At 70.8% G+C, this 114,168-nt stretch carries 98 protein-coding genes, 4 pseudogenes and 1 riboswitch (2 of these 103 cut by a window edge); of the genes and pseudogenes, 64 read left to right on the top strand and 38 right to left on the bottom strand.

Features of this window, described 5'->3' with window-relative positions:
* The 4 genes from K1J60_RS16675 to sucD all read left to right on the top strand — a co-directional run.
* Window positions 1–831, top strand: the 3' portion of a protein-coding gene (locus K1J60_RS16675) for a VWA domain-containing protein (RefSeq protein WP_220646918.1). Its footprint begins 336 nt before the window's first position; only the last 831 of its 1,167 coding nucleotides appear in the window; its start codon lies beyond the left edge, outside the window; the stop codon is at window positions 829–831.
* A 230-nt stretch (window positions 832–1,061) separates the two neighbouring features.
* A complete protein-coding gene (locus tag K1J60_RS16670) occupies window positions 1,062–2,273 on the top strand; it encodes a hypothetical protein (RefSeq protein WP_220646917.1) in 1,212 nt (403 codons plus the stop codon).
* Window positions 2,274–2,887: 614 nt separating this feature from the next.
* The gene (sucC, locus tag K1J60_RS16665) at window positions 2,888–4,066 is read left to right on the top strand and encodes an ADP-forming succinate--CoA ligase subunit beta (protein WP_220646916.1); all 1,179 of its coding nucleotides are present in this window, start codon (window positions 2,888–2,890) and stop codon (window positions 4,064–4,066) included.
* 21 nt (window positions 4,067–4,087) lie between these two features.
* Window positions 4,088–4,972: a succinate--CoA ligase subunit alpha gene (sucD, locus tag K1J60_RS16660; protein WP_220646915.1), complete on the top strand. Its 885-nt coding sequence runs from the start codon at window positions 4,088–4,090 to the stop codon at window positions 4,970–4,972.
* Window positions 4,973–5,075: 103 nt separating this feature from the next.
* Here sucD and K1J60_RS16655 read toward each other — a convergent pair whose 3' ends face one another.
* A complete protein-coding gene (locus K1J60_RS16655; protein WP_259407754.1) occupies window positions 5,076–6,065 on the bottom strand; it encodes a SigE family RNA polymerase sigma factor in 990 nt (329 codons plus the stop codon).
* Between the two features lie 126 nt (window positions 6,066–6,191).
* Here K1J60_RS16655 and K1J60_RS16650 point away from each other — a divergent pair, with 126 nt between their 5' ends.
* On the top strand, window positions 6,192–8,207 hold the full coding sequence (locus K1J60_RS16650; RefSeq protein WP_220646913.1) for a cell division protein PerM: 2,016 nt from the start codon (window positions 6,192–6,194) through the stop codon (window positions 8,205–8,207).
* Between the two features lie 102 nt (window positions 8,208–8,309).
* Here the strand turns inward: K1J60_RS16650 and K1J60_RS16645 are convergent, their stop codons facing one another.
* Window positions 8,310–9,104, bottom strand: coding sequence for a hypothetical protein (locus K1J60_RS16645; protein ID WP_220646912.1), 795 nt, complete (start codon window positions 9,102–9,104; stop codon window positions 8,310–8,312).
* A 399-nt stretch (window positions 9,105–9,503) separates the two neighbouring features.
* Here K1J60_RS16645 and purN point away from each other — a divergent pair, with 399 nt between their 5' ends.
* Window positions 9,504–10,133 (top strand): phosphoribosylglycinamide formyltransferase, encoded by a 630-nt coding sequence (gene purN / locus K1J60_RS16640; RefSeq protein ID WP_033525337.1) that lies wholly within the window; start codon window positions 9,504–9,506, stop codon window positions 10,131–10,133.
* Window positions 10,130–11,692: a bifunctional phosphoribosylaminoimidazolecarboxamide formyltransferase/IMP cyclohydrolase gene (gene purH, locus K1J60_RS16635; RefSeq protein WP_220646911.1), complete on the top strand. Its 1,563-nt coding sequence runs from the start codon at window positions 10,130–10,132 to the stop codon at window positions 11,690–11,692. The genes purN and purH overlap by 4 nt, the downstream gene beginning before the upstream one ends.
* A gap of 236 nt (window positions 11,693–11,928) precedes the next feature.
* Here purH and K1J60_RS16630 read toward each other — a convergent pair.
* Window positions 11,929–12,294, bottom strand: a pseudogene (locus K1J60_RS16630) (serine/threonine protein kinase); the annotation flags it as partial.
* On the bottom strand, window positions 12,254–12,418 hold the full coding sequence (locus K1J60_RS16625; protein WP_220646910.1) for a D-lyxose/D-mannose family sugar isomerase: 165 nt from the start codon (window positions 12,416–12,418) through the stop codon (window positions 12,254–12,256). The gene K1J60_RS16625 and the pseudogene K1J60_RS16630, both read right to left, overlap by 41 nt.
* Window positions 12,419–12,673: 255 nt before the next feature.
* On the opposite strand from K1J60_RS16625, the gene K1J60_RS16620 reads away from it, so the two are divergent.
* Window positions 12,674–13,033 (top strand): hypothetical protein, encoded by a 360-nt coding sequence (locus K1J60_RS16620; protein WP_220646909.1) that lies wholly within the window; start codon window positions 12,674–12,676, stop codon window positions 13,031–13,033.
* A 58-nt stretch (window positions 13,034–13,091) separates the two neighbouring features.
* Here K1J60_RS16620 and K1J60_RS16615 read toward each other — a convergent pair whose 3' ends face one another.
* Window positions 13,092–13,670, bottom strand: a complete 579-nt coding sequence (locus K1J60_RS16615) for a hypothetical protein (protein WP_220646908.1) — start codon at window positions 13,668–13,670, stop codon at window positions 13,092–13,094.
* 283 nt (window positions 13,671–13,953) lie between these two features.
* Between K1J60_RS16615 and K1J60_RS16610 the strand changes: the two genes are divergently transcribed.
* The 3 genes from K1J60_RS16610 (at window position 13,954) to K1J60_RS16600 (ending at window position 16,629) form a co-directional block, all read left to right on the top strand.
* Window positions 13,954–14,808 (top strand): bifunctional methylenetetrahydrofolate dehydrogenase/methenyltetrahydrofolate cyclohydrolase, encoded by an 855-nt coding sequence (locus K1J60_RS16610; RefSeq protein WP_220646907.1) that lies wholly within the window; start codon window positions 13,954–13,956, stop codon window positions 14,806–14,808.
* Between the two features lie 169 nt (window positions 14,809–14,977).
* Window positions 14,978–15,703, top strand: a complete 726-nt coding sequence (locus K1J60_RS47170) for a DUF3017 domain-containing protein (RefSeq protein WP_220646906.1) — start codon at window positions 14,978–14,980, stop codon at window positions 15,701–15,703.
* 422 nt (window positions 15,704–16,125) lie between these two features.
* A complete protein-coding gene (locus K1J60_RS16600) occupies window positions 16,126–16,629 on the top strand; it encodes a helix-turn-helix domain-containing protein (RefSeq protein ID WP_220646905.1) in 504 nt (167 codons plus the stop codon).
* Window positions 16,630–16,734: 105 nt separating this feature from the next.
* Here K1J60_RS16600 and K1J60_RS16595 read toward each other — a convergent pair whose 3' ends face one another.
* Window positions 16,735–17,268 (bottom strand): peptidoglycan-binding domain-containing protein, encoded by a 534-nt coding sequence (locus K1J60_RS16595; RefSeq protein WP_220646904.1) that lies wholly within the window; start codon window positions 17,266–17,268, stop codon window positions 16,735–16,737.
* A gap of 553 nt (window positions 17,269–17,821) precedes the next feature.
* On the opposite strand from K1J60_RS16595, the gene K1J60_RS16590 reads away from it, so the two are divergent.
* Both K1J60_RS16590 and K1J60_RS16585 read left to right on the top strand, forming a co-directional pair.
* Window positions 17,822–19,213, top strand: a complete 1,392-nt coding sequence (locus K1J60_RS16590) for a helix-turn-helix domain-containing protein (RefSeq protein WP_220646903.1) — start codon at window positions 17,822–17,824, stop codon at window positions 19,211–19,213.
* A gap of 489 nt (window positions 19,214–19,702) precedes the next feature.
* Entirely contained in the window at window positions 19,703–20,692 is a 990-nt protein-coding gene (locus K1J60_RS16585; protein WP_220646902.1) for a malate dehydrogenase, read from the top strand.
* A 461-nt stretch (window positions 20,693–21,153) separates the two neighbouring features.
* Here the strand turns inward: K1J60_RS16585 and K1J60_RS16580 are convergent, their stop codons facing one another.
* The 3 genes from K1J60_RS16580 to K1J60_RS16570 all read right to left on the bottom strand — a co-directional run bounded on the left by K1J60_RS16580 (window position 21,154) and on the right by K1J60_RS16570 (window position 23,695).
* Window positions 21,154–21,411, bottom strand: coding sequence for a hypothetical protein (locus K1J60_RS16580; RefSeq protein WP_259407753.1), 258 nt, complete (start codon window positions 21,409–21,411; stop codon window positions 21,154–21,156).
* Window positions 21,408–22,355, bottom strand: coding sequence for a helix-turn-helix domain-containing GNAT family N-acetyltransferase (locus K1J60_RS16575; RefSeq protein ID WP_220646901.1), 948 nt, complete (start codon window positions 22,353–22,355; stop codon window positions 21,408–21,410). Before K1J60_RS16575 ends, K1J60_RS16580 begins: the two co-directional genes overlap by 4 nt.
* A 62-nt stretch (window positions 22,356–22,417) precedes the next feature.
* Entirely contained in the window at window positions 22,418–23,695 is a 1,278-nt protein-coding gene (locus K1J60_RS16570; protein ID WP_220646900.1) for an epoxide hydrolase family protein, read from the bottom strand.
* 63 nt (window positions 23,696–23,758) lie between these two features.
* On the opposite strand from K1J60_RS16570, the gene K1J60_RS45855 reads away from it, so the two are divergent.
* From K1J60_RS45855 to K1J60_RS16550, 4 genes are all read left to right on the top strand, one after another.
* Window positions 23,759–24,838, top strand: a complete 1,080-nt coding sequence (locus tag K1J60_RS45855; RefSeq protein WP_259407752.1) for a helix-turn-helix transcriptional regulator — start codon at window positions 23,759–23,761, stop codon at window positions 24,836–24,838.
* A gap of 255 nt (window positions 24,839–25,093) precedes the next feature.
* Window positions 25,094–25,483 (top strand): hypothetical protein, encoded by a 390-nt coding sequence (locus K1J60_RS16560; protein WP_220646899.1) that lies wholly within the window; start codon window positions 25,094–25,096, stop codon window positions 25,481–25,483.
* Between the two features lie 21 nt (window positions 25,484–25,504).
* The gene (locus tag K1J60_RS16555; protein WP_220646898.1) at window positions 25,505–26,689 is read left to right on the top strand and encodes a glutathionylspermidine synthase family protein; all 1,185 of its coding nucleotides are present in this window, start codon (window positions 25,505–25,507) and stop codon (window positions 26,687–26,689) included.
* 70 nt (window positions 26,690–26,759) lie between these two features.
* Window positions 26,760–26,848: riboswitch (ZMP/ZTP riboswitch) on the top strand.
* Window positions 26,849–26,879: 31 nt separating this feature from the next.
* A complete protein-coding gene (locus tag K1J60_RS16550; RefSeq protein WP_220646897.1) occupies window positions 26,880–28,328 on the top strand; it encodes a glycine hydroxymethyltransferase in 1,449 nt (482 codons plus the stop codon).
* Between the two features lie 30 nt (window positions 28,329–28,358).
* On the opposite strand, the gene K1J60_RS16545 is transcribed toward K1J60_RS16550, so the two are convergent.
* The 3 genes from K1J60_RS16545 to K1J60_RS16535 all read right to left on the bottom strand — a co-directional run bounded on the left by K1J60_RS16545 (window position 28,359) and on the right by K1J60_RS16535 (window position 30,859).
* On the bottom strand, window positions 28,359–29,126 hold the full coding sequence (locus K1J60_RS16545) for a hypothetical protein (protein WP_220646896.1): 768 nt from the start codon (window positions 29,124–29,126) through the stop codon (window positions 28,359–28,361).
* 118 nt (window positions 29,127–29,244) lie between these two features.
* On the bottom strand, window positions 29,245–30,183 hold the full coding sequence (locus tag K1J60_RS16540; protein ID WP_220651505.1) for a hypothetical protein: 939 nt from the start codon (window positions 30,181–30,183) through the stop codon (window positions 29,245–29,247).
* A gap of 52 nt (window positions 30,184–30,235) precedes the next feature.
* Window positions 30,236–30,859 carry an RNA polymerase sigma factor gene (locus K1J60_RS16535; RefSeq protein WP_220646895.1) on the bottom strand — a complete coding sequence of 208 codons (624 nt, stop codon included), beginning with the start codon at window positions 30,857–30,859 and terminating at the stop codon, window positions 30,236–30,238.
* A 100-nt stretch (window positions 30,860–30,959) separates the two neighbouring features.
* On the opposite strand from K1J60_RS16535, the gene trpS reads away from it, so the two are divergent.
* Window positions 30,960–31,973, top strand: a complete 1,014-nt coding sequence (trpS, locus tag K1J60_RS16530) for a tryptophan--tRNA ligase (RefSeq protein WP_220646894.1) — start codon at window positions 30,960–30,962, stop codon at window positions 31,971–31,973.
* Window positions 31,974–32,215: 242 nt separating this feature from the next.
* Window positions 32,216–32,797 (top strand): 2'-5' RNA ligase family protein, encoded by a 582-nt coding sequence (locus tag K1J60_RS16525; protein ID WP_220651504.1) that lies wholly within the window; start codon window positions 32,216–32,218, stop codon window positions 32,795–32,797.
* Between the two features lie 153 nt (window positions 32,798–32,950).
* Here K1J60_RS16525 and K1J60_RS16520 read toward each other — a convergent pair whose 3' ends face one another.
* Together K1J60_RS16520 and K1J60_RS16515 are read right to left on the bottom strand one after the other, a co-directional pair.
* Window positions 32,951–33,706 (bottom strand): decaprenylphospho-beta-D-erythro-pentofuranosid-2-ulose 2-reductase, encoded by a 756-nt coding sequence (locus K1J60_RS16520; RefSeq protein ID WP_220646893.1) that lies wholly within the window; start codon window positions 33,704–33,706, stop codon window positions 32,951–32,953.
* 55 nt (window positions 33,707–33,761) lie between these two features.
* The gene (locus K1J60_RS16515) at window positions 33,762–35,384 is read right to left on the bottom strand and encodes an FAD-binding oxidoreductase (RefSeq protein ID WP_220646892.1); all 1,623 of its coding nucleotides are present in this window, start codon (window positions 35,382–35,384) and stop codon (window positions 33,762–33,764) included.
* Window positions 35,385–35,527: 143 nt separating this feature from the next.
* On the opposite strand from K1J60_RS16515, the gene K1J60_RS16510 reads away from it, so the two are divergent.
* From K1J60_RS16510 to K1J60_RS16500, 3 genes are all read left to right on the top strand, one after another.
* Entirely contained in the window at window positions 35,528–36,070 is a 543-nt protein-coding gene (locus K1J60_RS16510) for a phosphatase PAP2 family protein (RefSeq protein WP_220646891.1), read from the top strand.
* Between the two features lie 37 nt (window positions 36,071–36,107).
* Entirely contained in the window at window positions 36,108–37,049 is a 942-nt protein-coding gene (locus K1J60_RS16505) for a decaprenyl-phosphate phosphoribosyltransferase (RefSeq protein WP_259408276.1), read from the top strand.
* A 101-nt stretch (window positions 37,050–37,150) separates the two neighbouring features.
* Window positions 37,151–38,011 carry a YihY/virulence factor BrkB family protein gene (locus tag K1J60_RS16500; RefSeq protein WP_220646889.1) on the top strand — a complete coding sequence of 287 codons (861 nt, stop codon included), beginning with the start codon at window positions 37,151–37,153 and terminating at the stop codon, window positions 38,009–38,011.
* 105 nt (window positions 38,012–38,116) lie between these two features.
* Here K1J60_RS16500 and K1J60_RS16495 read toward each other — a convergent pair whose 3' ends face one another.
* Window positions 38,117–39,415, bottom strand: a complete 1,299-nt coding sequence (locus K1J60_RS16495; protein WP_398683235.1) for a D-alanyl-D-alanine carboxypeptidase family protein — start codon at window positions 39,413–39,415, stop codon at window positions 38,117–38,119.
* Window positions 39,416–39,542: 127 nt separating this feature from the next.
* Here K1J60_RS16495 and K1J60_RS16490 point away from each other — a divergent pair, with 127 nt between their 5' ends.
* The 4 genes from K1J60_RS16490 to K1J60_RS16475 all read left to right on the top strand — a co-directional run bounded on the left by K1J60_RS16490 (window position 39,543) and on the right by K1J60_RS16475 (window position 43,379).
* Window positions 39,543–39,800 (top strand): SCO4848 family membrane protein, encoded by a 258-nt coding sequence (locus K1J60_RS16490; RefSeq protein ID WP_220646887.1) that lies wholly within the window; start codon window positions 39,543–39,545, stop codon window positions 39,798–39,800.
* Complete coding sequence (locus tag K1J60_RS16485; protein ID WP_220646886.1) at window positions 39,800–41,119, top strand: metallophosphoesterase; 1,320 nt, start codon at window positions 39,800–39,802, stop codon at window positions 41,117–41,119. Before K1J60_RS16490 ends, K1J60_RS16485 begins: the two co-directional genes overlap by 1 nt.
* Before the next feature lie 193 nt (window positions 41,120–41,312).
* Window positions 41,313–42,866: an ABC transporter substrate-binding protein gene (locus K1J60_RS16480; RefSeq protein WP_220646885.1), complete on the top strand. Its 1,554-nt coding sequence runs from the start codon at window positions 41,313–41,315 to the stop codon at window positions 42,864–42,866.
* Window positions 42,867–42,983: 117 nt separating this feature from the next.
* Complete coding sequence (locus tag K1J60_RS16475) at window positions 42,984–43,379, top strand: ATP-binding protein (RefSeq protein ID WP_220646884.1); 396 nt, start codon at window positions 42,984–42,986, stop codon at window positions 43,377–43,379.
* Here the strand turns inward: K1J60_RS16475 and K1J60_RS16470 are convergent.
* A pseudogene (locus tag K1J60_RS16470) lies at window positions 43,369–44,820 on the bottom strand (ATP-binding protein); the annotation flags it as partial. The gene K1J60_RS16475 and the pseudogene K1J60_RS16470 overlap by 11 nt on opposite strands.
* Entirely contained in the window at window positions 44,817–45,485 is a 669-nt protein-coding gene (locus K1J60_RS16465) for a response regulator transcription factor (RefSeq protein WP_259408275.1), read from the bottom strand. The gene K1J60_RS16465 and the pseudogene K1J60_RS16470, both read right to left, overlap by 4 nt.
* A 242-nt stretch (window positions 45,486–45,727) precedes the next feature.
* On the opposite strand from K1J60_RS16465, the gene K1J60_RS16460 reads away from it, so the two are divergent.
* A complete protein-coding gene (locus K1J60_RS16460; RefSeq protein ID WP_220651503.1) occupies window positions 45,728–48,151 on the top strand; it encodes an MMPL family transporter in 2,424 nt (807 codons plus the stop codon).
* Here K1J60_RS16460 and K1J60_RS16455 read toward each other — a convergent pair.
* The 6 genes from K1J60_RS16455 to K1J60_RS16430 form a co-directional block, all read right to left on the bottom strand.
* On the bottom strand, window positions 48,144–48,752 hold the full coding sequence (locus tag K1J60_RS16455) for a Uma2 family endonuclease (protein WP_220646882.1): 609 nt from the start codon (window positions 48,750–48,752) through the stop codon (window positions 48,144–48,146). The two genes, K1J60_RS16460 and K1J60_RS16455, sit on opposite strands and share 8 nt — an antisense overlap.
* Before the next feature lie 90 nt (window positions 48,753–48,842).
* A complete protein-coding gene (locus K1J60_RS16450; RefSeq protein WP_220646881.1) occupies window positions 48,843–49,652 on the bottom strand; it encodes a TetR family transcriptional regulator in 810 nt (269 codons plus the stop codon).
* 9 nt (window positions 49,653–49,661) lie between these two features.
* Window positions 49,662–50,180 carry a thiol-disulfide oxidoreductase DCC family protein gene (locus K1J60_RS16445; protein ID WP_220646880.1) on the bottom strand — a complete coding sequence of 173 codons (519 nt, stop codon included), beginning with the start codon at window positions 50,178–50,180 and terminating at the stop codon, window positions 49,662–49,664.
* Window positions 50,177–50,584, bottom strand: coding sequence for a hypothetical protein (locus K1J60_RS16440; RefSeq protein ID WP_220646879.1), 408 nt, complete (start codon window positions 50,582–50,584; stop codon window positions 50,177–50,179). The genes K1J60_RS16445 and K1J60_RS16440 overlap by 4 nt, the downstream gene beginning before the upstream one ends.
* A gap of 126 nt (window positions 50,585–50,710) precedes the next feature.
* The gene (locus tag K1J60_RS16435) at window positions 50,711–51,121 is read right to left on the bottom strand and encodes a VOC family protein (protein ID WP_220646878.1); all 411 of its coding nucleotides are present in this window, start codon (window positions 51,119–51,121) and stop codon (window positions 50,711–50,713) included.
* Between the two features lie 134 nt (window positions 51,122–51,255).
* Entirely contained in the window at window positions 51,256–54,729 is a 3,474-nt protein-coding gene (locus tag K1J60_RS16430) for a DNRLRE domain-containing protein (protein WP_220646877.1), read from the bottom strand.
* 485 nt (window positions 54,730–55,214) lie between these two features.
* On the opposite strand from K1J60_RS16430, the pseudogene K1J60_RS16425 reads away from it, so the two are divergent.
* From K1J60_RS16425 to K1J60_RS16420, 3 genes and pseudogenes are all read left to right on the top strand, one after another.
* Window positions 55,215–61,232: pseudogene (locus K1J60_RS16425) on the top strand (RHS repeat domain-containing protein); the annotation flags it as partial.
* 258 nt (window positions 61,233–61,490) lie between these two features.
* A complete protein-coding gene (locus K1J60_RS45850; RefSeq protein ID WP_259408273.1) occupies window positions 61,491–61,901 on the top strand; it encodes a NucA/NucB deoxyribonuclease domain-containing protein in 411 nt (136 codons plus the stop codon).
* Between the two features lie 12 nt (window positions 61,902–61,913).
* A complete protein-coding gene (locus tag K1J60_RS16420; protein WP_220646876.1) occupies window positions 61,914–62,345 on the top strand; it encodes a hypothetical protein in 432 nt (143 codons plus the stop codon).
* Window positions 62,346–62,494: 149 nt separating this feature from the next.
* Here K1J60_RS16420 and K1J60_RS16415 read toward each other — a convergent pair whose 3' ends face one another.
* The gene (locus tag K1J60_RS16415) at window positions 62,495–63,310 is read right to left on the bottom strand and encodes a LamG domain-containing protein (RefSeq protein ID WP_220646875.1); all 816 of its coding nucleotides are present in this window, start codon (window positions 63,308–63,310) and stop codon (window positions 62,495–62,497) included.
* Between the two features lie 377 nt (window positions 63,311–63,687).
* On the opposite strand from K1J60_RS16415, the gene K1J60_RS16410 reads away from it, so the two are divergent.
* The 6 genes and pseudogenes from K1J60_RS16410 to K1J60_RS16385 all read left to right on the top strand — a co-directional run bounded on the left by K1J60_RS16410 (window position 63,688) and on the right by K1J60_RS16385 (window position 67,191).
* Entirely contained in the window at window positions 63,688–64,404 is a 717-nt protein-coding gene (locus tag K1J60_RS16410) for a thioredoxin domain-containing protein (RefSeq protein ID WP_220646874.1), read from the top strand.
* A 71-nt stretch (window positions 64,405–64,475) separates the two neighbouring features.
* Window positions 64,476–64,817, top strand: coding sequence for a hypothetical protein (locus K1J60_RS16405; protein ID WP_220646873.1), 342 nt, complete (start codon window positions 64,476–64,478; stop codon window positions 64,815–64,817).
* A gap of 260 nt (window positions 64,818–65,077) precedes the next feature.
* A pseudogene (locus K1J60_RS16400) lies at window positions 65,078–65,584 on the top strand (DUF7737 domain-containing protein); the annotation flags it as partial.
* A 173-nt stretch (window positions 65,585–65,757) separates the two neighbouring features.
* Window positions 65,758–66,237 (top strand): TM2 domain-containing protein, encoded by a 480-nt coding sequence (locus K1J60_RS16395; RefSeq protein WP_220646872.1) that lies wholly within the window; start codon window positions 65,758–65,760, stop codon window positions 66,235–66,237.
* Window positions 66,230–66,628, top strand: a complete 399-nt coding sequence (locus K1J60_RS16390; protein WP_220646871.1) for a DUF2752 domain-containing protein — start codon at window positions 66,230–66,232, stop codon at window positions 66,626–66,628. Before K1J60_RS16395 ends, K1J60_RS16390 begins: the two co-directional genes overlap by 8 nt.
* A 299-nt stretch (window positions 66,629–66,927) precedes the next feature.
* Complete coding sequence (locus K1J60_RS16385; RefSeq protein WP_220646870.1) at window positions 66,928–67,191, top strand: TM2 domain-containing protein; 264 nt, start codon at window positions 66,928–66,930, stop codon at window positions 67,189–67,191.
* Window positions 67,192–67,380: 189 nt separating this feature from the next.
* On the opposite strand, the gene K1J60_RS16380 is transcribed toward K1J60_RS16385, so the two are convergent.
* The 5 genes from K1J60_RS16380 to K1J60_RS16360 all read right to left on the bottom strand — a co-directional run bounded on the left by K1J60_RS16380 (window position 67,381) and on the right by K1J60_RS16360 (window position 71,695).
* Window positions 67,381–68,160: a succinate dehydrogenase iron-sulfur subunit gene (locus K1J60_RS16380; protein ID WP_033525299.1), complete on the bottom strand. Its 780-nt coding sequence runs from the start codon at window positions 68,158–68,160 to the stop codon at window positions 67,381–67,383.
* A complete protein-coding gene (gene sdhA, locus K1J60_RS16375; RefSeq protein WP_220646869.1) occupies window positions 68,160–69,914 on the bottom strand; it encodes a succinate dehydrogenase flavoprotein subunit in 1,755 nt (584 codons plus the stop codon). The genes K1J60_RS16380 and sdhA overlap by 1 nt, the downstream gene beginning before the upstream one ends.
* A 23-nt stretch (window positions 69,915–69,937) precedes the next feature.
* A complete protein-coding gene (locus K1J60_RS16370; protein ID WP_220646868.1) occupies window positions 69,938–70,429 on the bottom strand; it encodes a succinate dehydrogenase hydrophobic membrane anchor subunit in 492 nt (163 codons plus the stop codon).
* A 5-nt stretch (window positions 70,430–70,434) separates the two neighbouring features.
* Window positions 70,435–70,815 (bottom strand): succinate dehydrogenase, cytochrome b556 subunit, encoded by a 381-nt coding sequence (gene sdhC / locus K1J60_RS16365; protein ID WP_078853945.1) that lies wholly within the window; start codon window positions 70,813–70,815, stop codon window positions 70,435–70,437.
* A 166-nt stretch (window positions 70,816–70,981) separates the two neighbouring features.
* On the bottom strand, window positions 70,982–71,695 hold the full coding sequence (locus tag K1J60_RS16360; protein WP_220646867.1) for a 2-oxo-4-hydroxy-4-carboxy-5-ureidoimidazoline decarboxylase: 714 nt from the start codon (window positions 71,693–71,695) through the stop codon (window positions 70,982–70,984).
* Window positions 71,696–71,962: 267 nt separating this feature from the next.
* Between K1J60_RS16360 and K1J60_RS16355 the strand changes: the two genes are divergently transcribed.
* The 5 genes from K1J60_RS16355 (at window position 71,963) to K1J60_RS16335 (ending at window position 76,420) form a co-directional block, all read left to right on the top strand.
* Window positions 71,963–73,558, top strand: a complete 1,596-nt coding sequence (locus K1J60_RS16355) for a beta-N-acetylhexosaminidase (RefSeq protein WP_220651502.1) — start codon at window positions 71,963–71,965, stop codon at window positions 73,556–73,558.
* Between the two features lie 161 nt (window positions 73,559–73,719).
* Entirely contained in the window at window positions 73,720–74,553 is an 834-nt protein-coding gene (locus tag K1J60_RS16350) for a DUF4328 domain-containing protein (protein WP_220646866.1), read from the top strand.
* 93 nt (window positions 74,554–74,646) lie between these two features.
* Window positions 74,647–75,192: a hypothetical protein gene (locus K1J60_RS16345; RefSeq protein WP_220646865.1), complete on the top strand. Its 546-nt coding sequence runs from the start codon at window positions 74,647–74,649 to the stop codon at window positions 75,190–75,192.
* A 97-nt stretch (window positions 75,193–75,289) separates the two neighbouring features.
* Entirely contained in the window at window positions 75,290–75,871 is a 582-nt protein-coding gene (locus tag K1J60_RS16340) for a hypothetical protein (RefSeq protein ID WP_220646864.1), read from the top strand.
* Window positions 75,872–75,991: 120 nt separating this feature from the next.
* Window positions 75,992–76,420, top strand: coding sequence for a hypothetical protein (locus tag K1J60_RS16335; protein WP_220646863.1), 429 nt, complete (start codon window positions 75,992–75,994; stop codon window positions 76,418–76,420).
* 120 nt (window positions 76,421–76,540) lie between these two features.
* On the opposite strand, the gene K1J60_RS16330 is transcribed toward K1J60_RS16335, so the two are convergent.
* On the bottom strand, window positions 76,541–78,634 hold the full coding sequence (locus tag K1J60_RS16330; protein WP_259407750.1) for an FG-GAP-like repeat-containing protein: 2,094 nt from the start codon (window positions 78,632–78,634) through the stop codon (window positions 76,541–76,543).
* A 333-nt stretch (window positions 78,635–78,967) separates the two neighbouring features.
* On the opposite strand from K1J60_RS16330, the gene K1J60_RS16325 reads away from it, so the two are divergent.
* The 4 genes from K1J60_RS16325 to K1J60_RS16310 all read left to right on the top strand — a co-directional run bounded on the left by K1J60_RS16325 (window position 78,968) and on the right by K1J60_RS16310 (window position 82,858).
* Entirely contained in the window at window positions 78,968–79,558 is a 591-nt protein-coding gene (locus K1J60_RS16325; RefSeq protein ID WP_220646862.1) for an RNA polymerase sigma factor, read from the top strand.
* Between the two features lie 74 nt (window positions 79,559–79,632).
* Window positions 79,633–80,538 (top strand): hypothetical protein, encoded by a 906-nt coding sequence (locus K1J60_RS16320; protein WP_220646861.1) that lies wholly within the window; start codon window positions 79,633–79,635, stop codon window positions 80,536–80,538.
* A 380-nt stretch (window positions 80,539–80,918) separates the two neighbouring features.
* A complete protein-coding gene (locus K1J60_RS16315; protein ID WP_220646860.1) occupies window positions 80,919–81,605 on the top strand; it encodes an RNA polymerase sigma factor in 687 nt (228 codons plus the stop codon).
* Window positions 81,605–82,858 (top strand): serine/threonine-protein kinase, encoded by a 1,254-nt coding sequence (locus K1J60_RS16310; protein WP_220646859.1) that lies wholly within the window; start codon window positions 81,605–81,607, stop codon window positions 82,856–82,858. Before K1J60_RS16315 ends, K1J60_RS16310 begins: the two co-directional genes overlap by 1 nt.
* 292 nt (window positions 82,859–83,150) lie before the next feature.
* Here the strand turns inward: K1J60_RS16310 and K1J60_RS16305 are convergent, their stop codons facing one another.
* A complete protein-coding gene (locus tag K1J60_RS16305) occupies window positions 83,151–84,068 on the bottom strand; it encodes a L,D-transpeptidase family protein (RefSeq protein ID WP_220646858.1) in 918 nt (305 codons plus the stop codon).
* Window positions 84,069–84,304: 236 nt separating this feature from the next.
* On the opposite strand from K1J60_RS16305, the gene K1J60_RS16300 reads away from it, so the two are divergent.
* Window positions 84,305–85,885, top strand: coding sequence for an acyl-CoA mutase large subunit family protein (locus K1J60_RS16300; RefSeq protein WP_220646857.1), 1,581 nt, complete (start codon window positions 84,305–84,307; stop codon window positions 85,883–85,885).
* Between the two features lie 169 nt (window positions 85,886–86,054).
* Window positions 86,055–86,708 (top strand): leucine efflux protein LeuE, encoded by a 654-nt coding sequence (gene leuE, locus K1J60_RS16295; RefSeq protein WP_220646856.1) that lies wholly within the window; start codon window positions 86,055–86,057, stop codon window positions 86,706–86,708.
* Between the two features lie 77 nt (window positions 86,709–86,785).
* Here the strand turns inward: leuE and K1J60_RS16290 are convergent, their stop codons facing one another.
* The 4 genes from K1J60_RS16290 to K1J60_RS16275 form a co-directional block, all read right to left on the bottom strand.
* Window positions 86,786–87,715 carry a class I SAM-dependent methyltransferase gene (locus K1J60_RS16290; protein ID WP_220646855.1) on the bottom strand — a complete coding sequence of 310 codons (930 nt, stop codon included), beginning with the start codon at window positions 87,713–87,715 and terminating at the stop codon, window positions 86,786–86,788.
* Window positions 87,716–87,892: 177 nt separating this feature from the next.
* Window positions 87,893–89,053 (bottom strand): acyltransferase family protein, encoded by a 1,161-nt coding sequence (locus K1J60_RS16285; RefSeq protein ID WP_398683233.1) that lies wholly within the window; start codon window positions 89,051–89,053, stop codon window positions 87,893–87,895.
* Between the two features lie 8 nt (window positions 89,054–89,061).
* A complete protein-coding gene (locus K1J60_RS16280) occupies window positions 89,062–90,396 on the bottom strand; it encodes an alpha-2,8-polysialyltransferase family protein (protein ID WP_220646853.1) in 1,335 nt (444 codons plus the stop codon).
* Window positions 90,393–91,370 carry a glycosyltransferase family 2 protein gene (locus K1J60_RS16275; RefSeq protein ID WP_220646852.1) on the bottom strand — a complete coding sequence of 326 codons (978 nt, stop codon included), beginning with the start codon at window positions 91,368–91,370 and terminating at the stop codon, window positions 90,393–90,395. The genes K1J60_RS16280 and K1J60_RS16275 overlap by 4 nt, the downstream gene beginning before the upstream one ends.
* Window positions 91,371–91,568: 198 nt before the next feature.
* Here K1J60_RS16275 and K1J60_RS16270 point away from each other — a divergent pair, with 198 nt between their 5' ends.
* The 14 genes from K1J60_RS16270 (at window position 91,569) to K1J60_RS16205 (ending at window position 108,179) form a co-directional block, all read left to right on the top strand.
* Window positions 91,569–92,960, top strand: coding sequence for a DUF6716 putative glycosyltransferase (locus tag K1J60_RS16270; RefSeq protein WP_220646851.1), 1,392 nt, complete (start codon window positions 91,569–91,571; stop codon window positions 92,958–92,960).
* A 44-nt stretch (window positions 92,961–93,004) separates the two neighbouring features.
* A complete protein-coding gene (locus K1J60_RS16265; RefSeq protein ID WP_220646850.1) occupies window positions 93,005–94,405 on the top strand; it encodes an N-acylneuraminate cytidylyltransferase in 1,401 nt (466 codons plus the stop codon).
* A gap of 15 nt (window positions 94,406–94,420) precedes the next feature.
* The gene (locus K1J60_RS16260) at window positions 94,421–95,359 is read left to right on the top strand and encodes an N-acetylneuraminate synthase family protein (protein ID WP_220646849.1); all 939 of its coding nucleotides are present in this window, start codon (window positions 94,421–94,423) and stop codon (window positions 95,357–95,359) included.
* A gap of 49 nt (window positions 95,360–95,408) precedes the next feature.
* Window positions 95,409–96,515, top strand: a complete 1,107-nt coding sequence (locus tag K1J60_RS16255) for a hypothetical protein (RefSeq protein WP_220646848.1) — start codon at window positions 95,409–95,411, stop codon at window positions 96,513–96,515.
* 473 nt (window positions 96,516–96,988) lie between these two features.
* On the top strand, window positions 96,989–98,242 hold the full coding sequence (locus K1J60_RS16250; protein ID WP_184904325.1) for an amidohydrolase: 1,254 nt from the start codon (window positions 96,989–96,991) through the stop codon (window positions 98,240–98,242).
* 310 nt (window positions 98,243–98,552) lie between these two features.
* Entirely contained in the window at window positions 98,553–99,611 is a 1,059-nt protein-coding gene (locus K1J60_RS16245) for a BMP family lipoprotein (protein WP_220646847.1), read from the top strand.
* Window positions 99,612–99,954: 343 nt separating this feature from the next.
* Window positions 99,955–101,007, top strand: coding sequence for a BMP family lipoprotein (locus tag K1J60_RS16240; protein ID WP_220646846.1), 1,053 nt, complete (start codon window positions 99,955–99,957; stop codon window positions 101,005–101,007).
* Window positions 101,008–101,291: 284 nt separating this feature from the next.
* Window positions 101,292–102,902: an ABC transporter ATP-binding protein gene (locus tag K1J60_RS16235; RefSeq protein ID WP_220646845.1), complete on the top strand. Its 1,611-nt coding sequence runs from the start codon at window positions 101,292–101,294 to the stop codon at window positions 102,900–102,902.
* Window positions 102,902–104,038, top strand: a complete 1,137-nt coding sequence (locus K1J60_RS16230; RefSeq protein WP_220646844.1) for an ABC transporter permease — start codon at window positions 102,902–102,904, stop codon at window positions 104,036–104,038. Before K1J60_RS16235 ends, K1J60_RS16230 begins: the two co-directional genes overlap by 1 nt.
* The gene (locus K1J60_RS16225; protein WP_220646843.1) at window positions 104,035–105,309 is read left to right on the top strand and encodes an ABC transporter permease; all 1,275 of its coding nucleotides are present in this window, start codon (window positions 104,035–104,037) and stop codon (window positions 105,307–105,309) included. Before K1J60_RS16230 ends, K1J60_RS16225 begins: the two co-directional genes overlap by 4 nt.
* Window positions 105,306–105,713 carry a cytidine deaminase gene (locus K1J60_RS16220; RefSeq protein WP_184904314.1) on the top strand — a complete coding sequence of 136 codons (408 nt, stop codon included), beginning with the start codon at window positions 105,306–105,308 and terminating at the stop codon, window positions 105,711–105,713. The genes K1J60_RS16225 and K1J60_RS16220 overlap by 4 nt, the downstream gene beginning before the upstream one ends.
* A gap of 69 nt (window positions 105,714–105,782) precedes the next feature.
* Window positions 105,783–107,066 (top strand): thymidine phosphorylase, encoded by a 1,284-nt coding sequence (locus K1J60_RS16215; protein WP_220646842.1) that lies wholly within the window; start codon window positions 105,783–105,785, stop codon window positions 107,064–107,066.
* A 98-nt stretch (window positions 107,067–107,164) separates the two neighbouring features.
* On the top strand, window positions 107,165–107,761 hold the full coding sequence (locus K1J60_RS16210) for a Uma2 family endonuclease (protein ID WP_220646841.1): 597 nt from the start codon (window positions 107,165–107,167) through the stop codon (window positions 107,759–107,761).
* A gap of 31 nt (window positions 107,762–107,792) precedes the next feature.
* Window positions 107,793–108,179: an STAS domain-containing protein gene (locus K1J60_RS16205; RefSeq protein WP_220646840.1), complete on the top strand. Its 387-nt coding sequence runs from the start codon at window positions 107,793–107,795 to the stop codon at window positions 108,177–108,179.
* Here the strand turns inward: K1J60_RS16205 and K1J60_RS16200 are convergent.
* Window positions 108,072–109,076 carry a sigma-70 family RNA polymerase sigma factor gene (locus tag K1J60_RS16200; RefSeq protein WP_220646839.1) on the bottom strand — a complete coding sequence of 335 codons (1,005 nt, stop codon included), beginning with the start codon at window positions 109,074–109,076 and terminating at the stop codon, window positions 108,072–108,074. The genes K1J60_RS16205 and K1J60_RS16200 overlap by 108 nt on opposite strands.
* A 163-nt stretch (window positions 109,077–109,239) precedes the next feature.
* Window positions 109,240–110,535 (bottom strand): MFS transporter, encoded by a 1,296-nt coding sequence (locus K1J60_RS16195; RefSeq protein ID WP_220646838.1) that lies wholly within the window; start codon window positions 110,533–110,535, stop codon window positions 109,240–109,242.
* Window positions 110,536–110,598: 63 nt separating this feature from the next.
* Between K1J60_RS16195 and K1J60_RS16190 the strand changes: the two genes are divergently transcribed.
* Entirely contained in the window at window positions 110,599–111,570 is a 972-nt protein-coding gene (locus K1J60_RS16190; RefSeq protein WP_398683231.1) for a LysR family transcriptional regulator, read from the top strand.
* A gap of 79 nt (window positions 111,571–111,649) precedes the next feature.
* Here the strand turns inward: K1J60_RS16190 and K1J60_RS16185 are convergent, their stop codons facing one another.
* Entirely contained in the window at window positions 111,650–112,420 is a 771-nt protein-coding gene (locus tag K1J60_RS16185; protein WP_220646837.1) for a S9 family peptidase, read from the bottom strand.
* A 113-nt stretch (window positions 112,421–112,533) separates the two neighbouring features.
* Here K1J60_RS16185 and K1J60_RS16180 point away from each other — a divergent pair, with 113 nt between their 5' ends.
* Both K1J60_RS16180 and K1J60_RS16175 read left to right on the top strand, forming a co-directional pair.
* Window positions 112,534–113,697: an adenosine deaminase gene (locus K1J60_RS16180; RefSeq protein WP_220646836.1), complete on the top strand. Its 1,164-nt coding sequence runs from the start codon at window positions 112,534–112,536 to the stop codon at window positions 113,695–113,697.
* A gap of 133 nt (window positions 113,698–113,830) precedes the next feature.
* On the top strand, window positions 113,831–114,168 hold the 5' portion of the coding sequence (locus K1J60_RS16175; protein ID WP_220646835.1) for an ATP-binding protein. Its footprint extends 34 nt past the window's final position; 338 of the gene's 372 nt are visible here — the first part of the coding sequence; its start codon is at window positions 113,831–113,833; its stop codon lies beyond the right edge, outside the window.

The following is a 114,168-nucleotide window of genomic DNA, read 5'->3' as shown; positions in this document are numbered from 1 at the left end:
GTCGAGGCCGACGTCCACCTCGTCGGCACTCTCCTCTCCCTCAACAAGGCCATGCCGGAGACGACGAAGGAGACCGCGCGGGCCGTCGTGCGGAAGGTCGTCGAGGACCTGGAGAAGCGGCTCGCGACCCGCACCCGGGCCACCCTCACCGGCGCCCTCGACCGCAGCGCCCGCGTCAACCGGCCGCGTCACCACGACATCGACTGGAACCGCACGATCGCGGCCAACCTCAAGAACTACCTGCCGGAGTACCGGACCGTGGTACCCGAGCGGCTCATCGGGTACGGCCGGGCCTCGCAGTCGGTGAAGAAGGAGGTCGTCCTCTGCATCGACCAGTCGGGGTCCATGGCGGCATCCGTCGTGTACGCCTCGGTGTTCGGGGCGGTGCTGGCCTCCATGCGGTCCATCAGCACCCGGCTCGTCGTCTTCGACACGGCCGTCGTCGACCTCACCGACCAGCTCGACGATCCGGTCGACGTCCTTTTCGGCACCCAGCTCGGCGGTGGCACGGACATCAACAGGGCCCTGGCGTACTGCCAGTCGCAGATCACCCGGCCCGCGGAGACCGTGGTCGTGCTGATCAGCGACCTCTACGAGGGCGGCATCCGCGACGAGATGCTGAAGCGGGTGGCGGCGATGAAGGCGTCGGGGGTGCAGTTCGTGACTCTGCTCGCCCTCTCCGACGAGGGCGCGCCGGCGTACGACCGCGAGCACGCGGCGGCCCTAGCGGCGCTCGGCGCACCGGCGTTCGCCTGTACGCCCGACCTCTTCCCGGAGGTGATGGCGGCGGCGATCGAGAAGCGGCCGTTGCCGATACCGGACCGCGTGTGAGCCGGGAGCGGGTGCGTGTGACGGTGGCCGCGACCGTCGCGGCAGGCGGTAACCGGACAAGGGAGGTTGAAAAGCGGACATGAGAACGCGTCGGTGACAGGGGGCTTGCGCGACGGCGGGCGTCCCGTGCGAGGATCTGCAACACTTCACAGCCTTCACACGGGTGTTCGCATCTCGCGCATCTTCGCCCCGTACTCCGCCGTTCCGCCGCACCGGAGGATCTTCCCGTCGTGACCCCAGCGACCGCGCTTCACGGTGCCGGTGCCGCCCTGCGCGGGGCCGCCGGGGGCCGTCTGGTGCGGGTGGCGCTGTTGGTGGGCGGGCTGTTCGTGCTGGGCGTTCTGTGCGGGCAGCGGGCGAGCGCCGCGGACGGGTCACCGGATACGCAGCCTCTCCTGACCGCCGTCACACAACACGTCGTGCGGCCGGTCACCGAGCAGGCCGCACGGCCGGTCGTCGACACCGCCGTGCAGCCGGTCACCGACTCACTGCCGCGGCGGGCCTCCGACCCCGATTCGCGGCCTGTCACCGACCACGTCTCACGGCCCGTCACCGACCACGTCTCACGGCCCGTCACGGAGCGCGTCTCACGGCCCGTCACGGAGCACGTGGTGCGGCCCGTCACGGAGTACGTGGTGCGGCCGGTCGCCGGGCAAGCAGTACGACCCGTGACCGACCGAGCGGCAAGGCCCGTGAGCGGGCAGGTCGTGCGCCCTGCTACCGGGCGAGCCGTGGAGTCTGTCGTCGAGGATGTCGTGCGGCCGGTCACCGAATCGGTCGTGCGGCCGGTCACCGAGGGTGTTGTCGGGCCCGTCACCGAGGGCGTCGTGGTGCCCGTCACCGAGGGTGTCGTGGTGCCGGTGGGGGACCTTGTGGAGTCGGTCGCCGAGGGGCTGGACGGAGTGACGTCGCAGCTGCCGCCGGGGAGCCTGCCGTCGCTGCCCGGGGTGCCGGGGCTTCCGCAGTTGCCGGAGCTGCCGCAGCTGCCCGAGTGGACCACCTTGCCGGTGGAGTCCCTGCCCGGCGGCGCGGCGCCGCAGGAGCCGGGGTCGACAGACGCCGAGAGGCCGGGCCCGGCGTCGGAGGATGACGGCGGGCGTGACGTCGGACGGGCCACCGGCCCGGCTTCCGTCGTGTACGGGCCCAAGGCCGAGGTCGGTGGCACGGCGGGCGTGAGGGCTCCTCACCGGACCGCCGCTGACGTGGATGCGGAGGGCGCGCCCGGCGTGCGTGTGCCCGCGGGGCAGAACCCGGACGGCCTTCCGACAGGCACCCTCGGCCGGCACTCCACCGTCGACAACGGCGGGCCGCGGCACGCCGAGCCGCACGCCCTCGCCGCTCTCCCCCCGGCACCGCTGAGCCTCGTGCCCGGCGCTCCCGTGGCCGACGCCGCGGGCGGGACCCGGGACCGGCACCGGGACGTTCCCGAGTTCCCCGGCTAGGGACGACCTCCCCACCCCGCCAGACCTGAAGCTCCGCGCGGGCCGACCACGTCCGCCCGCCCTCCGGAGGCCCTCCGCGGCCCGGAGGACCGGCGGGCACGGGAGGACAACGGCGTCATCGGTCGCGCCTCCCGCCCTCAGGTCACCCCGACCCCCTTTCGCGTACCGCGCGTCCCCTACGCCGTAGGGGACGCGGTCACAGTCGACCGCCCCTCCGGCGGATCCCCGGACGGCCGAAAGCCGTCGGCCCGGTCCGGGCGGATGCCGTGGGCGGTGACGGTCGGTCTCTTTTGGGGAGGAGATCGCCCGTCGGGGGCCCTTCGACGTCGATGAAGGGCCTCTAGAAACCTCACCGGACGTACCCCCGTCCGGTGAGGTTCCGCACGCGCGGCACGCCGTGCCAGTGAGCGCGGCATCATGTGACAGGTATCACCGCTCAGGTGTGACCCGCGATTTAGGGGGCTCCCGGAAGCAGCGATAACCTGCGAGACGGACATGCCGCGCGCTCGGACACCGTGTGCGCCTCTCTTGTGACTCTCGGCGGACGTCACGTTGCCCTTCGCGGCACGCCCACGCATAAGACGAACCGCGATCACTGATAGGGACGGAAGCGCGTGGACCTGTTCGAGTACCAGGCGAGGGACCTCTTCGCCAAGCACGGTGTACCGGTGCTGGCCGGTGAAGTCATCGACACGCCTGAGGCGGCGCGCGAGATCACCGAGCGGCTGGGCGGCAAGTCCGTCGTCAAGGCTCAGGTGAAGGTCGGTGGTCGAGGCAAGGCCGGCGGCGTCAAGCTCGCCGCCACCCCGGACGAGGCCGTCGCCCGTTCGACGGACATCCTCGGGATGGACATCAAGGGCCACACGGTCCACAAGGTGATGATCGCCGAGACCGCTCCGGAGATCGTCGAGGAGTACTACGTCTCCTACCTCCTCGACCGCACCAACCGCACCTTCCTCTCCATCGCCTCCGTCGAGGGCGGCATGGAGATCGAGGAGGTGGCGGCCACCCGCCCCGAGGCCGTCGCCAAGACGCCCATCGACGCCAACGTGGGTGTGACCCCCGAGGTCGCGCGCGGGATCGTCGAGGCCGCGAACTTCCCGGCCGAGGTCGCCGACAAGGTCGCCGACATCCTCGTCACCCTGTGGAAGACCTTCATCGAGGAGGACGCCCTCCTCGTCGAGGTCAACCCGCTGGCGAAGGTCGCCTCCGGCGATGTCCTCGCCCTCGACGGCAAGGTCTCCCTGGACGAGAACGCGGACTTCCGCCACCCCGACCACGAGGAGCTCGTCGACCACGCCGCCGCGAACCCCCTCGAGGCCGCGGCCAAGGAGAAGAACCTCAACTACGTCAAGCTCGACGGTGAGGTCGGCATCATCGGCAACGGCGCGGGTCTCGTGATGAGCACCCTGGACGTCGTCGCGTACGCCGGTGAGGCGCACGGTGGCGTCAAGCCCGCCAACTTCCTCGACATCGGCGGTGGCGCCTCCGCCGCCGTCATGGCGAACGGCCTGGAGATCATCCTCGGCGACCCGGACGTCAAGTCCGTCTTCGTCAACGTCTTCGGTGGCATCACCGCCTGTGACGAGGTCGCCAACGGCATCGTGCAGGCGCTGCAGCTGCTCAAGGACAAGGGCGAGGAAGTCACCAAGCCCCTCGTCGTCCGTCTGGACGGCAACAACGCCGAGCTGGGTCGCAAGATCCTCTCCGACGCCAACCACCCGCTGGTGCAGCGCGTGGACACCATGGACGGCGCGGCCGACAAGGCCGCCGAGCTCGCGGCTGCGAAGTAAGGGACGAGGGACAGAACAGCCATGGCTATCTTCCTCAACAAGGACTCCAAGGTCATCGTCCAGGGCATGACCGGTGCCACGGGCATGAAGCACACCAGGCTCATGCTGGCCGACGGCACGAACATCGTCGGTGGCGTGAACCCCCGCAAGGCGGGCACGTCCGTCGACGTCGACGGCACCGAGATCCCGGTCTTCGGCACCGTCGCCGAGGCGATCGAGAAGACGGGCGCGAACGTGTCCGTCCTCTTCGTACCGCCGGCCTTCGCCAAGGCCGCCGTCGTCGAGGCCATCGACGCCGAGATCCCGCTCGCGGTCGTCATCACCGAGGGCATCGCGGTCCACGACTCGGCCGCGTTCTACGCGTACGCCGGGACCAAGGGCAACAAGACCCGGATCATCGGCCCGAACTGCCCGGGTCTGATCACTCCCGGTCAGTCGAACGCCGGCATCATCCCCGGTGACATCACCAAGCCGGGCCGCATCGGTCTGGTCTCGAAGTCCGGCACGCTGACGTACCAGATGATGTACGAGCTCCGTGACATCGGCTTCTCCTCGGCCGTCGGTATCGGTGGCGACCCGGTCATCGGTACGACGCACATCGACGCGCTCGCCGCGTTCGAGGCCGACCCCGACACCGACCTGATCGTGATGATCGGTGAGATCGGTGGCGACGCGGAGGAGCGTGCCGCCGACTTCATCAAGGCCAACGTGAAGAAGCCGGTCGTCGGTTACGTCGCCGGGTTCACCGCCCCCGAGGGCAAGACCATGGGTCACGCCGGCGCCATCGTGTCCGGGTCCTCCGGTACGGCCGCCGCCAAGAAGGAGGCCCTGGAGGCCGCCGGCGTCAAGGTCGGCAAGACGCCCACCGAGACGGCGAAGCTCGCGCGCGAGATCCTCAACGGCTGATCTTCAGCTCGGCTGAGCCTTTTGTGGGCCCGTATCCCCTGTTCAGGGGGTACGGGCCCACTGGCGTACCCGGGGCGGGCGACCGGTTCGGCGGCGTCGCCGCTCAGTGGGCTTCCGGGTGCAGGCGCTCCGGACCGGCGGTCGCTTCCGATCTGAGCTTGGCCCGGAGTTTCTGTTCGGTCTTGGACAGGGGGCCCGGGGCCGCTCTCGGGGGGATGCCCTGGACCGGGGTGCCCGGGGGGACCGGGGGCTCGTAGTGGTCGGGGGCGGTGTGGAGGGTGAGGGCCGTGGTGGTGAGGAGCAGGGTGGTGAAGGCGATCGCGGCGTGGATCCAGCGCCGGGCGCGCAGGTCGGCCCGAGTGCGGAGGGCGAGCGGCTTGGTCGGACCGGGGCGGACGTCGGACGGGAGCGCGGCGAGGAGGCGGTTGAGGTCGTCGGGGGCCACTGCCTGGGGGAGGCGTGCGGTGACGGTCGCGCGGGCGTAGAGGAGGCGGCCCGCGGCGGCGGGTGTGCTGGCCTCCGTCTCGGCGGCAGTGTCGGGCAGGTCGAGGCCCACGCCGTCGTAGAGGAGCAGGGTCCGGCGGTACGGGGGTGGCAGTTCCAGGAGTGCGGTCAGCAGGGCTCGGCCGGTGGGGTCGGCCGGCGGTGGTTCGCGGTGCTGGAAGGCGCGGGGGTCCAGACGGCGCCAGGGGGAGAGGGCGTAGTCGTGGGCCGCCGCCCGCACCCAGCCCGCCGGGTCGCGGTCGACCGCCACCTCCGGCCAGCGGTGCCAGGCGAGCTGGAAGGCGCGCTCCACGGCCTCACGCGCGAGCCGACGCTGCCCGGTGAGCAGATAGGTCTGCTGTACAAGGGTGGGGGCGCAGTACGCGTAGAGCGCGTCGAAGGCCTGGGCGGGTGTCAGGCGTGGTGGGGCCGGGGCTGAGGCCGGATCGTCGGTGTCGGGGCCCGAGTCGGGCTCCGTGCCCAGGGGCTGCTGGTACCACTCGGTCCCGCTCGGGACCGGCGGTTCGCCGGAAGCCGCGGCTCCACTCCTGGTTCCCTTTCCGGTTCCGGTTCCGGTTCCGGTTCCGGGCCCGGCCCCGGGCGCGGTCACTGGATCGCCTCCCGCCGTAGCGACCTCCGTTGGACCAACCTTCGCGCGAAAAAACACATAAGCACATATTGGGCGACACGTGCAGGAAACGTCTGTTACGCCGGTAAAGCGCGTGTCGTTGGGAGCATGGCCGACGTGACGCATGCGACCGACCCGAACGACCCGACGGCGGGGCCGGCCCACCCCACCGACCACGGCTGGACGGCATCCTCCACGGCACCCGGGGTGCCCATGCGGCAGGGCGCGGCGACGGCCTCCCTGTACTCGTCGTCGCCGCGGTCCCCCTTGTCGCCGTTGCTGCGGAGGGCGCGCCGCCGGTCGTCCAAGCTCGTCTCCGGGGTGCTGGGCGGAGCCCTCGCGGCGGGCCTCGGATGTGCGGTGTTCACCGCGCTCGTGACCGTGCTCTGGATCAGTTCGCCGTACCCGGACAGCGGGCCCGGCGGGGCACTGCATGTGGCGGCGGCCCTGTGGCTGCTCTCCCACGGCGTCGAACTCGTCCGCACCGACACCCTCTCCGGTGCGCCCGCCCCGGTCGGTCTCGTCCCGCTCCTCCTGCTCGCGCTGCCGGTGGTGCTGCTGCACCGTTCGGCCCGCGACCACGCGGGGGACGGCTCCGGGGTGAGCGCCCGTGCGACCTGGGCCGGACTCGTCATCGGATACGCGACCGTCGGCGCGGTGGTCACGCTGTACGCCTCCGGGGGAGTGCTGCGCCCGTCGTGGCTGTGGGCCGCGCTCTGCGTACCACTGCTCGCGGCGCTCGCGGCGGGCACGGGGGTGTGGGCGGCGCGCGGGCGCTCCCGGCTGCCCCTACCCGCGCTCCTCGGGGGTGCCCGGCGGACGCAAGGACGGCGGCAGCTGACGGCCGCCGCCGGACGAGCTGCCGTGGCAGGTGTACTCGTGCTGACCGGTGGGGGCGCCCTGCTGGTGGCGGTGTCCCTGGTCTGGCACGGAGCGGCGACCCGAGAGTCCTTCCTGCAGCTCACCGAAGGGCTGTCCGGGCGGTTCGCCGTCCTGCTGCTCTGTGTCGCCCTTGTCCCGAACGCGGCGCTCTGGGGGGCGGCTTACGCGCTCGGCCCCGGCTTCGTGCTGAGCGCCGGGCACACCGTCGCGCCACTGAGCGCGGCGGCTCCCGTCGGGTTCCTGCCGTCCTTCCCGTTGCTCGCCGCTGTTCCCGCGGGTGGGGGTGCGCCGGCGTACTGGGTGGTGGGGCTGGTGCCCCTCGCCGCGGGAGTGACGGTCGGGTGGTTCATCGCGGCGCGGGCCGCCGCCGACCGCTCGGCGCCGTGGACCGCGCGGCGTACGGCCGCCGCGGCTCTCTTCGCCGCGCTTCTGTCCGCCGCCGTCTTCGCCGTCCTCACCCACCTCGCCGGCGGCTCCCTCGGCGTCGCCGCGCTCACCGAATTCGGCCCCGTGGGGTGGCGGGCGGGCGGCGCGGCGGGCGCCTGGGTGGGCGCGGTGGGGATCCCGGTCGCGCTGGCGGCACGCTGGGTACGGGTACGCATGCGGGACCGGAAGACCCCGGCTGCCGAACCGACGACCGGCCGGCGAACGGCGGCGGGAGTGCCGGGGGCCAGGGGGGCCGCTCGGACGACTGCGGCGGGGGTGCCGGGGATCGAGACCGGGCGGGTGAGGACGGTGGGGGTGCCTGCGCCTGAACGGCCCTCCACCGCTGCCACGTCCACCGCTGCCACGTCCACCGCCGCCCTGAACGCTTCCGCCGGTGCCGGTGCCGGTGCCGACTCCGGTGCCGGTGCCGACTCCGGTCCCGATGCCGATCGCGACTCCGGTTCCGACGCCGCCACGCCGTACGACGCCCTCGACCCGTACGCCCACAAATCAGCCGCCTCTGCGGTCCCGCCCGTCTGGGACCCGGCTTCCCGCGAAGCCCGTTGGGCGGCACTGCGCGAGGTGTTGACGGCCCGAGCCGAAGGTGCTCGCCCCACGGCCCGCTTCAGCCCACCACCAAGCCCCGGCCCTGATGTAAGCCCCGGCCGTGAACCCGGGACCGGCTCGTCATCCGAGGCGGTGGCGGGCGGAAGCGCGGCGAACGGTTCCGATGACGGTTCCGCTTTCGCTGCCTCGCCCGAGGGCCCGCCGGGGCTCGACTCCGGTGCCGAGAACCGTCCCGGGGAAGTGCTCTGACAAAGGGGAGGCGCCGCCTGTGATCAGGCGGCGCCTTCGGGGCGTTGGCCGCTGCGCCCGGCGGTCTGTCTGACGGGCGTCGAGCCGGTGCCGGACCAGCGGCTACTGCGCGCCCAGCACGTCCCGCAGCGGGCCCTCCGGGAGGAGGTCCTTGCAGGACTTGGCGGAGACCGTGGTGAGGGAGTCGTCGACGCAGGTGTAGTAGTCGCGGTAGACGAACTGCGCCGTGAAGGTGATGGCGACGATCGCGAGCGCGATCGTGGAGGTCACCAGGCCGCTGATGGCCGCCGTCCGCTGCGGGCGACCGCTCGGCTCGGGCGCCGCCGGCCGGGACGGGTCCGGTGTGGCCGGCTTGGCACGGAGCGCGCTGACGGCCCAGTACACGGCCAGCGAACCGAGCAGCAGGGCCACGTACGGCCAGGCGAAGAGCGCGAAGAAGAACGCCCACATGCCGCAGAGCAGCGAATACCGCGCGTGGCGCTGGGCGGGGTCCGTCGGGTCCCAGCGCAGACCGCTGCCCGGCCCGCCCTCGGGGCCCTGGCCGGAACCGCCGGGTCCACCCGGTCCGCCCTGGCCACCGGGACGCTCACCGAAGTGTCCGCCGGACGAGCGGCCGGGCTGCCGGTTGCTCCACTGACTGCCCCACGGCGAGTGACCACCACCGCGCCCCGCTCCGTCACTGGAACCCCGGCCGTCGGGTCGGCGCGGCTGCCACGGCCGGTCGGGCGCGTCCTCGGGCGGCGGCGCGAACGGATTGTCGTCCGAAGAGCCTGAGCCCTGGCCCCGCCCGGACTGCCCGGGCTGCTCGGGGGTGTCCTCGCTCTCGCGCGGAGGCGTGGGCGAGGAACTCCGCTCGCGCAGCAGGAGCGAAGAAAGGCGGAGGCTGCGGTCCGGCATCAGGAGTGCGTCTTCCCCTTGGTGAGTACGGCGATGAGTCATCGATGAAGTCGGGCGGTAGAGCCTGATCTCGGCGGTGAAATCTACTGGTAGGGCATGAGCTGTCACTCCGTGAACGCCCCGCACACCGACCGCGTTCCCGAGCCCACTCCTGGCAGACGCTACCTCCCGGCCACGCCCCCGTCCCACGGGGGCCGCCCGATGTGCCGGTATCGTTGCTGACGGTCGGCCGCTTCGTAGACTTCCCCGTATTGGGGGACGCGAAGCATTCGTATGAATGCACAAGCGCGCAGGTGCACCGCATGCACCGGCGCCGTCGGCGGACCCGAACGTCCCCGTAGAACCCGTAGAACCCGTAGAACCCGTAGAACCCGTAGAACCCGTAGAAAGGGCCCCACCGTGGCCGCCAAGCCCGTGGCCAAGCGCCTCGTCGTGCTGGTCTCCGGATCCGGCACCAACCTCCAGGCGCTGCTGGACGCCATCGCGACGACCGGCGTCGAGGCCTACGGCGCCGAGATCGTGGCCGTCGGAGCCGACCGCGGCGGAATCGAGGGACTCGCCCGCGCCGAGCGCGCCGGGCTGCCGACCTTCGTCTGCCGGGTCAAGGACCACGCGACGCGTGACGAGTGGGACGCGGCGCTCGCCGAGGCCGTCGCCGCGTACGAGCCCGATCTCGTCGTCTCCGCCGGGTTCATGAAGATCGTGGGGAAGGAGTTCCTGGCGCGGTTCGGCGGTCGGTTCGTCAACACGCACCCGGCTCTCCTTCCCAGTTTCCCGGGGGCTCACGGAGTGCGGGACGCGCTCGCCTACGGCGCCCGGGTCACCGGCTGCACCGTCCACTTCGTCGACGACGGCGTCGACACCGGACCGATCATCGCGCAGGGCGTGGTGGAGGTCCGGGACGAGGACGACGAGAGTGCTCTGCACGAGCGCATCAAGGAAGTCGAGCGAAGGCTGCTCGTCGATGTCGTGGGGCGGCTCGCCCGCAACGGCTATCGCATTGAGGGACGAAAGGTAGTTATTCAGTGACCGCCGACATCAACAAGCGGCCCCTTCGCCGGGCGCTCGTCAGCGTCTACGACAAGACCGGGCTCGAGGAGCTCGCGCGCGGGCTGCACGAGGCCGGTGTCGAGCTCGTCTCCACCGGCTCCACGGCCGCGAAGATCGCCGCAGCCGGCGTCCCCGTCACCAAGGTCGAGGAGCTCACCGGCTTCCCCGAGTGCCTGGACGGCCGGGTCAAGACCCTGCACCCCAAGGTCCACGCGGGCATCCTCGCCGACCTCCGGCTGGAGGACCACCAGCGCCAGCTCGCCGAGCTGGGGGTCGAGCCCTTCGACCTCGTCGTCGTGAACCTCTACCCGTTCCGGGAGACCGTCGCCTCCGGCGCCACCCCCGACGAGTGCGTCGAGCAGATCGACATCGGCGGCCCCTCGATGGTCCGCGCCGCCGCCAAGAACCACCCCTCCGTCGCGGTCGTCACCAGCCCCGCCCGCTACGCGGACGTCCTCGTGGCGGTCAAGGACGGCGGGTTCGACCTCACCACCCGCAAGCGGCTCGCGGCCGAGGCCTTCCAGCACACGGCCGCGTACGACGTGGCCGTGGCCTCCTGGTTCGCGTCGTCCTACGCGCCCGCCGACGACTCGCAGTTCCCCGACTTCCTCGGGGCCACCTGGGAGCGCGCGCACACCCTGCGCTACGGCGAGAACCCGCACCAGCCCGCCGCGCTGTACGTCTCCGGGACCGGCGGTCTCGCCGAGGCCGAGCAGCTGCACGGCAAGGAGATGTCGTACAACAACTACACCGACACGGACGCCGCGCGCCGTGCCGCGTACGACCACGACGAGCCGGCCGTCGCGATCATCAAGCACGCCAACCCGTGCGGTATCGCGGTCGGTGCCGATGTCGCCGAGGCCCACCGCAAGGCGCACGCCTGTGACCCGCTGTCCGCGTTCGGCGGTGTGATCGCCGTCAACCGGCCGGTCAGCAAGGAGATGGCGGAGCAGGTCGCGGAGATCTTCACCGAGGTCATCGTCGCGCCCGACTACGAGGAGGGGGCCCTGGAGGCCCTCGCCAAGAAGAAGAACATCCGGGTGCTCAAGGCGCCGGGCGCGCCCGCCGCGCCGGTGGAGCTCAAGCCCGTCGACGGCGGTGCGCTGCTCCAGGTGACCGACCGTCTCCAGGCCGACGGGGACGACCCGGCGAACTGGACCCTCGCCACCGGTGACGCCCTCTCCGCCGACGAGCTGGCCGAGCTGGCGTTCGCCTGGAAGGCCTGCCGCGCGGTGAAGTCCAACGCCATCCTGCTCGCCAAGGACGGCGCGTCGGTGGGCGTCGGCATGGGACAGGTCAACCGCGTGGACTCCTGCAAGCTGGCGGTGGAGCGGGCCGGTGCCGAGCGCGCGCGGGGCTCGTACGTCGCCTCCGACGCCTTCTTCCCCTTCCCGGACAACATCGACGTCCTGGCTGCGGCAGGCGTCAAGGCCATCGTCCAGCCCGGCGGTTCGGTGCGTGACGAGCTGGTCGTCGAGGCCGCGCAGAAGGCCGGCATCACGATGTACTTCACGGGGACGCGGCACTTCTTCCACTGAGCGGCCTGGCGGAGCCGCTCAACCGAGCCGCTCCACCGAGCCGCTCGGTTGAGCCACTCGGTTGAGCCGCTCGTCGAGAGTGCGGGGCGCGGGGCCCGTCGGACATACCGACGGGCCCCGCGTCGTACGCGTCAGCAGTGGGCCGCTCGCTATGTCGTGCCGCGCAGCGCCCCCCAGGTGGCGGCCGCCGTCTCGACCCGGCGGAGCAGGGACGACGCGGTGTGCGGGGCACGCTGTCCCCGTGCCCGTGCGGCCAGTTGGTCGATGAACTGGTCGAGGGAGCCCTCGGCGCGTTCCAGTACGAGGACGGAGGCGCCGTCGAGCAGCGGGTCCGACGGGTCGTCCACGGTGAGCGTCTCGTACATGCGGATGAGGCGCGGACGGCGCAGCCGGAGCAGCAACTCCTTCTCGTGCTCGGCGAGTTCCTGGAGGCGACGCAGTTGGCGCGGAGTACGGGTGCTGGTGGGGTGGAACTTCAGGGCGGCCTCGGCGGGCAGTCCCTCGACCGGTTCCGTGCGCCTCGCGGCGTACACCGTGCCGAAGGCCCCGGAGCCAAGCGGCTCACGGATCTCCCGGGCGCCGACGCGATACCCCTTCGGCACCGGTACGGAGGTGCGGGGTGCCCGGCCGTTCCGTACGGCCGAAGGGCAGGGACTCGCCGGGCGCGAGTCGGATCTGTTCGCCCGGACGCACTCCGTCCGCGGTCACGACGATGGTGCTGTGCATGACTGGTTCCTCCCCCGAGGCAGGCATGGACGCGTCAGGGTACGGGCCGGGGAGGGAAGCATCACAGGTCCGGCGTCTACGACGTTTCCGAAGGAGAACGAGTCATAGAGGGTCATGGCTGTTCAAAGAAGTCAGCCCTCTCGTTGCACCTGCGGCAGCGCCACGCGGAATGGCCGATACCCCGGTGCAGAGGCGGGCGTTCCGCTGCGAGGGTCGAGGGGCCGGCCCAATCGCTCGGGACTCAGGGGGTCAGTCATGCGGAACAGGTCGAGTCGGCTACGCCGGGTCGTCTCCCTCGGGGCGGTGCTCGCGATGGCGCTCGGTACGGGGGTCGGCGGCGCGGCGGCCGCCGAGGACGAGGCCGTGGTGCTCTGCCCGACCGGGTACGTGTGTCTCCAGCCGCTGCTGGGCACCCAGCCGGTCCTGGTGAAGGAGGGCGAGCGGGCCACGTTCAACCCGGCTCTGCGAGTCACCGAGGTAACCAACATGACCCGGGTCACCTACTGCGTGACCGGTGGTCTCAGCTATGGACTCCCGCCGGGCGGGACGCAGACCTGGGACAGCTCCGTGAACACCGTGGGGCCCCGGCCGGGGCCCGGCGCCTGTCTGGCGTGAACGCGCCGAAGGGCCGTGCCCCTCCTGCGGGGTACGGCCCTTCGCTGTGCTCGGCGGCTCAGTAGCGCGGGCGGTTGAACCACGCCTTGCCTGCCGCGTTGCCGACGAAGACGGCTATCAGGATGCCCAGCACCAGGTGGACCAGACCGATCAGGAAGAACGGGAAGATGCCCAGGACGGCCGTGATGATGCCGAAGACCAGCGCGGCGACGCGTACGCCGCTGCCGCCGGACTTGAACTTCACGGCCAGCATGATCGCGTAGACGAGCCAGGCCACCGCGAAGACGGCGATCGCCACCATCTGGCCGGTGGGGATGTTCCCCAGCGCCTCCGCGAGAGCCGGGTCCTCGGTGCTGTCGCTGGCCGCCGCCACACCGATCGCGCCGATGCCGTACAGCAGCACGCCGACGACCTGGAGGCCGACGATGACCCAGAGCATGATGCGGGCCGCGTTCACCGTGCTGGGCATGGTCTCGGGCGCGCCCGGGTAGCCGCCGTAGCCCTGGGAGACCGGCGGGGCGGCCGGGTAGCCGTACCCCGGCTGCTGGGGCTGGTTCTGCTGCGGGTAGCCGTAACCCTGGGCGGGCGGCTGCTGCTGGGGCTGGCCGTACGGGTTGTTCGGGTCGCCGAAGCTCATGTCGGGGTTTCCTCCGTTGCCTGGTGCGGGGACGCGCGGCACGGTTCGGAGGAATGCCCTGCGCTGTGAAGTGGTCACGCCCCCCGGCAGTGCCCGCGGCACTGTGTCCCAATCGTTTTATATGCCCGCCCGGATGTCCAGGGAGAATCACCGGGTGTTGTGCAAGTGCAACACGTCCGATCTTGTCCGACACGGACGACGATCCGCCTCGCCGCGGGTCGGAAGGCGTCCGCCTGGTGACCGGATTGGAACCCGGCGCCGGTCATCCGCGAAGATTGGGGCCATGAGCGCCCAGATTCTCGATGGCAAGGCCACCGCAGCCGCGATCAAGTCCGATCTGACCACCCGCGTGGCGGTGCTGAAGGAGAAGGGCGTCACGCCCGGACTCGGCACGATCCTGGTCGGGGACGACCCCGGCAGCCAGAAGTACGTGGCGGGCAAGCACCGCGACTGTGCGCAGGTCGGCATCGCCTCCATCCAGCGTGAACTGCCCGCGACCGCCACGCAGGAGGAGATCGAGGCGGCGGTGCGGGAACTCAACGAGGACCCCGCGTGCACCGGATACATCGTGCAGCTGCCGCTTCCCAAGGGCATCGACGAGAACCGCATCCTCGAACTGATGGACCCCGACAAGGACGCTGACGGCCTGCACCCGATGAACCTCGGGCGCCTCGTCCTGAACGAGCCCGCGCCGCTGCCCTGCACCCCGAACGGTGTCCTCACCCTGCTCCGTCAGTACGGCGTCGAGATCAAGGGCGCCGAGGTCGTGGTCGTCGGGCGCGGTGTCACCATCGGCCGCCCGATGCCGCTGCTCCTGACCCGGCGCAGCGAGAACGCGACGGTGACGCAGTGCCACACCGGCACGCGTGACCTGGCCGCGCACCTCAAGCGCGCCGACATCATCGTCGCGGCGGCCGGCTCGGCCCACCTCGTCCGGCCCGAGGACGTGAAGCCGGGCGCCGCCGTCCTCGACGTCGGTGTCTCCCGCTCCGCCGAGGGCAAGATCGTCGGGGACGTCCACCCCGGCGTCGCCGAGGTCGCCGGCTGGATCTCCCCCAACCCCGGGGGTGTCGGGCCCATGACCCGCGCCCAGTTGCTCGTCAATGTGGTCGAGGCGGCGGAGCGCAGTGTCGGCTGACGGCAGGGCCGAGGGGACATCGGAACCGCCGGGGCCGCCGAGGGCCCCCGACCGGGCCGAACGGCTCGGGGCGTCGGCCGGTGGCGGGCCCGGGAAGACACCGCGCGAAGCCGCCGCGCCGGAGCGGCCGGGCACGAACGACGGGGCGGCGACGTCGGAGAGGGCACAGATGTCGAGGACGACTGGGACCGCTGGGACCGCTGAAACCGCCGGGTCGGCTGCGGCGGAGGGGGCGGCCGAGGCCACCGAGGCTGACGGCGTTGTGGAGTCGGACGGGTCGGCTGAGGCGAACAAGCCGGCCGAGGCTGCCGGCGCCCCGGAAGCGGCCGACGCGGCCAAGGCGACCGACGCGGACAAGCCGGCCGACGCGGACAAGCCGGCCGACGCGGACAAGCCGGCCGAGGCTGACGGTGCCGGCGAGCCGGGCGGAGCCGCTGACGAGATCGAGGTGCGGGATCACATCAGCGTGCCCGATGCCGACGGGAAGCCCGTGCGCGGTACCCGGCGGTTCCCGATGTTCACCAAGGACACCGCCCGGCCCGAGGGCGGTGGCCGCGCCGCGCCGCGTGAGGCGCCCGCCCCCGTCCGGCAGTGGCCGATCCTCGCCGTGCTGAGCACCGTGGGCCTCGGGCTGCTGCTCACCGCGCTGGACGCGTTCCGGGTCGGCACCATCCTGATCGGCGTCGCGCTGCTCGCCGGCGCCGCGCTGCGCTGGGCCGTCCGGGACGTCGGCATGCTCGCCGTCCGCTCCCGTTTCACCGACATGGCCACGTACATCGTGCTCGGCACCACCATCGTGCTGCTCGCGCTGATGGCCCAGCCCAGGCCGTTGCTGGAGATCCCGTTCCTCAAGGACACGCTGCACTTCACGGTGGGCGACGAGGAGGCGGGCTGAGGCCGTCCCGCCTCGCCCCCCGCCACCGACAGAGTGCGACGGCGGTCCGTCCCCTCCCCCGAGTAAGGACGGACCGCCGTCGCGTTCCACGTTCCTGCACGGCGAACGCCCTGTTCAACACCTGTCAGGCCGCTGTGGCACGGAAGTGACCATTCCGCCAAGGTGTCCGCATCGGGCCACGGCGACGGCACCCGGACGTCATCCCGGCATGACATCACCGGCGCGCGGGGCCGATGTCACGCGCCCCTCGTCATGCTCTTCGCTTCGCCTCACCAGGCCACCCACGTCACTCCACACCACTCCGGGACACCCCGGCGCACTGTTCGAACGCCACAGCTCCGACGCCCGTACTGGTGGGAACCGGTGCACCCGCGACCGTCGTCACCTGCTCAGACCCGCCCTTGAGCCGAGGAGGCAGCCCGATGAGCGCCTGGCAGCCGCTGCCGGACGAACTCCCCCCGGAGGTACAGCATTTCGTCGAGCAGCTACGCCTGCTGAAGGACCGCACGGGACTGAGCCTCGTCGCGCTCGGCGCGCGCACCGCGTACAGCAAGTCCTCCTGGCAGCGGTACCTCAACGGCACGCAGCCCCCGCCCCGGCAGGCGGTCGTGGCCCTGTGCCGGGTCGCCGGGGAGGACGCCGAACGGTTCGGGGCGCTCCGGGAACTGGCCCTGCGGGCCTGGCCGCGCCCGGCCCCCCAGACGGTCCCGCCGTCCCAGCCGTCCGACCCCGGAGCGGCGGGGGAGCGGGCGGAGAACGCCGCGGAGGTGTACGAGGACGACCCCACGCTCCCCTGGTGGGACACCCCCGCCGACGAGCCGGCCCCTCGTCCGCCCGGACGCGTCGCCCTGTACGCCGCCCTCGCCGTCCTGATCACCCTGATCCTCGTCGCCGCCGCGCTGATGGGGGCCGTCACCCTGTCGTGACGGCCCCCATCGGCCCCCATCGGCGGTCATCGGCGGTCATCGGCGGTCGGGGCGCCCGCGCGAGCCGCCGGGACGCGCCGTCACCGGCCGTTGCCGACCGGCCCCTCAGCCACGCCAGTCGTACGCGGCGACCCTCCACTTCGAGCCGATCCTGACGTAGTAGTCCCCGTCGAGGCGCTTGAAGTTCACCTCGTGCGACAGGCCCGCGTACGTCACCTTGCCGTCGTCGTACGGCCCGTCGAGGAAGCCGTCGGCCTGACCGAAGGTCTCCTTGCCCACGATCCCGTCGACGTCCTCCAGGTCTTCCTGTGCCTGCCAGTACTTGGTCGCCGAGCGGGTCTTCCAGCCGAAGATCCCGTCGATGTCCCACTGGGTGAAGGTGTGCAGATTGCCGCTGGAGTCCTTCCACTTGGCGCCGTCGGCGTACAGGACGCTCTGCCACAGCCGCGTCGCGTTGCTCTTGGAGTGCGAGTTGACGGACAGCGTGCCCTCGTCGCCCCAGTCGTTGTACGCGGCACCGGAGCCGTCGACGACGTGCGGCTCGGCAGCCGTGGCGAGCGGAGCGGCGGTGCCGAGCGCGAGCCCGGCAGAGGCCGTCACGGCGACGGCCGCGAGCAGCAGCCTGGCCTTGAGTTGCATGTGATCCCCCTGATCCCCGTTGACCTGTTGAGCGTTGACGCGTCAACGCACTGACGCACTGACGCGTTGACCTGCCGGCCTGCCGGCCTGCCGACCTGCCGGCCCGACGGCCCGACGGCCCGACGGCCGGTTCGGCCGGTCGACGTTCACTGACGCACACGCTCCCCGTCGGTGTGTACGAGGCGCACGAGCCCCTGTTCGACTCGGGTGACTGTGCCTGTGTGGTCGTTGTGTCGATGTGTTGACAAGTTCGAGGATGTGCGGCCGACCCGCTCGACACCAGGGCTAACGTGGGCATTTGGGATGGTCCGGGACGTCCCGTGTCTGGACCTGCGATTCCGCCCGGAAATCCGGGATGCCGGTGGGACACTGGACCACAGACCGGTTGGGGGGCGTGCGACGGCGCACGCGCAGGTCCGAAATGCTCCTGCGCGCCCCTTTTCGCGGAACTGGCATCCCTGCCGGGCGCATCCCAGTGGGTAGGCCAGAACGGGGCTTCGGAGAGGGCCCCGGGTCGTACGGAGAGACGTACGGGGGGGAAGAGGGGGAAGTAATGCCTCGTTGGAGGGCCTTGCCGGATGAACTCGATCCACAGGTCAGGGAGTTCGCGGGCCAGCTCCGCCGGCTCGTCGACCGCAGTGGGCTGAGCATCGCAGCGGTGGCCGACCGCACGGGCTACAGCAAGACGTCCTGGGAGCGGTATCTCAACGGCAGACTGCTCGCGCCGAAAGGCGCGATCGTCGCGTTGGCCGAGGTGACCGGTACCGATCCCGTCCATCTGGCCACCATGTGGGAGCTGGCCGAGCGTGCCTGGAGCCGTTCGGAGATGCGCCACGACATGACCATGGAAGCGATCCGTATCTCGCAGGCCCGCGCGGCTCTCGGCGAGACGGGGGGCCAGTCCACCGTCAAGGGCGGAGGGGGGAACGGCCGAGCGGGCCGCAGCGCCACCGCGATTCCGGGCGTGGCGGGTCCGGCCGGCGTCTCGCCGACCGTCCCGCCGCAGCCGCGCTCCCCGAGCGACCGCGTTCCGCGCTCGCCGTACGGGGGTTCGAACGCGCCGTCCACCTCGTCGCCGTCCGCTCCCTCCTCCCCCTCCGTGTCCTCCTCCGCGTCGCCGTACGGCGGAATCGGCGGGGCCGGGGCGGTCGCCGGGGGCGCGTCGCGCATCAGCTGGGGAGCCACGCCGTCGTCGTCCCCGCCCTCCCCGTCGGCCTCCTCGTCCTCGGCGTCCTCGCCGTCGGGCCTGGTCGGAGGGCGAGGGTCGTCGGTCTCGTCCGGGGCTGCCTCAGGGTCCGCCTCGGCGTCGTCGGCGTCGTCGGCGTCGTCCCGGATCCCGGCCGGCGCCTCGGGTTCCGGTGGTGCCCAGGCCGCCGGTGCCGCCGCAGGTCCCGCCGGTGTCTTCGGGCCGCCTCCGAGCGGCGGCGGCCGTCCCGACGGCGGCGACTCCCAGCCGAGGCGGCGCGTGACGATGTTCCTCGCCGGAGCCGTCGGCGCGCTCGTCGTGATCGCGGCGGCGTTCCTCCTCACCAACGGTGACGGCAAGGACCAGGCGGGGGACAAGCCGCCGACCTCACCGTCGACCTCGATCGGCGCGAACCCCGACCTGCCGGCCGGCGTGAAGTGCAGCGGCAAGGCCTGCGACGGCAAGGACCCCGAGACCATGGGGTGCATCGGCAACCTCGTCCGGACCACCGACGAGGTCACGATCGGCGCGACCCGGGTCGAGGTCCGCTACAGCAAGGCCTGCCAGGCCGCCTGGGCGCGCATCACCGGCGCCACCCAGGGCGACGAGGTCCAGGTCGCGGTCGGAAAGGCCAAGCAGACCGCCGCCATCGAGGCCGCCGGGGACAACATCGCCTACACGCAGATGGTCGCCGTCAAGGACGCGGGCGAGGCCACGGCGTGCGCGACGCTGGCGTCGGGGCAGAAGGGCTGCACGTGACAGCGGTCGGCTAGGCCCGGGAGGGCCGCGTGGGACCCGGCAGGACGCGCGGCCCGGGGCGGAGATCGCGCGACCGGCCCCACCCTCCGGCGATCAGCCCCACCACCCCCCCGGACAGGTCACGTTCAGTCATGACCCCTACCGGAAAAGTAATCACGGCGTAAGTGGAATGCCCGCCGAACTCCGGGGCAGGCGGAGAGTACCCCCACGGGAGTCCGGCCCCTCCGGGAGACATGCACCGCCTCCCGGCCCGGCACCCCACAGGCGGCCGCCTCGGTCCCACCCCCCCCCGGACCGGGCGGCCGCCTCTTTCGTGTGGTCCTCCCCGCAGCGCGACTTGTGGGCTGGGCCACATGAACCCCGGCCGTCCGGGATCCCGGATGCGCGGTAGCCTGACCACCGATCTCTCTTGACGCCAAGAGATCGATCATTTGTACGTCCCACCAGGGGCAGGGACGCCCCACCGCCAGCTGTCATACGGAGAACGCCATGACCCGCACTCCCGTGAACGTCACCGTCACCGGCGCGGCCGGCCAGATCGGTTACGCCCTGCTCTTCCGCATCGCCTCCGGCCAGCTGCTCGGCGCGGACGTGCCCGTCAAGCTCCGCCTCCTGGAGATCACACCGGCGCTCAAGGCCGCCGAGGGCACCGCCATGGAACTCGACGACTGCGCCTTCCCGCTCCTTCAGGGCATCGACATCACGGACGACCCGAACGTGGCCTTCGACGGCGCCAACGTCGGTCTGCTCGTCGGCGCCCGCCCCCGCACCAAGGGCATGGAGCGCGGCGACCTGCTGGAGGCCAACGGCGGCATCTTCAAGCCGCAGGGCAAGGCCATCAACGACCACGCGGCTGACGACATCAAGGTCCTCGTCGTCGGCAACCCGGCCAACACCAACGCCCTCATCGCCCAGGCCGCCGCGCCTGACGTCCCGGCCGAGCGCTTCACCGCGATGACCCGCCTGGACCACAACCGCGCGCTGACCCAGCTGTCGAAGAAGACGGGCGTCCCGGTCTCCGAGATCAAGAAGCTCACGATCTGGGGCAACCACTCCGCGACCCAGTACCCGGACATCTTCCACGCCACGGTCGCCGGCAAGAACGCCGCCGAGGTCGTGGGCGACGAGAAGTGGCTCGCCGACGACTTCATCCCGACCGTCGCCAAGCGCGGCGCCGCCATCATCGAGGCCCGTGGCGCCTCGTCGGCCGCGTCCGCCGCCAACGCCGCCATCGACCACATCTACACCTGGGTCAACGGCACCGCCGAGGGCGACTGGGCCTCCATGGGCATCCCGTCCGACGGTTCCTACGGTGTGGCCGAGGGCCTCATCTCCTCCTTCCCGGTCACCGTGAAGGACGGCAAGTACGAGATCGTCCAGGGCCTGGAGATCAACGACTTCTCCCGCGCCCGTATCGACGCCTCGGTCCAGGAGCTGGCGGAGGAGCGCGAGGCGGTCCGCGCGCTCGGCCTCCTCTGAGCAGCCCTCCCGGGGGCGACGTCCCCTTAGCCTTCCCCAGCAGGCCCCGTCCCGGTTTCGACCAGGACGGGGCCTGTCGGCATGCTCGCCCCTCCACACTCCCGCCTTCCCTCTCGGCGGCGGGCCCCAGGACGACGGGGCCACTGCCCCGGCCACCCCGAAGCAGTCGGACACCGCGAAGGCAGCGGCCGGCAAGCCCCCGGTCGTGACGTACGAGTCTCCGGACGGCCGCCGGGTCCGCCAGCTCTTCCAGATCAGCGAGTCGCTCCCGTCCTCACCCCCGTTGGCGCCCTCGTCCGTGCCGCCGTCCCCTCGTCACCGGAGCGTACGTAGCCGGGGGCGCCGTCCGCGCCGTCGGACGACCCGGCGGGCTTCACCGTCCTCGTGCCCTCCGGCTGGGACCGGACCGCGCCGTCCGGACGGCGCGCCCACCCGGCGTCCTTGGTGCGGGTCCCTGCGCGTCATCCCGTCCCCCTTGCCGGCCTCGGCGTTCTCATGACGTGCGTAGGCAGAGGACTCGGGGTCGACTCGGGGGCGCTGAGGCGGACGCCGTGGATCTGGTCGGCGGCCGTGCGGAAGCGGTGGTCGATGACCTGGCGGGCGCCCAGATCGCCGTCGCCGTCGAAGCGGCGGACGACCTCGAAGGGGCGCCCTGCGAGGCCAGGGCGTGCGGAGCGGGGGCGGTAGCGGGGGCGGTAGCGGTAGCGCGGGCGCGTCACGGTCGGCGGGCCGGCGGGAGCCTCTTCTCGAAGAAGTGAGCCCCGTACACGTCGTCGTTGTACCGGGGGATCTCCGTGTAACCGCACGCCCGGTACATCGCCTGCGCCTCCGTCAACGCGGCATGCGTATCGAGCCGTACGACGCCGAGACCGCGCTCGGCGGCCTCCCGCTCCAACTCGCCGAGCAGCCGTCGGGCGAGCCCGAGTCGTCGCGCGTCGGGATGCACCCACACGTGCTTGATCTCCCCGACCCGCGCCCCGGCGTCGAGCGTGCGCAGCGCCCCGCACCCCACGGCCAACTCCTCCTCGTAGGCGACGAGGAAGGCCCCCGAGTCCCCCGAGACCTCATGGGACGGCACGAGGGTGGCCGGGTCGTACCCCTCGGGGAACCGCTGGTCGATGTCGGCGGCGTAGGCGTCCAGGCAGGCGCGGGCGACGGCCGAGCCGCCGTCCACGGCCTCGACCCGGATCGCGGCGAGCCGCAGCAGCCGCCGCGCGGCACCCAGCGCATCGGTCAACTCGCCCCGCTGCGCCGGAGTCAGCCCGCGCAGCAGCCCCTCGGCCAGGGCGTCGGCCCGCCGGTTCTGCTCGGCGACCTCGGACCGCCCCGCCGGTGTCAGCGCGGCGACCCGCACCCGGCTGTCCTCGCCGTCCACCCCGACCCGGACCAGCCCCTGACCCTCCAACGCCTTGACCATCCGGCTCAGATACCCGGCGTCCAGCCCGAGTCGGGTCCGCAGCTCCCGCAGCGCGGTGCCCTCGCGGCCCCGGTTGGACTCGCCGATCTCGAAGAGCAGCCGGGCCTCGCCGAGCGGCCGGTCCTGCCCGAGGTAGTGATCGTCCAGCGCCCCGATACGGCGCGTGAAGTACCGGTTGAACCGCCGCAGGCTCCGTACGTCCCGCGCGGCCACCGGTGCGGACTGTCCCTCGTGCCGGGTCTCCATATTTCTTTGACTTTAGTCAAGGGAATGCGGGATGTCGACGCCGTCGGTGCGCTTCGGTCCCTTCACCGCAGCTCGCGGAAGAACTCCCGCAGGTCCGCGACGAGCGCCTCCGGGGCCTCCAGGGCGAGGAAGTGGCCCCCGAGTTCGAGTTCGGTCCACCGAACGATGTCGTGGTCCCGCGCGGCCCAGCGCCGGACCGTCACATCTCGCGCCGAGACCAGCACGGCGGTGGGTACCTTCGCGCCTCCACCGGTCTCGCCCCAGCCCTCCGCCTTGTCCCAAGCCTCGGTCTCGCCCCAGGAACCTTCCGCGCCGCCCCACGAGCCCTCGGCGCCGCCCCAGGAACTTGCGGAGATCTCCTCGTAGTAGATCTGCGCGGCCGAGGCGGCCGTGCCGGTGAACCAGTACAGCGAGACGTTCGTCAGCATCCGGTCCCGGTCGACGCTGTCCTCCGGCAGCCCCTCCTCGGGGTCCGTGAGTTCCTTGAACTTCTCCACGATCCAGGCCAGTTGCCCCACGGGGGAGTCCGTGAGTCCGTACGCCACCGTCTGCGGACGTTTGGAATTGCACTGGAGATAGCCGTCGTTGAAGTTCTGCATGGTCTGCCAGCGCCGCTGCTCGACCTTGCTGAGGCCGTCCATCTCACCGTCCGCCCCCACGGGGAAGGCGATCATGCCGTTGACGTGGACCCCGACCACCCGCTCCGGCGTCTGCTTCCCCATCTCCGGCGCGATCCACGAGCCGGTGTCGTATCCCTGGACCCCGTACCGCTCGTACCCCAGACGGGACATCAATCCCGTGAACACCGTGGCCATCCGGGCCGTGTCCATCCCGGGCCCGGCCAGCGGCGTGGAGAGTCCGAAGCCCGGCAGCGACGGGATGACCAGGTGAAACGCGTCGCCCGGATCCCCGCCGTGCGCCCGGGGATCGGACAACGGCCCGATGACGTCCAGGAAATCCACCACCGAGCCCGGCCAGCCGTGCAGCAGCAGCAACGGCGTGGCGCCCGCCTCCGGCGACCGCACATGCAGGAAGTGCACATTCTGCCCGTCGACCTCCGCCGTGTACTGGTCGTACGCGTTGACCGCCGCCTCCTGCGCCCGCCAGTCGAAGCCGGTGCGCCAGTACTCGGCGAGGTCCTTCAGATAGCCCGTCGGCACGCCCCGACTCCACCCCACACCGGGCAGTTCGTCGGGCCAGCGGGTGTCGGCCAGCCGTCTGCGCAGATCGTCGATACGGTCCTGCGGGATCGCGATCCGGAACGGCCTGGGTGTGGGCTCGGAGTGCGGGCGGGGGTAGGGGGTGGGCAGGGGACGGACATCGGGTGTCGGCTTCGTCATGGCTCCGACGCTACGAACCAGTTGGGTCACCCTCGGTCCTAACTCTGCGGCACCCTCATGACCATGCTGGAGACCTCCGGGCGACTGCTGAAACTGCTCGCCCTGCTGCAGACCCACCGTGACCGCGACCGCTCCGGCGCCGAACTCGCCGAGCAGCTCGGCGTCAGCCGACGCACCCTGCGCCGGGACATCGAGCGACTGCGCGACCTCGGCTACCCCGTGCACGCCGCCCGGGGCGCCGCCGGTTACCGGCTCGGCGTCGGCGCGAGCCTGCCGCCCCTGCTGCTCGACGACGAGGAAGCCGTGGCGGTCGTGGTGGGACTGCGCACCGCCGCCGAGGGCACGGTCACCGGCATCGAGGAGGCCGCGCTGCGCGCCCTCACCAAACTGGAGCAAGTGCTGCCGTCCCGGCTGCGGCACCGGGTGACGACCCTGCACCACGCCACCGACCGAGCGGGAGCGATTCCGGCCCCCAAGGTCTCGCCGGACACCCTCATGGCCATCGCCGAAGCCTGCCGCCGCCACGAACGCCTTCGCTTCCACTACACCAGCCCGCACCCCTCCACCCCCGATCCCGGCGCTCCTGAACCCTCCACCCCCGATTCCGATCCCGATCCCGATCCCGTCTCCTCCACCTCGACCCGGCCCGGCCCCACCCAGCCTCGAGCCACCCCCCGCGTCCGCACCGTCGAGCCGCACAGGCTCGTCAGCTTCGACCGGCACTGGTATCTCGTCGCCTGGGACATGGACCGCGCGGACTGGCGCACCTTCCGGGTCGACCGCCTCGTGCCGCGCACACCGACCGGACCACGCTTCGTCCCGCGCGCACTTCCCCACGGCGACGCGGCGACCTATCTCGCGCACCGTCTCTCGTCCAGGGCCTGGCCCTTCCGGGCCACCGTCACCCTGCACGAGTCGGCTGCGTCGGTCGGTGACCGGCTCTGGCCCGGCATGGGAGTGCTCGAACCCCTCGACGACGACCGCTGTCTGCTGCACCTGGGCGCCGAGACGCCGCGCGACCTCGCCTGGATGATCACTTCGGTGGACGCCGACTTCACTCTGGACACATCGGCCCCACCCGAACTCGCCGACACCCTGCGCGCCCAAGCCGCCCGCTCGCTGGCGGCGATCCCCCACCCCTAGAGGGGCTTCTGATGGATCTCCGCGGCGTCGCGACGCCCGGCACGCCGAGAGCACGCACCGAACGCCGCTCCTTCTTCCACGGAGATCCATCAGAAGCCCCCTAGCCGCCCTGCGCACCCGGCTGGCCCTCTCCGGTAGTCGATCACTAGTCTGAGCGCCGATAAAGCGCACATAAGACGGCGGCCGGTTCTCGCGTACCGCATCGCGAACCGGCCCCGGCACGGCGGGGCTCACGAGCCCTACGGGGGAGCACACATGGGAGAACAGCGCAGGCGGCTGCGGTCCAGCACGGTCGTCCTCGGTGGGATGGGCGTCGTCGCGGCGGCCCTGACCTCCTGCGGTTCCGATCCGGACCGCCGCTGCGTGGACCGCGACAGCTACGACTACGCCAACGGCTACAAGATCATCGCCGACAAGAACTGCAACTCGAGCTCCAGCTCCTCGTCGTCGTACGGCAAGAACCGCAAGAGCAACAGCAGCGGCAACCGCAGCCAGACCGGCTCGGTCGACGCCGCCTGGTACTACGACGCGGACGTCAGCGGCGGCCGCGCCGACTACGGCACCTTCAGCCGCAGCGACGCCGTCGACCGGGACGGCTTCGGCTGCTCGGGCGACGGCGACGGCTCCGGTTCCGGCGGCGGCTGACCCGGCGGACGAGACGACACCATGGAACGCCGCACCATCGAACCCCGGCCCGGCTGGCAGGAGACCGTCGAGGAACAGGGGCTCATCTACCCGCTGACCCGCCACCCCGACGGTTCCCTGCGCCCCTACTGGGACGAGAGCGCGTACTACGTCTTCTCGCTCCCCGAGGTCGAGGCGCTGGAGGAGGTCGTCGAGGAACTGCACGGCATGTGCCTCGCCGCCGCCGAGCACATCGTGGCCGAGGACCGCTTCGCCGATCTCGGCATCACCGACCCGCGTCTCGCCGGCCTCGTCGCCGAGGCGTGGCGCCGACGGGCCGAACTGCCGTCCCTCTACGGCCGCTTCGACCTCCGCTACGACGGGACCGGCCCGGCCAAGATGCTGGAGTACAACGCCGACACCCCGACCTCGCTCGTCGAGGCGGCCAGCCCTCAGTGGTTCTGGATGGAGGAACGCTTCCCGGGCGCCGACCAGTGGAACTCCCTCCACGAGCGCCTCATCGATGCCTGGAAGAAGCAGTCCCCCCTCCTGCCGCCGGGCAGCCCCCTCTACTTCGCGCACTCCGCCGGCGACGAACTCGGCGAGGACCTGATGACGGTCGCCTATCTGAAGGAGACCGCAGAACAGGCCGGGCTCGCCACCGACTGGATCTCCATGGAGGACATCGGCTGGGACCGCCTCTCCGAACGCTTCGTCGACAAGAAGCTCCGCTTCATCCGCAGCATCTTCAAGCTGTACCCCTGGGAGTGGCTCACCACCGACCGCTTCGCCTCCCATGTCCTCGCCACCCTCGACAACGGCGGCGGCACCGGGACCACGATGTGGATCGAGCCCGCCTGGAAGATGCTCCTCAGCAACAAGGCCCTCCTCGCCGTCCTCTGGGAGCTGTACCCCGGCCACCCCAACCTCCTCCCCGCCTATCTCGACGGCCCCCGCGAACTGGCCGCCACCACCGGCTACGTCGCCAAACCACTCCTGGGCCGCGAGGGCGCCGGTGTCACCCTCCATGACCCGGGCACCGCCCCCGCACTCCGCGAAGAGCCGTGCTGCTACCAGGAGTTGGCCCCCCTGCCCACCTTCGACGACAACCACGTCGTCCTCGGCGCCTGGGTCGTCGAGAACGAGTCCGCGGGCCTCGGCATCCGAGAGTCCTCGGGCCTGGTCACGGACGAGTACGCACGCTTCCTCCCGCATGTGATCGTCTGACACCCCACTCCTCCCGTCGTTCGAATGGTGGACCTCGCGGCCCACCGCGCCCGCCCGCCCGATAGGGTGAGCGGTGGGTCGTGACTGGCGCGCTGGGATGGGACGGACCATCGGGGAGCGGCCCGGGGAAGATGAGTGCCGTGCGCCTGGGCCGTACCGTGAACGCTGAACGCAACGTCCGGAGGTCCCCATGTCAGCCGAGCCCCTCTCCCCCGAGTCCACCGCCTTCCGTGCCGCCCTCGATGTGATCCGCGCCGTCGAGCCGCGGGTGGCCGACGCCATCGGCCAGGAGGTCACCGACCAGCGCGAGATGCTCAAGCTGATCGCCTCCGAGAACTACGCCTCCCCGGCCACCCTCCTGGCCATGGGCAACTGGTTCAGCGACAAGTACGCCGAGGGCACCGTCGGCCGCCGCTTCTACGCTGGCTGCCGCAACGTCGACACCGTCGAGTCCCTCGCCGCCGAGCACGCCAAGGAACTCTTCGGCGCCCGCCACGCCTACGTCCAGCCGCACTCCGGCATCGACGCCAACCTGGTCGCCTTCTGGTCCGTCCTCGCCGACCGCGTCGAGGTCCCCTTCCTGGAGAAGGCCGGCGCCCGCCAGGTCAACGACCTCTCCGACGCCGACTGGGCCGAACTCCGCCAGGCCTTCGGCAACCAGCGCATGCTCGGCATGTCCCTGGACGCCGGCGGCCACCTCACCCACGGCTTCCGCCCGAACATCTCCGGCAAGATGTTCGACCAGCGCTCCTACGGCACCGACCCCGCCACCGGCCTCATCGACTACGAGGCCCTGCGCACCTCCGCTCGTGACTTCAAGCCGCTGATCATCGTCGCCGGGTACTCCGCCTACCCCCGTCTGGTGAACTTCCGGATCATGCGCGAGATCGCCGACGAGGTCGGCGCCACGCTCATGGTGGACATGGCGCACTTCGCGGGCCTCGTCGCCGGCAAGGTCCTCACCGGCGACTTCGACCCCGTACCGCACGCCCAGATCGTCACCACGACCACCCACAAGTCGCTGCGCGGCCCGCGCGGCGGCACGGTCCTGTGCGACGACTCCCTCAAGGACCAGGTCGACCGGGGCTGCCCGATGGTCCTCGGCGGCCCCCTGCCGCACGTCATGGCTGCCAAAGCCGTCGCCCTCGCCGAGGCCCGTCAGCCCGCCTTCCAGGACTACGCCCAGCGCATCGTCGACAACTCCCGCGCCCTCGCCGAGGGCCTGATGCGCCGTGGTGCCACCCTGGTCACCGGCGGCACCGACAACCACCTCAACCTGATCGACGTCGCCACCTCCTACGGTCTCACCGGCCGCCAGGCCGAGGCCGCGCTGCTCGACTCCGGCATCGTCACCAACCGCAACGCCATCCCGGCCGACCCGAACGGCGCCTGGTACACCTCCGGCATCCGCATCGGCACGCCCGCGCTGACGACGCGGGGGCTGGGCACCGCCGAGATGGACGAGGTCGCCGGCCTCATCGACCGCGTCCTCACCACCACCGAGGCCGGCACCACCAAGTCGGGCGCCCCCTCCAAGGCCCAGCACGTCCTCGACGCGAAGGTCGCCGACGAGATCTCCCGTCGTGCCACCGACCTCGTCGCCGGCTTCCCGCTGTACCCGGAGATCGACCTCGGCTGACCCGGCCGACCGACTCCCGACCGTTGTCGCTCAGGCGTCCAGCAGCTCCTGACGGGGCTCCCGCGGCGGCCCGGACCCGTTCCGGCCCGCCGCGCGGCGCAGGAGGAGCGTGGCACCGCCGGAGCCGAGGAGCAGGCCCAGCGCCAGGGCGGGTATCGCCCAGTGGGCGCGGTCGGCCGCACCCGGTGCGTCCGTCGCGGCCCTGACATCGGCGGCCGTCCCGGCGGAGCCGGCCGCGGTCCCGCCCGTCGCGTGGCCCGCCGACGGCTCGTCCCGCACCAGGGCTCCGGGGCCAGGATCACCCGGGGTCGCGCCCAGGATCTCCAGGCCGGTGAGAAGCCTTCGTAGCTGGTCCGGCTGCTTCGCCCGGTGCCAGACGCCGGCACCCGGAGCGCCCAGGACCTCCTCACCGGTGATGAGCGTCGTATGGATCCAGATGTCCTTGGTGTCCGGCGCGGCTGTGTAGACCCGGTCCAGCCGCCACGGCGTCACGTCGTGGAGCATCCACGTCACGCTGACCATGTCGCCGATCCGCTCTCCCGCTATCTCCTCCCGACCCCATTCCGGCGCCTCCTCCCGGCTCCGGTCGAGCTCGCCGCCCGCGGGGGCGAGGAAACTCTCCAGATCGCCGTACTCCTCCCGTGTGCCGTACAGCGAAGCCGTCCGCTGGCTGGTCGGAGAGACCAGCAGCACGCTGGTCGGTCCGCCCGCCGCCGAAGGCGGAGCCCCCAGCAGCACCAGGACCCACGCCGTCAGCAACGCGCCCACCGCCGCCGCCAGTTGTCGCAGTCCACGCATCCGACACCCCCGATCGATCCCGGTGCGGCCCTCCCGCACTCGCGGTGTCATTCCTGGTACACCGCTCGAACCGCCGGGGTTCCCACCCGGACGGGACCGATCAGTCCGACGGGACCGATCAGTCCGACGGGACCGATCGGTCCGACGAGCCCGACGAGCCCGACGAGCCCGATGAGCCCGATGAGTCCGACGAGTCCAACGAGTCCAACGAGTCCAACGAGTCCGCGATCTCCCGCGCCCGCGTCTTCGACTCCACGCCCTCCAGCCGCAGCGTGAACGCGTCGTCGTGGACCCACAGCAGGGTGGGCCCGGCCGTGCGTTCGGAGCGGGTGAGGCGGGAGCCGTCCTCGGAGGTCATCCAGAAGCGCAGCAGGTGCGGCTCGGGGAACCACAGCGCGTCGTGCGCGCCCCCTGCCAGCTCGACCCACTCGACGGCCTGCTCGCCCGCCACGGTCTTGCCGTACTCGGGTGCCAGCCGGGCCGCGTACTCGTCGAGCCGGACGGTCCCTCCCCTCTCGTCCCAACAGAGGGTGATCACGAAGCGGTCCTTCGGCGCACGGGCCACGGACACCGCGTCCGGAGTGCCCAGCGAGCCCGGCACGAGCGGAACGAACCCCGCCCGCCGCCCGGCCTCGGCGAGCGAGACCGGCTCCGGGCAGCCGGGCACCCTCGCGCCCGGCGAAGGCGTCGCCGACGGGTCGTACCGCACCTCGACCCCGCCGAAGTGGAACCAGTCGGCCACCGCCGCCCGCACCGGAGGGGTGAGGACGAAGGCCGTGAGCAGCCCGCACAGCGCGGCGATCAGCACGCGCCACCGCGTCCGGACCCACCGGCGCACCGCCCGCAGCCGCTCACCGGCCCCCGGCGGCTCGGCCACCGGCGTCGGCACCCGCTCGGCGAGTATCTGCTGGAGAACCCGCTCGACCATGGTTTCGTCGCCGTCGCTCCCCGGCCGGTCCAGCGCCCGCCCGAGCGCCCGCAGCTCCCCGGGCAACCGGGCGTCACGCCCCTCACTCTCCGTGTCCCCGCCGTCCCCCGACCGTCCTCGACCCCCCACCTCGCCTCGACCCCGCTCCTCGCCCGGCCCCCACACCTTGTCCCCGCCCGGCTCACCCACGCCCCTCACCCCCTCCCCCTTTCCGGCCCAGCGGTTCCCCCGGCTCGAACTCCGGCAGGAGGCGGCCCAGCTTGCGCAGTGCCCGGCTCAGGCGGGACTTCACCGTGCCCCGGGGCCAGCCCAGGGCGGCCGCCGTCTCGGGCTCGTCCATCTCCAGCAGATAGCGGTACGTGACGACCAGCCGGTGTTCCTCGCTCAGCTTCTCCAGGGCGCCCAGGAGCGCGACACGCCGCTCTATCTCCAGCGCGGCGACCGCCGGGTCGGCCGAGGGCGGTATCAGCGGCTCGGCCTCGACGAAGGCGGCCTCCCGGTCGGCCAGCGATCGCTGGCGCCCCGCTGTCCGCACTGTGTTCCTCGTCTCATTGGCCACGATCGACAGAAACCACGGCCGGAACGCGGCACCGTCCCGGAAGCGGCCCAGTGAGCAGTACGCCTTGAAGAAGGCCTGCTGCACCACGTCCTCCGCGTCCGCACCGGCGCCGAGCGCCCGCGCCGCCCGCAGCGCGATGCCCGTATGGGCGCGCACCAGCTCCGCATAGGCCTCCGGCTCCCCGGCGCGTACGCGTGCGACCACCGCGGCCTCATCGACGATGCGGCCCCCCTCCCGCGTTCTCACACAAGGGGTACACCGCCCGGGCCGGATCGGTTCCCACCCGTGGCACATCTGTTTCCGGTCGGTTCCGGAACGGCCCCGGATACCTGAGAGAATGGTGAGCATGGCCTCTGATCGACCCCGCGTGCTCTCCGGCATCCAGCCCACCGCCGGCTCGTTCCACCTCGGCAACTACCTCGGCGCCGTCCGCCAGTGGGTGGCCCTGCAGGAGTCCCATGACGCGTTCTACATGGTCGTCGACCTGCACGCGATCACCGTCGCGCAGGACCCCGCGGACCTGCGCGCCAACACCCGGCTCGCCGCCGCGCAGCTGCTCGCCGCCGGTCTCGACCCGGAACGCTGCACGCTCTTCGTCCAGAGCCACGTCCCCGAGCACGCGCAGCTCGGCTGGGTCATGAACTGCCTCACCGGCTTCGGCGAGGCCTCCCGTATGACGCAGTTCAAGGACAAGTCCGCCAAGCAGGGCGCCGACCGCGCGAGCGTCGGCCTCTTCACGTACCCGATCCTCCAGGTCGCGGACATCCTGCTGTACCAGGCGAACGAGGTGCCGGTCGGCGAGGACCAGCGCCAGCACATCGAGCTCACCCGTGACCTCGCCGAGCGCTTCAACGGCCGCTTCGGCGAGACCTTCACGATCCCGAAGCCGTACATCCTCAAGGAGACGGCGAAGATCTACGACCTCCAGGACCCCACGATCAAGATGAGCAAGTCGGCGTCGACCCCGAAGGGGTTGATCAACCTGCTCGACGATCCGAAGGTCACCGCCAAGAAGGTCAAGAGCGCGGTCACCGACACCGACACGGTGATCCGCTTCGACACCGCTGAGAAGCCCGGCGTCAGCAACCTGCTGAGCATCTACTCGACCCTGACGGGGACGGGTGTCGCGGAACTGGAGGAGAAGTACGTCGGCAAGGGCTACGGTGCGCTCAAGACGGACCTCGCCGAGGTCATGGTCGAGTTCGTGACGCCGTTCCGGGAGCGCACCCAGCAGTATCTGGACGACCCGGAGACGCTCGACTCGCTCCTGGCCAAGGGAGCCGAGAAGGCGCGCGCGGTCGCGGCGGAGACGCTCGCCCAGGCGTACGACGCGGTGGGCTTCCTGCCCGCCAAGCACTGAGCCGCACCACCTCTGCCCCCGAGCGCCTCCCGCACCACCCGTCGCACCACCGACAGCGCCGCACATCACTCCCGCTGCGCCTGCCCGGAGGACCGCCGTGGCCGTACAGTCGATAGCCGGTACGACCGACAGCCGGTACGACCGACAGTCCGTACGACCGATGACAGGTACGACGACAGGTACGACGGGCCGTGGCTGACAAGGACTACGACAACTCGCATGACACGACGACAGGAGACGACGTGGGGACCGTAACGATCGGTGTGTCGATCGCGGTCCCGGAGCCCCACGGCAGCCAGCTCCAGGAGCGGCGCGCGGGCTTCGGCGACGCCGCGGCTCACGGCATCCCCACCCATGTCACGCTGCTGCCGCCGACCGAGGTCGAGGACGCCGACCTCCCGGCGGTCGAGCAGCACCTCGGTGAGGTCGCGGCGGCCGGGCGGCCCTTCCCGATGCGGCTGTCCGGCACGGGCACCTTCCGCCCGCTGTCGCCCGTCGTGTACGTGCGGGTCGTCGAGGGGGCCGAGGCCTGCACCTGGTTGCAGACGCAGGTCCGGGACGCCTCGGGGCCCGTGGCACGCGAGTTGAACTTTCCGTACCACCCGCATGTCACCGTGGCGCACGGCATCGCCGAGGAGGCGATGGACCGGGCGTTCGAGGAGCTCGCCGGGTACGAGGCGCAGTGGCCCTGCACCGGGTTCGCGCTCTACGAGCAGGGTTCCGACGGGGTCTGGCGCAAGCTGCGGGAGTTCGCGTTCGGTGGATCCGTGGTGCCGCCCCAGGCGGGGGCGCCGGTCGGTGACACGACGCTTCCCACGCGGTGACGTCGGCCGCGGGGTTGCCGACGCGGTGACGTCGGCCGCCGGGTGAGTCGGACCGGAGCGCTCCGGGAGGGGTGGCGAGCGGTCTTCGCGGCCGCGGGTCGGCGGGGGTGTTCGCGCCGTTCCCCGCGCCCCTTTCGGGGCGCAGGACGCGCCCTACAGCGGCAGGCGGCGGAACACCGCCCTCGGTACGTGCCTCAGCGCTGCCATCACCAGGCGCAGTGAACCCGGGACCCAGACCGTCTCCGAGCGGCGGCGCAGACCCAGTTCGATGGCGACGGCCACGGCCTCCGGGGTCGTGGCGAAGGGGCTTTCCGGGCGGCCCGCCGTCATGCTCGTGCGGACGAAGCCGGGGCGGACGAGCATGACGTGGGCGCCGGTGCCGTGGAGGGCGTCGCCGAGGCCCTGGGTGAAGGTGTCGAGGCCGGCCTTGCTGGAGCCGTAGATGAAGTTGGAGCGGCGGGCCCGCTCGGCGGCGACGGAGGACAGGACGACCAGGGAGCCGTGGCCCTGCGCCTGGAGCGCCCGCGCGCAGACCAGGGCGGACGAGACGGCACCGGTGTAGTTCGTCTGCGCGACGCGCGCGGCGGACACCGGGTCGCGTTCGTCGTTCGCCTGGTCGCCGAGGACGCCGAAGGCGAGGAGGACCATGTCGATGTCGCCCTCGGCGAAGACCTTGCCGAGGACCGCCTCGTGGGAATCGGGGTCGAGCGCGTCGAAGGTGATGGTGTGGGTCTCCGCGCCGAGGCCGCGCAGATGGGTGGCCGCGTTCTCCAGGGCCTGCGACGGGCGCCCCGCCAGCCAGACCGTGCGGGTGCGGCGGGCGATCAGACGGCGTGCCGTGGCGAGTGCGATGTCCGACGTACCGCCGAGGATCAGCAGGGACTGGGGGGTGCCGAAGGCGTCCTTCATGACAGCTCCTGGGTGTGGGGGACAGAGGTGTGCACCGAGCTCGGGGGCCCGGCGCTCACAGGCCGAGGCGGCGGGCCAGGTCCGACACGAAGACCCCGCCCGGGTCCAACTCCCCGCGCAGTGCGCGGAACTCGGGGAGCCTCGGATACATCGAGGCCAGCAGCTCGGGCCGTAGACGGGCGTCCTTCGCCAGGTAGACGCGGCCGCCCGCCGCCGCGACCTCCTCGTCGAGCGAGTCCAGGAAGGCGCCGAGACCGGGCAGGCTCGCCGGGATGTCCAGGGCGAGGGTCCAGCCGGGCATCGGGAAGGACAGCCAGCCGGGGTCGCCCTCGCCGAACCGCTTCAGGACGGCGAGGAAGGACGGGCAGCGGCGCGCGGAGATCCGGTCCACGATCCGGCGCAGGGCCTCCTCCCGGCCGTGTCCGACGACGAACTGGTACTGGACGAAGCCGGACCGGCCGTAGATCCGGTTCCAGTGCGGGACCCCGTCGAGGGGGTGGAAGAAGGTGGAGAGCCGCTGGAGTTCGTCGGTGCGGGCCCGGGGTGCCCGGCGGTACCAGAACTCGTTGAAGAGCCCCATGGCCGTGCGGCCGAGAAGACCGTCGGGGACGAAGGAGGGAGCGGCCGGGAGGCTGGGGGTGCGGAATTCCAAGGGACTGGCGAGCATGTCCCTCCGGAACCGGAACGCCTCACCGAACGAAGAACGGCCCGCGCGCACGCGCGTGGACGCTCTCCACGGCGATCCAGAGGGCGGTGTCCACAGCGATCCCGACGGCGGTGTCCCCGGCGATGCCGCCGCCCCTGTCCTCGGCGACGGCCGCTGCCCGTTCCGGCGCGGCAGCGCCTCCAGCGCGTCCAGGGGCGCGTGGTCGCCGCGCGTGAGCACCGCCCGGCCCGTCGCGGCGCCCCTGGCGAGCAGGTCGATCCAGGCGACCGAATAGCGGTAGTAGCGGTCCGTGGCCGTCAGGCGGGCGAGGAGGTCGTCGAGGTCGCGCGCACGTTCGGTGTCGACGGACATCCAGGACGTCTCGACGGGGAGCAGGCGGACGGTCGCGGTGAGGATGACGCCGGTGAGGCCCATGCCGCCGGCCGTGGCGTCGAAGAGCGGGGTGCCGGGGACGACCGTGCGGATCCCGCCGTCGGCCGTGAGCAGTTCGAGGGACAGGACATGGCGGGCGAACGACCCGGAGACATGGTGGTTCTTGCCGTGGATGTCGGCCGCGATGGCGCCCCCGACGGTCACCTGACGGGTCCCCGGGGTCACCGGCACGAACCAGCCCAGGGGGAGCAGGACCTCCATCAGCCGGTGCAGCGAGACGCCCGCGTCGCACAGCACGGTGCCGCCGTCCGCGTCGATGGCGTGGACGCGGTCGAGGCCGGTCATGTCGAGGACGGCGCCGCCCGCGTTCTGCGCCGCGTCGCCGTACGCCCGCCCCAGCCCCCGGGCGATCCCGCCCCGCGCCCCGTGCGCCCCGCACGCCCGTACGGCGGCCGCGGCCTCCTCGTACGTCCGCGGGCGGAACAGCCGGGCGGCTGACGGGGCGGTGCGGCCCCAACCGGTGACCGTGACGGGAGCGGAGGACGGGACGGAGGCGGAGGCCGGGGCGGAGGCGGAGGCGGGGCGGCGTGGGCCGGCGGGCGGGGGAGCCGGGGAGGTCGGGACGGCGTCGGCTGGCATGCTCGCGACCGTATCGCCGCGTATGCGGAGGATCCGGGCGCTTCGGCACGGCCGCTCTGCCGCCTCACCGAAATGGGTGATTAGTGGGATGTCGGCCAAAATTGCCGTAGCTCTGGGCCGGTCACCTAGAAGAGTGGCGTCGCATGGATGAAGTTGACGTCGTCGAGGGTGTGCGGGGACTGGACCGGCGGCTGCTCTCCGCGCTGCACGCCCGTGGTGCCGACCCTCGAGTCGCGCGCGCCGCCCGTGGGCTGTCCCGGGTGGGGGAGCACGGGCTGCTGTGGCTCGCGGCCGGACTGGCGGGTGCCGCCGTCGACCGGGAGCGGCGTCGCGTGTGGCTGCGCGGCACGGCGCTGACCGCCGGGGCGCATCTGGCCAGCATGGGCGTCAAGCGCGTCGTACGACGGCCGCGCCCCGCCCACGTCGAGCCCCTGGTCCGCACGGTCGGACGGCACTCCTTCCCCAGCTCGCACGCGAGTTCGGCGGCGGCAGCGGTCGCCGTCGTGGCCCACGGAGCCCTGGGCGCCCCACTGTTGCTGTCCGCCGCCGCACCGCTCGCCGCCGCGATGTGTCTCTCCCGGCTCGTCGTCGGCGTGCACTATCCGTCGGACGTGGCGGCGGGCGTGGTCCTCGGGGCGCTCACGGCACGGCTGGGCGCACGCTGGGTGGTGAGCGGCGATGGCTGAGCGCACGGTGGCAGGGCGCACGGGGGCTGAGCGCACGGTGGCAGGGCGCGCCGTGGTCGTGGAGCGCCGGACGATTTCCGGCCAGGCGCCCCAGAAGGCCGGCCTCGTCCGCGGGCTTCTGCGGACGACCCGTCCCCGGCAATGGATCAAGAACACCCTCGTCGTCGCCGCGCCCGCGGCGGCCGGGGAGCTCTTCACTCCTCGCGCGCTCGTCCAACTCCCCCTCGTCTTCGCCCTCTTCACGGCCTGCGCCGCCGCCGTGTACCTCGTCAACGACGCCCGGGACGCCGACGCGGACCGCGCGCACCCCGTCAAGCGGCACCGCCCGGTCGCCGCCGGGCAGGTGCCCGTGCCGGTCGCGTACGGAGTCGGGATCGCCCTGGCCGTGCTCGCGCCGCTCGCCGCCGCCTGGCTCTGCTCGCCGTACACCGCCGCGCTGCTGACGGCGTACCTCGGCCTCCAACTCGCCTACTGCGTCAGCCTCAAGCACGTCCTGGTCGTCGATCTGGCGGTCGTCACCGCCGGGTTCCTGATGCGGGCGATGATTGGCGGGCTCGCGCTGGGCATCCCCCTCTCACGCTGGTTCCTGATCACCACCGGGTTCGGCGCGCTGTTCATGGTCGCCGCCAAGCGGTACTCGGAGGCCGTGCAACTGGCCGACCGGGCGGGCGCCACTCGGGCCCTGCTCACCGAGTACACCGCCGGATACCTCCGCTTCGTCTGGCAGTTGGCCGCCGGCGTCGCGGTGCTCGGCTACTGCCTCTGGGCTCTGGAAGAGGGCGGCGTGCCCACCACCGGCGTGCTGCCCTGGCGGCAACTCTCCATGATCGCCTTCGTTCTGGCCGTCCTCCGCTACGCCGTCTTCGCCGACCGGGGCACCGCCGGCGAGCCCGAGGACGTCATCCTGCGCGACCGTGCCCTCACCCTCATCGGCGTCGTGTGGCTGACGATGTACGGGCTGGCGGTCGCGGACTGGTGAACCGGTGGCGGCGCCGGGGGCGGTGACGTAAGGAGGGGATCCGTGGACCGGTGTGGGGGTACCCGGTATCGGGTGTCGACGACTGGGGCAGAGTTCGGATCATGGACTGGCTGAAAAAGCTTCCCGGGGTGGGTCCTTGGGTGGAGCGTCTGATGACCACGCACGCGTGGCGGTCGTACGAGCGGCTGGAGCGGGTGAAATGGACCCGGCTGGCCGCGGCGATGACGTTCATCAGCTTTCTCGCGCTGTTCCCGCTGCTGACCGTGGCGGCGGCCATCGTCGCGGCGACCCTCGGCAAGGACCAGCAGCAGGAGCTGGAGGACCGGCTCAGCGAGCAGGTGCCCGGCATCTCCGACCAGCTCGACATCGCCGGCCTCGTCGACAACGCCGGCACGGTCGGGATCATCGCCGGCGCGCTGCTGCTGTTCACCGGCATCGGCTGGGTCGGTGAGATGCGCGGCTGTCTGCGCGCGGTCTGGGAGAAGGAGGACCCCGACGAGAACCCCGTCCTCGCCAAGGGCAAGGACGCGGGCCTCCTGTTCGGTCTCGGCGGCGCGGTGCTCGTCTCCCTGGCCGCTTCCGCCGCCGCCTCCTGGGCCGTCGGCCGGTTCGCCGACCAGCTCGGCATCGACCGCGACGGCTGGGGCGGCATCCTCCTGCGCCTCGCCGCGTTCGCGGTCGCCGTGCTCGCCGACTTCCTGCTCCTCCTCTACGTCCTCACCCTGCTCCCCGGCGTCCAGCCGCCCCGCCGCCGTCTCGTCGTGGCCGCCCTCATAGGAGCCGTCGGCTTCGAACTCCTCAAGCTCCTGCTCAGCGGCTACATCCAGGGCGTCGCCTCCAAGAGCATGTACGGCGCCTTCGGGGTCCCCATCGCCCTGCTGCTCTGGATCAACTTCACCACCAAGCTCCTGCTGTACTGCGCGGCCTGGACCGCGGAGGGCAGCAAGGAGAGCGCCTCGTAAGGGGCGCGGGGAACGGCGCGACCAGCCATGACGCGCCCGCGCGCGCCCCGGGTCCGGCGACAACCGCCGGACGCGTCCGGCGAGAACCCGCAGACGCTCCCGGCCCTACTGCTTCTTCCCCCGCAACGGCCACTTCCGATTCACCAGGAACACCCCTCCGGCCAACAGCACCAACACGCCGCCCATGATCCCGAGAGCGACGCCGACCCCGCCGCCCCCGCCGGAGGCACGTGCGGCGACCGACTTCCCGCCCGCCCCGCCGGAGGCGGACGCCGACGCCGTGGCCCCCGGCTGCGCACTCGGCTCGTCGGCATCCCCGCCGGAGGTGTCCGCGCTCTTGGGCGGCACCAGCTCACCCACCGGCGTCACCTTGCCCGCCGCCTTGAAACCCCAGTCGAAGAGGCTCGCGGTCTCCTTGTACACCTGGTTGTGCTCGTCCTTCTCCGGATGCATGACGGTGACGAGGAGGACCCGGCCGTCGCGCTCGGCGACCCCGGTGAACGTGGCGCCCGCGTTCGTGGTGTTGCCGTTCTTCACACCCGCGATGCCCTGGTAGGAGTCGAGGCCGCTGTCCCCGGTGAGCAGCCGGTTGGTGTTCTGGATCTCGAAGGAGGAACGGCTCTTCTTGCCGTTCTTGCCCTTCTTCGTCTCGCCCGGGAATTTCGCCCGCACGGTGGAGCAGTACTCCCGGAAGTCCTTCTTCTGCAGCCCTGACCTGGCGATCAGCGTCAGGTCGTAGGCGGACGACACCTGCCCCTTGGCGTCGTACCCGTCCGGGCTGACCGCGTGCGTGTCCAGGGCCTGGAGCTCCTCGGCGTGCGCGTTCATGTCCGCGACGGTCTGCTTCACCCCGCCGTTCATGGCCGACAGGACGTGCACCGCGTCGTTGCCGGAGCGAAGGAAGACTCCGAGCCACAGGTCGTGGACGGTGTACGTCTCGTCCTCCTTTATGCCGACCATGCTGGAGCCAGAGCCGACACCCGCCAGATCCTCGGGCGCGACCTTGTGCTCGTCGTCCTTGTTGAACTTCGGCAGCAGCGTGTCCGCGAACAGCATCTTCAGCGTGCTCGCGGGGGCCAGCCGCCAGTGCGCGTTGTGCGCGGCCAGCACCTCGCCCGACTCGGCGTCGGCGACGATCCAGGAGCGGGCGCTGATGCCCTTGGGGACCACGGGCGCGTCGCTGCCGAGACTTGCCTGGGTGCCCGGCCTGCCCAACAGCTCGCCGCCGACGGTCGACATCGTCGCCGGGGGAGTCGCGGACGGCGAGGCGCTCGAACTCGGTGACGGCTTGGCCGCGAAGGCCGGGCCGGCCGTCAGCATCGGAGCCGAGGCCAGGGAGAGGGACAGCAGGGTGGCTGAGGTGATCGACAGGGGGCGCCTGACGGTCTTCTTGGAGGCGGGCACGATCGAGAAAGTACATGGCTCCGACCGGTAAATCCCACCGGAGCGCCCCGTGGCGCTCTCACTGCTGCTCACGCCCCCGCACGCACCCCGGCGCGATACCCGGACGGTCGGCGGCGATACTGAACGCATGAAGCTCAGCCGCCCCCTCTCCTGGTTCCTGCTCGCCTTCGGGGTGTGGAGCTGGGTCATCTGGATCACTTTCGTCAAAAATCTCTGGAAGGACGGCAGCGGGCTCGCGTTCGACGACGCGGGTGATCCCACGGCGTACTTCTGGGTGCATCTGACGCTCGCCGTCGTCTCCTTTGCTCTGGGGACGGCCATCGGGGTCATCGGGTTGCGCGGGGTGCGCGCCCTTCGCCGGGCCGAGACCGGGAGTGCCACGTGATGACCGTCGTCTTCGTGCTGGTGCTCCTGCTGGTGCTGGCCCTCTTCGGGGCCCTGCACTGGTACGCGTGGCGTCGCCTGGTGCGCGACACGACCCGCGGACCGGGCCTGGCCAGACGGGTGGGCACCGCGGTGTTCATCGCGGGACCGGTGCTGATGGTCGCCGGCTTCGCCGCCGAACGCACCGGCGCGCCCTTCTGGCTGCAGCAGACGCTGACCTGGCCGGGCTTCATGTGGCTCGCCCTCGCGCTGTATCTGTTCCTCGCCCTTCTGGTGGGGGAGCTCCTGCGACCTGTTCTGCGCCGCCTGGTGGCGCGGCGCGCCCCGGAGCCGCAGCCGGAGCCGGAGCGCGTGGTGCGCGAGCCGGAACCCGTCCCGGCGGGCGCGCAGCCCGCACACCCGGCCGAGTCCACGGAGGCCGCCGAGCCCGGACAGCCGGCCCCACCCCGCCCGACGGAGCCGTCGGGCCCCACCACCCCCGCGCCCTCGGCCGACCCCTCCCGCCGTCTCTTCGTCTCCCGGGTGGTGGGCGGGGCCGTCGCCGCCGCGGCCGTGGGCACGGTCGGCTACGGGACCTACGGCGTCGTACGCGGACCCAGGCTCAAGCGGATCACCGTGCCGCTGGCGAAGCTGCCTCGCGCCGCGCACGGTTTCCGGATCGCGGTGGTCAGCGACATCCACCTCTCGCCGATGCTGGGCCGCGGCTTCGCGCAGAAGGTCGTCGACACGATCAACTCGACGCAGCCCGACCTGATCGCGGTGGTCGGCGACCTGGTCGACGGCGACGTGGCGGACCTCGGGCCGGCGGCGGCACCGCTCGCCGGACTGAAGGCACGCCACGGCAGCTACTTCGTCACCGGCAACCACGAGTACATCTCCGGTGCCGAGCAGTGGGTCGAGGAGGTGCGCCGACTGGGCCTGACGCCGCTGGAGAACGCGCGCCGCGAACTGCCGTACCTCGACCTCGCCGGGGTGAACGACATCGCGGGCGAGGACGAGGGCCAGGGCCCCGACTTCGCCAAGGCGCTCGGCGACCGGGACACCTCGCGGGCCGTGGTGCTCATGGCCCACCAGCCCGTCCAGATCCACGACGCCGTCGACCACGGCGTCGACCTGCAGCTCTCCGGACACACCCACGGCGGACAGATGTGGCCCATGACCTATGTCGCCCAGGCCGCGAACCCCACTCTCGCGGGCCTGGAGCGCTACGGCGACACCCAGCTCTACGTGACCCGCGGCGCGGGCGCCTGGGGACCGCCGGTGCGGGTCGGGGCGCCGTCCGACATCACCGTGGTGGAGCTGGCCTCCAAGCAGGCGTGACGGCCCGTCAGGAGGGCTCCCGCCGCCGGTGCGGGAGCCTTTCGGACACATCGTGGTGGCGCACTTACCGAGTTCTTTCTCAACTCAACAAAACCTGTCTTCCGCCAACACAGGCGACTGTGGTTAGGTGATCCGCGCCACCGCGGAACCACTGTGCGTAGTGGGCCGGGTGGGGTCCTTGGAAGGGGCGCCGATGCGGTCGGTTCGCTTGCGGATTCTCGCGTCGCTGCTGGTGGTGGCGATCGCGGCGATCGGTGGCTGGCAGCTGCTGCCGACCCAGCGGGACGGGGACGGGACGATCGTCGTCGGCACGACCGACAAGGTCACCTCGCTGGACCCGGCCGGAGCCTACGACGCAGGATCCTGGGCCCTGTTCAACAACGTGTTCCAGTCGCTGCTGACCTTCGAACCGGGCGCCGCCGCGCCCGTGCCGGACGCCGCGCGCAGCTGCGAGTTCCTCGGCGACGCGCTCACCGTCTACCGCTGCACCCTGCGGTCGGGCCTGCGGTTCCCCAGCGGACGCGAGGTCACCGGGAAGGACGTCAAGTACTCCTTCGACCGGGTCAAGCGCGTCAACTCCGACGTCGGGCCTGCCGCGTTGCTCGACACCCTCCGGTCGGTCAGCGCGGACGGGCTGTCCGTCACCTTCCGCCTGTCCTCGCCGGACGCCACCTTCCCGTTCAAGGTGGCCACCGGCGCCGGAGCGATCGTGGACCGGACCAAGTACCCCGTGAACCGGCTGCGTACGGACGGCGGCGCCGACGGCACCGGCCCCTACACCCTGACGTCGTACACGGACGGACAGGCCCGCCTCACACCCGACGACGACTACCAGGGCGTCGCCGAGGGCGCCCGCAGCCCGGTCCTCATGCGCTACTACGCGGACTCGGCGGCGCTCCAGAAGGCGTGGAAGGCGCGTCAGGTCGACGTCGCCACGCGCACGCTGCCCCCCGCGACGCTCGCCGCCCTCTCGCCCAGCGACCTCGACCAGCGGGTCACCGAGGCGGACAGCACCGAGACCCGCAACCTGGTCCTCGACGTGCGGGCGGACTCGCCGTTCCACGACCGCCGGGTGCGGCAGGCGCTGGCCGCGCTGATCAACCGCGAGAAGCTGGTCGCCGAGGTCTACCAGGGCACCACCGAGCCCCTGTACTCGCTCATCCCGGCCGGCCTCACGGGGCACACGACCTCGTTCTTCGACGCCAACCCCCGGCCCGACCCGCAGCGGGCCCGCAAGCTGCTCGACGAGGCCGGTGTCGCCATGCCCGTGCGCTTCACCTTCGGCTACGCCGAGGGCAGTGGCTCGGCCGCCGCCGAGGCCGCCGAGCTGAAGGAGCAGCTGGAGGCGAGCGGGCTGTTCTACGTGACGACCAAGGCGTACGAGTGGACCGCCTTCCAGAAGCGGTACGCCGAGGGCAAGTTGGACGCGTACGGGGTGGGCTGGGTCGCCGACTACCCCGACCCCGACACCTTCAGCGGGCCCCTCGTCGGCACCGGCGGCTCCCTCAAGAACGGCTACAGCAGCGGGCAGGCCGACCGGCTGATCAAGGACAGCCAGCGCTACGCGGACCGCAGCCGGGCCGCGACGGACTTCAAGGAGCTCCAGGAGGTCGTGGCCCAGGACGTGCCGTTGATCCCGCTGTGGCAGCGCAAGGAGTACGTGCTCAGCAGCGAGGACGTCGGCGGGGCGCAGTACCTGTCCGACGGGACCGGCATCTTCCGGCTGTGGCGGCTGGATTGGATATGACAGACGCCGCGTGACAGCTGACGCGAAGTCGCGGGCCGGACGTTCGCGGGAGTGACACGGCGTGCCCGCCCCACGCATCGTTCTGTGTCGGGGGCGTGTCCGGGGTGAGGAGCAAACGTGTTGAGACGCAACTCCTTCCGGCTGCCCCGTCATCCGGCGTCGGTGGGGCTCGCCCGGCGACGCGTACGGGAACATCTGGTCGACTGGGGGCACAAGGAGGGCTCCGCGGCCCTGGAGGACATCGTCCTCGTCGTCTCCGAGCTAGCGAGCAACGTCGTACGTCACGGCCCCTTGCTGGAGCGGGAGTTCGAGGTCGCCGTGACCGCGCTGGCGGACGGCTCCTGCCTGGTCGAGGTGTCCGACGAGGGCACGGCCGTGCCCCGGATCAGGGAGGTGGGGGACTGGGAGGAGACAGGGCGGGGGCTGCGCCTCGTGGAGCACCTCGCCGCGGCCTGGGGGGTGTGGAGCCGGGGACGGCACGGGAAGACGGTCTGGGCGCTGGTGGGAGGGTGACCGTCACTTTCAGGCCATCACCCGGGGCCGTGCACACCGAGACCTCGCCCTCGTGAGCCTCCACCACCCCCTGCACGATGGCCATGCCCAGGCCGCTGCCGGCGGCTCCCCCCGCCCGGAAGAAGCGGTCGAAGATCCTGGCCGCGTCCCCCTGCGACAGACCGGGCCCCTCGTCCGCCACGTACAGACGTACGGCCTCGGCCGCGCACTCCACCCCGAGCCGCACCGGCACGTCCGCCGGCGTATGCGTGCGGACGTTGCTCACGAGGTTGCCCAGGAGCTGGCGGAGGCCCGACTCGTCCGCCCGCACGAGAAGGGTGCCGTCCGCGCGGACGCTGACCGGGCGGTCGGGCTGCTGGGCGCGGAGGTCGGCGGCGGCGTCGCGGACCAGACGGGCGAGGTCGACGTTCCTGAGGCGCAGTTCGGGGCGCTGGTCGAGACGGGCGAGGGTGAGCAGCTCGTCGACGAGGCGGCCCATCCGGTCGACCTCGTTGTTCATCCGGTCCCAGGCACGCCGGCGCTCGTCGGGGTCGGTGAGCATGCCCTTGTCGTACAGCTGGAGGTAGCCGCGGATCGCGGCCAGGGGCGTACGCAGCTCGTGGGAGGCGTCGCCGACGAAGCGGCGCAGCTGGGCGGCGCTGCGTTCACGGGTGTGGTGGGCCGTCTCGACCTGCTGGAGCATGGAGTTGAGAGCGAGCCGCAGCTGTTCGACCTCCAGGGTGGTCTCCCTGCTGGAGGGGACGCGGCGGGTGAGGTCGCCCTCGGCGATCGCCGACGAGGTCTCGACCATGTCCTCCAGCGGCCGCATCCGGCGGCGCACACCGAACAGGGTCAGACAGGCGAGTGTCGCCAGCAGCAGACCGCCGACGGCGAAGTCCAGCTTGAGGGCCTTGGCGATGACGTCGTGCAGCGAGGCGGTGGAGGTGGCGAGGAGGACGGTCGTGCCGTCGTCCATCCGGGCCGCCGTGACGCGATGCGGGGCGCCCGCCACGTCGACGTCGTACGGCTCGTCGTCCGCGAGGAGGGCGGCCGGGTCGCCCACTGCCGCGGCGAGGGCGCGCTGTTCCTCGGAGGGTGGGAATCCGGCGATGGTCAGCGGCTCGCCCCCGTCGTCCAGCGCGGTGAAGACGGCTCCCTGGACGAGGGAGTCGGCGCCGTCGGCCGTGGCCCCGCCGGACGTGCGGTTACTGAGGGCGACCAGAGAGCTGAGCGCGTCGATCTGCTCCATGCCGATGGCGGCGGCCCCGATCGAGTCGCGGGTCGTCATCAGCTCCCGGTCGACACTGTCGAGCAGATACAGGCGCATGCCCATCGCGCTGAACGCGGTGGCCGTGACGACCCCCACGGCGAGGAGGACGACGTTCGCGAGCGTGAGCTTGGCGCGCAGGGAGTACAGGCCGTGCCGCCGACACGGTCTGCGGAGCCTCCCGGGACGCGTCATGCCAGCCCGTATCCGACGCCCCGCCGCGTGGTGATCACCGGTGGGCCGAGCGTGTCCAGCTTGCGCCGCAGATAGCTGATGTAGGTCTCGACGACGGTCGACTCGGCCGGCGTGTGCTCGTACTGCCACACATGGCGCAGGAGTTGCTCCTTGGGCACGACCCGGCCGCCGTTGCGCACCAGGAACCGCAGCAGGGCGTACTCCGTGGGCGTCAGCTCCACCGTGCGGCCCGCGCGGCACACCGAGTACGTCGTCTCGTCCAGCTCCAGGTCGCCGTAGCGCAGCGGCGGGCGCTGGGGGAGCACGTCGGCGCGCCTGGTCCGGCGCAGCACGGCGGAGAGGCGGGCGACGACCACCTCGATGTCGAACGGCTTGGTGATGTAGTCGTCGCCGAAGCCGAGGGCGCCCACGATCTCGGCGGGCGCGTCCCGGGCGGTCAGGAAGACGAGCGCCAACTCGGGTCGTCGGGCGCGCAGTTCACGGCCGAGGGCACGGCCGTCCCCGTCCGGGAGCATCACGTCCAGCAGTGCCGCGTCGGGTCGGGTGCGCTCGGCGAGCGTGAGCGCGTCACGGACCGTACCGGCCGTCATCACCTCGAAGCGGTGGTAGCGCAGGGCGATGGTGAGGACGTCCGCGATGCTCGGCTCGTCCTCGACGACGAGCACGGTCGCCCCCTCGTGGCCGGAGGTCGCCCGCTTGTGGTCGGGGGTCGCTCGCTCGGTTCCGGTCATGTCCTCAGTATCCGCACGGGAGTTCCCGGAGGCAGCCGCTCCGCCTTGGAGTTCCTTGAGAGTCCCGGCCCGGCCATGTCGCCCGGCCCTCGCCGCGGTCGAGGGTGATGCCAGGACCTGGGGGACCGATCGACGACCAATCGACCGTCGGACAAGGAGAGTTGAACGTGGCGACCTTGGCGCGCTGGTGCTATCGGCACCGGCTGGTGGTCCTGTTGCTGTGGGTGGGGACCGTGTTCGGCGTCGGCTTCGCCGGCACGAGCGCGGGCACGGACTACGCGAATGTCTTCTCCCTCCCGGACACGGACTCCAAGCACGCGTACGACCTGATGGACAAGGCCTTCCCCGAGCGCGCGGGCGACACCGACACGGTGGTGTGGAAGGTGGACGAGGGGTCGGTGGACGACGACTCCGTACGCTCCCGGATCGAACCCGCGCTGGCGGAGATCGGCCGGATGGCGGGCGTCGGGGACGTCACCAGCCCGTACGACGAAGGCGACCGGGCCGGCGGCGGCGCGGGCGTCAGCCGGGACGGCACCATCGCCTACGCGCAGGTGACCTTCACCGAGCAGGCGAACTCCGTCCCCAAGGCCCTGCTCGACGATGTCATCGAGACCGCGCAGGGCGCCGAACGCGACGGTCTCCAGGTCGAGTTGGGCGGCCAGGCCGTCGCACGGGACCAGGAGGCATCCCAGGGCACGTCCGAGGCGGTCGGCATCCTGGCGGCGGCGGTCGTCCTCTTCCTCGCCTTCGGCTCGTTCTTCGCGATGCTGCTGCCGATCGTCGTCGCCGTCGCCGCGGTCGGCACCGGCCTGATGGCCACGGCCCTGCTCAGCCACGCCACCGACATCCCTGACGTCGCCCCACTGCTGGGCTCGCTCATCGGCCTCGGCGTCGGCATCGACTACGCCCTGTTCATCGTCACCCGGCACCGGCGCGGCATCCTGCGCGGCATGAAGCCGGAGGAGGCCGCGGTCACCGCCCTCAACACCTCCGGCCGCGCGGTGCTGTTCGCGGGCGGCACGGTCTGCATCGCGCTCGCCGGGATGCTGGTGATGAACCTCCGCTTCCTGGACGGCGTCGTCATCGCGACCTCGCTGACGGTGGTGCTGAGCGTGCTGGCCGCCGTCACCCTGCTGCCGGCGCTCCTCGGGGTCCTGGGCCCGCGCGTCCTCAGCCGCCGTGAGCGCCGGCGCCTCGCGGTCACCGGTCCCGTGCCCGAGCTGACGAGCGGCCTCGCGGCCCGCTGGTCGGCGTACGTGCAGCGGCGCCCGCGCTCCACCGCCGTGCTCGCCCTCGTCGTCATGCTGGTCCTCGCGATCCCCGTCCTGTCGATCCGCCTCGGCACCTCCGACCAGGGCAACCACCGTGACACCACGACCACCCGGCAGGCCTACGACCTGCTGGCGGAGGGCTTCGGTCCCGGCTTCAACGGCCCCCTCCAGGTGGTCGTGGACGGAACCGACGCCGAGGGGCTGGTCTCGCGCATCGAGTCCACCGAGGGGGTCGCCCAGGTGGCCGCCGTCCCGCCCACGAACGGCGTCACGGTGATCCAGGTCGTCCCGACGACGTCCCCGCAGGCCGAGGAGACGGACCGGCTCATCGACCGGCTGCGCGAGAACGTCATCCCGGCGTCCGGGGCCGAGGCCCACGTGGGCGGAGTGACGGCGGTGTCGAAGGACTTCGCGTCGGTGACGGGCGACCGCCTTCCGTACTTCATCGCGACGATCATCGCGCTGGGCTTCCTGCTCCTGCTGGTCGCCTTCCGCTCCCTGGTCGTGCCCCTGACGGCCGCGCTGATGAACCTCGTCGCGGCGGCCGCGTCCTTCGGTGTGCTGGTGGCGATCTTCCAGTGGGGCTGGGGAACGGAACTGCTCGGCGTCGGCAAGGAGGGCCCGATCGCCGCGTTCCTCCCGGTCATCATGCTCTCGCTCCTCTTCGGGCTCTCCATGGACTACCAGGTCTTCCTGGTCAGCCGGATGCACGAGGAGTGGGTCCACACCAAGGACAACGCCCGTGCCGTCCGCGTCGGCCTCGCCGAGACCAGCCGGGTCATCAACTGCGCGGCCCTGATCATGATGTGCGTCTTCAGCGCGTTCGTCCTGAGCGGCGAACTGGAGGCCGCGATGGCCGGCATCGGCCTGGCCGCCGCCGTCGCCCTGGACGCCTTCGTCCTCCGTACGGCGCTGGTGCCGGCCGCGATGCATCTGCTGGGCAGGGCGAACTGGTGGCTGCCTGCCGGGCTGGAGAGGCGGTTGCCGCATCTGGCGGTGGAGCCGCGGGAGGAGGCACCGGCGGTTTCATCCCCGGACGGTCCCGCTTCCGTGATCCACGGCTTCGTCCGCACGGCGGACGGGGATGCGCTGGCGGGAGTGGAGGTGACGCTGCTGTCGCGCGGCGGGCGGGAGCTGGACCGGGTGACGTCCCTCGCGGACGGTTCGTACATCGTCGCCGTGCCGGGCCCGGGGCCGTATCTGCTGGCGACCACCTCACCGGGGTACCCCGCACGCGCGCGTCAGGTGGTCGTGGGGGAGGGGCCGCTGGTGTGTGACGTGGAGCCGGTGGGGGCGGCCGAGGGGGAGGTGGATGTGGTCAATTAGCCGGTGACTGCCCGGCCCTGAGGATTGCGGTGACATCCAGGGAGACGTCGGTGCCGATGGAGGCGGGCAGGGCGACGATCTCGCCGGGGGAATGCGGGCGATGGTTCTCGTACTCGTCCCCGGCGGGGTCGGTGAGCACGTGGAGGCGTTGGTGCCTGCGGTCGACGATCACATAGACCGGGATCTTGGCCCCGGCGTAGGCCTTGACCTTGGTGCGCAGGTCAGCTCGGTGATTGCTGGAGGTGACTTCCAGGACCAGACGGAAGCAGACGGGGTCGTAGCAGTTGTTCTCGATCAGATGGTCCCCGTAGTCGGCGTCCACCAGGGCGAGATCGGGGATCGCGTAGTCCTCGGCGCCGGAGGGCAGCCAGAGGCCGATGCCCTGAACGACCTTTGACTCCACGCTGTGCAGACCGGCCGAGAGGAAGGGCACCATGAGGTCGGTCAGGACCACGCCGTGCGGGCCGTCCGGGGGCGGGGACACGAGGATCTGGCCTCCGATGATCTCGACGCGGTACCCCGGAAGGCGCTCCATGAGCCTGTTCGCCTCAGCAATGAGCGGATGCTCGCCGTGGGGCCGCTCAACAAGTGCTGCGGACATCACTTGCCTCCTGTGGGCTGGTGTCGAGGTCATCATCGTAGGCAGGAGCGGAGACAGGTGTCCCGTTCGAGCCCGTTCACCCGAAAGTGATCACTCCGCAGTCCGCCCCTTGACCCCCGGATCCGGCAGTACCTTGGTCATCCCCGGCAAGAAGTCCGTGAACAACTCGTGCACCTCGCGGACCAGCGGACGCAGTGCCCGGAACCGTGCCAGCGAGACGCCCCGGGTGGTCAGCCGGGCCCCCCGCTCGGCCAGCCGGTAGCTGCGGGCGCGCCCCTCGCTCCGGTCGAAGACCCAGTACATGACGAGCCCCATCAGGGAGAGCCACATCAGCTCGGGGAGAACGTCCCGGAGTTCGTCCGGGACCTTGGCCCTGGACCCGGCGAGCACCTCGCGGTGGATGGCGATGGACTCCTCGCGCGGCCCTTGCGACTCGGGGGAGAAGGGGCTGAGGGGGCTGTCCGGATCGGCCGCGTTCTTGAAGAACTGCGCCGCGAACTCGTGGTACGGCTCCGCCACGTCCAGCCACGCCTTCAGCACCCCGGCGATCCGCGCCTCCAACTCCGTCTCCCGCGCGAGCACGGGGCCCACCGCCGCCAGGTGCTCCGCGCCGATCCGGTCGTAGAACCCCTGGATCAGGTGCTCCTTGCCGGCGAAGTAGTAGTACGCGTTGCCGACGGAGACCCCGGCCTCCTTCGCGATGGCCCGCATCGTCGTCTTGTCGTACCCGCGCTCCTGGAAGAGCCGCAGCGCGGTCTCCAGGATCAGCGCGCGGGTCTGCTCGGACTTGGCGGTGCCCCGGGGGCCGGGTTGCCCCGTGCCGTCCCCGGGGCCGTCGGCCCCCGCGTCGAGCTGGTCGTCAAGGGGCTCTGGGCTCGGGCTGTCGTTCGCTGCGGGCACGGGCAGAGCCTAACGAGTCGGGCGGGTACCGGTGTCGCAGGCACCGGGAGGCCGGTACACCCACCCGTACCGCCGGTCGTACGCCCATCCCGTCAGCTCGGCCCCGCCGCTCCCGCAGCCCGAGCCGGGCTGCCGGTGGGCGCCCCGCCACTTCGCGGCGGTGAGTACGGCGGTGCGCGCGAGCCGGGCCCCCGCCGGGGTGCTCAGCCGGTGCGCGAGCGGCCGGTGCTCGCGCAGCGCCCACAGACACACGATCCAGGCGGCGGAGCCCCGGTACACCTGCCCACCGTCCCCCACGATCGTGATCTCCTCCAGCGTCGCCCCGTGATCGAGCGACGGAAACAGCCGCCGTGCCTCCTCCGAACCCGCTGCCACGAAGCTCAGCGGAACCAACTGCCGCTGCTTTCCCAGCCACTCCCGCAGAAAGGCGCACAGCCCGCACCCGGCGTCGTACAGGACGGTGAGCCCGTGGACCGGGACGCGCTCGGCGCCCCGGTCCACGGCGGCCGGCCCGGCCGCGGCGCTCACACGCGCCCGGTCGGAGCGACCCAGCCCTGCGGTGCGACCGGCGGCAGCTGCTCCCGTTCCATGACGCCCCGCCGCCGGAACCTGTTCAGCACGAACACGTTCCCCAGGTGCAGCGCCCCGAGCACGAGCAGCACCACGCCGAGCTTCGCCGAGACCGCCTCGAACACCTCACGTGGGCTGGTGATGGCGCTGTCGGCGTTCAGATACAGCGCCACGAAGCCCAGGTTCACGAGGTAGAACCCGACCACCAGGAGATGGTTCACCGCGTCCGCGAGCGTCTCGTTCCCCCGCAGCACGTCCGATAGGAAGATCCGCCCGTTCCTGCTCAGCGTCCGTGCCACCCACACCGTCAGCCCCACGCTGACCAGTGAATAGACGACGTACGCGACGACCGTGAGATCCATGTCCCCACCCCTTAGTGGCATTTTTGAACGCGTTCAAAGCGTTCTGGGGGAGACTGTAGCGCTGTTTTTGAACACGTTCAACCGATCAGTCGACCCCGCTGGCCGACCGACCAGTCGATCAACCGATCATCCGGTGCGGGCCAGCTCCGGCCGCTTGCCGTAGTCCGTGAGTCCGATGACGTTCCCCCAGGGATCCGCGAACTCGACGGTCCACCCGGTGGCGACGGAGAACGGAGCGTCGAGCGGCGGCACTCCCGCGGCCGCGAGGGCCCGGGCTGCGGCCCGCGCGTCGGGCACCTCCAGCCACACCCGCGCGGACGCCCACGCGGGCGGCCGCTGCCGCAACTCCTCCTCCACCCGCAGCAGCAGCCCGGGCGTCTCCTTGCCGACCTTCAGCCCCGCGATCCCGGCCTCGTCCAGCCGGAACGCCACCTCGAACCCGGCCCGCTCGTAGAAGGAGACGGCTTCGCCGAGGTCGCCGACGGGGAACAGGACGTTGTCGAAGCCGAGCAGGTCGTACGACTCATTGTCTGACATGTCGTCAGATTAGATCGCCGGGGTCTGTATCGGTGGGAGCGACAGCACCCGTGCCGTGGGGTCGGCGGTGCCCTGACGTCGCAAGGGGCTCAGCAGGGTCGCCCCGCGCTGAGCCCCTCGCCCGGTGCTTGCGGTCAGCCGATGGCGATCCGGGTCTTCCAGTAGCTCGCGGGAGCCACGATCTCCGTACCCGCGCCCGCCAGGACCGACTTGCCCCCGGCGTAGAAGCGGACCGAACCGTCGGAACGCACCGTCCAGATGTCGGGAACTGTGTCCCCGTTCGCGTCCGGGGTCCCGATCAGCAGCGGGATGTTGGCGTTGGACCAGCCGGCGGAACCGTACTCGAGGTTGATGCCGCCGGAGGAGTCGGCGCCGGAGGACAGGGAGTCCAGGTCGGTGCCACCGCCGCTCGCCGCCTTGCCCTTGCGGAGCATGAGCTGGGCGTGGACATCCGTGCGGTACACCATGTCCGTCACACCGTCGCCGGTGATGTCCAGGACGGTGACGATGTCGCGCTCGATCCAGGCGGAGCCCGACAGGCGGATCGCCTGGTCGATGGTGGCGCCGTGGTAGCCGGTGAAAGCCCAGAGTTCGTCGCCCGCGGTGGCGAAGAAGTCGGTACGGCCGTCGCCGGTGGCGTCACCTGTGGACACGATCTGCGTCAGCGAGGCCGGGCTGGGAGCCCCGTCGGGCAGCAGGATCTCCGCGCGCTTGTCGATGTTGACGGCGCCGTAGCCGTCGCCGGGATACACCCAGAGTTTGCCGCCGACGCGCACCACCAGGTCCTGGAGACCGTCACCGCCGTAGATGTCCCCGTTGTGGGTGATCAAAGCGCCCTTGAAGTGTCCCGAGGGCGCGGCGACATACGGCGGCAGATCGTCGCCGTTCGGATCCTTGGCCGGGTTGGACCGGTAGGCACCGGCCATCGAGTAGTCCAGGTCGCCGGAGCCCTTCGCGAGGTCGTTGGTGGCCTGGGAGGGGTAGAGGGCCAGATTGCCCGCGTCGGTGACGACCATCAGGTCCGGGAGCTTGTCCCCGGTGAAGTCGCCGGGGGAGTCGGCCTGGTCGCGGGGGCTGACGTAGAAGAAGTACTTCGTGGGCTGCGACACGTTGCCCGCGCTGTCCACGGTCCGCACGTACAGGACGTTGGGACCGGCCGTGGGCGGCTTGGCGTTCGTCAGCGTCGCGCTGACGGTGGTCGCGGTACCGGCCTTCCGGTCCAGATGGAACGGATAGCTGGGCGCGTTGAACCCGTACTCGTACCGCACGACATCCGTGTTGAGCGCACGCACGGTGAACGTGCCTGCCGTGCCGAACTTCTTGGTGCTCCACTTCGAGTCGTCGGCGCCGCTGCCGAAGCCGTTCTCGTCGCTGTCGGCATTGGGGAAGTCGGTGGAGCTGACCTTGGGCGACTTCGGCGCGGCCGTGTCGAGGACGAAGCGGCACGGTGTCCTGGCCGGGGAGAAGGGGGAGGACGATTCCGCGTCGTCCCAGGCGCGGACCCGCCAGGAGTAGAGGGTGCCGTTGGTCAGTTTGCTGGTGGAGAACTCCTTCGTCGTCCTGAGCGCCGTGTCCTTGTCCGATCCCACGGACACTTTGCCGGTCGCGCCGAGAAGATCACCCGTCGTCGCCCACTTGCCGTGCGGCCACAGGTCGAAGTCGAGGAAATCGAGGTTCTTGTCCTTGTCGGACGCCTTCGCGGTGAACGTCAGACTTCCCGATCCCATCCGGGCGTACGGCTGGGTCGTGGTGCACTTGGCGTCTGGGTTGAGGTCGAGCGAGGTGGGAGCGGTGGGCTTGCGGTTGTAGACGAGTTCGAGCGCAGGCGGGTGTTGGCCGTTGGCCTGGAACTTCTTCCATGCGTACTGGGAGTTCTCGTCCCGGGCACGCATTCCGAACGTGATGGTGTCCCGGCCTTCGTCAGCCTTCTTCTGTGCCGCCTTACGGACGTTGAAGCCTTCCCACGCGTCCCGGCAACCGGACTTGTAGCCGTGCGCGAAGCTCTTGGTGGTGATCTTGTTGCCGTCGTGCAGCTTCGGCGCGTTCTTCCAGTTGGTGCGTCCGTTGACCTTGCCGGTGAGGTGCACGCTCATCGAGCGGGCACTGCATGACCATGAGTACGTCTCCAGCATGTACAGCGTTGCCGACTCGATCTTCGTGCCCTTGAGGTCCTTGTCGAAGTCCATGTTGAAGTACGAGCGCGAGGTGCCCCAGGTGTCCGACTCGAAGCCGACCCGGGCCTCGTGCGTACCGCCCTTGTTGAAGCCCCGGCCGTTGTAGAACGTGGCGTTGGGGTGCCGGCTGTACGCGGTGGTCCAGTCCTGGATGTCCTTCGTGACCGACGGGTCGATGAAGACCGGGTACGTGGTGGCCGAGTCGCGGAGGAAGTCCTGGTCGGGAGTGAGGAGCCAGTCCGCTCCGGACAGGTCGGCCTCGACCAGCTCGCCGCGCGAGTCGGGGGAGGGGCCGTCGAGACCGGGCAGGCTGAGGGTGGCGGCCGAGCCGGTCCGGGTGGGTTCGGGCGTCGGCTCGGCCGGCGCGGACGGTGGCGGGGAGGCCGAAGGGGTGGGCGCGGGGCCGTCGGTGGCGACCGGGAGCTCTTCGGGGTCCGGGTCGATCTGCTCGTCCGTCTCGACGAGTTCTTCCTCGGTGGGAGTCGCCTCGTCGCTCGGCGTGGGGCTGGAGGAGTCGACGGGGTCCGGGCTCTCCTCGTTGGTCGGCTGCGCGGAGGCGCCGACCGAGCCGTCGGTGACCGCCGGAGTGCCGCTGCTGTCCCACATCAGCGGTGTCGGCGACAGCGCGACCTCCTCCCCGTCCGCGTCCTCGGCGGCGAGGATTCCCGTGACCGGGTTCAGCCGGAACGACAGGTCCGCCGAAGTGATCCCGTAGGTGAGCTGCTTGGCGCGCGGGTCGGCCGCGGCCTGCCGGTTCTTGAGGACGAGCAACTGCGCGAAGCCGTCGTCGTCGGCCGTGAGGACCAGGTCGGCACCCGGGAAGATCTCCGGGTACAGGGCGCGGGAGCCGTCGATGATCGGTGCGGGTACCGCGCCGGGCCAGGTGAGGTGGATGTCGTGGCCGTCGACGGTGAGGGTGACGAGGGTGCTCGACTCGGCGGCAGCCGCTTTGAGTCCCTTGAGCAGGGAGACCCGGTGCACGGTGGACCGGGAGGCGCGCTGCTCGCCGTCGCGCGTCGCCCCGGAACCGGCCGAGAACACCATCTCGGTGTTGGTGGCCTTCGGTTCCCAGCCCTTGTCGGTGCGGTGGAGGTCGTAGTCGATGTCCTTCCACTCACCATCCACCTTGGCCCGGATGGGAGAGGCGTAGAGCTTCTTGGCCATCTTGCCGTCGGGGCGCGCCCAGGTGGTGGACCGCGTGGTGCGCAGTGCCGTGACCTCGACGGACTTCCCGGTCTTCGTGGCCCGCGTGAGCGCGGCGGCTTCGGTGACCGGCTTCGCCTTCCGGCTGTCGGTCGACTTGCCACGTGAACCGGGTTCGTCGAGGCCCAGTCCGACGAACGTGATGCCGGTGGCCGCGAGCACCGTGGTGAGTACGGCGGCGGTCGTCCGTCCGCCGGGCACGCGACGCCGGTTCCGTTCCTTGCGCGTCATCGGGCGAGTTCCCCTTCCCCCCTTGGAACCGGCGCGGGACAGAGCTCGGCCGGGCCAGCCGATGATGGCTCAACAGAGGGCTGTCGTCACGCTTCGCGAGCGGAGGGGATTGATTGAGTCGGACAAGGCAGGGACGCGTAAAGGAGGTTGAAAGCTGAAGCCCGTAACTGCTTTATGGGCGTGCCGTATTGGGATATAGGGCAGCAGATCGCGCCTTAACTACCCTGTATAGATGCGCATTTGCGAAGGGAGCCGGTGAATTGCGTGCTTCATGGCAGACAGGTGACGGATTCCGGTACCTCAGGTAAATGAAGATTGGGACTTCACCTACCGTTACGATGTGCTACGTACCGTGGCGATCATCACATCCACACAGACGATCTAGCGGAACTCCACAAGGCCGACACAGAATCTCCCGCATTTGATACGCCATCACGCGTGGTCCGTTCCTGGTCCCGCCTCGAATGGTCCGGGGGGACCTCGCCGTGTTCGGTCGCTTCTTGCCTGTCCGCTCGCGTCGGCTACGCCGGGTGCGCGCAGCCCTGGTGCCCACTCTCGGGGCGGCACTGCTCGTAGGCCTTCTACCGGCGCAGTCGTTCGCGTTGCCACCCGACCCGGCCACCGCCGAGAAGGGCCGCGAGACCCTCGATCTGGAGACCCTCGACCAAGAGGAGACCGTCGCCGGGGCAACCTCCGAGCCCGACCTGGAGACGCTGAAGGTCGATGTCCCCCCGGACCAGCAGCAGGCCCCGACGGGCACGGTCACCACACCGGCCGCGGGCACGGGGGCGGTCGACTTCGGGTCGTCCGCGAGCACGACCCCGGCGTCGGCCCGTACGACCACGGTCACCCGACAGGTCGCCCTGACCCCCGTCGCGAACCTTCCCGTCAGCCTCGGCCAGGCTCCGGAACAGGCCGCCCCCACCGGTACCTGGCAGGTGCAGGTCTACGACCGCGCGGCCGCCGTGTCGCAGGGCGTCGACGGCACGGTCGTGAAGGTACAGGCGCCGGCCTCCGGATCCGTGCCGATCGCGGTCAAGCTCGACTACGCGAAGTTCAAGAACCTCTACGGCGCCGACTGGGCCTCTCGCCTGCGCTTCGTCCAGTTTCCCGAGTGCTACCTGACCACGCCCGACGACGAGGCTTGCCAGGAGTACGAGGAACTGGAGACGACCAACGACGTCCAGTCCCAGTCGATCACCGCCACGGTCGACACGGCGGCGGACGGTACCGTCACCGGCACCCCGGCTCCGGCGAAGACGACGCCGAGCGACGGACCGTCGATCGCCCAGGCGGCCTACCGCACTTCGGGCGCGGGGGTCACTCCGGTCGCCGCGACCGGCGACTCGGCCGTCGTCGGGGCGGTCGACTCCGGCGGCGGTGCCGGCGGCACGTTCAAGGCCACGCCGCTGGCCTCCAGCGGCAAGTGGTCGGCGGGCGGTTCGTCGGGCGCGTTCACCTGGACGTACCCGCTTACGGTTCCGGCGGCCCCCGCCGGCCCGGCTCCGAACATCGAGTTCACCTACAACTCCCAGAGCGTGGACGGCCGTACCGCCGTCGCCTCTCCCCAGGCCTCCTGGATCGGCGAGGGCTGGGACTACGACGCGGGCCACATCGAGCGCCGTTACCGCGCCTGCCAGGACGACCGCAAGAAGATGAAGTCCGGCACCCCCAACAACACCGCCAAGAAGGACAAGACATCCGACCTGTGCTGGGTGTCGCACAACGCGGTGATGACCCTGGGCGGCAAGACGACCGAGCTGGTGCGGGACGCCGCCTCCGGCAGCAACCCGGAGACAGACACCGAGCTCTACCGCTCCGAGAGCGACGACGGCACCCGGATCGAGCACCGCGTCGGCGGCACCAACGGCGACAACAACGGTGAGTACTGGATCGTCACGACCACGGACGGCACGAAGTACTACTACGGCCTCAGCCAGGTCGGCGGCGGCCACGCCGACACCGATTCCGTCTCCACCGTTCCCGTCTTCGGCAACCACCCGGGCGAGCCCTGCCACGCCACCGCCTTCGCCGACTCCCGCTGCGGAGCGGGCAAGAAGCAGGCCTGGCGCTGGGGCCTGGACAAGGTGGTCGACGTGCACGGCAACACGCTGGTCGTCACCTGGAAGCAGGAGACCAACCACTACGCCGTGAAGAAGAAGTTCAAGTCGCCCGAGCAGTACGACCGTTACGCCTACCCGAAGACCATCGAGTACGGCATGCGCTCGGACCTGACCAAGCCGTCCGCGACCGTCGAGTTCGGTGTGGCACAGCGCTGTCTGAAGTCGGCCACGGCCTGCGACGCGGCGAACTTCGCCAAGACCTCCGACCCGGGCGCGTACCGCCCCTGGTGGGACACCCCCGGCAACCTCAACTGCAAGTCGACGTCGAAGCTGTGCCCGGCCTTCCCGTCCTTCTGGACGCAGCTGCGCCTCGACTCGGTGACGACGAAGGCGGCCCGTGCGGGCCAGACCGGCCTGGGCAAGGTGGACACGTACGAGCTCCACCAGTCCTTCCCCGCCGACTGGTACTACTCGTCCCCCGGTCTCTGGCTGAACTCGATCACCCGCCGCGGCTTCGCGCCCGGCGACACCACCGGCACCCTCCAGCACAAGGACGGCGTCAGCTTCGGCGAGTACACGGTCGGCTCGTCCTCGCCCTTGAAGGCTCGCCTCAGGGACCGTCAGCTCCCCAACCTGGTCGCCAGCGGCGCGAACGACCAGCGCCCGCCCTTCACCCGCCCCCGCATCGGCACGGTCGCCACCGAACACGGTGGTGACATCGAGATCGAGTACACGGGAGGCTGCGCGAGCGAGCCCTCGGAGGACCAGGGCAGGAACAACGGCACCTGCTACCCGGTCCGCTGGTCGCCGGACGGCGACGAGAAGAAGCCCGCGAAGTCCTGGTTCAACAAGTACGTCGTGGACTCCGTCACCGAGAACGACAAGGTCACCCCCCGGGGCAAGCCCATCCACACCACGTACAACTACAAGGACCCCGCTTGGGCGAAGTCCGACGACGAGTTCACCCGCCCGTCCCTGCGCACGCACAACGTCTGGCGCGGCTACCGCCAGGTGGCGGTCACCAAGGGCAGCGAGACCACCTCCTCCGCAGGAGTGACACCTCAGGCACAGTCGTACTCCGAGACACGCTACTTCCAGGGCGTCGGCGGCGAGGTCAAGGACTCCACGGGCAAGTACACGCTCGTCTCCGACGACGAGCCGCAGTACGCGGGCATGACGGCGGAGAGCCTCACCTACCTCAACTCGGACAAGGGGACGCCGAAGAAGCGCACCCTCAACTTCCCCTGGTCGAAGCAGACCGCGTCCCGGTTCCGGGAGGCCGAGGACGGCGCGGACATGGATCCGCTCCTGGCCCACCGCAGCGGTGTGAAGCGCACGGACGAGATCCAGACGGTCGGCGACAGTTGGCAGGCCGTCCGAACCCTGACGACCGTCGACGACACCTACGGCATCCCGGTCCAGGTCGAGACGGCGGTGGTCAAGCCGGACGGCTCCGGCGAGGCCTTCTCCGACGAGATCTGCACGAAGACGTCGTACGTGCACAACACCTCGGCCTGGCTCATCGGCCTGCCCGAGCAACAGCGCACCACCGGCACCACCTGCGCGGCCCACGACATCGCCGACCCGGCCACGAAGCTGATCAGCGCGACCCGCACCACCTACGACAACCAGTCGTACGGTGACGCCCCGACGAAGGGGCTGGTCACTGCCGCCGCCGGTGTGGACGGCGCCGGGACCTCGTACTCGGTCGTCACGAGGACGACGTACGACCCGCTGGGCCGGGTCCGTACCGTCGCGAAGCCGGGCGCGGGCACGACGGAGATGCAGTACACGCCCGGGGACACGGGTGGCCCCGTCACCTCCGTGACGGCGATCAACGCCAAGGGCCACTCCGTCATCACGACCTTCGACCCGGGCCGCAGCCTCGCGCTGACGGTCACCGACCCCAACCGCCGGGTCACCCGGAACGAGTACGACGCACTCGGCAGATTCGTGAAGGGCTGGTCCCCGTCCCGCTCCTCGGGCGGCAAGTCACCGAACGTCGAGATCGAGTACCAACCGGCGATCGCCACCTCGGACGAGTCCCGACCCGCCGCCGTCACGACCAGGACACTGAAGGACGACGGCACTTACAGCCGTCAGGTGACGATCTTCGACGGCCTGATGCGCCAGGTCCAGACCCAGTCGGAGGCGCACGGCCCCGGCCGCGTCGTCACGGACACCACCTACGACGATCACGGCCTGGTCGACGAGCAGACCAGCGCCTACCTCGCGAAGGACGAACCGACCGCCGAACTCTTCGCCCCCAAGTCGAAGTCGCTCGTCCCGAGCCGGGTCAAGTTCCTGTACGACGGCCTCGAACGGCCGGTGAACGAGTCGAAGTACCACGACGAGAACGTGGTGCACACGACGAAGACGGAATACGGCGACACCAGCACCTACGTCGACCCGGCCGGTTCGACCTCCCCGCGGACCCGGACGCACACGGACGCCCTCGGCCGGGTCAGCTCGATCGTCCGCTACAAGGACGACACCACGACCGCCGGACGTACGACGACCTACGGGTACGACGCCCGTGGTCAGCGCACCAGTGTCAAGGATCCGGCCGGCAACGAGTGGACGTACACGTACGACGCCCGCGGGCGCGTCGTCTCCACGACCGACCCGGACGTGGGCAAGACGGAGACCTGGTACGACGAGGCCGACCGGCCGTACAAGGTCACGGACGCGAAAAAGCGGACGGCATACACGGAGTACGACGAACTGGGCCGGATCAAGTTCGTCCGCGAGAACTCCGAGACCGGCACGCCGGTCAAGTCGTTCACGTATGACTCCCTGTCGGGAGCGCTCGGCCAGCCGGTCGCCTCGACCCGGCACACCGTGAACGGCGACTACATCAGCCGTGTCACCGGTTACGACACCGAGTACCGCCCGACGGGTACCGAGACGGTGATCCCGGCCAACACCATGACGACGGGTGTCTCCGGGACGTACGCGTACAAGTACACGTACACGCCCACCGGAAAGCCGCAGACGGTCACGCTGCCGTCCGTGGGCGGGCTGGCCCAGGAGAAGGTCGTCACCCGCTACAACAGCGACGGCCTGACCGAGTCGACCTCGGGTCTCGCCTGGTACACGTCCGACGTCACCTACTCCCCGTACGGCGAACCCCTTCGCACGGTGTCCGGCTCCCAGCCGAACCGCGTCTGGACGACCAACTTCGTCGACCCCTACACCGGACGGCTCCAGCGCACGGTCGCGGACCGTGAGACGGCGGGCCCGCACCGCATCTCCAACAGCCACTACGCGTACGACAAGTCCGGCATCATCACGTCGAACGCCCGCCAGCTGTCGGACGCTTCGGGCGACACCTGGGACACCCAGTGCTTCACGTACGACGTGATGGGCGAGCTGGTCAACGCCTGGACGTCGAACATCGCGCCCACCGGCAACGGCACGGGCTGCAAGTCGGCGGACGGGACGACGTGGGGCCCGCGGACGGATTACGCGGCCTCGTCGGGTCCGGTGGCCGACGCCCCGGACGCGGCGACCGACGCATCCGCCCCGGACACCTCGCTGAAGTCGACGCTGGCGGCCACGGCCCCGGCGGCGAACACGGTCAGCACCGGCGCCACCGCCTACCACCAGTCCTTCACCTTCGACTGGCTGGGCAACCGGGCGACCCTGACGGAGGCCGACCCGACGGACGCGACCAAGAACGTCACGTTCACGTACGGCTACAACCCCAAGCAGCCGCACACGATGACGTCGATCGGCTCCAGCCCGGCGGGGCATGGGAGCACGTACACGTATGACGCGGTGGGCAACACGACGGTCCGTGACCTGGCCGCTGGGCCGCAAGACCTGGATTGAACCTCGGAGAACAAGCTCGACACGATCACGGTCGGCGGCAAGAAGACGACGTACGTGTACGACGCCGGCGGCAACCGCCTCCTGGAGAACTCCCCCTCCGGTTCGACTCTGTACCTGGGCGAGACGGAGGTGACGACGAGCAGCGCCGGCGCGGTGACCCGCGCGTCGCGCTCCTACGCTCAGCCCGGCGCCCCGGTCGTGACCCGCACCGCGACCAGCGGCGCGACGACAGGGCACCAGCTCTCGGCCCTCCTCGCGGATCACCTAGGCACGGCGAACACGGCGGTGGCTCTGGCGAGCGGCCAGGCGGTCACCCGCCGAGCGGCCAAGCCGTACGGCGAACTCCGTGGCCCGAAGCCGGCGTCCTGGCCCAACAAGCGCGGCTACATCGGCGTCGGTATCGACGACACGGCCACGGGCCTGACCCACATCGGCGCCCGCGAATACGACCAGAACACGGGTCGCTTCATCTCAGCGGACCCGGTCATTGATCTGGCTCAACCGCTCCAAATGAATGGATATGCGTACAGCTACAACAGTCCTGTTGTGCATTCCGACCCGACTGGCCTCTACTGTGACAGTTGCAATTGGGATACTCCTAACGGAAATCTTGATGGAAAGACCAAGCCGGACGGAGTTCATCCCGCAAATACGAGCATAAAGAAGCCTGTGCAGCGTAAAGGGGTGACGCCGCTTGCTGTCGTCCCTCCTGGTGCCGCAGCTGCAAAGGCTGTCAGGAAGTCGATACCCGCCATCCTGTCGCGCATCCTACAAAATGATGATTACAAGATAGGGTGGCGTAAGCTGTTCAAGAAGCCTGAGGCCCTGTCGGATGCAGAGTGGGACACGGTAGTTGATAATTGTATGACATCGACAGGTCTTCGGGAGACGCAGTGTAGAAATTTGCCGGTTTTTGTGGTGGATGGCAAGCGGACGCCAGAGATAGCGATAAATGATCGCTCGGCGATCGATAAGGGGCATCCACTCCTGCTGCATTACGCAAAGAATAAGGGCGAGAATCGGGATAATAGGGAGTTGGCTGGGTGCATGAGCGCTTGGACCGGTTCGGGGAGTTGTGACGAGTATCCCTTCGCTTCCACTCGCGAGGGGGGGCTGGGTGCTCAGACGAGGGGCGTTCCCCTGTCGGAGCAGATGAAGCAGGGCTCGGATTTGTCTGCCTTCTATAGATCAAATAAGATGCAGCGAAACGATGAGTTCCTTGTTGCCGTCATAAACGTCCGACGGCGGGAGGACGGGACCTATGTTGCGGGTTGATTAGGGGTGTAAATGGAAGAGGGAAGTCGCATAGTTTACTCCGATGTTTTCCTTAGTCAGTTTGGGCTTATTTCCATACGTGACTTCGAGACGGAAGATCAGCCGGAGGTGGAGTCGGGTGAGGAGGAGATTGTTTCTCTTCCTGGAAATATATTCGTAGCCACTCGGACTGACATGCAGGGCGAGGTGCGGGTCGAGATCCATGTCGGGGAATGCGTGAACCGCCCGGATTCGCGCCTCATTTTCGACGGATCAATGACCTTCCGGTCGTCCTGGATGTGTGTCACGGGTGTAGTCGATCCAGATGAGGAAACTCTTCGTCTGCCTCGATCCGGAGAGTGGAAGATCAAGGTCTATGTGCAGGGTTCTCCCCGTCCCGACGGTGTCACGGTATTTCTTGATAAGCATGAGTGGTTGACTGCGGGAGGTGTTCTTCCGGAGTGAATTGATGCTAAACTCGGCCATTTCCTTCGGTATTCATGCGCAGAATCTTCCGTCCTGTTCGCCCCGGGGCGAACACCCATCCGCAGCTCCAACTATGCTGGGAAGGGTTGAGAGATAGCTCCATCCTCCGCGGAGGATGGAGCTATCTATTAGGCCTCGCAGCCGCCTACCCGCCGACTGCTCACCGCGATGTCGTCCATCCGCATCTCGAACGCTGCCGGAGTCGGGTTCGCCTGGTACAGCTGCCAGCCCAGCTTCAGCTTGTCGAAGGTGGGGAAGACGAAGTCGTCCGCCGTGCCTCCGTGGTTCTTCGTGGAGACGGTCAGGTCGGACTGTTCGGTGCCGTCGACGTAGACCGTGACGCGGTTGTCCGTGGCGTCCAGGTGGAATTCCACGCAATTCCACTTCCCCGCGACCGCCGGGGCCGACGTCTTCCAGTTCGTCCAGTCGCCCGTCGGACCCAGGTCCGAGCCGACGCCCCAGAAGTTGCCCTTGTCGGTGGGGGCGTACTGGCCGCCGAGGGGGCGAACCAGGGTGGGGGAGTCGGGGCCCGAGGCTTCGGCCAGGGTCCAGTGGGCCCAGTCGGGGGCCGTGGGGAACTCGGTCACGCGCAGCCGCATCCGAGCCCAGAAGCTGTTGCCGCGCGGGGCGAGGTCGGACAGGACCATGAAGGCGCGGCCGTTGCCCTCGGTGCGGAGGTGGAGTTCACGGCCGTGGCCGTCGGCGCTGGGTGCGACGGTCATAGTGCCGTCGGAAGTGTCCGTGGTCCAATCCCGGCCACGCGTCACCGGGCCGAGGGGGAGGCGGTCGAAGTTCTCCCGGACGAGTGTGCCGCCGTATGCGCCGCCGTATGCGCGGCCGGACGTGTCGTGCGGGGCGGGCGTCGCCGAGGCTGTGGGGGGTGTCGCGATCAGGATCGCGGCCGCGGCCGACAGGCCGGCCACGGCTTTCCTCAGGTAGGTCATGGGGTCAGTGTGTGATCAACCGCCCCATCAGTCACGGGAGTTGGTTGCGATCCAGCCAAGGGGTCGGGCGCGACGCGCTCCAGGCCGGCGGTACGGGGGAAAGGCTCGTCATGCCGTTCACGCTCGCGGCGAGGAGGTCCCTGTCGCCGGTGCCGTCGATGTCCCGCAGGAGGATCGCGGAGCCGGACCTCTCGTTGCGGTATCTGGAAGTTCCAGGTCACCGCCCTGTGTCGTACAGTACGCGGACATGTCAGGCCCCGGGGGGTTCGGGGCGAGGGGCGACGGGTGTCGAGGGAGGGGAGCCGCGCAGGCTGTGATCCGGCCCTTCGGTGAGTGGGAAGGGGCGTGCGTCGATGGTGGGTGCGCGGAGAAGACGGATGACGGCCGTGGTGGCCGTCGCACTGGGGCTGCTGCTCGGCGGATGCGGTGAGCGGGCCGCCCGGACGGAGCGGAAGCCCGCCTACGGCGACCTGCGGGAGCTGCCGGAGGAACTGGACGCCGACGGCACGACGATCCGCGTCGGGGACCCGCACGCGCCGGTCACCCTCCGCCTCTACGAGGACATGCGCTGCCCCGTCTGCGAGGAGTTCGAGCGGACCGGCGGTCCGGCCGCGGTGGAGCGGACGCTCGCGCGCACGGTGGTGACCGAGTACACCCTCGCCTCCTTCCTGGACGACAGGCTGGGCGGCAATGGCTCGAAGAAGGCGGCGAACGCGCTGCGGGCCGCGCTGGAAGAGGGCAAGTTCGCCGAGTACCACGCCGTGCTCTACGCCAACCAGCCGGAGGAGATCGTCGACGGCTTCACCGACGCGTATCTGCTCGAACTCGCCGCCGAGGTGAAGGGGCTGCGCGGTCCGGCGTTCGACTCCGCCGTCAGGACCATGAAGTACCGCGACTTCGTGGCGAGGTCCCAGAAGGCCTTCGACCGGGTGGCCTCCGGCACGCCCACCGCCGACATCAACGGGAACCGCGTCCGTGAGGCGTACTCCGGCGTCCTCTACGAGGAGGTGGCGTTCGGCCGGCTGCTCGACGCCGTGAAGAAGGACCCGGAGGGGTGGGAGGAGTACACGCCCATGTCGCAGGACCTGGACTGACCCGCCGGCCCGGGAGCGCGGCCCCGCGCCGACGGCCGACACTGTCGGTGCCGCCCCTTACTGTCCCCCTCATGGCAACGGTGACGTTCGTCGAAGAGACGGCGAGTGGGGAGCGGGGCGAGGGCCGGGCGGTCGAACTCGCCGCGGAGCGGGTGACGGTGGAGGAGCTGATCCGGCGGCGGGTCTTCCTGTCGTCGGCCGAGGACCCGGCTCGACGTACGGCGGGACGCTCCACACAGGCCCCCGCCGAACCGCCGGAGGCACGGGCCGAGGCCGCGCTCGGGGCCTTCGCCGGGAACGGTCTCCTCGTCCTCGTCGGCGACCGGCAGGTCACGGAGCCGGACGAGGAGATCGAGCTGTCCGCCGGTGCCGAGGTCACCTTCCTCAGGCTCGTCCCGCTGGTGGGCGGCTGATGGCCACGCACACGCCCCGCTCCCTCGTCCAGCGGGCGCGCAACCGGATCGAGGCCGGGGACATGGAGCGGCTCGCCGACGAGGTGATGAAGGCCGTCTTCGCCACGAAGGGGTACTGGGACGGCGGGTGGGTGCACCTTCTCGACGAGGTGCGGGGACTGCCGGAGGACCACCGGGCGTCGTTCGTGGGCGCCTTCGTCCGGCGATTCCACGCCCTGGAACAGGACTCCGACGCACGGCCGGGCACCATCGGTCTGCTGGTCGACCCGGTCCCGCTCGCCGGGATACCGCCGCTCGTCCTCTCCGAAGTCCTGCGCGACGTAGACATGTTCGTGGGCGTCGCCAGCGTCGGCAACGCCCCGACCTGGCAGGACGGCGGACCCGGGGGACGCTTCGTCGAGTACTGGACGTCGTACGGATTCGGCGAGCTGAACCAGAGCGCCGAGACCCGACGGGCGCTGCTGGAGCGGCTCGTGCCGCGGCTCGCGATCGCCGACCGGTGCACGCTGGAAGGGCGGTTCCTCCGGGTCGAGGGCCAACTGCACACGTACCGGATCCATCTCGGGTCCGGCAACATCCTGATGTCCCCGAACGACCGCTATCTGTGCATCGTTCCCAAGTCGACCGTCACCGACGGGAACGGAAGCAGGCAGACCGGCTATCTCCCTTTCGAGGGCGACCGTATGCTCGCAGTCATCCTCAGCAAGGCGATGCTGCTCGCCAAGGACACGGAGATCACGGACCCGACGATCGTCAGCCAGCTGTGAAGCGTCTGTCACGGCCGACGACGAGGCGATGTGACTCCGCCCACACGCGGGAGTCGGTGGGTGCCCGGCCGAAGTAACAACTTCTCTCCGGGCCCTTCCCTCCTGCAATATGACGGACAGCCCATAGTGAGTTTTTCAGCCGCTCAAGCAAACAACACGCAGGAGTCAGTACCGTGACCGAGCAGCCTCAGCAGCCCGCTCAGCCCCCGCAGCCGCCGCAGCCCGGATACGGGTACCCGAACGCCGCCCCCGGCCAGCCGGGCGCCGGCCCGTACGGGGCTCCGCAGGGCGGCTACCAGCAGCCGGGCGCGGGCCAGCCCGGCTACGGCTACCCCGCGCAGGGCGGTTACCCGCAGGGCGGCTACCAGGTGCCCCCGACGCCGGGCGGCGCCTACACGGGCGACCCCAACGCCCCGTACGGGTACGACCCGTACGGCCGCCCGTACTCCGACAAGTCCAAGATCGTCGCGGGCGTCCTCTCGCTGTTCCTCGGCTCCTTCGGCGTCGGCCGCTTCTACATCGGTCACGTCGGTCTCGGCGTCGCGCAGCTCCTCACCTGCGGCGGCCTCGGCATCTGGGCGCTGGTCGACGGCATCATCCTGCTGACCAGCAGCAACACCACGGACTCCAACGGACGTGTCCTGCGTGGCTGAGCGCGGCCTCAGCACCCTCCGGCATCCGGCGGCGGCCCCCCTCGCGGTGGCCGCCGCCGGGCTGGCGGGCGCCGCGTACCTGTACGGCACCAACCCGCACGAGCCCGGCCATCTGCTGCCCCAGTGCCCGTTCCGCTATGTCACCGGGCTGCTCTGCCCCGCCTGTGGCGGCACCCGCATGGTGTACGACCTGCTGCACGGGCAGTTCGCCGCCGCCTGGCACGACAACCGGATGCTGCTGCTCGCCGCGCCGTTCGCCCTCGCCCTGCTCGGCCGTTGGTTCGTCGAGGGGCTGCGCGGCCGCCGCTGGCGCCCCGAACTGAAGCCCCGCACCCAGGCCTTGATCCTGGGCATCGCGGTGATCTGGACGGTCGTCCGTAATCTGCACTGAGCCGACGCGGCCCCCGTAAATCCCTTACGCCCGCTTTATGTTGCTCAGTTGTCGCAAGTTGGCTGGAATCGGATCACGGAATCGGAACGATCGCCCGGATCCACTCCCATCCGCCCCTCACGTCTCATTACGCTGCAACGGCTACAGGGGGGATGACGGGGGATTACGTCGTGCTCGATCGTCGGCCGGTGTTCGCCGTGCCCGATCGCCGCAGGTTCTTTGCCGCGCCTTCTCTCCTGTGATCGCTCCCGAAGCAATCCGCTTCGGTATTTCAGTCAGTACATCCAGGAGTTACTTCCATGACCGTCCCCACCCCTGACGCTCCCTTCGGCCACGACCCGAAGGGTCGCCCGTACTCCGACAAGTCGAAGATCGTCGCCGGCATTCTGCAGCTCTTCCTCGGCACGCTCGGCATCGGTCGGTTCTACGTCGGTTCGGTCGGCGTGGGCGTCGCCCAGCTCCTCACCTGCGGTGGTCTGGGCTTCTGGTCGCTGATCGACGGCATCCTGTTCCTCACGAGCAACGACCGCACCGACTCGCAGGGTCGCGTCCTGCGCGGCTGAGTGCGGAGGATCGCCGCCCGGGTGATCGACCGAAGGGCCTCGTCCACCGCGGAGCTTCCCCAAGGCTCCGCGCGGGGGCGGGGCCCTCGTGCGTGCGCCCTCGTGCGTGGGCACGCTCGCGCGCACGCCGAGCATGAGGAAGGCCCGCAGGTGAACCTGCGGGCCTTCCTCATGCGTTGCTGCGGCTGATCAGAAGCGGCGCGTGATGAGCGCCCGCTTCACCTCCTGGATCGCCTTGGTGACCTCGATACCGCGCGGGCAGGCGTCCGTGCAGTTGAACGTCGTACGGCAACGCCACACGCCGTCACGGTCGTTGAGGATCTCCAGCCGCTGCTCGCCGGCCTCGTCACGCGAGTCGAAGATGAAGCGGTGGGCGTTGACGATCGCGGCCGGACCGAAGTACTGGCCGTCGTTCCAGAACACCGGGCACGAGGACGTGCACGCGGCGCAGAGGATGCACTTCGTGGTGTCGTCGAAGCGCTCGCGGTCCTCGGCGGTCTGGAACCGCTCACGCGTCGGCTCGTTGGTGTCCTTCGTGATCAGGAAGGGCATCACGTCCCGGTACGCCTGGAAGAACGGCTCCATGTCCACGACCAGGTCCTTGAGGACCGTGAGGCCCTTGATGGGCTCGACCGTGATCGGCTTCTCGGGGTTGATGTCCTTGATCAGCGTCTTGCAGGCCAGACGGTTCTTGCCGTTGATCCGCATGGCGTCCGAACCGCAGATGCCGTGCGCGCAGGAGCGGCGGAACGTCAGGGTGCCGTCCACGTCCCACTTGATCTTGTGCAGACCGTCGAGGACGCGCTCCTTGGGGTCGATCTCCAGCTGGAAGTCTTCCCAGGTCGCCTCGGCCGAGACCTCGGAGTTGAAGCGCCGGATGCGGAAGGTGACCGTGATGTACGGGGAGTCGGCGAAGCCGGGCTCGGGGCTGCCGGCCGCGTCCGCCTTGTCCAGGGTCGGGGTTGCCATCAGTACTTACGCTCCATCGGCTGGTAGCGGGTCTGGACGACCGGCTTGTAGTCGAGGCGGACGGTCTCGGAGCCGTCGTCGCCGACCTCGCGGTACGCCATGGTGTGACGCATGAAGTTGACGTCGTCGCGGTTGGGGTAGTCCTCGCGGTAGTGACCGCCGCGGGACTCCTTGCGGGCGAGCGCCGACACGGCCATGACCTCGGCCAGATCGAGCAGGTTGCCCAGCTCGACGGCCTCCAGCAGGTCGGTGTTGAACCGGCGGCCCTTGTCCTGGATCGCCACGTTCTTGTAGCGCTCGCGCAGCTCGGCGATCTTCTCGACGGCCGTCTTGATCGTCTGCTCGGTGCGGAAGACCATGACGTTGGCGTCCATGGTCTCCTGCAGCTCGCGCCGCAGCTCCGCCACACGCTCGTTGCCCGTGGAGGCACGCAGCCGCTCGATCTGCTCGACGACCAGGGACTCCGGGTTCTCCGGCAGCTCGACGAAGTCCGCCTTCTGCGCGTACTCGGCGGCCGCGATGCCCGCCCGGCGCCCGAACACGTTGATGTCGAGCAGCGAGTTGGTGCCGAGGCGGTTGGCGCCGTGCACGGAGACACAGGCGACCTCACCGGCGGCGTACAGGCCGGGGACGACGGTGGTGTTGTCGCTGAGGACCTCACCCTCGACGTTCGTCGGGATGCCGCCCATGGCGTAGTGCGCGGTCGGCTGGATCGGGATCGGGTCCGTGTAGGGCTCGATACCGAGGTAGGTGCGCGCGAACTCGGTGATGTCCGGGAGCTTGGCGTCGAGCTGCTCCGGCGGGAGGTGCGTGAGGTCGAGGTAGACGTGGTCGCCCTCGGGACCGCAGCCGCGGCCCTCACGGATCTCGGTGTAGATGGAGCGGGACACGACGTCACGGGACGCGAGGTCCTTCATGACCGGCGCGTACTTCTCCATGAAGCGCTCGCCGTCCTTGTTGCGGAGGATGCCGCCCTCACCGCGGGCGCCCTCCGTCAGCAGGATGCCCATGCGCCAGATGCCGGTCGGGTGGAACTGGAAGAACTCCATGTCCTCCAGCGGCAGACCCCGGCGGTACACGGCGGCCTGGCCGTCACCGGTCAGCGTGTGCGCGTTGGACGTCACCTTGAAGAACTTGCCGCAGCCGCCGGACGCGTAGATCACGGCCTTCGCCTGGAAGATGTGGATCTCACCGGTGGCGAGTTCGTACGCGACGACGCCCGCCGACTTCTTGACGCCGTCGACCTCGGTGATCAGCTGGTCCAGGACGTAGAACTCGTTGAAGAACTCCACGCCGTGCTTGACGCAGTTCTGGTACAGCGTCTGCAGGATCATGTGGCCGGTGCGGTCGGCCGCGTAGCAGGAGCGGCGGACCGGGGCCTCGCCGTGGTTCCGGCTGTGACCGCCGAAGCGGCGTTGGTCGATCGTGCCATTGGGCGTGCGGTTGAACGGCAGGCCCATCTTCTCCAGGTCGAGGACGGAGTCGATGGCCTCCTTCGCCAGGATCTCGGCGGCGTCCTGGTCGACCAGGTAGTCACCGCCCTTGACGGTGTCGAAGGTGTGCCACTCCCAGTTGTCCTCCTCCACGTTGGCGAGCGCGGCGGCCATGCCGCCCTGCGCGGCGCCCGTGTGGGAGCGGGTGGGGTACAGCTTGGTCAGCACGGCGGTGCGGCTGCGCTGCGTGGACTCGATGGCCGCGCGCATACCGGCGCCGCCGGCGCCGACGATGACGGTGTCGTACTTGTGGATCTTCATGATCGGTTGCCTCAGCCCCGTGCCTAGCGGATGTTCGGGTCGAAGGTGAAGATCACCAGCGTGCCCAGCAGGATGGTGAACACCGTGGCGGTGTAGAGCAGGCCCTTGAGCCACAGCCGGGTGTTCGCGCGCTCCGCGTAGTCGTTGATGACGGTACGCAGGCCGTTCGCGCCGTGCAGCATCGCGAGCCACAGCATCAGCAGGTCCCAGACCTGCCAGAACGGGGAGGCCCAGCGGCCCGCGACGAACGCGAAGCCGATCTTGGAGACGCCGCCGTCGAGGACGAGCTGGATGACCAGGTGGCCGATGACCAGGACGACCAGGACGATGCCGGACAGACGCATGAAGAGCCACGCGACCATCTCGAAGTTGCCGCGGGTCGACTTGGGGGTCTTCTTGGTGCGCTTGCGGGGCGGCTCGATGAAGGGGGCCGGGTTGTCGGGACTGTAGCCCGACATTTCCCCGGCGCCCTCGACGGGGCCGATGCCGGACGCGGTGGTTTCAGTGGCGGACATCTGCCTCAGCTCCCGAAGACTTCACGGACGGCGTGGCCGAGGACGGGGTACAGGGCCCCGATCATCAGCACGAGCCAGATGCCGACGACGGACCACAGCATCGTCTTCTGGTGACGGGGGCCGTTGGACCAGAAGTCGACGGCGATGACCCGAAGACCGTTGAGCGCGTGGAAGAGGACGGCGGCGACGAGGCCGTACTCCAGCAGCGCGACGATCGGGGTCTTGTACGTGGCCACGACCTTGTCGTAGGCGTCGGGGGAGACACGGACGAGAGCGGTGTCCAGCACGTGTACGAACAGGAAGAAGAAGATGAGGACGCCGGTGACTCGATGAGCCACCCAGGACCACATTCCTTCCCGGCCGCGGTACAGCGTTCCAGCCGGCACGGAAGAACCCTCCGGGAGCGGGGATTGGGGCCGGCCGGCTTGCTTGTCGGTCTGACCCGGCCGGGTACGGTCCACCGGCCCCGGCCATGGTAGCGACGTCGTTGCGCTTGGCTTAAGCCGGGAGGGTTGGTGTGATCAAACTGGCATACAAAGGTGCACGTAAGGGTTAGTACCGGGCGGCATCCGGGGTGGGGATGGCTGGGGGACGCCGGGTGCGGGTGCGTGGTGGCTGATCGCGCGGTTCCTCGCGCCCCTGCGGGGCCGCGCGGTTCCCCGGGCCCCTGAAGTGGCCGGCCAGGCGGGTTCTCGCCAGGCGGCGCAGTTCCTCGGCGACCACCACCCGCTCCTCCTCCGGGTCGTTCGAGAGACGGGAGCGGATGCCCTCCAGGGTGCGGTCCAGGAGTTCGTCGGGGTGGGTGGTGTCCAGGGCGATGACGAAGACGTGGCCGAAGCGGGCCTCGTACGCGGCGTGCGCGGCGTTGAGGGCGGTGTGGGCGACGCCGTAGGTGTCGTCGGGCAGGACGGGGAGGGTCTCGCCCGCCAGGGCTTCGGCCAGGTCCGCCGCCGTGAGGTCGTACGCGGCCTCGTCGGAGGCGGCGAGAAGGGCGTCGAGGTCGGGATAGGGGCGGTGGTCGGTGAGGCGGTGCGCCCAGCGGAGGCTGCGCAGGCAGGCGAGGAGGGCCTGCCGGGCGGCCTCGGCGGGGGCGTGGTTGAACCGCTCCAGGGCCGAGGGGCCGGGAGTGGGGGCCTGCTCCGGTACGGCGACCTGGCCGGGGAGGTGGGGGAGACGGTGCGGAGGCAGCGTGGGTCCTCGGCGGTGCGTAGGGGTCGGCTGGGCAGGCTGTGCGAAAGGTGCCACCACGTTATCGAGGCGGTTCATGGGCTGTCCGTTCGATGCCCGAAATTCACCCGGACGGGAGAGTTTCGGAACCTGTGGTGGACGGGTTGGGCGGTGGGACGTCGTAGGTTCGAGAAGGGAGCTCGGCGGAGAGTCGGGAGTGGGAACCGGGGGAAGAGCGCTGCGAGAGGTGTGTGGGATGTCGTGGACGGTGAGCGGGACAAAGACCGGGACGGGGACCGGGGGCGTGTCGTGAACCGAGGCCGGCGCAGGGCACCCCGCAGGAAGACGGCGATCACGTCGAAAGGGTTGCTCCTGGGCACGGGAGCGGTTCTGGCGGGCGGCGCGGTCGCGGTGGCCGTGACCGTGTGGCCCGGCGACGGGAGGCGGACGCCCAGCGGATCCGGGCCGTCGCCGGAGCGGTCGTCCGTGAGCGCCGCCCGGACCTCCCCCTCCGCGTCCCCCTCGCCGTCGCGCACCTATCCCCTGTCGAAGAAGCCGCAGACCATCCCCGCGGTCAGGCAGCACGAGGCCGCCCGCGGCCCCGGCTGGAAGCCCGCCGACGGGGGCCGGGTCGTGGTACGGAACGCGGCGCTGGCCGACGAGGGGCGGCTGACCGCCGGGGAACTGGGGCTGGCGTACGCCGGAGAGGCGCGGCCCCGGGACGGGGACGTGGAACTGGCCCTCACCGGAGCCGACGCGCCGAGGTCGGAGGCGTACACGCTGACCGTGAAGGACGGACGGGTGCGGATCGCCGCGCCCGCCGAGGCGGGGGTCTTCTACGGCACGCGCACCCTGAAGCAGGAGGTGCGCGGCGGCGGTACGGCGCCGGAGGGCGTCGTCCGGGACGAGCCGGCCAAGCCGCAGCGCGGGTTCATGCTCGACATCGCGCGCAAGCACTTCACGGCGGGCTGGATCGAGGACCGTATCCGTGAGCTGGGCGACCTGAAGTACAACCAGCTGGGCCTGCACTTCTCCGACGACCAGGGGTTCCGGATCGAGTCCACGAGCCACCCCGAGGTGGTGTCCCGGCAGCACCTCACCAAGGCCCAGGTGCGGAAGGTCCTGGACCTCGCGGAGAGCCGCCACATCGAGGTCGTGCCCGAGATCGACTCCCCGGGCCACCTGGGGGCCGTGATCGCGGGCAACCCGGGGCTGCAGCTGAAGAACGCGCAGGGTGTGGCCGCGAGCGGGGCCGTCGACATCTCCAACCCGCGGTCCGCCGAGGTCGTGGACGAACTGCTCGACGAGTACGCCGGCCTGTTCGACGGCGTGTACTGGCACCTCGGCGCCGACGAGTACCGGGCGCTGATGGCCTCGAACCCCGAGGCCTCGTATCCGCAGCTGGCCGCCGCCGCGCGCCAGAAGTACGGCCCCGGCGCGACCGTCGCCGATCTCGCCACCGGCTGGCTGAACGACCGCGCCAAGGTGATGCGCGGACACGACCGGACCGTCCGGGCCTGGAACGACGGGTTCTTCCGGGGCGGCTCGGTCCAGGCGGACAAGGCGATCCAGGTCGCGTACTGGACGGGCAAGGAGATCGGGGCCCGGCCGCCGGTCGAATACCTGAGCGCCGGGCGACAGGTGATCAACTACAACGACGAGTACCTGTACTACGTCCTCGGCGAGCCCAACCAGTTCGTCTACCCGACCGGGCAGCGCATCTACGAGTCCTGGACCCCGCGGGTGCTGCGCGGCACCACCGCCGTGCCCGCGCAGTACGACGACCAGATCCTCGGCGGCTCCTTCGCCGTCTGGTGCGATCTCGCCGACCGGCAGACCGAGGCGCAGGTCGCGGCGGGCGTCCGGATGCCGTTGCGGGCGCTCTCGCAGAAGCTGTGGGACCCGGCGAAGCCGGGCCTGACCTGGACGCAGTTCCGGGAGTTGGCGGGGAAGGTGAGCTGAGCCGGGCCGCCGGGCCCGGGGCCCGGCGGGGTCGTGTCGAGCCGTGGAATGGGGTGGACGGACGGCTCGGGTGAACCGTATGTTCCGCGTGTTCGATTGCCGAGCGTGAGGGTCTGGGGAGGACCGCGTTCGGCCTGTTCCGATCACACGGGGGCTTCACGATGGACTGTGCGCGCTGCGCGACCTATGCGGCGGCACCCGGCGGCGAGCTGTGCCGGCGGTGCGAGGCGGCGGATCTGCACCCGGCGCCCGCGCGAGCCGCCGCGCGGCATCCGGCTCCGGGCCTCCCCGCCCACACGGACCTGCCGATCCAGTCCCCGCACGGCCCCGCGTGGCTGCGGTCGCCGGTGGGGCTGGGGCGGGCGGTGGCGATCCTGCTCGGGGTGGTGATCGTGACCGATCTGGTGGCGGTGTGGGCGGATCTCGTGATGCTCGACGTCCTGGGCAGGATGGTCGACGGCGAGTACGGGTGGCCCGTCGAGGCGGACGCGGACCGGGCCGACCGGCTCGTCGGCCTGACCGGCAGCGCGCAGCTGCTCGCCTATCTCGCCACCGTCGTCGTCTTTCTGATCTGGTTCCACCGGGTGCGGGTCAACGCCGAGGTGTTCGAACCGTTCGGGCATCGGAAGAAGCGCGGCTGGGCGATCGCGGGCTGGATCGTGCCGATCCTGAACCTCTGGTTCCCGCGCCGGATCGCCCTCGACAGCTGGGACGCCAGTAGCCCGTCGACGAAGCCGCGATCGCACGCACTCGTCAACGCCTGGTGGACGATGTGGATCATCAGCGGTGTCGCCAACCAGGTGAGCGGCCTGGCCATGCGCCGGGCGGAGACGGCCGAGGAACTTCGGACGGCCACCGAGCGCGTGCTGTTCGCGGACGCCTTCGAGATCCCCGCCGCGGTGTTCGCCGTCTTCTTCGTCCTCGCCCTCACCCGTATGCAGGACGACAAGGCGCGGAGCGGGCCGCGTGAGCCGGAGCCGGTCGCCGCCCTCTGAGTCCGTAACCCCTTCTCGGACGGTCTCGGGGCAACCGTGCGGATTGCCCGATTCCGGGGGCGAACCGCCGTGCGGCTGTGGTCTATTCCCGGTATGGGGTACTGGGGGTACTACGTCGTGGGCAGGAGCGAGCGGCCGCTGGCGGAGCTGGACGCGCTGGCCGGGGCCGGGTCCATGACGCTGTGCGCGACGGCGGACGACGGCTGGCAGATCTGGGCGTACCCGACGGGCGCGCCGGGAGCCGGGGCGGCCGGGGACTCCGGGGGCAGCGGCGATGTCGGCAACATGCACGCGCTCGCCCGGGAGACCGGGGCGCCCGCGCTGTTCGGCTACGTCATGGACAGCGACTGCGTGGTCGTCGAGGCCGCCGGGCCGGAGAGCGGGGCGTGGACGACGTGTCTCGCGCGGCGTGCCATGGCCGCGTACCTGGGGGACGCGGAGGGGCTCACCGTCGAGGACTACTTCCTCGAACCGCGCGACGCCGCCGAACGCGCCGTCGCCTGGGCCGCGGAGGCGGGAAGGGCCGCCGTCGAGCGTTCTCTGGCCGAGGTGTTGGCCTCGGAGCCTGGACCGGCGGACCCCCTGGCTGAAAACATTCTCTTCCGGTTGCTCGACCGGCTCGGGGTCGTCCCTCTGTGACACTCCCGCGTCGTCGCACGCAGTAAGGGGAAGTGCGGGCTCCGTATACCGGGGCACGATCGAGCGGGATCTACGAGCAGGATCTAGGGGAGGCGCGATGAGCCTGGTGGAGCTGTTGGCCCAGGCCGACGAACGTGGTCTGGCGGCCGGCGGGTTGGCTTGTTTGGACCGCTGCGTACCGCTTCTCGGGGGCGACGACGAGGTCCTGCGTCCACTGTGGGCGGGACTGGTGGACGACGGGGAGGGGTGGGGGGAGAGCATCGCGAAGATACGCGGCGAACTGACGCCACCACGCCCCGAACCGCGCTCCGACGGGAGCGGGGACGAGGAGATCGTCCTGCTCGCGCGTCGGATGCTCGACGCGGTTCCCGAGGAGCGGTCCGGTGACGGGCTGCGGGAATGGGCGGAGGTGTGCTCCGTCTCCGCCCTGCGGATCCATCAGCTGCTCGACCCGTTGGACGCCGGGGGCGCCGACTCCGTGACGGCGTGCCGGGAAGGCCGCACCGAGGGCGCGTCCCATCTCGTCGCCGCCGAACTGCGCCGCCAGGTCGTGGTGTTGGAGCTGCTCGCCCAGCACGGCGCGGCGGGACTGCGGCAGGCCCTCGGTGTGGCCACGGAGGGGCGGCGGGTGCTGCGGGCGGTCGTGTCGCGGCGCGCGCGTGGGACGCGACAGGAGTAAACCTCGTCTTCCTGGCGGGTCCTGTGGGTGTCCTGGGGCCGGGTGTGGTGGTCCTGCGCCGGTGTCGAGGACAGGCCGAAATCGCGAAACGTCTCGTGCCGGGCGGGCGCTTACCCGAGTGTGAGCGCACAGCAGACATTCAGTTCGGTCAGTACCCCTGCCGCACCGGGGAGCCGTGGGAACCGGCCCGGTAGCGCGGCGAAGCCCCTCCGGTGGGCAGCCGACGCGGTGGCGATGATGCGGGAAGGGGCGCGCGTGCGCCTCGACTACTCCACGCAGAGCCTGTGGCGGGTGGACCGGATGATCGAGGAGATCCGCCGGGAGGGAGCGCCGTACGCCGCCGTGGAGGGGGCGTTGCGGGGTTTCGGGGCGTACGGCGGCGAGGTCGTCGCGCGCTGGGCCGGCGGCGAATGGATCGAGTCGGACGGCGGCTACTGGGTGCGCACCTGGGACGGCCGCTACTGGGACCCCTTCGACGAGGCCCGCCGCTGCTTCACGGGCGACGGATCCCTGCGCCTGCTGTGCCACGACGCGATGCCCTCGGGGTGAGGCCGGGGGGTCGGGTGCGGGTGCGGGCGCGTGTTCGGGTGCGGGGCCGGTGGGGCTTCTCGCGCAGTTCCCCGCGCCCCTGAAAGGCCTGTGGCCTTTCAGGGGCGAAAAGCACCCGGTCTACGGCGTCAGCAGTTGCCCCAGACGGCCACCCGCCGGCGCCCCCAACTGCGTCACCCCGTAGTACACGGACCGAGAGGTCACCGGCACGCCCCCCACCGACGGAACGAACAGCACCGTGCCGTTCCCGGCATCCTCCCCCTCGACCCCGACCACCACATCGGCGTACCCGTCGCCGGTGACATCCGCACCCGACACCGCCGACCCGAACTTGTCCTCCGCCTCGGTGGATCCCCCCACGTCCGGCGCGTCCTGCGACAGCGCCAGCGACCCCGCGCCGCTCACGCCGGAGGCGGCGCCCTTCAGCAGCCACACCGACCCGGCGTTGGCCCGGTTCTTCCCGGCACGGGTGATGTCCTCGCCCGGCGCACCGGTGAGCACGTCGGCGTACCCGTCCGCGTCGACATCGCCGACGGACACCGAGGAGCCGAAGCCGTCCGCGGTCTCGGAGGCGCCCTCCACACCCGCCGTGGCCTGGTGGACCGTCCTCGTCCCCGTGGCGCCGAGGCCGGTGGACGTACCGGGGACGACCGTCACCTGGCCGCCCGCGTTGCCGCCGGACTCGGAGGCGTACGGCTGCCCGACGACGAGGTCGTCGTAGCCGTCGCCGTCGACGTCGCCCGCCGCGACGGCGCGGCCGCCCTTCACGGTGAGGGTCGCGGCCTTCGTCAGCCCCAGTGACCGGGAGCCCTTGAACCAGACGATCCTGCCGATACCGGACGCGTCACGGTAGGTGAGCGCGACGTCGGCGTAGCCGTCCCGGTTGAAGTCGCCGGTCGCGGCGTCCGCGTAGGCCAGGGAACCGGTCGCCGTCGTGAGGTCCCCGGCGACCTCGTGGCCGTCGCCGAAGCGGGCCGCCCAGTTGCCACCCGTACCGGTGGCCGCGGTGAACACGTCCGCCCTGCCGTCCGCGTTGAAGTCCCCGGTCGCCACGGTCGCGCCGAACCGTGCGCCGGCCGGCTCGTAGTCGTCGCCGAGGGCCATGGTGTCGGCGCCGTCGGTGAAGGACGGCCCGTAGAGGATCGTCACCGCACCCCGGTCCGCGTGCCCGGTGGTGTCGTCCTCGCCGGGCGCGCCCACCACGAGATCCGCGTCCCCGTCGCCGTCGACGTCGCCCCACGCGGTCGCCGCGCCCCACTGGTCGCCGGACTCGGCGGCGCCCGGCACGCCCGTGCTCGCCTGGTTCAGCCGGAGCCCGGCCGACGGGGCGGGGCCGCTCGCACCGCCCGGCATCAGGGTGATCCAGCCGCTGCCGGTCCGGGGCGTCGGCACCACCAGGTCGCTGACGCCGTCGCCCGTGTAGTCGGCGGTGGGGATCGCGGAACCACGGGCCGGGGACGCGGCGTAGCGGCGTATCTCGGGAAGTTCGGCGTAGAGGCCGGTGCCCGGGGACGTGAGGGACGCCGCGTCGCTGCCGCCGGATATCACGTCCAGCTCCGCCGACTCGCCGCTCGTGTACACGCCGGTGTCCTCGGACGCCGTCAGCGTCACCTTGCCCGTGGGGTCGCCCGCGTACTGGCCCAGCTTCCACGCCGCCAGCCGTGCCACGGACTCCACGGCCGCCCGGCTCGGCCCGCCCCCGTCGAAGTCGCCGAGCACCGCGACGCCCGTCGACTCCCCGTCGAACCCGGGGGTGTGCGCGCCGCGCACCGCCAGGTCCGCGCCGCCCGCCCGGCCTTCGTAGATACGGCCGCACTTGTCGACGACGAAGTTGTAGCCGAGGTCACCCCGGCCCGCCGTCCGGAGGTCGTCCGCCATGAGCGCGCGGATCAGGGCGGGGGACTCGGAGCAGCTGTAGTCGTCGGTGCCGCCCGTGTCATGGACGAACACCGCGCTGATCCGGTCGATGTACTCGGCCGTGCCCGTCACGGTCGACTCGTCCGCGCCCCATGCCGCCCGGCTGACGATCGGGGGACGGGTGACGGTCGAAGGGCGGGCGGTGGGTACGTCGTCGGCGGCGGCCGGGCCGGCGCCCGGCCCGACCACGGCGTACGACACCAGGCCCGCGCCACCGGCCACGACGGCCCCCAGCGTCAGCCAGACCCTCCGCTTCGGCGCCGGCGGCTCCGACGCATGGCTCCTACGGCGACTCAATGTCCCACCCCCGGAAGAACGGTACGAAGACGCCACCCGGCACAGGGGTGACCCTTCTATTCAGCGCACAGGGGTTCGCGGGCATCGACATCGGGGGGTGCGGGTGCGGCCTATGTCATGGAGGGGGCCGGTGTTTCCGTTTCCGGTCGATGTGCGGTGGCCTCGCGGGTGATCTCCGCGGGGTGCGCCCGGCCGCTGTGACACTTCCGCGAGGCATGGCGCAGATGAGCGTGGGGGCTTGGCGGCGGTCGGGACGGCCCCCGGGAAGGCGATCCCGGCACTGACTTGGCACTGTCACGGACAGTTTGGGGCCAGGGAGGGGAACCTCGGCGCGTGCAGGCGTACGACGCGGAACTGGGCGCGGCCGTCGCGCGGGCCCAGGCCGGGGACGAGGCCGCGTTCGCGGTGGCGTACCGGCTGGTGCAGCCCGGGCTGCTGGGGTACCTGCGCGGCATCGTCGGGGACGACGCGGAGGACGTCGCCTCGGACGCCTGGCTGGAGATCGCGCGGGACCTCGGACGGTTCAAGGGTGACGGAGCGGGCTTCCGGGGCTGGAGCGCGACCATCGCCCGGCACCGTGCCCTTGACCATCTGCGGCGCCAGCGGGTCAGACCCCGGGCGACCGCGCTGGAGAACGACCTGCTGGAACTGCCGGGCGCGCACAGCACCCAGGACCAGGCGCTGGAGAGCCTGTCCACCGAGCAGGCCCTCGCGCTCGTCGCCCGGCTGCCCCGTGACCAGGCCGAGGCCGTGCTGCTGCGCGTGGTCGTCGGTCTCGACGGCCCCGCCGCCGCCCGCGTCCTCGGCAAGCGCCCCGGCGCGGTTCGTACCGCCACCCACCGTGGCCTGAAGCGTCTCGCGCAGCTCCTGCGGAGTGAGGGTGTGACGGATGACGGCCCCCGGACGCTGGGGGAGTCGAGATGACCGACAGCGACGTCGGGACGCATGGGGAGAGGGAAGGGCGCGAGATGCCGTCGGGCAGGACGGAGCCGGAGGACATGAGCGACCGGCCTGACAACGGAGAGCGGGACGACGCCTCCCCTGCCTCCGTGCCACCGCCGCCCGTGCTCCGGAACACCCCGCCCCCCGCGTTCCGGGACGCCCCCTCCGTCGATTCGCTCCTCGCCGCCGCCGTGCGTGGCGGCGCGTCGGCCGACAGCGTGGGGGAGGCGCGGGCCGTGGCCGCTTTCCGGGCGGCGTGGGAGAGCGGGGGCCGCACGGCGCGCACTCGGCGGCGGGACGACTGGCGACCGAACGCCCGGCGCCGCGTCCAGCTCTCCATCCGCACCACCTTGGCGGTCCTGCTGGCCAGCCTCACCCTCGGCGGAGTCGCCTTCGCGGCGATCGGCTCGGCCATACACGGCGACAAGGGCGCCGACCGGGAGCCCGGGGGCTACGGAAACCGGGAGCGGCCTGCCCGCCCCACCGACGACGCCCCCGCCTGGCCGGGCCCCGCGGACGTCCCGCGCACCGTCCCCTCGACACCGGACACCTCCGCCCCGCCCGAGGAGGGCGGCGCGTCCCGGAACCCGGACGCGTCCGATCGGGAGGCCGACCGAACGAACGACGGCAAGCCCGCCGGAGACAGCCGACAGCAGTCGCCCCGGCCCGCCGGGCCGAACGAGTCCGCCGGGCCGAACGAGCCGGGCGGGCCGAACGGGTCGGCCGGTTCGAAGGTGCCGGAAGAACCGGGCCGACCGGGGCTGTCCGGCGGCGATCGACCGGAGTCGACGGCCGGGGGCGAGGGCGAGGGCAAGAGCGAGGGCGGCGCCCCGCAGAACGCGCCGCAGGCCTCGCCGGAGGCCGCCCCACAGGGAGTTCCGGAGGCCGACCCGCAGGCCGCGCCACAGAATGCCCCACGGCTCGCCCCGGATTCGGGGCCGGAGGTCCGCGGAACGAAGTAAGGCCGGCGTGCTCGCAAGACCCCCGTACTCGCAAGACACCCGGCCGACTCCGCCGATGGCAACGGTCGGGGCCGCCACCCCCCACAGGAGAGGCCCCGACCGTCGCGCGGCACGGGCCGCGCGGCGACCCGTACTACCTACAGCGCCGCGTCCGCGTTTTCTGTCACACCTCGCCGCATCACGAGTTAGTTGCATGTTCTACGGACATGGACGGCCAACGGTTTCAGGCCGTAACGTGCCTTTCGCGCCGGATCGTGGATGGCGGAAGACCACCACAACCATCGACGGCTCGGCACCGCACGATTCATTGAGGACCACGACAGCGAGAACCCGGTCCGCGAGAGCGGCGCCGGTTGAGGCGCAAAGAGGGGCGCGCGCGGGTGCTGGGGGACGACGCGGAGCTGACCGCCGCGGTGCTTGCGGCACAGGACGGGGACGAGACCGCGTTCCGGACTGTGTACCGCTCGGTGCACCCACGGCTGCTCGGGTACGTGCGGACGCTGGTCGGTGATCCGGACGCGGAGGACGTCACCTCCGAGTCCTGGCTCCAGATAGCCCGTGACCTGGAGCGGTTCAGCGGTGACGCCGACCGGTTCCGCGGCTGGGCCGCGCGGATCGCCCGCAACCGGGCCCTCGACCACATACGGATGCGGGGGCGCAGGCCCGCGATAGGCGGCGACGAGACCGAGCTGACCGGCAGGGCCGCCGAGTCCGACACGGCCGGCGAGGCGATGGAGGCCCTGGCCACCGGCCACACGCTCTCGCTCATCGCCCAGCTGCCGCAGGACCAGGCGGAGGCGGTGGTGCTGCGGGTCGTGGTCGGCCTCGACGCGAAGAGCGCCGCCGAGACCCTGGGCAAGCGCGCGGGTGCCGTACGGACGGCCGCGCACCGGGGTCTGAAGCGGCTCGCCGAACTGATCGGGGAGAATTCGGAGAGGGCTGCCGGGGGCGACCCGGAATCCGGCGATCCGCTGGACGCCGTACCCCAGCCGAGAGCACCGCGTGCACGCGCGGCTTCGTCCGCCGGTGTGACGCATACGCGTTCGCGGACGCAGAAGGATGTGTGATGGCCGACGAGCAGTACAAGTGGCTCAACCGCGACGCCGCGGAGCGGCTGCTGCGTGGAGAGCCGCTCGAAGCCGTCGACGCCGACACCCGTGACCGTGCCGCCCGGCTTGCCGAGGCGCTCGGCGCGCTGACCGCCGAGGTCGCTCCGGTGTCCTCGGGGAGTCTCGAACTCCCCGGCGAGGAAGCCGCGTTGGCCGCCTTCCGCAGCGCGCGAACAGCCCGCACGCCCGACTTCGCCCCCTCCTCCTCCGTCCCCGCCGCCTTCTCGCCCGACGACGGGCGGGCCGTGGAGCCCGGCCGTGCCAGCCGTACGCACACCGCCTCCGCGCCGGCCTCCGACGCGGGAGTCGTCCACCTCGGACGTCCCGGACGCCCGGCCGCCGGCGCGGACGGACGCCGGGCCCGTTGGGGCCGGCCGGTGCGGTTCGGGCTGGCCGCGGCCGTGGCCGCCGGAATGCTCGGCGGGGTCACGGTGGCGGTCGGCGGCGGCGCGTTGACCGCGTTCCGCGACGACCGGCCGGAACCCTCCGCCACCGTCTCCGCCGGTCAGTCGCCGGACCGGCCGCTGCTGTCGCCGTCGCCGGACCCGCAGGGCGGCGACGGCCGACGTGGGGCGTGGGGCGACACGAGCCCCGAGGCGACCGGGGACGGCTCCGCACAGGGCGACGCCCCCTCCGGTGACGGCACCGAGGGCACCGACGAGGACGGGCGGACCGGCGACAGCGGGCAGAACGACACCCCCACCCGGGAGTGGTGGAACAAGGTGCTCTCCGCCTGCCGCGACGTTCGTGACGGCAAGGACCTGAGTGCCGACCGCCGGCGTGACCTGGAGGACGCGGCGGGCGGCAAGGGCAAGGGGCAGCTGAAGCGCTACTGCGAGGGCGCCCTGGCCGGCGGCTCCGACAACCCCGGCACGAAGTGGCGGCCGGGCGCGGGCACCGGGACGGGCCAGGGCAGCGGGTCCGGTACGTCGGACTCCGGTGACTCCACCGGCCCGGCCGCCGGCGGTGACACCAAGACGCGCTCCGGCAACGACCCCGACGAGGACGACGACTCCCACCCCGGCAAGGGCCACGGCCGAAACGGCGCCGGCGGCGGTGACGGCAAGAACCGCCCCGGGAACGGCAAGGGCGGCAAGGGCCACGGCAACAAGGGCAACGAGAGCGGCAAGGGCAACGGGGGCAACGGCCACCGGAGTCAGCTCGCCACGGCGGCACGGATCGACTTCGCTGTTCGCGTCACCCCCTCCTGACCTGCGTTTTCGCATCCGTCACGAATTCTTTCGCGGAACGGGTAACACTTTTGGCCGTCCCGGCGCAGTAATGAGTGAGCCGACTGGTCATCGGCCGTCGCACTGAGCCGGGGTTCCCCCCGTACCTACGGCTCGTGCACCTCGGCGCGGGCGGGACACGTTCCCCCGGTCCCGCCCGCGCCCCATTCCCCCGTGGTCCCCCGTGACCCCGTACTCCCTCTGACGCGCCGGACACCCTCCCGCTATGCGTCATGTGACGCACGTCACGCATTCGCTCGGCGTCCCTCGTCCGTCACCAGTACACGACCACCTTGTCGCCGTTCCTGACCTGCCCGAACAGCCGCGCGATCGCCGCCTCGTCCCGTACGTTGACGCAGCCGTGCGAGGCCCCGTAGTACCCGCGGGCCGCGAAGTCGGCGGAGTAGTGGACGGCCTGGCCGCCGCTGAAGAACATCGCGTACGGCATCGGGGTGTCGTACAGGGTCGACCAGTGGTCGCGGGACTTGAAGTAGACGCTGAAGAGGCCCTCGCGGGTCGGGGTGTACTCCGAGCCGAACCGCACCTCGACCGTCGTCAGCGTCCGGCCGTCCACCATCCAGCGCAGCGTGCGGCTCGTCTTGCTGATGCACAGCACGCGGCCCGTCATGCAGCGCGGATCGGGTGACGCGGCCGGCTGCCCGCCGTAGGCGTAGAGGTCCCACTTGCCGGGCTCCCGCGTCATGTTCAGCAGCCGCGCCCAGGTCACGCTGTCCGTCTTCCCCGTCTGCGGCAGCCCCCGCTTGCCCTGGAAGCCCTTGACCGCCCGGACCGTCAGGTCGTCGTACGTCCCCGTGGGCCCCGTGAACAGCCAGGCGATCTGCCGCAGCCGTGCCTGCAACTCGCGTACGTCCAGGCCCTCGTCGCCCTGGGACCAGAGAACCGGGGGAGGAGGCGTGGGCGTGGGCGTGCGGGTGGGGGAGGGTGGCGCGGTCGTCGGGGCCTTCTCGGGCGCCCCTTTCCCGTCGCTCGCGCTCCCGCCCGCGGCCTCGTCCCCGCCGTCGGGCCTGTCGCCGTCGTCCTGCTTCGGGGTGCCGTCGGGCGTGGCGCTCCCGTCGATGCGAACGGGCTGGCGCTGGCCGCCGTGCACCTCGATCCCCTGGGCCGTGCAGGCGCCGGCCATGGCGAGTGCCGCGATCGCGGCCACCGATCTCCGCATGTCCTTGATACGCATCGGGGTCCCCGTCGTCTCATGATCGCCGCATCCGGTCGCTCTCCCGGACAGGTTGCCCGGACGTGACCCGTCGCGAACAAAAGGGCAGGGTGGTGAGCAAGGTCCCGGCCAGGGGCACTCCATCGGACCAACGGCCGCCGTCACAGTCCGTCGCGAAGGTCGTTGAACCGACGAGCAGCACGCGAGCAAGCGAGCAAGCGAGCATCCGAGCGACGAGCAAGACGGAGGCAGAGATCATGGCGCGCGAGTCGGAGTCCGGGCTGCCGATCGAGCCGGTGTACGGGCCGGAGGTGCTGGAGGGCTGGGATCCGGCGGAGAGGCTGGGTGAGCCCGGGGGGTATCCCTTCACGCGTGGTGTGTACCCGTCGATGTACACGGGGCGGCCGTGGACGATGCGTCAGTACGCGGGTTTCGGTACGGCGGTGGAGTCCAATGCCCGTTACCGGCAGCTGATCGCCGACGGGACGACGGGTTTGTCGGTGGCGTTCGATCTGCCGACCCAGATGGGTCATGACTCCGACGCGCCGATCGCGCACGGTGAGGTCGGCAAGGTGGGGGTGGCGATCGACTCGGTGGAGGACATGCGGGTGCTGTTCGGCGGTATCCCGCTGGACAGGGTCTCCACGTCGATGACGATCAACGCGCCGGCGGCGGTGCTGCTGCTGATGTACCAGCTCGTGGCGGAGGAGCAGGGGGTGGGTGCGGGCCAGCTGACGGGCACGGTGCAGAACGATGTGCTGAAGGAGTACATCGCGCGTGGGACGTACATCTTTCCGCCGAGGCCGTCGCTGCGGCTGATCGCGGACATTTTCCGGTACTGCCGGGTGGAGATGCCGAAGTGGAACACGATCTCGATCTCCGGGTATCACATGGCGGAGGCGGGTGCCTCGCCGGCGCAGGAGATCGCGTTCACGCTGGCGGACGGGATCGAGTATGTGCGTACGGCGGTCGCGGCCGGTATGGATGTGGACGACTTCGCGCCGCGGTTGTCGTTCTTCTTCGTGGCCCGGACGACGCTGCTGGAGGAGGTCGCCAAGTTCCGTGCGGCGCGCCGGATCTGGGCGCGGGTGATGCGGGAGGAGTTCGGTGCGAGGAATCCCAAGTCGTGGATGCTGCGTTTCCACACCCAGACGGCGGGGGTGCAGCTGACCGCGCAGCAGCCGGAGGTGAATCTGGTGCGGGTGGCGGTGCAGGGTCTGGCGGCGGTGCTGGGCGGGACGCAGTCGCTGCACACCAATTCGTTCGACGAGGCGCTCGCGCTGCCGACGGACAGGAGTGCTCGTCTGGCGTTGCGGACGCAGCAGGTGCTGGCGTTCGAGACGGATGTGACGGCGACGGTCGATCCGTTCGCCGGTTCGTACGTCGTGGAGAAGCTGACCGATGACGTGGAGGCGGCGGTGGTCGGGCTGATGGGGAAGGTGGAGGAGCTGGGCGGGGCGGTGGCGGCCATCGAGCGGGGTTTCCAGAAGGGTGAGATCGAGCGCAGTGCGTATCGCATCGCCCAGGAGACCGACTCCGGCGAGCGGGTGGTGGTGGGTGTCAACCGGTTCCGGTTGGACGAGGAGGAGCCGTATGAGCCGTTGCGGGTGGACCCGGCGATCGAGGCGCAGCAGGCGGCGCGGCTGGCCCGGCTCCGCGCCGAGCGCGACCGGGCGGCGGTGGACACGGCCCTGACCGCCCTGAAGAAGGCTGCCGAAGGTGACGACAACGTCCTCTACCCGATGCGCGAGGCCCTGAAGGCCCGCGCGACGGTGGGCGAGGTGTGCGACGCCCTTCGTGAGGTGTGGGGCACCTACATCCCCAGCGACACCTTCTGACCGCTCGCGTTCGACCTGCGGCCGCTGGTGTTCGAGCCGGAGCCGGAGCCGGAGCCGCGCTCGACCGCCACGGTCGTCTGCGGCCGCCTTCGTCCGCTTTCGGTTGCCCTTTCGTCTCACTTCCGACGGGCATGTCGGGATGTCGGACCCCCGTGCGACACTCCTTTCCATGTTCGGTGTCATCGACCTCCCCACCTACCTGGCGGGCCTCGTCCTGATCGTGCTCCTGCCCGGGCCCAACTCCCTCTACGTGCTGTCCGTGGCCGCTCGGCGCGGGATACGGACCGGGTATCGGGCCGCCGCCGGCGTGTGGGTCGGGGACACCGTGCTGATGACGTTGTCGGCGGCGGGCGTGGCCTCGCTGTTGCAGGCCAACGCCGTGTTGTTCGGGATCGTGAAGTACGCGGGCGCCGGCTATCTGTCGTGGCTGGCCATCGGGATGCTGCGGGCCGCGTGGGGGATGTGGCGGAGCCGGCGCGAGCGAGTCGTGGAAGGGCCGGGCGACGAGGTCGCGGAGGGGGAGCGGCCGTTCCGGCGGGCCCTGGTGATCAGTCTGCTGAACCCGAAGGCGATTCTGTTCTTCGTCGCCTTCTTCGTGCAGTTCGTGGACCCGGGTTACGCCTACCCGGCGCTCTCCTTCGTGGTCCTCGGCGCCTTCGCCCAGCTCGCCAGCTTCCTCTACCTGAGCGCGCTGATATTCAGCGGCACCAGGCTGGCCGCCACGTTCCGCCGCCGGAAGCGGCTGTCGGCGGGGGCGACCTCGGCGGCGGGGGCCCTGTTCCTCGGTTTCGCGGTCAAGCTGTCGCTGGCGAGCGGCGCCTAGCGGAGACCTTCGGAGGGGCCCACCCCGGCCGCGTACTCGGTGAGCCCCGTGCGCTCCGAGCCTCTGACCGCCCCGCCTCACCTGCCCGGTCGGCTGCCCGCCCGTGCCTTCCTGATCGCCCGCGTCACCACCGGCGGCAGCAGGTCCGCGGCCAGCCTGCGGGCGGTGCTGCGCGGCGGGCGCGGGCGGGCCGGGGGCTGGGGCACGGGCGCCGCCGGGGCGGGGGCCGGCGGCGGGGGCTCGGTCCAGTGGCGGGACTTCGGGAAGGCCGGGGCCGTCATCCCCTTGGACTTGAGACGCAGGATGCGGTGCCCCGCGGCCCGCTGCTTGCTGAGGTGGCAGTCGTCCCGGTCCGCGACCATGGCGAGCAGCGCCTCCTGGACGGGCTCGGGGTCGTCCCAGGTGCCGTAGAGCTTCTGCGTGCTGAGGCAGACGGGGTTGAGGCCCCGGTTGAGGACGGCCTCCCACGCGGCGATGGAGACGCCCGGCGTGTGCTCCGAGCGGAAGTCGTCGAGGACGACGAGCCCGCCCGGGAGGAGTATGTCCCGGGCGGCGGTGATGTCGGCCTCGACGTGCTCGTACAGGTGCGAGGCGTCGATGTGCACGAAACGGCAGGAGCGCGGCTTGACCTCGCCGGGGACGATCGAGCTGGGTCCCTGCAGGACACGGGGCAGCTCGTCGTGGAAGGAGAGGTAGTTCGCCTCGAAGGCCCGACGGGTGAGCGTGCTGCGGTACGACTTGGTGGCCTCCGCCGCGTTGGCGTCGTCCGGTGCGTCGCTCTCGAAGAGGTCGCAGACCGTGTAGGCCTCGCCCTCCTGGAGATGGCGGCCGAGGAAGATGGCGCTCTTGCCCATGTAGACGCCGACCTCCAGGAGGTCGCCCCTCTCGCCCGCGAGCTCCTGTCGGCTCAGGAACCAGTCGAAGAGCAGTTGGTCGAGGACCGGGAACCAGCCGGGAACGTCATCGAGTTCACGGGGGAGTCGGATCGTGCCGTGTTCAGAGGTCATGTCAGAGGCCATGAGGACAGAAGACCTTCTTGCGTCGACGAGGCGAACAGGCGAACGGGCCAGGAACCTATGAGATGCCTTTGGCCCGGTCAAGGATGCTGCGGAGCCTCTCCGCGCGGGGCTTTTCGAATCCTCACGTCGCATGAACAGTGGGCCAACTTCAGGTTCAGGGACCGTTCAGCGGCGGCGTCCACCGAGTGCCGTCCGCAGCAGCGGCTGCAACGGACGTTCGACCCAGCGGTGCAGCAGCCAGGCGAGCGCCAGCATCAGTCCCACCGTGAGCGCGACGGTCAGGGACGACGGAACGCCCAGTCCCTGGTGCAGTGCCTGGACCACCGGCCAGCCCAGATGCTCGTGCACGAGATAGAAGGGGTACGTCAGCGCCCCCGCGGTGGTCAGCCAGGGCCAGTCGACACGGTTCAGCAGACCCAGCGCCACGGCGCCCACCGCCACGAAACCGACGGTGACGGCGAGGACGATGCCGAACTGGGAGCGGTAGGAGAAGAAGGCGGCGTTCGGGGCGTGCCACATCGCCTCGACCGTCTGGTACTGGCTCAGCAGCAGACTGAAGACCACGATCAGCCAGGCGGCGGTGTCCCGGCGGTCGCGGTGCACCAGATAGAGGCCCATGCCCCCGATGAACAGGGACGCGTACTCCGGCATCAGGACCATGTCCAGCAGCGGTTCCCCCGCCCCCTGCGCGAGCACCGAGGCCAGGGTCCAGCCGCCGCAGAACCAGATCACCCGTCTGCGGGTCACCCCGGGCAGCACCACGCACAACGCGAACAGGACGTAGAAGCGGACCTCCGCCCACAACGTCCAGCACACGCCGAGGACACGGTCCGCGCCGAGCGGCATCTGCAGCATCGTGAGGTTCACCAGGAACTCACTGGCCGACACCCGCGCGAAGGCGATCCCCGGCAGCGCGAACACCGCCCCCACCAGGATCACCGCCGCCCAGTACGCCGGCAGCAGCCGGGCCGCACGGGAGGCGAGGAACGCCTGCACCGAACGGCCCCAGCCGCTGGCACAGATCACGAACCCGCTGATCACGAAGAAGGCCTGCACACCGGCCCAGCCGTAGGCGAGCCAACCGTGGGCGGTGGGGAACTGCACGGCGGGCGAAGCCCCCCAGGCCCTGCCGATCTCCCCGTCGCGCCCACCGTAGTGATAGGCGGCGACAGCGAGTGCGGCGATCAACCGCAGCCCGTCGAGCGCGTAGAGCCGAGGTCGAGGGTCGGCCGCGCCCCGACAGGGGCGCGGGGAACTGCGCGACCAGCCCCCACCGACCCGTAGCCGAGAGACAACCCGTTCATCGGTCTTCGTCAAGGAGGTCACCGCGGGGCTCACCCCAAAGTCGCCCGTTTGAGCGACCGGGCCCGCCGAGCGACTCTCCGCACCGTCGCGTTACGCGGAATGAACGCGAGCTGCACCGGAATGCCCCCGGGCAATCCCAGCGAGGTCAACCGCCGCCGCTTGAAGTACCGCAGCGTGTGCGTGCTCAGATGCCGCGTCAGATATGCCTCGGTCTCCGCCCGCAGCGACGGATAGATCTTCGACTGCATCGCGAACCCCACCGCCCGGACCAGGCTGTTGAGGTCGGACACCGCCGCGCCCGGCCGCTGCGAGGCGACCGCCGCCGCGTCGCCCAGCTCCGGCAGCAGCGCGTCCACGATCGTGACGGGCACCCGGTTGCTGTTCTCGTACGGGGCGAGCCGGTCCAGCAGCGTTCCCGTGCCGACGCGGGCGACGGGGAGGCCGTACAGCGCGGAGGCGGTGAGCAGGGCCGTCGAGAAGCAGCCGACGACCAGGGCCGGACGCATCCGCTGGTAGAGCACCTCGGCGAGGACCGGCGTGTCCAGCACGGTCAGGGCGGCGCCGAGCCGCTCCGCCTCCTTCTCCAGACCGCGCGACCAACGGGCGGGGGCGCTGGGGTGCGGCTTGAACACGACGGTGGTGTGTCCGAGCGCGACCGCGCCCTTCAGCATCCGTACGTGGAGGTCTTCCTCCTCCTCGGCCGTGAGGATGCCGAGCGCGGAGAGGTACTGGCCGAGCAGCAGCGCCGGCTCCTCGATCGCGGGCAACTCGTCGCCCGTGTCGACGAGTTCGGCCAGCACCTTCACAAAGGCGTCCGTCGGCACGATCTCCGCCTCGACCCCGAACTCGGTGAGCAGCAGGGGCTTGAGGTCCGGTACGAGGTCCAGGTGCAGCAGACGGTCGATACGGGTGCCGACCAGCGGATCGATCTTGTTGCGGGTGGGGCCGTAGCTCATCAGGCCGTCGGCGTACACGGTCACGGGCGCGCCGGTGAAGATCTGGGCGAAGCCGAGCGCCGGGTGGACCTGGATGGACTCCACGGCCAGTTCGACGTCGTCGTCACCCAGGTTCCACAGCAGCCGCAGATGCCGCTCCCACAGCGGAACGTCGTCCAAGCGGGGGGACCAACCGCCGGGGTGGAAGGGGGAGATGGTCTCGTTCCAGGAGATCACCTCGTCGACGCGGGAGCGCAGCCGCTCGAAACCGGGCATCTCGTCCGGGCCGGGGGCCGTCTCCGGGGTCGCCGCGTTGTTGGAGACCAGCAGGATGCGCCGGGAGGCGGGGCGGAAGCACTCGGTGTCCAGGGCGGCGGCCAGTGTGGCCACGCCGTACAGCGTGGACGCCATGAAGATCTGCGTGGTCATGCGGCGACCCCCGTGGCGGCGGGACGGCGGCGCAGCCGACGCAGCCGGGTGGCGCGCTGGACGTCCATGGAATCGAGGGCCTCGTCGAGGACGTCCTGCGGCATTCGGCGCAGCGCGACCGCGCTCATCGACTTGAGTTTCCGTGCCACCGCCGGCTCGAACCTTTCGATGGATCCCAAATGGTGGGAGATAATCGCGCAATAGGTGCGCACGGCCTTGGGGAGAAGTCTGTCCGCGTCCCGGTCCCGCGCGGTCTCCGCGATGACCTGGTCGAATGCGCGAATGAAATCGAGCTGCCGTACGTCACCGATCTGGGTCAGCGAAGAAGCCACACCACGCCGGTAGAAGACGCCCAGCAGTCCCACCGTGGCGAACGAATCGGCCTCCCGGTGGAGCTTCCAGATCCAGGGCCGGTCCTCGGCCGTGCGCAGCCCGTGGGTGAAGTGCAGTACGCCCCTGTCGACCAGTCGGCGGTGGTAGATGCCCGCCCAGGCGAACGCGTAGTCGACGGAGGTCGAGCGGTCGGCGGGCAGGATCGCGTCGCGCGGGTTCATCACCACGCCCCGCCGCCCGTTGGGCACCCGGTGGATCGAGCGGGCCCGCCCCGTGCACTGGACATGGTCCGTGCGGACGAAGTCGCAGCCCAAGTCCTCGATGGCGCCGAGCAGTTGGTGGTAGTAGCCGGGGGCGAGCCAGTCGTCCCCGTCGAGGAACGTCAGGTACTCGCCGCGGGCCTTGTCGATGCCCGTGTTGCGCGCGGTCGCCAGTCCTCCGTTCTTCTCGTGTCTGACGTACACCGCCCCCGGCAGTTCGCGCTCCGCGCGCGCGAGAATGTCCGGTGTCTCGTCGCGAGAACAGTCGTCGACGAGAATGAATTCGAAGTCCTCACGAGCGTTGGCTCCGAGGCTCTTCAGGGTGTCGGGCGCGTATTGCTGCACGTTGTAGAACGGCACGATGACGGAGAGCTTGACCACCCCCGTGACGTTAGGCGGCCCTCCGGCATTCGTCTTGACCACCTGCTTGATGCCAGGTGAACGACGCGTGGCGGTACCGTGAACCAGGCACTTTCCCACGCTTTTCGCGCCCCGATTCGCCGTTCGGCGATGTGCTGTTAACCCTTTGTTGCATTCTGGTTGGGCCGTTCAACGGAATCGCTTCCTAGCGTCTTCGATGTGCCAGCAAGTGCTACGAACAGCCTGCGAGTCGCCGTACTCGCGGATTCCGACACCCGATGGAAATGGGGCGCGCTCACCGCGAAGCGTCTCGCTCCGGAGGATGCGGACATCCGCCTGGACGGCTTCCTCCTGCGCGGCCGTGCCACCCCCACCGCCCGCCAGCTCCAGGAGGTCGGCGTCCGCGCCGACTCCCTGCGCGAGGTGACCGGCCTCGAATTCCTGCGCGCCATGAAGGAGACCACCGAGAAGGACACCGGCGAGGACGCGTACGACGTCATCGTGCTCTCCCTCGTCGGCGGGGGCGTCCAGGCGATGCTGCACGGCCTGCGCCGGTCCTGGGCCGGGCGCGCGAAGCGGCCCGTGGTCGTCACCGGCTACGTCGGTGTCGTCTACGAGAAGCTCGCCGACGGTCTGCTGCTGCGGCACGGCGCGGACCTCGTCCTCGCCAACTCCCGCCAGGACGCGGACCGTTTCCGGGCCGTGTACGAGGGGGTGGGCGCCGACGCCTCCTCGGTCACCGAGGTCGCCCTGCCCTTCCTGGGCGGCAGGCCGTACGCCGGCAACCAGGACCCCTCCGCGGAGCAAGGGCGCAGGCCCTACACGGTCGTCTTCGCCGTACAGCCGTCCGTCCCGGACAACCTCAGGGACCGTACGTACCTGCTGAACCGTCTCGTCCAGCACGCGACGCTGCACCCGGACCGCGAGGTGCTGCTGAAGCTGCGCTCCAAGCCGGGCGAGCACACCACGCACATCGAGGAACTGCCGTACCAGAAGCTGGTGCAGCGGCTCCCCGGCGGCGCGCCCGCCAACTTCCGCCTGGTGTACGGGAACATGGGCGAGGTCCTCGACACCACCGACCTGCTGGTCACCATCAGCTCCACGGCCGCCCTGGAGTCGCTGCACCGCCGGATCCCCACCGTCGTCCTCACCGACCTCGGGATCCGCGAGACCCTCGGCAACCACCACTTCGTGGGCTCCGGCTGCCTCGCCTCCTGGGACCAGCTGGACGCCGGGTACGAGCCGGCGCCGGACCCGGAGTGGGTGGCCCGCCAGGGCGTGGCGGCTGGGGGCACCTCCCGGACGGAGTCCGGGGGAGGCTCGTACGCCACCGCCTTCGACGCGGCCCGCACCCGCGTCGCGAAGCTGGTCGCGGCGCCCGAACTGCCGCCCCTCGCGCCGTACTACACACCCGTCACCGCGCCCGGCTACCTCCCCGGCATCCTCGCCCGCCATCACCTCGGCCCCGACGGCGCCCCGCTGCCCGGGGCACCCGCCGCCGACCGGCGGGCCGGGCCCGTACGGCAGATCGTGCGCCGGGCCGCGCGCGGCGCCTACCGCCACGGAGTGCAGCGCGTGGCGCCCGTCATCCGCCGGATGGGGGAGCTGTGAGCCGCCGCCCGACGCCTTCGCACGCACCGCAAGGAGTTCACCCCATGTCCAACCCGGAAGCGGGAACGGCGACCTCCGCCCGCCGCGTCCTCGCCGTGATCCCCGCGCGGGGCGGCTCCAAGGGCGTCCCCGCGAAGAACCTCGCCCCCGTCGGCGGCGTTCCGCTGGTGGCCCGCGCGGTCCGCGAGTGCCTCGCCGCCCGGCTGGTGACGGACGTCGTCGTCTCCACCGACGACCACGCCATCGCCGCCGCCGCCCGTGAGTCCGGCGCCGAGGTCGTCCTGCGTCCCGCCGCCATCGCCGGGGACACCGCCACCTCCGAGGCCGCCGTCCTGCACGCCCTGGACGCCCACGAGTCCCGGCACGGCGCCCCGGTCGACGTCGTCCTCCTCGTCCAGTGCACCAGCCCGTTCATCCTCCGCGAGGACATCGACGGCGTGGCCCGGGCCGTCGTCGAACACGGCGCCGACACCTCCCTCACGGTCGCCCCGTTCCACGGCTTCATCTGGCGGGACACCACGGACGAGTTCACCGACGGCGAGGCGAACCACCCCGGGGCCACGGTGACCGGCGGCGCCACGGCGCACGGCACGCACGGCGAGGCCCGCACCGCCACCGGGCCGGGAGCCCTCCCCACGGACACCGCCGCCGAGGCCGGCCAGGACTTCGCCCCGGCCGGCGACGCCCCCACCCCCGGCGGCTACGGCGTCAACCACGACAAGGCGTTCCGCCCCCGCCGCCAGGACCGCCCCCAGGACCTGCTGGAGACCGGCGCCGCCTACGCCATGGACGCGGCCGGCCTGCGCAAGCACCAGCACCGCTTCTTCGGCCGTACGGAACTCGTCCGCACCGACCCCGCCCGGGTCCTGGAGATCGACGACCCGCACGACCTCGCCCGCGCCCAGGCCCTCGCGCCGCTCTTCGACGCGAACCGGCCCGGCGCCCTCCCCACCTACGACGACATCGACGCCGTGGTCCTCGACTTCGACGGCACCCAGACCGACGACCGGGTGCTGATCGACTCCGACGGACGGGAGTTCGTCTCCGTGCACCGCGGGGACGGACTCGGCATCGCGGCCCTCCGCAGGAGCGGCCTGAAGATGCTCATCCTGTCCACGGAACAGAACCCGGTCGTCGCCGCCAGGGCCCGGAAGCTGCAGATCCCGGTGCTCCACGGCATCGACCGGAAAGACCTCGCACTGAAGCAGTGGTGCGAGGAGCAGGGCATCGCGCCGGAGCGCGTGCTCTACGTCGGCAACGACGTCAACGACCTCCCGTGCTTCGCCCTCGTGGGCTGGCCCGTGGCGGTCGGCAGCGCCCACGACGTCGTACGCGGCGCCGCACGCGCGGTCACCACCGTCCCCGGCGGTGAAGGCGCGATCCGGGAGATCGCCGGCTGGATCCTCGGTCCGTCTCTCGACTCTCTCGACCCCCTCGACAAGTAAGGAACTGGTCCCACCATGAGCACCAACTCCCGTCTGCGCACGTTCGGTTCGAAGACCGCCGGCCCGGGTCACCCCGTGTACGTCGTCGGCGAGATCGGCATCAACCACAACGGTGAGCTGGAGAACGCCTTCAAGCTGATCGACGCCGCAGCCGAGGCCGGCTGCGACGCCGTCAAGTTCCAGAAGCGCACCCCCGAGATCTGCACCCCCCGCGACCAGTGGGACATCGAGCGCGACACCCCCTGGGGCCGCATGACCTACATCGACTACCGCCACCGCGTGGAGTTCGGTGAGGACGAGTACCGCCAGATCGACGAGTACTCCAAGGAGAAGGGCATCGACTGGTTCGCCTCCCCGTGGGACACCGAGGCCGTCGCCTTCCTGGAGAAGTTCGACGTCCCCGCCCACAAGGTGGCCTCCGCCTCCCTGACCGACGACGAGCTGCTGCGCGCCCTGCGCGGCACCGGCCGCACGGTCATCCTCTCCACCGGTATGTCGACCCCGAAGCAGATCCGCCACGCGGTCGAGGTCCTCGGCTCCGACAACATCCTGCTCTGCCACGCCACCTCGACGTACCCGGCCAAGGCCGAGGAGCTCAACCTCCGCGTCATCAACACCCTCCAGGCCGAGTACCCGAACGTCCCGATCGGCTACTCCGGCCACGAGACGGGCCTGCAGACCACGCTCGCCGCCGTCGCCCTCGGCGCCACCTTCGTCGAGCGCCACATCACCCTCGACCGCGCCATGTGGGGCTCCGACCAGGCCGCCTCCGTCGAACCCCAGGGCCTCACGCGCCTGGTCCGCGACATCCGCACCATCGAGGCCTCCCTCGGCGACGGCGTCAAGAAGGTCTACGACTCCGAGCTCGGCCCCATGAAGAAGCTGCGCCGTGTCACCGGCGTCGTCGCCGAGGCGGAGATCGCGGTGGCGGCGGGCGAGCCGGTCGGCGTCTGACACCCGACCCCAGTAGATCCGTACTCACGGAAGCGACGGACATACGTCGATGAGCCCCCGCGCCGGAACCGCCGGTCCCCACACTCTCGCCTTCGTCGAGAGCCCGGTACAGCTCCTGAACGTGCTGGAGTGGGCGCACACCCACGCCCTCGGCACTCCCGAGGACCCCGGTGCGGGGCCCTTCGGTTCCGGCGGCGCGGGGCTCACCCTGGTCGTCCTGTCGCCCAACGACCCCATGACCCGTGGCCAGTTGCGCCGGATGGCGGAGCTGGCCCGGGACGAGGGCCACGAGGTGCGCTGGGAGGAGGCGCGCGGCGGCACCGCCGCCCCCTTCCGCACCGTCGGCGGCCTCGCCCCGCTGCTGCGCGCCGCGAGCCGCATCGTCCTGGGCGACCCCTTCTCCCGTTACGTCCAGCTGCTGCTGACCATCACCCGGGCGGCGGACGTGGTCGTCGTCGACGACGGCACCGCCACCATGGAGTTCGTCTCCCAGCTGGCCCGGGGCGAACGCCTCGTGCGCTGGCACCGCAAGGGCGGCCGCCCCGGCCCCCGCGACCTGATCTTCGCCCCGGTCTCCTCCAAGGCCCGCAAACGCCTCACACCGGCCGCCGGCCGACGCGTCGAGGTCTTCTCCTCCATGCCGATCGACGAGACCCCCGAGGGCGTCTTCGTGACCGCCAACGCCTTCGCCTGGACCCGTTCCCGCTTCGGCCCGCCCCGCATCACCAAGGGCGCGGACCTCGTGGGCACCTCCCTCGTGGAGACCGGAGTGGTGGACGGCGACCGCTACCTCGAAGCCGTCCGCTCCCTCGCGAAGGTCCACGGCGCCACCCGCTACTTCGCCCACCGCCGGGAGAGCGCCGAGAAACTCCACGCCCTCGGCGCGGAGACCGGCCTGGAGATCGTCCGCCCCGACCTCCCCCTGGAACTCATCGCCCGCCGCGGCCCCATCGGCCGGACGATCCTGAGCTTCCCGTCGACGGTCGTCCACACCCTGCCCCTGGCCCTGGCCGGGACGGACGTGCGTGTCGCCGTCTGCGACATCGACCCCGGCTGGCTCACCGAGAACGCCTCCCCCCGCGCCCAGGGCTTCCTGTCGGGCGTCACGGGCACGGCCCGGGACGTCCACCGGCTGTCATCGGTGGCCTCCGCCTGAGACGACCGGGCGCGGTCCGGCTGCGCCCGTGATCCCTGTCACCCCCGGCGCGCGTGCACCACCCGGTCGATCCTCTCGTCGCCCGCACCCCCGCGCGTCCCCACAACCGCAGGCCAGCGCACCCGTCCCCCCTCCTCACAGCGGTGTTCCGGCCGAAGTCTCGAACACATGACGTAGCGGACCGGTCGCGCGCTGGTGACGGTTCCGGCGCCGTGGGGCGGCGGATACGTGGTAAGGGTGGAGTGTGGGAATCGTCCGGGCACCCCTGGACGTTTGGACGATGGGATTCGCGGGCAAACCCGGCGCTCCTGTCTCCGAGGGTCACCCGCACCGAAAGGCGGGCGGGTATACCCATCTCTGCCAATACGTATGCGTTGTGCGGCCGGAAAACTTCCCCTTACAGGCTGATTTTTTGTTGATCGAGGGTGAGAAGGTCGCCCGATCGCCCTACCCTTCAGAGGGTGAACCAACTGATGTCCCGAGAGTCCGAGGCCGATCTGCCAGGGGAAGCCGAAGCGTCGCTCCCCGGCACCTTGCCGGAAGCCCTGCGTGCCGAACTCGTCGCGTTCCGCCGCGACTTGCACATGCACCCGGAGCTCGGCAACCAGGAGTTCCGTACGACCGCCGCGATCAAGGCCCGCCTGGAGAAGGCAGGGCTCAGGCCGCGTGTGCTCGAGACCGGGACCGGACTCATCTGCGACATCGGTGACTGGAGCGGCGCCGACCACTCCGCGCTCGCCCTGCGCGCCGACATCGACGCCCTCCCCATCCCGGACACCAAGGTGGACTGCGACTACCGCTCCACCGTCCCGGACCGCGCCCACGCCTGCGGCCACGACGTGCACACCACCGTCGTCCTCGGCGCCGGCCTCGTCCTCGCCGACCTGCACCGCAGGGGAGAGCTGCCCCGCCCCGTCCGGCTGATCTTCCAGCCCGCCGAGGAGGTGCTGCCGGGCGGCGCCGCGGACGTGATCAGGACCGGCTCGCTCGAAGGCGTCGGCCGGATCATCGCCGTCCACTGCGACCCCCGCGTCGACGCGGGCCGCATCGGGCTGCGCCACGGCCCCATCACCTCGGCCTGCGACCGGCTGGAGCTCTCCCTGGACGGTCCGGGCGGCCACACCGCGCGCCCGCACCTCACCACCGACCTCGTCACCGCCGCCGCCCGGGTCGTCACCGACGTGCCCGCGCTGGTCGCCCGCCGCTTCGACGCCCGCGCCGGGCTCGTCGTGACCTGGGGCCGCATCGAGTCGGGCCACGCGCCGAACGTCATCCCGCAGCACGCCGAGCTCTCCGGCACCGTCCGCTGCCTGGACATCAACGCCTGGCGGCAGGCTCCCGACCTGATCCACGAGGCGGTCCAGGAGGTCGCGGTCATGCACCGGGCCAAGCCCGAGATCAACTACATCCGGGGCGTTCCGCCGGTCGTCAACGACCCCGTCGTCACCGAACTGCTCCACGACTCGATGGTGGCCCGCCGCGGCGTCAAGTCCGTCGAGGACACCGAGCAGAGCCTCGGCGGCGAGGACTTCTCCTGGTACCTGGAGCACGTCCCCGGCGCCATGGCCCGCCTCGGTGTCCGCCGTCCGGGCGACCTCACCGTCCGCGACCTCCACCAGGGCGACTTCGACGCCGACGAACACGCCATCACCGTGGGCGTCGAGCTCTTCACCGCCGCCGCCCTCCTGGACGCCCGCATGCGCGTCCTCGACGCGGCGGGCCGGTAACCCCTCCGGGCCCCTCGGCTTGCGCCCCGCCCACCCTCGCGGCAGCCTGGTGCGCGTGTCCGTACGACCCCCGTACGGACCGCGCACCTTCACGCTGGAGTCACCCCCCGTGCACGGATCGCGAGGGGCGGGAAGAGTGCCGTGTCCGACACGTCCCTTTCGATCCCCTGGTTCACGAGGGCGTAACGGCCACCGGCACGAATGGATAACGGCCTGTCGAAACCCCGTTCCCAGGAGGGTCTACGCGCGTTAATGTGCGCCGAACTGAGCACCCGGCTGCGGGGCTTTGGAGAAGATGGGGAACTTCAAGATGCGTCGGATTTCCAAACTGACCCGCGTCGCGGTGGGGGTCGCGTCGCTGGCGCTGGCCGCCACGGCCTGTGGTGGCACGAGCAGCGAGAGCGGCAACGGCGACAGCGAGACCACGAAGGGTGAAAAGGGCCTCGCGATCGCGTACGACATCGGCGGCAAGGGCGACCAGTCCTTCAACGACGCCGCGTACGCGGGCCTGGAGAAGGCTCAGAAAGAGTTCGGTTACCAGACCGAGGACATCGAGCCCACCGAGGGCGAGACGGACGCCGACAAGCAGCAGCGTCTGGAGTCTCTGGCCAAGCAGGGCTACAACCCGGTCATCGGTGTCGGCTTCGCCTACGGCCCCGCCATGGAGGCCGCCGCCAAGGCGTACCCGGACACCGCCTTCGGCATCGTCGACTCGGTCGTCGAGGGCGACAACGTCGCGTCCCTCGTCTTCGCCGAGCAGGAGGCCTCCTACCTCGCCGGTGTCGCGGCCGCCAAGGCCACCAAGTCGAACACCGTGGGCTTCATCGGCGGTGTGGACATCCCGCTCATCCACAAGTTCGAGGCCGGCTACAAGCAGGGCGTCGAGGACACCAGCGGCGGCAAGGTCAAGGTCATCTCGCAGTACCTGACCCAGACGGCCGAGGAGGGCGGCTTCTCCAGCCCCGACAAGGGCAAGGCCGCCGCCGAGGGCCAGATCGAGAAGAACGCGGACGTCCTCTACCAGGCCGCCGGCCTCTCCGGCCAGGGTGTCATCGAGGCCGCCGCCAAGGCCAAGGTCTGGGCGATCGGCGTCGACTCCGACCAGTACAACCAGGAGGCCCTGGCCCCCTACAAGGACTACATCCTCACCTCCGCCCTCAAGGACGTCGGTGGCGCGGTCTACGCCCTCGCCAAGTCCGTCGAGGACGGCAAGCCCCTCACCGGTGTCCAGACCTTCGACCTGAAGGTCGACGGCGTCGGCCTGGCCGACTCCAACCCGAAGATGGCCGAGATCGCCGGCCTCACGGACGCGGTCGCCAAGGCCAAGGAAGAGATCATCGACGGCACGATCAAGGTGAAGACCGAGTAACGGTCCCCCTGGTGCGAGAGTGCTGAGGCGGGGTGGGTGTACACGTACACCCACCCCGCCTCACTTGTGGCCGCTGGTGAGGGCGGCGGACCTCAAGGGGCGCGGGGAACCGCGCGACCAGCCATGACGCACCCGCGGCCGCGACTCGGCCGGAACCACCCCCACCACGCGCCCCCGCAACCCCCGGGCCCCTTGCAACACGGCCCCATAACAACGTGGTCCACCGGTCTTCACCCGGAGGGTCTACGCGCGTTACTCTGCGGCGAAAGCCATATGAGGCGCCGACGCTGTGCAGCACTACTGACCAGTACCCTCCGGCGCTGTACGACAGGAGCACCACACCATGCGCCGGGTTTCCCGCCTCGCGGTCGCAGGCGCAGCGACCGCCTCCCTCGCCCTCACCCTCTCCGCCTGCGGCGGTACGTCGACGGACGCCTCGTCCTCCGCCGACTCCAAGGGCGACCTGGGCCTCGCGATCGCGTACGACGTCGGTGGCAAGGGCGACCAGTCCTTCAACGACGCGGCCTACGCGGGCCTGGAGCAGGCGAAGAAGGAGTTCGGCTACAAGACGCAGGACATCGAGCCCACCGAGGGCGAGACGGACGCCGACAAGGAGCAGCGCCTGGTCTCCCTGGCGAAGCAGGGCTACAACCCGGTCGTCGGCGTCGGTTACGCCTACGCGACGGCCGTCAAGGCCGCCGCGGAGCAGTACCCGGACACCACCTTCGGCATCGTGGACGACTCCACGGTCCAGTTGGACAACGTCGCGGACCTGGTCTTCTCCGAGGAGCAGGCCTCGTACCTCGCCGGTGTCGCGGCCGCCAAGGTCACGAAGACGAACACGGTCGGCTTCGTCGGCGGCGTGGACATCCCGCTGATCCACAAGTTCCAGGCGGGCTTCGAGCAGGGCGTCAAGGACACCAACCCCAAGGCCCAGGTGCTCACCCAGTACCTCACCCAGACGGCCGAGGAGGGCGGCTTCTCCAGCCCCGACAAGGGCAAGACGGCCGCCGAGGGCCAGATCGAGAAGAAGGCCGACGTCATCTACGCGGCGGCCGGTCTCTCCGGTCAGGGCGTGATCGAGGCCGCCGAGGTCGACCAGATCTGGGCGATCGGCGTCGACTCCGACCAGTACAAGCAGGAAGCCCTCGCGAAGTACAAGGACTACATCCTGACCTCGGCGACGAAGGACGTCGCCAAGGCGGTGTACAACCTGGCGAAGTCGGTCGAGGACGGCAAGCCCGCGACCGGTATCGTCAGGGGCGATCTGAAGACCGGCGAGGTCGGCCTCGCCGACTCCAACCCGAAGTTCAAGAGCGACACCGAGCTCCAGGAGGCCATCGCCACGGCCAAGGAGAAGATCATCAGCGGCGAGATCAAGGTCAAGACCAGCTGATCGAGGTCGAGACCGACCGACCCAGCCACACCACGACCAGCCGGGCGACCGAGGGGGATCTCGGACACCACCGAGACCCTCCCGAAGTCGCCGGTAACCGCGGGGTTACGTCCGCTCAACGGGGCACGGGGAGTATCGCTCCCTGTACCCCGTTGTCCCGGTGCGTCGCCGCCCAATTTCGATGCCGTAGGGGCGCTACGCGCGTAGACGACCCCCCTTTCCCAGGAGAGTGCGCCATCAACGCGTCCAGCAGCCCTCCGGCCGACGCGGCGGTCAACGACTCGGTGACCGCCGTCGAACTTGCCGGGATCACCAAGCGATTCCCCGGCGTCGTGGCCAACCACGACATCCACCTCACCGTCCGCAAGGGCACCGTCCACGCCCTCGTCGGGGAGAACGGCGCCGGCAAGTCGACCCTGATGAAGATCCTCTACGGCATGCAGAAGCCGGACGAGGGCACCATCGCGGTCGACGGCGAGCAGGTCTCGTTCTCCTCCCCGGCCGACGCCATCGCGCGCGGCATCGGCATGGTGCACCAGCACTTCATGCTCGCCGACAACCTCACGGTCCTGGAGAACGTGGTCCTCGGCAGCGAGAAGCTCCACGGCATCGGCGCCAAGGCCCGCCGCAAGATCAAGGAGATCTCCGAGCGGTACGGCTTCGGGGTCCGCCCCGACGTCCTGGTCGAGGAGCTGGGTGTCGCCGAGCGCCAGCGCGTGGAGATCCTCAAGGTCCTCTACCGGGGCGCCCGCACCCTGATCCTCGACGAGCCGACCGCCGTCCTGGTGCCCCAGGAGGTCGACTCCCTCTTCGCCAACCTGCGCGAACTCAAGGCGCAGGGCCTCGCGGTCATCTTCATCTCCCACAAGCTGGGCGAGGTGCTGTCCGTCGCCGACGAGATCACCGTCATCCGGCGCGGCACGACCGTCGGCACGGCCGTGCCCGCCCAGACGACCCCGCGCCAGCTCGCCGAGCTGATGGTGGGCAGCGAACTGCCCACCCCCGAGACGGCCGAGTCCACGGTCACCGACCGCCCCGTGCTCACCGTCAAGGACCTCCGCCTGGAGGCCGTCGGCGGCAAGGCCCTGCTCGACGACATCAGCTTCACCATCCACGCGGGCGAGGTCCTGGGCCTGGCCGGCGTCGAGGGCAACGGCCAGACCGAGCTGGTCGACGCCCTGATCGGCCTGAAGTCCGCCGACTCCGGCACGATCTCGCTCGCCGACGAGGAGATCACCACCTGGGCCACCCGCAGGCGCCGCGAGCAGGGCGTCGGCTACATCCCCGAGGACCGCCACCGGCACGGTCTGCTCCTGGAGGCCCCCCTCTGGGAGAACCGTATCCTCGGCCATGTGACCGAGCGGCCCAACGCCAAGGGCGTCTGGCTCGACCCGAAGGCCGCCCAGGAGGACACCCGCCGGATCGTCGCCGAGTACGACGTCCGCACCCCCGGCATCGACGTCACCGCCGCCTCCCTCTCCGGCGGCAACCAGCAGAAGCTGATCGTCGGCCGCGAGATGAGCCACAAGCCGCGCTTCCTGATCGCCGCCCACCCCACCCGTGGTGTGGACGTCGGCGCGCAGGCCCAGATCTGGGACCAGATCCGCGAGGCCCGCCGCGAGGGCCTGGCCGTGCTGCTGATCTCCGCCGACCTGGACGAGCTGATCGGTCTGTCCGACACCCTGCGGGTGATCTACAACGGCAAGCTGGTCGCCGACGCGGACCCGGCCACCATCACCCCCGAGGAGCTGGGCTCGGCCATGACCGGCGCCGTCACCGGCCACCTCGAACACGAAGAGACCCCCGAGACCTCGGGCAAGGCCCCCGAGTCCCCGCAGCCCCCGGCCGACGGTCCGTCGAAGACCCAGGACGCCCCGGAAGACGAGGCCCGCTGATGAAGAAGTTCGACAAGGAGCGTGTGCTCCTCGCGGTGGCCGGACCGGTCCTCGCGCTCGCCGTGGCCTTCGCACTGACCGCGATCGTGCTGCTGGCGTCCGGCAAGAACCCGGTCGAGCCGTTCACGATCATGTTCGAACAGGCCTCGTTCTCCGACATCCAGGTCCGGATCATCAACCAGGCCTCGCTGTACTACATCGCGGCCCTCGCGGTGGCCATCGGCTTCCGGATGAACCTGTTCAACATCGGCGTCGACGGCCAGTACCTCCTCGGTGCCATGATCACCGCGATCGTCGGCGCCCACGTCGACCTGCCCGCGTTCCTCCAGATCCCGCTGCTGATGCTCACCGCGATCTGCACCGGCGCGTTCTGGGCCTCCATCGTCGGTGTCCTCAAGGTCACCCGCGGCGTCAGCGAGGTCGTCTCCTCGATCATGCTGAACGCGATCGCGACCTCCGTCATCGGCTACCTCTGGCTGCCGGACGTCTTCGGCGTCAAGGTCGGCAACAACAACACCACCGGCGAGATGGCCGAGTCGGGCTGGGTGCCCGGCATCGACATGGGCAAGGCCGGCGAGATCTACGGCCTGGTCCTCCTCGCCGTCCTCCTCGGCGTCGGCTACTGGATCGTCATCAACCGCACCCGCTTCGGCTTCGACCTGCGGGCCTCCGGCGCCTCGGAGTCGGCCGCCGCGGCCAGCGGTGTCGACCCCAAGCGCATGATCCTCACCGCCATGCTGATCTCCGGCGGCGTGGCGGGCCTCGCGGGCCTGCCGATCCTGCTCGGCGACACCCACACCTACAGCCTCAACTTCCCCACCGGTATCGGCTTCCTCGGTATCGGCATCGCCCTCCTCGGCCGTAACAGCCCCGTCGGCATCGCCTTCGCCGCCCTGCTGTGGGCCTGGCTCGACAAGGCCTCCCCCGAGCTGGACTTCCACGGCTACGACAAGGAGATCGCGGTCATCATGCAGGGCCTGATCGTGCTCTCGGTCGTCGTCTCCTACGAGACCGTCCGCGAGTGGGGCCTGCGCCGGCAGCAGCGCCGGGTCGGCGCCGAACTCGCCGCCGGGAACGTCCTCGGCGCGGACGCCTCCGACAACAACAACGTCAAGAAGGAGGTGTCGGGCCGATGACCACGAGCACCACCGCGACCGACCTCAACCAGCCCTCACTGGAGCCGACCGCCCCCACCGGGCGCAAGATGTCGCTGCCCGTGCTGCTGCTGGTCATCGCCGGCGTCCTGGCACTCACCTCGATCGTCCGTATCATCACCGGCGCGGACGGCATCACCAACGTCAGCCAGATGTCCACCGCGCTGGAGCTGGCCGTCCCGATCGGCCTCGCCGGCCTCGGCGGTCTGTGGGCCGAGCGCGCGGGCGTCGTCAACATCGGCCTCGAAGGCATGATGATCCTCGGCACCTGGTTCGGTGCCTGGGCCGGCTTCCAGTACGGCCCGTGGACCGGCGTCCTGGTCGGCATCGCCGGCGGCGCGATCGGCGGTCTGCTGCACGCCTTCGTCACCGTCACCTTCAACGTCAACCACATCGTCTCCGGTGTGGCCATCAACATCCTCGCCCTCGGCGCCACCCGCTACCTGGCCCCCCTCGCCTTCGAGGGCCACCAGGGCGGCTCGGCCAAGCAGTCCCCGCCGGTCGAGTCCATCGGTGACTTCACCATCCCGGGACTGTCGGACGCGCTGACCGAACTCAACTCCAAGGGCTGGTTCTTCGTCTCCGACCTCGCCGGCCTGCTCGGCGGTCTGGTCACCAACGTCTCGTGGCTGACCCTCGTCGCCGTCGCACTGATCCCCGCCACCTGGTGGATCCTGTGGCGCAGCGCCTTCGGTCTGCGGCTGCGCTCCTGCGGTGAGAACCCGGTCGCCGCCGAGTCCCTCGGCGTCAACGTCTACAAGTACAAGTACCTCGCCGTGATCATCTCCGGCGGTCTGGCCGGCCTCGGTGGAGCCTTCCTCTCCATCGTCGCCAACCCCTTCTACCTGGAGGGCCAGACCAGCGGCCGCGGCTTCATCGGTCTCGCGGCGATGATCTTCGGCAACTGGATGCCGGGCGGCCTCGCCCTCGGCGCCGGCCTCTTCGGATACACCGACAGCCTCAACCTGCGCGGCGGCTCCGAGAACGTCCACGCCCTCCTGCTCCTCGGTGCCCTCCTGCTGGTCATCGGCGCGATCTGGCAGGCCGTGCGCAAGAAGTACGTCGCCGCCGCGATCACCTTCGTCGTCGGCGCCCTGGTCTTCGCCTGGTACGCGACCACCAACGAGGTCCCGAACCAGGTCGTCGCCGCCACGCCGTACGTCATCACCCTGGTCGTCCTCGCGCTCTCCGCCCAACGGCTGCGGATGCCGAAGGCCGACGGACTGCCGTACCGCAAGGGCCAGGGCAAGTGACCGCCGGCGCACCGGCCGAGGCCGACTGGGACGAGCTGCGCGCGCTCGCGCGGGACGCCATGTCCCACGCGTACGCCCCGTACTCGGGCTACCCGGTGGGCGTGGCCGCCCGTGTCGACGACGGTCGCACGGTCTCCGGCTGCAACGTCGAGAACGCCTCGTACGGCCTCGGCCTGTGCGCCGAGTGCGGACTGGTCTCGGAACTGCAGCGCACGGGCGGCGGCCGGCTGACGCACTTCACCTGCGTCGACGGCAAGGGCGAGATCCTCGTGCCCTGCGGCCGCTGCCGGCAGCTGTTGTACGAGTTCGGTGGCCCCGGCCTCCTGCTGGAGACCCCGGCGGGAATCCTGCCCCTCTCGGAGATGCTGCCCCAGGCCTTCGGCCCGGGCCATCTCACCAAGTAACTCCCGTGCGGCCCCTCCTGACGAACGGTCGGAGGGGCCGCGCACTTCCCAGACTCCGGAAGGACAGCCATGGCCATGGACGCCATCTCAGTCATCCGCACCAAGCGGGACCGCGGCGAACTCAGCGACGAACAGATCGACTGGGTCATCGACGCGTACACCCGCGGCGAGGTCGCCGACTACCAGATGGCCGCCCTCAACATGGCGATCCTCCTCAACGGCATGGACCGCCGCGAGATCGCCCGCTGGACGGCCGCGATGATCGCCTCCGGTGAGCGCATGGACTTCTCGTCCCTGTCCCGCCCCACCGCCGACAAGCACTCCACGGGCGGCGTCGGCGACAAGATCACGCTGCCTCTGGCGCCGCTGGTGGCGGCCTGCGGCGCCGCGGTGCCGCAACTCTCCGGCCGGGGCCTCGGCCACACCGGCGGCACCCTGGACAAGCTGGAGTCCATCCCCGGCTGGCGCGCCCTCCTCTCCAACGAGGAGATGCTGCACGTCCTGGACGAGGTCGGCGCGGTCATCTGCGCGGCGGGCGACGGCCTGGCCCCGGCGGACAAGAAGCTGTACGCGCTGCGCGACGTCACCGGCACGGTCGAGGCGATTCCCCTGATCGCCTCCTCCATCATGTCCAAGAAGATCGCCGAGGGGACCGGCTCGCTGGTCCTGGACGTGAAGGTGGGCACGGGCGCCTTCATGAAGACGCTGGAGGACGCCCGCGAGCTGGCCTCCACGATGGTGGGCCTCGGCACCGACCACGGCGTGAAGACGGTCGCCCTCCTGACGGACATGTCGACCCCCCTGGGCCTGACCGCCGGCAACGCCCTCGAAGTCCGCGAGTCGGTCGAGGTCCTGGCGGGCGGCGGCCCGGCGGACGTCGTGGAACTCACCCTCGCCCTGGCCCGCGAGATGCTCGACGCGGCCGGAGTGAAGGACGCCGACCCGGCGAAGGCGCTGGCCGACGGCTCGGCGATGGACGCCTGGCGCCGCATGATCGCCGCTCAGGGCGGCGACCCGGACGCCCCGCTGCCGACCTCGCGCGAGCAGCACGTGGTGAAGGCGACCGCCTCCGGAGTCCTGACCCGCCTCGACGCCTACGACATCGGCATCGCCGCCTGGCGCCTGGGCGCAGGACGCGCCCGCAAGGAGGACCCGGTCCAGGCCGCCGCCGGCGTCGAACTGCACGCCAAGCCCGGCGACACGGTCACCGAGGGCCAGCCCCTGCTGACCCTGCACACGGACACGCCTGAGCGCTTCGACTACGCCCTGCAGGCAGTGGAGGGCTCGTACGACATCGGGGCGCCGGGCACGGCGTACACGCCGACCCCGATCGTGCTGGACCGCATCGCCTGACCTGCATCTTTCCCATTCGGGTGAACGGGATCGGTGGACCGGCGCCGGTCCCGTTCGGCATGCTGTAGTCGGTGACGCACCGATGGGAGAGAACCGCCATGAGCGCACTCACTGTCGACCACGCGACGGCCAGTGGCCACGAGTGGGACGACCTCGTCCGAATCCGGCAGGAGACGGACGCCCCCGAGGGCTGCAAGGTGGAGATCATCGAGGGGATCGTCACCGTGGCGCCACCGCCGTCCATCGCCCACAACGACATTGCCGACCGCGTGCAGCGTCGCCTCTATCGGGAGATCCCTGAAGACTGGGGGATCTATCAGACGCTGGGCGCGGCCGTACCGTCTCGTGCGGGGCTCTACATTCCTGACCTCGCTGTGGCGCCCAGGGACGCCCTGTACGCCGAAGGAGACGGCAACTACATCCCCGCAGCCGCCGCCGAACTGGTCGTAGAGATCACCTCGAAGTCCAACGCGAGCAACGACCGGATCAAGAAGGCGGCGGGCTACGCACAGGCGGGAGTACCGCTGTACCTGCTCATCGACAGCTGGGCGCCGGGCGGTCCGACGGTGACGCTCTACGGCGAGCCGAAGGGCGACGTCTACCGCGTACTGCGCGCGGGCAAGTTCGGCGACGCGATCGAACTCCCCGAGCCCTTCGCGTTCGCCCTGGATACGAGCGTGTTCCCCACCAAGTAGGTTCGCCGGTACGGGGCGTCCTCAGCCACCGATGAATTGCGTGACCTCGCCCGGTCTACAGATCGTGGACGCGACGACACCCGCCGTACTCGTGCTGCCAGGCCCCGTCACCCGGGACGAGACGCCTCGGCTCTGTGCCGAGGTACGAGCGCGACTGGACAGGACCGGGGGCGGGATCGTGCTGTGCGATGTCGCCGGTATCGGCCCACCCGGCCTGGCCGCCGTCGACGTACTGGCCCGCATGCAGCTCACCGCCCGCCGGGCCGGGGGCCGGATACGGCTGCGGGACCCCGACCCGGCGCTGCGCGCGCTACTGGCCCTGGTCGGGCTTGCCTTCGAGGTGGAGGGGCAGGTCGAAGAGGGGGAACCACCGGGCGGTGTCGAGGAAGCAGTGGAATCCGGCGATCCGGCCCTCTGAGATCTCCAGCGCCTGCACGGCCCACGCGCTGAAGCCGCCCTTCTCCGGGTCCGGCTTGTACTGCGCGAAGCCCGGCAGCCCGTTGACCGCGACCGGGACGAGGTGTGATCCGGCGCAGGGCGCGCCGAGCGTGGTCATGAACCCGGTGATGTCGCCGGTGCCGGTCAGCCACAGGTCGAACGGCGGCATCGTCATGACCGCGTCCTCGTGCAGCAGGGCCGTCAGCGCCGCCATGTCGTACCCCTCGAAGGCGGCCACATAGCGCTCCAGCAGCTTCTGCTGGTCGTCGTCGAGCGGGTCGGAGACATCGGCCGCCGCGATCTGCCCGTCGCTCTCGGCGAGGGTCGCCCGGGCTCGCTGGAGGGCGCTGTTCACCGAGGCGACGGACGTGTCGAGCAGCTCGGCGACCTCGCTGGCCTTCCACGCGAGCACCTCACGCAGGATGAGCACCGCCCGCTGCTTGGACGGCAGCTTCTGCAGCGCCGCGACGAACGCCAGCCGCACGGACTCCTTGGCCACGGCGGCCTCCGCCGGATCGTCGGTGGTCGGCAGCACCCGGGCGTCCGGCACCGGCTCCAGCCAGGTGTTGTCGGGGCGGGGGGAGAGGGCGGCCTGCGCGAGGGGCGTCGAGTCGGTGAGATCCATGGGCCGCGCCCGCTTGTTCCCCGCGGTCAGCATGTCGAGGCAGACGTTCGTGGCGATGCGGTAGAGCCACGAGCGCAGAGAGGATCGCCCCTCGAACTTCTCGTAACTCCGCCAGGCCCTGATCATCGTGTCCTGAACGGCGTCCTCGGCCTCGAAGGACGACCCCAGCATCCGATAGCAGTACCCGGTCAGCTCGACCCGGTGTTTCTCCAGCCGGACGTCCAGTTCCGCCGTCGCCGTACCGTCACTCATGGCCAACCCACCCCTGTGGCTCACTCCGTCGCACGCACCCTTGCGCACCACCTCGGAAGCTACCGCAGCCCACTGACAATGGCCTGGCGAAGAGAAGAAGGGGCAGGTCAGAGAGGTTGTGAGCGCCCCGCGTGCTCTTTCAGGGCGAGCGGTGAGACGGAGCTCAGCGCACCGGCACCGGCGTCCGCCGAGCCGCGCGGGACCCCACCACGGTGATCCCCACCACGCCCAGCACCGCCAGTAGCCCCAGGGCGACCGTGCCGCCCCAGCCGCCGGCGTGGAAGGCCACCGCCCCCAGCGTGCTGCCCGCGCTGGAGCCCGCGTAGTACGCCGACTGGTACAGCGCCGACGCCTGCGCCCGGCCCTCCTTCGCCGTGTGGCTCACCGACGACGACGCGGCGGCGTGTCCCGCGAAGAAGCCGGCGGTGATGAGGACGAGGCCGAGCAGGACCACCGGGAGCGAGTCGGAGAGCGAGACCAGCAGACCGGCCGTCGTCGTGCCGCCCGCCAGGTACAACGTGCCCCGACGCCCCAGCCGCCCCACCAGCGTCCCGGCGGTGGACGCCGACACCGTACCCACCAGGTACACGAGGAAGATCGACCCGATGACCCCCTGCGGCAGGGAGAAGGGCGCGTCGGCCAGCCGGTAACCGATCACCGTGTACACGGCGCCGAAGACCGTCATGAACAGCGCGCCGATCGCGTACAGCCGGCGCAGCAGCGGATCGGCGAGGTGCGCCCGGACCGTACGGCCCAGCACCCGGGGCCGCAGCGACCCGGCGACGAAGTGCTTCGGCGCGGGGAGCAGCAGCCGGAAGGCCACCGCGCACCCGACCGCGATCACCCCGAGCACGCCCAGCGCGACCCGCCAGCCCCACTCCTGGGCGATCCACCCCGTGACGACCCGACCGCTCATGCCACCGACGCTGTTGCCGGCGACGAAGAGACCGATCGCGGTGATGAGCGCCTTGGGCCGCACCTCCTCGGCGAGGTAGGCGGTCGCCGAGGCCGGCACCCCGGCCAGCGCGGCACCCTGCACGGCCCGCAGCACCACCAGCGCCCCCAGCGAGGGCGCGAAGGGGATCAGCAGCCCGACCGTCACCGCGACCGCCAGCGACGCGGTCATCACCGTACGCCGCCCGAACCGCTCCGACAGCGCGCTCATCGGCAGCACGAACAGCGCCAGCGCGCCCGTCGCCGCCGACACCGTCCAACTGGCCGCGCTCGCCGTCGTTCCGAAACCGTCCGAGATCAGCGGCAGCAGTGCCTGCGTGGAGTACAGGAGAGCGAAGGTCGCGACACCCGCGAGGAACAGCGCGAGGCTCATCCGCCGGTAGCCGGGCCCGCCCGGGGCCACACGGGAATCGACGGTGCGGGGGGCGGGGTCGGAGGGCTTGGCGGAGATGACGGCTGATCCGGCGCCCACCCTGGTGGACGCCTCGGTACTCGCGGAAGGCATGCCTCGAAACTACGTACGGCGTCATTCATCCGTCCAATGCATGGAACCCCCATAATCGTTCCCGTGATGCATCAGCAGAGGTCAGAGACCCGGCTGTCACCGTCCGGTGACACAGAAGACATCGAGCACATCGAAGACATCGTCCTGCGCCTGGCCCCCCGCCTCGCCTACTTCGCCGGGGTCGCCCGCACCGAGCACGTCACCCGTGCCGCACAGGAGATGCAGGTCCCGCAGTCGACGCTGTCGCGGGCGATGGTCCGGCTGGAACAGGACCTGGGCGTCGACCTGTTCGCCCGCCGGGGGCGCACGGTCTCCCTCACCCACGCCGGCCGCACCTTCCACGCCTCCGTCGAGCGCGCCCTCACCGAGATCGAACGCGCCGCCGACGAGGTCCGCGCCGACGCCGACGCCGCCACGGGAAAGGTCGCCTTCGGCTTCCTGCACACCATGGGTGCCGAGACGGTGCCCGGCCTCCTCCAGGCCTTCCGTGCCGAGCACCCCCGCGTCCGCTTCAGCCTGGTCCAGAACTACGGCGAGGCCATGCTCGAACGCCTCCGCGCCGGCGAACTCGACCTCTGCCTCACCTCTCCCGTCCCGGACGCCCCCGACCTGGTGGCCCGCCGCCTCGACGAACAGAAGCTCCGCCTCGTCGTCCCCGCCGACCACCGCCTGGCCGCCCGCAAACGCGTCCGCCTCGCCGAGGCCGCCGACGAAACCTTCGTCACCCTCGAACCCGGCTACGGCATGCGCCGCATCACCGACGACCTCTGCAAGGAGGCCGGCTTCAAACCCCGTATCGCCTTCGAGGGGGAGGAGGCGGAGACACTACGGGGCCTGGTGGCGGCGGGCCTCGGCGTGGCTCTCCTCCCGCCCCCGGCCGTCCCCCGGCCGGGAGTGGTGGAACTGACGGTCACGGCCCCGAGAGCGGCCAGGGAAATCGGCGTCGCCTGGCTCGACGGCCACCCGGACACACCCCCGGTGGCGGCCTTCAAGAAGTTCCTGCTCTCCAGAAGAGGACGCCTCCTCCACGACTGACGCAAGCCGCGGCCGGCCCCGCAGGGGCGCACGGAACCGCGCGAGAGGCCCCACCGGGCCGGAGGCCGCGATACGGTCCTCAACCACGCCTCTGGGAGCGAGCCACCCCGAAGCCGGAGGCGAGCGGCATCCGCAATCCCAACGGCGGCGGAGCGGCCAACGCGTCCTCGACGGGCCGCGCGAACGCCCTCCCGAACAGCACCCCCATCACAAAGTCCGAGGCCAACGCATGCACCTCGTCCCGGTACTGCGTCAACCCGTGCCGGTCCGCGTGCACCTCGAAGCGGCAGATGTCGGGGTTGGTCTTCTTCGCCCGCGCCGCGAACCGGAACGACAATTCGGGATCCACCCGCTCGTCGTTGGTCCCGTGCACGATCAGCACCCGCCGCCCGGCCAGCTGTTTCACCGGTTCGGGCGGCGCCGCCACATCCTCCTCGGGCAACCAGGGAGCGATGGCCAGCACGGAGTTGACGGCCTCGTGCCCACCCGCGTGCAGCGCGGCCCGCGCCCCCATGTGGAGCCCGGCGAGACACACCGGGACATCTCCGTAACGCCGGACGACCTCGTCCGTGGCCCACTCGGCGTCCCGCGCCAGCCGCGCCTCCGAGCCGTTCCATCCCCGGTAGCGGTAGTGCACGACATGCGTGGCCAGCCCCTCCGTACGGCCCGCGCGGGCGAGCCGGCGGCCGAGGGCGCGCACGGATGCCGTGGCCATCATGGGGGAGGGTCTGCGGGTGGATGCCTCGTCGCCGGCCGGGAGCAGCAGGACGACCCCGCTGACCGTGCTCGGCTCCGGGCCGATCGTCCGCCCAAGTCGGGGCGTACGTACCGGCATTGCTTGCTGCGCCATGACAGAACAGTGTCAGAAGACATGGTGTACGCCACCCGTCCTGTGGGTCACCGTTGGGTATCGACAGGACCGCCCGACAGGCGCTCTACGCGCGTAGGCGTTATCGTGCGAAAATGACGAACCAGACCGACCCGACCGGTAACACCCCGGACTCGGACCAGATCCGCCGGGCGCCCAAGGTTCTGCTGCACGACCACCTCGACGGAGGCCTGCGCCCCGGAACCATCGTCGAACTCGCCCGCGACAACGGGTACTCCCACCTCCCCGAGACCGACGCCGACCGACTCGGCGTCTGGTTCCGCGAGGCCGCCGACTCCGGCTCGCTGGAGCGGTACCTGGAGACCTTCTCCCACACCGTCGCCGTCATGCAGACCCGCGACGCCCTCTTCCGCGTCGCCGCCGAGTGCGCCGAGGACCTCGCAGCCGACGGCGTCGTCTACGCCGAGGTCCGCTACGCCCCCGAACAGCACCTCGAAGGCGGGCTCACCCTCGAACAGGTCGTCGAGGCCGTCAACGAGGGCTTCCGCGAAGGCGAGCGGCGGGCGAGGGCCGACGGCCACCGCATCCGTGTCGGTGCCCTGCTCACCGCGATGCGGCACGCGGCCCGCTCCCTGGAGATCGCCGAACTCGCCAACCGCTACCGCGACATGGGCGTCGTCGGCTTCGACATCGCGGGTGCCGAGGCCGGTTACCCGCCCACCCGCCACCTCGACGCCTTCGAGTACCTCAAGCGCGAGAACAACCACTTCACCATCCACGCCGGCGAGGCCTTCGGACTCCCCTCCATCTGGCAGGCCCTGCAGTGGTGCGGCGCCGACCGGCTCGGCCACGGCGTCCGCATCATCGACGACATCCAGGTGCACCAGGACGGCTCCGTGAAGCTCGGCCGCCTCGCCTCCTACGTCCGCGACAAGCGCATCCCGCTGGAGCTGTGCCCCAGCTCCAACCTCCAGACCGGCGCCGCCCGTTCGTACGCCGAGCACCCCATCGGGCTGCTGCGACGACTGCACTTCCGGGCCACCGTGAACACCGACAACCGGCTGATGTCCCACACCAGCATGAGCCGCGAATTCGAGCACCTTGTCGACGCTTTCGGCTACACGCTCGATGACATGCAGTGGTTCTCGGTCAATGCTATGAAGTCAGCATTCATTCCTTTCGATGAACGACTGGCCATGATCAATGACGTGATCAAGCCCGGGTATGCCGAGTTGAAATCCGAATGGCTGTTCCGCCAGACGGCCTCCACCAGCGGTTCTGCTGACGAACAGGGCTGAACAGCGACATCGGGAAGCGGTCACGCCGACGGCGACGCGGCCGCTTTTCGATGTTTGCCTCCGGCGGGACTTTGGTGTTTACGTTTCGGCACCGCTCACCACCCGTCAAACGCATTCCAAGGACGCATTCAACATGAAGCAGTCTGCTGCCAAGACCCTCGGTGTCGCCGTCGTCGGTGCCGCCATCGCCGCTGCGGGCGCGGGCGCCGCGAACGCCGCGCCGGCTGCCCCCGACGCTTCCCAGGCCCTGGGCACCGTCACCCAGGCACTGCCCGTGGAGAACGTCTCGAAGGTGCTGCCGACCGCCTCCGGCGCCCTCGCCCAGGGTCAGAGCGCGCTCGGTGCCGGCCTCGAAGCCGCCCAGCCCGCCGTCACCAACGTCCTTGCCGAGGGCCCCACCGCCCCCGTCGCCGGGCTGCTCGGCGGCCTCCCCGTCGGCAAGACGCTCCCCGCCAAGGGCCTCGGCGTCAA

It is taken from the genome of Streptomyces akebiae (genome assembly GCF_019599145.1).
In the GTDB taxonomy this organism is placed as follows: domain Bacteria; phylum Actinomycetota; class Actinomycetes; order Streptomycetales; family Streptomycetaceae; genus Streptomyces; species Streptomyces akebiae.
This window is presented reverse-complemented; position numbering and strand designations above follow the sequence as displayed.

What these genes read in the sequence shown, in the direction of transcription:
- sucD (WP_220646915.1), top strand. Translation starts at nt 4,088, where the DNA reads ATGGCTATCTTCCTCAACAAGGACTCCAAGGTCATCGTCCAGGGCATG.
- K1J60_RS16650 (WP_220646913.1), top strand. Translation starts at nt 6,192, where the DNA reads ATGGCCGACGTGACGCATGCGACCGACCCGAACGACCCGACGGCGGGG.
- K1J60_RS16645 (WP_220646912.1), bottom strand. Translation starts at nt 9,104, where the DNA reads ATGCCGGACCGCAGCCTCCGCCTTTCTTCGCTCCTGCTGCGCGAGCGG.
- K1J60_RS16625 (WP_220646910.1), bottom strand. Translation starts at nt 12,418, where the DNA reads ATGCACAGCACCATCGTCGTGACCGCGGACGGAGTGCGTCCGGGCGAA.
- K1J60_RS16620 (WP_220646909.1), top strand. Translation starts at nt 12,674, where the DNA reads ATGCGGAACAGGTCGAGTCGGCTACGCCGGGTCGTCTCCCTCGGGGCG.
- K1J60_RS16615 (WP_220646908.1), bottom strand. Translation starts at nt 13,670, where the DNA reads ATGAGCTTCGGCGACCCGAACAACCCGTACGGCCAGCCCCAGCAGCAG.
- K1J60_RS16610 (WP_220646907.1), top strand. Translation starts at nt 13,954, where the DNA reads ATGAGCGCCCAGATTCTCGATGGCAAGGCCACCGCAGCCGCGATCAAG.
- K1J60_RS47170 (WP_220646906.1), top strand. Translation starts at nt 14,978, where the DNA reads ATGTCGAGGACGACTGGGACCGCTGGGACCGCTGAAACCGCCGGGTCG.
- K1J60_RS16600 (WP_220646905.1), top strand. Translation starts at nt 16,126, where the DNA reads ATGAGCGCCTGGCAGCCGCTGCCGGACGAACTCCCCCCGGAGGTACAG.
- K1J60_RS16595 (WP_220646904.1), bottom strand. Translation starts at nt 17,268, where the DNA reads ATGCAACTCAAGGCCAGGCTGCTGCTCGCGGCCGTCGCCGTGACGGCC.
- K1J60_RS16590 (WP_220646903.1), top strand. Translation starts at nt 17,822, where the DNA reads ATGCCTCGTTGGAGGGCCTTGCCGGATGAACTCGATCCACAGGTCAGG.
- K1J60_RS16585 (WP_220646902.1), top strand. Translation starts at nt 19,703, where the DNA reads ATGACCCGCACTCCCGTGAACGTCACCGTCACCGGCGCGGCCGGCCAG.
- K1J60_RS16575 (WP_220646901.1), bottom strand. Translation starts at nt 22,355, where the DNA reads ATGGAGACCCGGCACGAGGGACAGTCCGCACCGGTGGCCGCGCGGGAC.
- K1J60_RS16570 (WP_220646900.1), bottom strand. Translation starts at nt 23,695, where the DNA reads ATGACGAAGCCGACACCCGATGTCCGTCCCCTGCCCACCCCCTACCCC.
- K1J60_RS45855 (WP_259407752.1), top strand. Translation starts at nt 23,759, where the DNA reads ATGCTGGAGACCTCCGGGCGACTGCTGAAACTGCTCGCCCTGCTGCAG.
- K1J60_RS16560 (WP_220646899.1), top strand. Translation starts at nt 25,094, where the DNA reads ATGGGAGAACAGCGCAGGCGGCTGCGGTCCAGCACGGTCGTCCTCGGT.
- K1J60_RS16555 (WP_220646898.1), top strand. Translation starts at nt 25,505, where the DNA reads ATGGAACGCCGCACCATCGAACCCCGGCCCGGCTGGCAGGAGACCGTC.
- K1J60_RS16550 (WP_220646897.1), top strand. Translation starts at nt 26,880, where the DNA reads ATGTCAGCCGAGCCCCTCTCCCCCGAGTCCACCGCCTTCCGTGCCGCC.
- K1J60_RS16545 (WP_220646896.1), bottom strand. Translation starts at nt 29,126, where the DNA reads ATGCGTGGACTGCGACAACTGGCGGCGGCGGTGGGCGCGTTGCTGACG.
- trpS (WP_220646894.1), top strand. Translation starts at nt 30,960, where the DNA reads ATGGCCTCTGATCGACCCCGCGTGCTCTCCGGCATCCAGCCCACCGCC.
- K1J60_RS16520 (WP_220646893.1), bottom strand. Translation starts at nt 33,706, where the DNA reads ATGAAGGACGCCTTCGGCACCCCCCAGTCCCTGCTGATCCTCGGCGGT.
- K1J60_RS16515 (WP_220646892.1), bottom strand. Translation starts at nt 35,384, where the DNA reads ATGCCAGCCGACGCCGTCCCGACCTCCCCGGCTCCCCCGCCCGCCGGC.
- K1J60_RS16510 (WP_220646891.1), top strand. Translation starts at nt 35,528, where the DNA reads ATGGATGAAGTTGACGTCGTCGAGGGTGTGCGGGGACTGGACCGGCGG.
- K1J60_RS16500 (WP_220646889.1), top strand. Translation starts at nt 37,151, where the DNA reads ATGGACTGGCTGAAAAAGCTTCCCGGGGTGGGTCCTTGGGTGGAGCGT.
- K1J60_RS16490 (WP_220646887.1), top strand. Translation starts at nt 39,543, where the DNA reads ATGAAGCTCAGCCGCCCCCTCTCCTGGTTCCTGCTCGCCTTCGGGGTG.
- K1J60_RS16485 (WP_220646886.1), top strand. Translation starts at nt 39,800, where the DNA reads ATGACCGTCGTCTTCGTGCTGGTGCTCCTGCTGGTGCTGGCCCTCTTC.
- K1J60_RS16480 (WP_220646885.1), top strand. Translation starts at nt 41,313, where the DNA reads ATGCGGTCGGTTCGCTTGCGGATTCTCGCGTCGCTGCTGGTGGTGGCG.
- K1J60_RS16455 (WP_220646882.1), bottom strand. Translation starts at nt 48,752, where the DNA reads ATGTCCGCAGCACTTGTTGAGCGGCCCCACGGCGAGCATCCGCTCATT.
- K1J60_RS16440 (WP_220646879.1), bottom strand. Translation starts at nt 50,584, where the DNA reads ATGGATCTCACGGTCGTCGCGTACGTCGTCTATTCACTGGTCAGCGTG.
- K1J60_RS16435 (WP_220646878.1), bottom strand. Translation starts at nt 51,121, where the DNA reads ATGTCAGACAATGAGTCGTACGACCTGCTCGGCTTCGACAACGTCCTG.
- K1J60_RS16430 (WP_220646877.1), bottom strand. Translation starts at nt 54,729, where the DNA reads ATGACGCGCAAGGAACGGAACCGGCGTCGCGTGCCCGGCGGACGGACG.
- K1J60_RS45850 (WP_259408273.1), top strand. Translation starts at nt 61,491, where the DNA reads ATGACATCGACAGGTCTTCGGGAGACGCAGTGTAGAAATTTGCCGGTT.
- K1J60_RS16420 (WP_220646876.1), top strand. Translation starts at nt 61,914, where the DNA reads ATGGAAGAGGGAAGTCGCATAGTTTACTCCGATGTTTTCCTTAGTCAG.
- K1J60_RS16415 (WP_220646875.1), bottom strand. Translation starts at nt 63,310, where the DNA reads ATGACCTACCTGAGGAAAGCCGTGGCCGGCCTGTCGGCCGCGGCCGCG.
- K1J60_RS16410 (WP_220646874.1), top strand. Translation starts at nt 63,688, where the DNA reads ATGACGGCCGTGGTGGCCGTCGCACTGGGGCTGCTGCTCGGCGGATGC.
- K1J60_RS16405 (WP_220646873.1), top strand. Translation starts at nt 64,476, where the DNA reads ATGGCAACGGTGACGTTCGTCGAAGAGACGGCGAGTGGGGAGCGGGGC.
- K1J60_RS16385 (WP_220646870.1), top strand. Translation starts at nt 66,928, where the DNA reads ATGACCGTCCCCACCCCTGACGCTCCCTTCGGCCACGACCCGAAGGGT.
- K1J60_RS16380 (WP_033525299.1), bottom strand. Translation starts at nt 68,160, where the DNA reads ATGGCAACCCCGACCCTGGACAAGGCGGACGCGGCCGGCAGCCCCGAG.
- sdhA (WP_220646869.1), bottom strand. Translation starts at nt 69,914, where the DNA reads ATGAAGATCCACAAGTACGACACCGTCATCGTCGGCGCCGGCGGCGCC.
- K1J60_RS16370 (WP_220646868.1), bottom strand. Translation starts at nt 70,429, where the DNA reads ATGTCCGCCACTGAAACCACCGCGTCCGGCATCGGCCCCGTCGAGGGC.
- K1J60_RS16360 (WP_220646867.1), bottom strand. Translation starts at nt 71,695, where the DNA reads ATGAACCGCCTCGATAACGTGGTGGCACCTTTCGCACAGCCTGCCCAG.
- K1J60_RS16350 (WP_220646866.1), top strand. Translation starts at nt 73,720, where the DNA reads ATGGACTGTGCGCGCTGCGCGACCTATGCGGCGGCACCCGGCGGCGAG.
- K1J60_RS16345 (WP_220646865.1), top strand. Translation starts at nt 74,647, where the DNA reads ATGGGGTACTGGGGGTACTACGTCGTGGGCAGGAGCGAGCGGCCGCTG.
- K1J60_RS16340 (WP_220646864.1), top strand. Translation starts at nt 75,290, where the DNA reads ATGAGCCTGGTGGAGCTGTTGGCCCAGGCCGACGAACGTGGTCTGGCG.
- K1J60_RS16320 (WP_220646861.1), top strand. Translation starts at nt 79,633, where the DNA reads ATGAGCGACCGGCCTGACAACGGAGAGCGGGACGACGCCTCCCCTGCC.
- K1J60_RS16310 (WP_220646859.1), top strand. Translation starts at nt 81,605, where the DNA reads ATGGCCGACGAGCAGTACAAGTGGCTCAACCGCGACGCCGCGGAGCGG.
- K1J60_RS16305 (WP_220646858.1), bottom strand. Translation starts at nt 84,068, where the DNA reads ATGCGTATCAAGGACATGCGGAGATCGGTGGCCGCGATCGCGGCACTC.
- K1J60_RS16300 (WP_220646857.1), top strand. Translation starts at nt 84,305, where the DNA reads ATGGCGCGCGAGTCGGAGTCCGGGCTGCCGATCGAGCCGGTGTACGGG.
- leuE (WP_220646856.1), top strand. Translation starts at nt 86,055, where the DNA reads ATGTTCGGTGTCATCGACCTCCCCACCTACCTGGCGGGCCTCGTCCTG.
- K1J60_RS16290 (WP_220646855.1), bottom strand. Translation starts at nt 87,715, where the DNA reads ATGACCTCTGAACACGGCACGATCCGACTCCCCCGTGAACTCGATGAC.
- K1J60_RS16280 (WP_220646853.1), bottom strand. Translation starts at nt 90,396, where the DNA reads ATGACCACGCAGATCTTCATGGCGTCCACGCTGTACGGCGTGGCCACA.
- K1J60_RS16265 (WP_220646850.1), top strand. Translation starts at nt 93,005, where the DNA reads ATGTCCAACCCGGAAGCGGGAACGGCGACCTCCGCCCGCCGCGTCCTC.
- K1J60_RS16260 (WP_220646849.1), top strand. Translation starts at nt 94,421, where the DNA reads ATGAGCACCAACTCCCGTCTGCGCACGTTCGGTTCGAAGACCGCCGGC.
- K1J60_RS16255 (WP_220646848.1), top strand. Translation starts at nt 95,409, where the DNA reads ATGAGCCCCCGCGCCGGAACCGCCGGTCCCCACACTCTCGCCTTCGTC.
- K1J60_RS16250 (WP_184904325.1), top strand. Translation starts at nt 96,989, where the DNA reads ATGTCCCGAGAGTCCGAGGCCGATCTGCCAGGGGAAGCCGAAGCGTCG.
- K1J60_RS16245 (WP_220646847.1), top strand. Translation starts at nt 98,553, where the DNA reads ATGCGTCGGATTTCCAAACTGACCCGCGTCGCGGTGGGGGTCGCGTCG.
- K1J60_RS16240 (WP_220646846.1), top strand. Translation starts at nt 99,955, where the DNA reads ATGCGCCGGGTTTCCCGCCTCGCGGTCGCAGGCGCAGCGACCGCCTCC.
- K1J60_RS16230 (WP_220646844.1), top strand. Translation starts at nt 102,902, where the DNA reads ATGAAGAAGTTCGACAAGGAGCGTGTGCTCCTCGCGGTGGCCGGACCG.
- K1J60_RS16225 (WP_220646843.1), top strand. Translation starts at nt 104,035, where the DNA reads ATGACCACGAGCACCACCGCGACCGACCTCAACCAGCCCTCACTGGAG.
- K1J60_RS16215 (WP_220646842.1), top strand. Translation starts at nt 105,783, where the DNA reads ATGGCCATGGACGCCATCTCAGTCATCCGCACCAAGCGGGACCGCGGC.
- K1J60_RS16210 (WP_220646841.1), top strand. Translation starts at nt 107,165, where the DNA reads ATGAGCGCACTCACTGTCGACCACGCGACGGCCAGTGGCCACGAGTGG.
- K1J60_RS16205 (WP_220646840.1), top strand. Translation starts at nt 107,793, where the DNA reads ATGAATTGCGTGACCTCGCCCGGTCTACAGATCGTGGACGCGACGACA.
- K1J60_RS16200 (WP_220646839.1), bottom strand. Translation starts at nt 109,076, where the DNA reads ATGAGTGACGGTACGGCGACGGCGGAACTGGACGTCCGGCTGGAGAAA.
- K1J60_RS16195 (WP_220646838.1), bottom strand. Translation starts at nt 110,535, where the DNA reads ATGCCTTCCGCGAGTACCGAGGCGTCCACCAGGGTGGGCGCCGGATCA.
- K1J60_RS16185 (WP_220646837.1), bottom strand. Translation starts at nt 112,420, where the DNA reads ATGGCGCAGCAAGCAATGCCGGTACGTACGCCCCGACTTGGGCGGACG.
- K1J60_RS16180 (WP_220646836.1), top strand. Translation starts at nt 112,534, where the DNA reads ATGACGAACCAGACCGACCCGACCGGTAACACCCCGGACTCGGACCAG.